This is a genomic window from Rhodopirellula baltica SH 1 (genome assembly GCF_000196115.1).
In the GTDB taxonomy this organism is placed as follows: domain Bacteria; phylum Planctomycetota; class Planctomycetia; order Pirellulales; family Pirellulaceae; genus Rhodopirellula; species Rhodopirellula baltica.
In genome coordinates this window covers 2,710,561-2,825,903 of the sequence record NC_005027.1, presented here as the reverse complement: position 1 = coordinate 2,825,903, position 115,343 = coordinate 2,710,561, and the positions used below count along the sequence as shown (strand labels likewise).

Here is a 115,343-nt window from a genome sequence, read left to right as displayed (position 1 = left end):
AATTGCTCAGAAGAATGGTGGGACGGTGATCATGCCCAACGGTGGCTAGCCGCATTGAGTGCGGCTTGGCACGCACTGCGTCAGAAATTATTTGGCAAAAGCAAAGACCCGATGGCGAAACAAAGATTCTCACTTCGCCGCAGTTCATCAATACTCGCCAGGAAGCTGACGATCGTCTCGAAGCAATAGGTTGAGAAACACACCTTGGTCAACCGTGTCGGTAAGCGTTCTCGACGAGCCATCGCATAACCCAATGTGCACGGAGCTGGCGTGAAAGCTGAATGGTTGGCTTTTATTGGTGTGGTTGATCGACCGATACGTCCCGCAGGTGTCGATGGTTGCCTCCCACGCAGATGTCTTGGTGCAGTCAGTCGCCATGTCAGGGACATTCGGATTTGACGACGTGGACTTTCCACGGTTTGAATTCGAAGTGTCCGCCAACAAGTTGTCGGCCAAGTAGGCTCGCATTTTGACACCATCGCCGCCACCCGCCCAAGTGATGCTGGGGCCGCCAGTCACCTCGGCCAATTTGCCCCGCACAAACAGTTCTTGCGAGCCAATGCATTCGTAATACATCAGCGTGTGGGAAAGACCATCGAGGACGCTCGCTGCACGTCCGCCTTTGTTGTTTGGATTCCGATTGCGAGAACCAGACGCTGGCGTCATCGCGGTGCTGAATTGCATTTGTGGTTCTCCGTCACGGTAATACAACGGGTGGCCTTCCGGGCGAAGTGCAGGGATCCGCGGGGTGGTGTAGTCGGCGACGCCCATGGAGAGCCCATTGCTGTCGATGATGGTCCCAGAGCCCGTTCGGCTGGGGCATTGGAAGACGGACAACTGAGTCGCGGCGGCTTCGACCAGTCTGTCTTTGTTGCTCCAGTCTGTCGAAAGGCTACCGTTGTAGCCCCATTTGAACTCTGAAGCCGACGGATCGTTGAAATTGGGGTGTTTTGCGGCACTGAAGGTGTCGGCCAACTCTCGTTGCTCGACAAACGGCAGGATTCGCCACAGCGACCCGGTGCGCGAGTACGGGTAGTGTTTGAACGTGTGCTCGAACATCGTCATGCCCAGCACGATCTGTTTGACGTTGTTTTTACACTGCGTGCGTCGTGCGGCTTCACGCGCGGATTGGACCGCCGGCAGCAACAGGCCCACCAAAACGCCGATGATGGCGATCACGACCAACAGCTCGACCAGAGTGAAACCAGATCTCTTCCGCAGCCAAAAGTTCGATTGCGGGACTGCGCGAGTGGGCGTAACGATCATCTTCAATGCCGTCTCTTTGTACAGGAATCTTTAAGAAATCTTCGCCGCGGATGATGCGGCTGGATGTCTGGCTGGCTGTGCAAAGTTAGCTGGCTTGACGATGTGCTACTGAGAGTCAATCGCAATAGCTTCGGGGAGTGTAGCTTTGAAGGGTCGGCGCGTCAACTTGCAACCTCTTCTCGGTGCGTTGCGGCCACGGATTGCTGATCTCACGCGGCATGACGCGTGGGGGACGCGGACAAATCGAAGATGCATTCGGAAATTTTCCGAGAGTTGGCAGGGGAAATGAATCCGGTGCCGGAGATGGCCAAGCGTCGCATTCCCCGGCGTTTACCGCTGCATCCGCATGGAGCAGAGTCGACGCCGAATTGCTTGATGCGTTCTGCCAAATCTCTTATAGATGCAAACGCAGAAGGGACTGAAGCGACAGTGCAATTGTTATTGACTATCCAGATACTCGCTTCATTTCAGGCGAAGCGGTTCACTGCGACGCGTCAATCGACATCGGCGGCATGCAATTCCGCGGCTTTCGGGTTGATGTCTTTGAGCACCTCAGTCCATTGCATTCGGTGGTTCTCAAGAGGATCAAGGAAGCCGTTTTCGTTGCGAGGAGCGTCGCCTCAACTGCAAGTTTTTGGCCAGCACATGAGTTATTCTCCGAATCGAAAGATCTCCGTCCCCAAACGATTGGACGCCCGTCCAACGCGGATTGAACTGCGGCGTTCAAAAACGACCGATAAAGCGGGTCCCTCGCATTCACGAACCGGCAGGCTGCGGGCGCGTTGCAGGTCAGCGTGTCGACGATCAAGCGTTGCGTCATCTACAGCGATCGTAAGGTCGTGAAGATCGGCAACCTCCGCCGGGTCTGAAACACGGTCGAGCTAGCGATGCGACACTACATGATCATCAAGAGGCGAGAATATGACGGACCCTTCAGGACAGGGAGAGTCACTCATTGATTGACTGACACCCATTCCATTTCCCCACGTTCTGAACGAGGAAAACGAGATGAAGGAGCCCAGCAAAAGCGGGACAGAAAGCGGGACACTCAGTGCCATTCAGAGGCATTCACAGAGGTTCACGCGAAGTGACAAAGTGCGGAAAACACCGTGTTTTCCGCATTCTATGAAGTACCTGATACCCCCGACAGGATTCGAACCTGTGACCTGCGCGTTAGGAATGCGCTGCTCTATCCAGCTGAGCTACGAGGGCGAGTGGGTTGCGATTTGGTCGTGAGTTTACGTTGCTCGCGGTGGGGCTGGAAGATCGTTTGGGGATTGGATAGCACGTTTGCTAGCGCCATCAAGCTACGTTCTTATGGGAAGCAAATGGCAGGGCGAGAGAGTTCCATCGAGTTCGGCTCGATCGTCAGCATCGATTCGATTTCCAAGCTGCCGTAGCGCGAGAATCCTGTGTGGACGATGAGATTGTCAGCGATCTGTGCGGTGCCGTCGTGATGTGTGTGGCCACACAGGACCACGTATTTGCGGTTGGGGTTTTGCTGGGCGGCTTCGCGGAGTGCTTGCCCAACTTGGCCGCAGACGAAGAACGGGGCCCAGTTGTCGTCGGTCGTTTTGCCCTCGTACCAGCACGCTTCGCGAAAAGGTGGGACGTGGGTGGCGATCAAGACTTGCGTGACTTCATCGGACAGATTGTTCAGCTTGTCCGTCAGACGTTCTGCGGCGGCTTTGCCTTCCGCCATCAGCAGCGTTTGCCAGCCATCGGGGTGGCTGGTGCGAAAGTCTTCGATCAGTTGGAAGTCATTCAGGCGAACGTTCGAGCCGGCGTAGTCACCTTGTGTCGCATCGCCCCATCCGTCGTCGCCGATCAAAACCGTTGATGCGTTGAGCGGCATCGCGGGATGATCGGTGAGGTAAGTCAGTTGCGGGACGTCACGGCACAAAGCGATCAAATCGCGACGCGTGAACGCGATCGATTTGCCGTAGAAATCGTGGTTGCCAAGCACGAAGTGAATCGGCCGATCCAGGGATTCGGCCAAGCATCGCAATTGATAGGCAACGTCGTCTCCCTCGGACAAATCGCCCGTGATCAGGATCGAGTCCGGATCGAGTTCCAGCAGTTTCGCAACCCACGATTGCCAAACATCAAGCTTGGCATGATCAAAGTGCGGGTCGGTGATCCACGCGATTCGGCGAATAGGCTGGTTCAAGGAGACGTTGCAACGACTTTGAAAGGACGAAACCTCAAGCGGTGGCGGTTGCACCAGCGGCTTCGGCCAAGGCGTCGGCTTTGTCGGTCTTTTCCCAAGTGAAGCCTTCGCCATCGCGACCGAAGTGGCCGCCGGCGGTGGTTTCGACGAACACTGGACGACGCAGTTGCAAGTGATCGATGATTCCGCCCGGGGTCAACGGGAAGTGCTCACGGATCAATTCGCAAAGCTTGGCGTCTTCGATTTTGCCAGTGCCTTCGGTGTCAACGTGAACGCTGACTGGTTCGGTCACGCCGATCGCGTAAGCCAATTGAACTTCGCAGCGTTCGGCCAAGCCAGCGGCGACGATGTTCTTGGCAACGTAGCGAGCCATGTAAGCGGCACTGCGGTCGACCTTGGTCGAGTCCTTACCACTGAAGGCACCACCACCGTGACGGCCCCAGCCGCCGTAGGTGTCGACGATGATTTTGCGTCCGGTCAAGCCACAATCGCCGTGAGGTCCACCGATGATGAACTTGCCGGTTGGATTGATGTGGTACTTGATGTCGCCCTTGTCCAGTTCGGCGGGGATCGAAGGTTTGACGACGTTCTCGATCACAAACTTTTCGATTTCGTCGTGCGAGACATCGGGGCCATGCTGAGCGCTGACGACGACGGCTTCGATTCGCACGGGGCGATTGCCATCGTATTCGACCGTGACTTGGCTCTTGTTGTCGGGACGCAACCAGTCGACTTCTTTGTTGAAGCGAGCTTCGGTGATGCGGTTGATGATGCGGTGCGACAGCGCGATCGGCAGTGGCATCAATTCAGGTGTGTCTTTGCAGGCATAGCCAAACATCAGGCCTTGGTCACCGGCGCCGATGTCTTTGCCCGAGGCTTCGTCGGAGTTCACGCCTTGTGCGATGTCGGGGCTTTGAGCGTCCAAGCGGATTTGGACTTCGCAGGTCTTGCCATCGATCCCGATGTCTGGATCGTCATAGCCAACGGCAACGATGGTGTCTCGGACGATCTTTTCGTAATCGACATCGGCCTTGGACGAGATTTCGCCGGCGATGACGGCCAAGCCAGTGGTGACGAGTGTTTCGCAAGCGACACGGCTGTGGGGGTCTTGGGCCAACAGTGCATCCAAGATGCTGTCGGAAATTCGGTCCGCCAGCTTGTCGGGGTGGCCCATGCTGACCGATTCACTGGTGAAAAGAAAACGGCCTGATTCGTTACTCACTACACTGATCTCCGGGAAAACAAACGAATATTGATCGCCGATGGAATTTCGTTTCCTCCCGCGACGTGCCCCATAGCGTAAAGTCTGGTCTCGACGGCGCAAAGCGGCACAATTAACGGAAAAGAACACACCTGAGCTGCCATGGCCATCTCTCCTTCTAACGAACCCCAATCAGGCGGACGAAAGTCCAGCCGTGCTGGAGCGAAAGGCCCGTCAGGCAACAACCCGCCCGCCGTCACTCCGTGGCAGCGGCCAGCGGTATCGACTTGGCCGCTGGTGGGTTCGTGTTTGGTGCACCTGATCTTAATTGGATCGATTCTCGGATGGGTCAGTTCTCAGTCAGCAGGCACCATTGAGCAGCCGACGACCAGCGTCGGTATGGCGATGGCGTATCGATTGCCCGATCGGACTCGGTACGTCACCGAAGATTCTTCCGAAGAGTCTGATGCCGCGACGGAGGATGCATCCGACCGCCAAGTGGACGAGCGTTCCAAGTCGGTCGATCAGTCTGATGCGGAGCAGTCCCAATCGACTGCGTCGGCCGCATCCGCTCCGCCCGCCGGTTTTGTTCCGCCGGTGGATTTGGATGGCTTGTTTGCGGAGATGACTCGCCGAGGTGTGGCGGCGGGTGAGTCGCAAGGAACCGGAGTGGAAGGCGTTTTGCAATTTGGCGATGGCAAAACCGCTGACCAATTGGGCACCGGCGAGCTCGTTCCAGGGACGTCGCGGGCGGGCGATGGTGCGGGCCAAACGACAACGTCGGTGTTCGGAGTGTCGGGGTCCGGCAGCACCTTTGTTTACGTGTTCGACCACAGCGAAAGCATGTCCGCGTCAGGTGGCAAGCCGTTGCGGGCGGCGAAGCAAGAGTTGATCCGCAGCTTGAGAACGTTGAGTGAGCGTCAGCAGTTTCAAGTCATTTTCTACAACGATCGTCCCAAAGCGTTTTCGCCGGATGGGCAAACGACGGGACTGGTATTCGGCGAAGATGGGATTCGCCGACGAGCCGAAGCGTTTGTGAACCGAACGGTTGCCGTCGGTGGAACGGAACATCAACTGGCGCTGAGGATGGCGTTGCGATTGGCACCCGATGCGATCTTCTTTTTGACCGACGCGTCAATTCAAACGATGAGTGCAGATCAAATGTCGGACATTCGTCGGAGGGCGGAACAGTCGGGGACGGTGATCCACGCGATTCAGTTTGGCAGCGGACCTGAACCAGCGAACTCATTCATGAAAGAGATCGCTCGTCAGAATCGCGGTGGGTATCGCTATCTCGATGTTGTTGCTGGTGGTTGAATCAAGCTGTGTGACGCGAGCGATTCGAAGGTGAACTCGCTCGCAACGAGGCTTGGCGGTTGCGGGGGCTCGTCGAGACAGTTGATGGCAATTGTTCTGCTCCGAAGCTCAGCTGTACCCGGGCCAACAAATTGTCTATCGCCAGTTGGGACGAATTTCGCCGGCACCCGCTTCTTCGGCGTCCAAACGTGCTTTGGGGATGATTCGTCGAAATTCGGACGCCGAGCCACGTATGGAGGCTCCCATCAGAAGCAAACCCAAACGGACTTCTTCGCGTTTTCGCAAAGGAGCTTCGATCACTCCCGGGGCGAGCGATTTTGCTTTGCCTCGCAGGAAGACGGTCACGTTGTTCAGTCCGTCGCCGAGTCGTTTGCCCGCATCGCCACCCACTACGATTGTGCCGCCAAGTGCACCTGCCCCGGTGTCGTCGCCAACGTTTCCGCGAACGAAGATGCTGCCGCCCCGCATCGCTGCGCCGACTCGATCGCCAGCTGATCCATATACGGCCAACGTTCCACCGGTCATGGCGGACCCCAATCCGCAGCCAGCGTTGCCGGTGATCAAGACGACTCCGCCGCTCATCCCGTCACCCGCACCATGACCGACGTTTCCGTCGAGTCGAATGTCGGCGTCGCGACAAAAGGCAAAGGCGTAATCACCTAAGTTGCCGGTAGCTTGAAATCGAAGCGGCGTTTCGCAACGCATCATGGCTGAGTGCTGGCTTTTCAAACCAGTTAGCTCGACCAGCGGTGCGGGTTCGTCTTCGCCGGATTGGCAAGGGATCGATTGCAAAGCGGTGTGTAATTCGGCATCCGTCAACTGAGAAATGTCAATCGAATGATCGGGCTGCTGGGGTTCCTTCGTCACATCAAGCTCCGTGGGTGGCAATCGCTCGAACGATTTGTTGTAACCGGTTGGCGGCTCGCTCGCACACTTCCAGGACATCCGCGTGGTCGGCTGTCGCGGGTGCATCGGGCAAGGCGAGGTTGGTGACGACGGAAATACCAAGCGTTCGGACTCCGGCTGAATTGGCACACAACAGTTCCGGCACCGTGCTCATGCCAACCAGGTCAGCACCGAGTTGCCGCATCATTCGGCACTCCGCACGGGTTTCGTAGTTGGGACCGTTGACCGCCAGATACATGCCACGACGAAGTTCGAATCCGTTGGCGTGAGCGGTCTGGTGAGCGATCGCGTCGAGCTGTGGATCGCAGGTGTTCAAGCTGCGCCGAAAGCATTTCGCGGCAGCATCGGACTCGTTTGGCAAGTCGTTTGGTTGTTGGAAGCTGATTGGTTGTTGGAAGCTGATTGGCGGAGCACCCAGTTTTCCGTCTAGCCAGCTGCTGTGTTCGCTGAGCAGGACCAGATCGCCGACTTTGAATTGGGGGTTCAATCCGCCGGCGGCACAGCTGACGACCAATTCATTGATTCCAATTCCCGCCATCAATGCGACCGGCCGGGTGACGTCCCGAAGAGAATGGCCTTCGTAAACATGCAGACGTCCCGCCATCGCGATAATAGGGCGAGATGCCAGGTGTCCGATCAAGAATTCGCCTCGATGGCCTGACGCGGTGGACGGGGCCAGTCCGGGGATTTCCGCGTAGGGCACGATCGTGGGCGACTCGATTGCGTCAGCCAGTCCCCCCAAGCCACTGCCTAGGACGACTCCCAGGGGAGCTTTTTCGAATTTCGCCAGGATTGGAGCTTTGTCTCGGAGAGCGGCAAGCGATTCAGAGAGATCGGGAGCGGAGTCCGTGACGGCGGGGCGGTCGAATTTGATGGGCAAAATCGTTTCAAAAATCCAATGTCAGGGGGGATCGGGCCGCAATGCCGAGCAAAGATTGCGCCTGATTCGTTTTGGGGTTCCCGATCGGGGCCACCTTTGCGATATTTCCGTTCGATTTCTTAGGTGATTCGAAAAGAATGTCCGGGCGATTCCCGGTTTCGCCAGTCTACACCCCCCAACAATTTTTGACGATTCGTCGGCCACCCTCCAAATCCTCCCGGAATTACTGCGACATCCATGTCAGAGTTGTCGACGGGCGAGATTGGAACCGCCGCATTGGTCGAGCTTAGGTGAAGTATTATGAATTTGGAGAAGGTCAGAAACATTGGTATCAGTGCCCACATCGACTCGGGCAAGACCACTCTGAGCGAACGCATCCTGTTTTACAGCGGACGTATCCACAAGATCGAAGATGTTCGCGGTGGCGGTGACGGCGCTACGATGGATCACATGGAGCTCGAAAAAGAGCGTGGGATCACGATCACCAGTGCTGCGACCAGCGTGACGCACAACGGTTACCACATCAATCTGATCGACACCCCCGGCCACGTTGACTTCACCGTCGAAGTGGAACGTTCGCTGCGTGTCCTCGATGGTGCGGTTTTGGTTCTGTGCAGTGTCGGTGGCGTTCAAAGCCAGTCGATCACCGTCGACCGTCAAATGAAGCGATACCAAATTCCTCGCTTGGCGTTCATCAACAAGATGGACCGCACCGGTGCCAACCCACGTCGCGTCGTTGAACAGCTTCGTGAAAAACTTGGTGCCGATGCCTTCCTCGCGCAAATCCCAATCGGTGCGGAAGAGAACTTCCGTGGCGTCGTCGACTTGATCGAAATGGTTGCTTACACCTTCGAAGGCGACCAAGGCGAAAAGGTTGTCACGGGCGAAATTCCTGCTGACTTGAAAGACGAAGCAGAAGAAGCACGCGTTGCCATGTTGGATTCGTTGTCCAACTACAGCGACGAAGTGATGGAATTGCTGCTGAGCGAAGAAGAAGTGTCCAAGGACATGATCTACCGGGTCATGCGTGAAGCAGTTCTCAATGGTGCGACTCCCGTCTACATGGGCAGTGCTTACAAGAACAAAGGCGTTCAGCCATTGCTCAACGCGGTCACTCAGTACCTGCCCAGCCCGCTGGATCGTGAAATCTACGGACGCGACCCTTCGGATGAAGAAAAGAAGATCGAACTGTCACCCGATCCGGACAAGCCTTTCGTCGGCATGGCGTTCAAGATCGTCGAAGATCCGTTTGGTCAGTTGACCTTCATGCGTATCTACCAAGGTACGATCAAGAAGGGCGAAGCCTACACGAACCAGCGTTCGCAGAAAAAAGAACGCTTCAGCCGAATCGTGCGAATGCACAGTGAAAAGCGAGATGAAATTGATGAAGCCGGACCTGGTGACATCATCGCCGTCATGGGTATCGATTGTGCCTCCGGGGACACGTACTGCAGCGAGCGTGATTACGCGACGTTGGAATCGATGTACGTGCCTGAGCCCGTCATCAAAATCGCCGTCAATCCACTCAACCGTGGCGATGGCGACAAGATGAGCAAGGCGTTGCAACGCTTCCGCAAGGAAGACCCAACGTTCAGCGTTTACACCGATGAAGAAACCAACGAGATCTTGATCTCGGGCATGGGTGAGTTGCACTTGGAAATTTACATCGAACGAATTCGTCGTGAATATGGAGTCGAAATCGAAGTCGGTGCTCCCAAGGTTTCTTACCGCGAAAGTCCGACTCGCGAAGTCGAATTCAACTACAAGCACAAGAAGCAAACCGGTGGTTCAGGTCAGTACGCTCACATCGTTGGCAAGCTGATCCCGATCGAATCAGAAAGCGAAGACAGCTTCGAGTTCGAAGAAAAGGTTGTCGGTGGTCGTATTCCGAAGCAGTACATTCCTGCTGTCGAAAAAGGCTTCCGCGACATCCTGGGCAAGGGCCCGATCGCTGATTACCCCGTTGTGGGAACTCGCATTGAGTTGCTCGACGGTAGCTATCACGATGTTGACTCGAGCGAAAAAGCCTTTTACACCGCTGCTCAAGGTTGTTTCCGTGAGTACTTCAAGCAAGCCGCTCCGAAGTTGCTCGAGCCAATCATGAGCGTTGAAATCGAAGTTCCTGAAGAGTTCCAAGGTACCGTGACCGGTGACGTGATTCGTCGTCGTGGTCTGATGACCAGCAACGATACCAACGAAGGCATGACCGTTATCTTGGCGGAAGTTCCTTTGGCGGAAACCTTCGGCTACGCGACCGACCTTCGCAGCATGACCCAAGGTCAAGGAACGTTCACGATGGAATTGGCGGCCTACCGTCAGACTCCTTCGAACATCCAAGAAGAGATCATCGCCGAACGCAAGAAAGACGAATTGGCCGGCGCTCGCTAAGCCACTTCGACGATCCAAATACGAAACCACGCGACTCTCGTCGCGTGGTTTTTTTATGCGCGGACCGGACGACGCGACGGATTAGGCGGGCCTGTTTGGTCCCGCTCATGCGTGGCCGTTTGCGCCTACTCACTCACCGATGATTTTGACGAGGATTCGCTTTCGACGACGACCGTCGAACTCGTAGTAGAAGATGTGCTCCCACGGTCCGAGGTGCAGTTCGCCCTCGGTGATGGCCACCACGACCTCGCGTCCCATGATTTGCCGTTTGTGGTGTGCGTCCGCGTTGTCTTCGCCGGTTCGATTGTGCATGTAGCCACCGGATGCGGGATCGGTTCCAGCGTTGAATGGCACCAACTCCTCAAGCCAGCGTTCGTAGTCCGCGTGCAAACCGGATTCATTGTCATTGATGAAAACACTGGCCGTGATATGCATGGCATTGATAAGTGCCATGCCCTCCTGAATACCGCTTTCGCGAACCAATTGCTCCACATCACGATGGATCGAAACGATTCCGCGGCGACTGGGAATTTCCATCCACAACTCTTTCGTCAGTGTTTTCAACTTTGGGTTCCTTGAGGTTTGAGTTCGGAGTGCGTGCCATAGCAGTGCACGTGCGAGCAGCATTTGGGTTCTGACCAGAGCGTGGCGTCCATCGCCATATCGGTTGTCTAACGCGAATACGGTTTGATCGTTCGATATGAGCTGATTCTCAACCGACGCGTGTCGTCCGCCAGTTTTTCTCTTCGACCGCCGAACACCCAATCGTGTTGGACATGTGATTTTATGGGATGATGTTCCGGAACGCGATTCGCTGTTCCTTCAGCAATCTGTCTTTGCAATCTCTTTCTCCATGTCGGCCAATTGGATGACGATCCACGGCATGGAATCCTTGAAACGGTCGAGTCTCAATCGGTGTTTAGCAATCAATGGGTGTCCGGTTTGTTGGTGCTGGGAGCATTTCTGAGCGGTGTTGGTGAGTCGCGGGCCGAAGAGATTGCTCCACTCGAAACAGAGGCGATCAAATCGGATGCGACGCAGCGTTTGGCGGAAATGGTTTTGAAGCGAGATGATTCGTTTCGCTGGGACGTTCGCGCACGTGGTGAGATCGCGGGGTGCGACTATGTGGTCATCCATTTGGTCTCGCAAACGTGGCAGGGAGTCCCTTTGCAGCATTTGCTGTACATCTTGAATCCGCCCGAAGTTGACCCAAAGGAATCCAACGCACTCTTGTTGATCAGCGGCGGATCGTGGAAAGCGGAGTGGGGGATGGACGGCCCCGACACGATCGAAGTGCCACGCGAGGCGGCATTGCTGGCGAGCGTCGCGTTGGAAGTGAAAACACCGGTGGCGATCTTAAAGCAAGTTCCGTTTCAGCCGATGTTTGATGGACTGAAGGAAGATGCGCTGATCGCTCACACGTTTCAAAAATTCTTTGAGACGAACGATCCCGATTGGCCGTTGTTACCGGTGATGGCAAGAGCAGCCTCGGCGGCGATGGATGCGGTTGTTGGTGCAACGAAGGAAGAATGGGGTTTGTCGATCGATGGTTTCACGGTGACGGGCGCGAGCAAGCGAGGTTGGACGACGTACTTGGTCGGCGCAACGGATCCACGTGTCAAAGCGATTGCGCCGATGGTGATTGACATGTTGAACATGAACCGGCAAATGAAACACCAGATCGATGCGTGGGGTGCCTATTCTCCGCAGATCGAAGATTACACTCGCCGAGGTCTTCAAAAGATGATGGGAACGCCCAAAGGGATGACGTTGCTTCAATTGGTGGATCCCTATGAGCACCGTGCATCATTGACGATGCCAAAGCTGGTGTTGCTGGGCAGCAACGATCCATATTGGCCGGCTGATTCAACTCAGCATTACTTCGAAGAACTTTCCGGCCCAACTCTCCTGCTGAATATTCCCAACAACGGTCACGGTTTGAATGACATTCCGAGAATGGTGGGTGGCGTTTCTGCGCTCCATCGTTATGTGTGCGAGGGCAGGGCTTTGCCCGAATGGAAGACTCGAACGGAGAAAACGGCGGATGGATTGAAGATTATCGCAACAAGTGACCAGGTGCCTGCGAAGGTGATGTTGTGGACGGCGAAGTCGCGGACCCGTGACCTGCGATCTTCGATCTGGGAGTCATCGCCGTTGAAAGCAACTGAAGATGGGAGTTGGAGTTCGGAAGTCACACCACCGACCTCCGGTAGCTCAGCCGCATTCATCGAAGCTCAGTACGAATCGGCCGGAACGTTTCCATTGTCAGTGACATCGCAGATCCACGTTTTACACTGAGACAAATCGCATGACCCATTTGTAGCTCGGTGGTCCCCCACCGAGACGCACCATCCAGTTCATTCACGATCTTCATTGCGAATTGTCCATCTCAGTGGATGGGCGAGCATCACGCTAGCACGTCGTGGATGACATTTCCGTGGACGTTGGTCAGCCGTCGTTCCAATCCATTGTGGTAATACGTGAGTCGTTCGTGATCCAGGCCCATCAGGTGCAATAAGCTCGCGTTGAAATCGTAGACGGAGGTGGGATTGACGGAGGCTTTAAAACCGAACTCATCGCTTTCGCCGTAGCTGAATCCTTTCTTAACACCGGCACCGGTGAGGAAGCACGTGAACGCGTCCGGGTTGTGATCGCGTCCCGTGCCATTGGATTGCAAGAATGGCATCCGGCCAAACTCGGTTGCCCACACGACCAGCGTATTTTCGAGCAAACCTCTTTGTTTCATATCAGCGATGAGTGCTGCCGTCGGTTGGTCCATGATCTCAGCTTGCATCGCATGAGTCTCTGCAATATTAGAGTGCGAATCCCAGTTGGTGATTCCATTGCCGCCAGCAGGGTCACTGCCATTGAACAATTGAACAACCCGGACTCCTTTCTCAATGAGGCGGCGAGCTAAGATGCAGTTCTTGGCGTACTCACCACGCAATTCACTGCCGCCCTCAACACCATAGGCCTTCAACGTCGCGGCAGTTTCGCCGGACAGGTCCATCACATCAGGAACGGATGTTTGCATCTTTCCCGCTAATTCATAGCTTGCGATTCGGCCGGCTAGATTGGCGTCACCTGGGTAGAGTTCCAAATGCTTCGCGTTGAGTCGTTGAAGCAAATCAACGGTGGCCGCATCCGCATCAGGAGTCAGTCCGCTTGGGCGGTGAAGATTGTTCGGAGGATTCTTGGCATTGAAGTCAGTGCCCTGGAAAGCGGCGGGCAAAAATCCATTACCGAAGTTGTTCTTGCCACTGCGAGCCAGTCCTCGAGGATCGTTAATTGCGACGAACGCGGGTAGCTCTTGATTCTCCGTTCCAAGAGCGTAAGTCACCCAGGAACCAAACGATGGGAACCCTTCCATCGTGAACCCCGTGTTCAGAAAGTTTTCACCTTGCGGGTGGGCACTCGTGTCTGTGTTGAGTGAATGCAGAAAGCAGAAGTCATCGACTTGTTCCGCCAAGTGCGGCAGCAGATCCGAAACCATCTTTCCGGATTCGCCACGCGGTTTGAAATCCCAAAACGGTTTTGCGATGTTCCCGGTGGGGCCTTCGAAGGTAACCGCGGGAATGCCGGGTGGCTTTTGACCGTGCAGTTTGGTGAGTGCTGGTTTGTAGTCGAACGTGTCGACGTGACTGACCGCACCCGGGCAGAAGATCACCAACACTTGCTTTGCCGGTGATTCGAAATGTGCCTTTCGCGGCAAGTATGGATTGTTTGGATCGATCGACGGGCGGATCGGAGTTTTGCCTCCGGCGGTGCCAACGTCCGATGCGAGCAATCCGTCTGATTGCAGGAGGCTGGCTAACCCAAGACCAGCGGTTGAAAGCCCCGCCGTACCAAGGAAGCTGCGCCGATCCAACAAACGCCGACCGTGAGCGGAGATATTCTCAGGATTCGTCATGATGAGTTGTCCGATGTTATGGAAGGAACGCGAGTTCGTTGGAGTTGATGAGGGCTCGGCAAACCAATGCTAGGTTGCCGTCTTGAGCGACCTGCGCGCAAGCTGCTTGCTCGGTTTCAGTGGGCGAGCGGCCCAGCAGGAGTTCGAAGCAACGGTCAATCGCGACATCGAGTTGATTGTTAGATTCTCGAAGTGCTCGCTCAGCGATCTGGTCAGATTGTTCCAACACGAAATCACTGTTCATCAAGTTCAGAGCCTGCAGTGGCGTCGTCGACACTGGACGTTTCGCTCGGACTTGCCCGCAGTCGGGAAAGTCAAAAGCGGTGAAGATTTGATCATCCACCCGTCGCATGCGTTCTTGGTACAGCATTCTTCGCCAAGTCTTTGGTCCGTGATTGTTCACCACTTCCCACTGCGCGTAGGTCGCCTTTTCGTTGTGGATTCGGTAGCTGCGGCCGCCGATTTTCAGATCGATTGAACCGGATGCCATCAAGATCGAATCGCGGATGACTTCCGCTTCCATGCGTCTTGGTGGAAATCGCCAGAGCAAAGCTGATCCAGCGTCGCGGTTGAGTCCCTCGTCGTTTGGTGCACTTGCTTGACGAAACGCTTCCGACATCACCAACATTCGCACCAGCGATTTGACCGACCATGCGGGGGCGTCTGCGTTTGACGGTGACACAAATTCAGCGGAAAGCCAATCCAGTAATTCCGGATGTGTTGGTGACGCGCCGGCACGACCAAAGTCGCTGGTGGTCGGAACAATTCCCGTTCCAAAAATGTGGTGCCACACTCGGTTGACCATGACTCTTGCCGTCAGCGGATTCTCAGGCGATGTCAGCCACTTCGCGAATTCGAGTCTGCGCTGGGGACCGGATGCTGAGGAGTCGAGTCCCAGGTCTCCGTCGAAGATTTCTGGTGCCGCTGGCATGACCTCATCGTGAGGACTCTCCGGGCTGCCTCGCAGCAACACGTGTGTCACAACAGGCTCGATGAACCGGCCCACAAAACTGGGCTGCGGGCCTTCTTCTGATAGCTGATCGATCAGATTCTGAATGTTGGCAAGTGTTTCTTTTCGCTGAGGGTTGTTCTTCAGGAGCTTGTCATTGACCGCCCAAGTCCCTGTCCACGGTTGCCAAGTCCCGTCGTCCTGCATGATATCCATGTCAAACTGGAATTTCGGCAGATACGGTTTTTTGTTCAGGTAGTCGGTGTCGTAGAAGTATTCGCGATTGTTGCTCAGGCGAAGACGGTTGATCGTCTGCGGGCTTTGGAAATTGAATTGGACCCAAGGGCGTTCTTCTTTCTTTGCGTCGAGTTTTGCCCGCCAAGCCATCGTTCCGTACTCGCCGTCGTTGACTCGCTCGATGGGGTTGCGACCATCGGTGCCTTCTTCAGGGAATCCCGAGACGATCGTTCCTTCGCGTGAATCAGCGAGATTACGATTTAGGCCGTGAGGACCGAGAACTTCCAGTTCATCAAGTCCCAGGTTCGGTGCCTTGAACCGGATCCGAACAGCGGTGGTTGTTGCGACGGGAAAATGGAGTTCGCGGTAGGCACCCCAATCTTCTTCCCAGCCGCCGTCTTCGCGAAGCTTGTCACGTTCGGTCTGGATTCGCGTCCAGATCTCGTGACCGCGTTTGCGGAGCGGGTGGTCCGAAGAATATTCTGGTTGGCGACTTCCGAACTCGATGTCTTGGAAGACCGCCGTCATCGAGTAGTAGTCTTGGATCGATACCGGATCAAATTTGTGATTGTGGCAACGAGCGCACCCAACGGTCACGCCCATCACGGAGGCACCAACGGTTTGCATGATCTCATCCAAACGATCCGCGCGTGCTTGCCGAATGGCGGTTGGTTCACGCCCGACGGTCGCGGCGGGAACGTGTGGTCCCGAGACCAGGTATCCGGTGGCTTCGCCCGCACCCATTGAATCGCCGGCGATCTGCTCCTTCACGAATTGATCGTAAGGTTTGTCTTCGTTGAATGACCGAACCACATAGTCGCGATAGACCCAGGCATTTTTCCGATACAGGTTGGCTTCGGATCCATTGGTTTCTGCCCACCGAATCACATCGAGCCAATGTTGTGCCCAACGCTCGCCAAAATGAGGGGACTGGAGTAGCCGATCAACAGCTTGCTCATAAGCAAGATCGCCATCGCGAGAAAATTGGTTGACAAAGGCCTTCGTTTCTTCGGGACTGGGCGGTAGGCCCGTCAAAACGATCGACAGTCGACGAATCAACTCACGTGGATCTGCCGTGGCTGAATAAGCGAGGTCATCTTCGGCCAATCGTGATAGGAGGAAAGCGTCGATTGGTTGAGGCGATTTGGCGTCCTTGCTTGTGAAAGACGGAACGTCAGGACGAACGACCGGCTGGAAAGCCCAGTGATCGGATTCGTTCTCAAAGACCGCGTCCATTTGACCTGGCCAATCAGCTCCTTCTGTAATCCAACGAGCGATCGTTTCAATTTCTTCCTCTGACAATTGATCGTCATCGGGGGGCATCGCCATGTCTTCATCGAGATGGCGGATTACGTCCATGACGTAACTCTTCTCGGGATGACCGGGAACCAGAGCTGGCAAACCCGAGTCACCACCACGCATCATGTGAGGCCGTGAATCAAGGCGAAGCCCAGACTCCTGTTCGTCTTCGCCATGACAATAGACACATCGATCTTCGAAGATCGGAGCAATGTCGTTCTCGTAGTCGACTTTCTCCGCTGATCCAACATTGGTCGTGAAGGTCGCCAGGGCGACGAGCGTCAAAGCGATCGTCCATCGATTCCATTGTGGTTGTGATTTCATCGTGCTGCCTCCCATCCGGCATTCCACTGCGTCATCAGCTGGCTGGTCAATTCGGGTTGTTCATTGGCGATGTTCTTTGTCTCGTTCGGATCGTTCGCGTGATCGAACAGTTCGACGTAGATCGGGCTGGCACTCGGATCGCGATGGTCTTTCCAAATGACCAGACGGTAGCGATCGGTTCGCATGGTGTAGCCCATGAGATGTTGCTCGAACAATTCACGGTCCCATGCCTTTCCCTGCTGGTTGATGATCCGTTCTTCCACCTGCTCAATCAGAGGCCCGAACCATGTTTCTCGCATGCCCTGAGAAAGCGGATTGGCGGCCCATTCGCGAAGTGCGGGATTGGGGTATTGGCTGAACGCAGCTTTCTTCCAAGGTTGGTTCGGATTGTTCATCAGTGGCTTGAAGCTGGTGCCTTCGGTGTGTTCCGGCACATTGATCTCTGCCAGTTCGCAGAGCGTTGGATAAATGTCGACCAGTTCGACCAAGGCATCGGTTGTTGCGCCTCGAGCTTTCATGTCAGGAGCCCAAATCATCAGCGGGACTCGCGTGGCGATTTCGTAGTTGGTGGCTTTCCCCCAGACACCCATGTCGCCGAGGTGCCAACCATGGTCTCCCCAAACGACGATCACCGTATTGTCGCGAACGCCGGCGTCTTCCAAAGCGGCAATCAATTTACCGATCTGTGCATCGACGTAGCTGACCGAAGCCAGGTAAGCATGTTTGAGCTTGCGAGATAGCTCAGGCGACAATGGACCGATTTTGGGAATTCCAGCACGGGTGCGAAGCTCAAAGGAAGCGTGCAGCCCCATCGCCGCACCGTTTTCCGGAGCGTCGGTTTCGACGGCCATCGGAATGTCGTTCGCATCGTACAAGTCCCAGTATTTGCTGGGAGCACACCAATTCAAATGCGGCAGTTTGTAGCCCATCGCAAGGAAAAAGGGTGTCTCGTTGTCCTGAGTCATTTCCTTCAGCGTCGCGATCGCCATCGCGGTGTTGTAACCGTCGACGTAGTCCGTGTCGGCGACATCCGCCTTTTCATAAGCCGGCCCGGCAGCTAAACCTCGCCGGGCAGCTTCACCGTACTTCGCCAACATGCTTTTCATGTTGTCGGACTTCATTTTCAGGTTTTCTGGTAACGCGTATCCGCCTTTTGGTTTTCGGATCCCATCAAGTCGCTTGACCGATTCACGGTTCCACGAACGCCCGTCATCCGTGTCGCCTTGGTGAAAGATCTTTCCGCAATAGGCCGCGTCGTAACCGTTTGCGACGAAGTGTTCTGGTAGCGTCAAAATGTTTGGCTGCAACTCACGAAGCGAGACGTAGTTGTGATACAGCCCCGTCGTGTCCGGACGAGCACCCGTCATCAGACTCGCTCGCGATGGACGGCAGATCGCTTGTTGGCAATAAGCGCGGTTGAAAAGCAGTCCGTCGGCAGCCAGTTGGTCCAAGTGTGGTGTCTTCGCGATCGGCGATTCATAACAGCCCAATTCTGGACGCAAATCGTCAACCGCGATGAACAGGACATTCAGTTTCTCACCCGCGTAGTCAACGGATTGCGAAAGTAAGACGAGAGACAAAGTGAGTATCAATCGAAGCATGTTTCTCGGTGGGGCGATGGGGAGGGGGAGATTTCTCTTGAATCGTTTGAGCCGGTTGGGCGTTGGCCCTGGTTCCGGTGATAGCAACCGGGGTTGACGCTCAAACGGCTCGTTCAAAGTGTTGCTGACCAGCCAAATTACTTCTGCTTCTGTTCAGTAGCCCAATGGTTTACCGGACTCGTAGAGCGACTGGATTTCGGTAGCAGTCAATGCCGCGTTGTAAATCGTTAGCTCGTCGATCGAGCCATCCAGGTTGCGGACCGCGAACCAAGGCGTTTCTCGAAATGGTTGACCCCAGTTTCCGATCTCCGCTGGGCCGATTCGCAACGTGTCGATTCGGTATTTCGGATCGATGGCTTCATCGCTGATGCGGTTGCCGTTCACAAACTGTTGCACTCGTTGGGATGCCGGATCGTAAACCGCTGCCAAATGGAACCACTGTCCGCTGTTGGCGATCTCCCAGAACGGTTCGGTGATGTACACGCGATGCAAGCCGGCGTCTTTTACAACACGTTGATCGCGTTTGTTATAGAAGCTGACGCTTTGAGAATCATCGACCATGACGGAAAACATCAGGCGTCCGTCATCGCGAATCTGCCAGTGCGGTTCACCATTCTCATAGCCATCGCCCATGAACAGAGCGTTGTATCGCTGGTCTAGACTGTCAATTTTGACCCAACATGCAAACGTGAATGCTTGAAAGTCTCCATCAATGCGTGTCCGAACTCGAGACCCTGGGCGATCGAAATTGATTCCCCGAGATGCCGCTCCAAAGCGACCATCGACCACTTCAACCGGCCCAACCAACAAGCCGTCTTGTGTCCCATCGGCGGTCGCTCCGTTGCGAATCGTGCGTCCTTCAAGTTCTGAAGTTGCGAAGAGGGCTATCAGCCGATCGTCGTTTTGTAGTGACAGCATGGATTCTTTCCACCTTTGGAACCTTTGCGTCATCGCGGATTCGTCGCGGTGGTGCAGATCCGTGGCGGTGATCATGTCTTCGATGGCTTGGTCGGATGGCGAACCGTGAAGCGTTCGTCGTTCGCCGGTGTGCAAATGTTGGCCATCCAGTCCACCGCCCCGCAACATGATTTCTCCGTCGACGACTTCCACTTGAGCCATGTCCGACGAGACATCCATCGTGAATTCAGTCCCCAAGTCAATGACTTCGGATTCGGCGGTCTTGACCGAAAAACCACGGGCGGCTGGTGGTACGGTTGCTCTCAACCGGCCCTGATTCACTCGGACCGACCAATCGGATTCGATGTCCAAATTCGCGGGACCTTCCACGATCAACGTCGCTCCGCAGAAAAAGTCAATCTCGGCGACGCCGCTGTCGAACTGAAAGCGACCATTGGGCAACACCTCACCGACTTTGGCGGGTTTGGATGAGTCGGTCCACTCAACATCAACGGCTCGACGAAGCGTTGCGTGACCGGCGATCTGTGATTCAGATGCAGCCGATTCCAACTCCACGACGTCGACGATCCGGGGTGAATTCAGTCTCTGACGTCCCAGCCAATAGGCGAGCCCGCCGACGACGAAAAGTGCAGTCGCGGCGATCATCAAAGAACGAAAAGCGAAAACGCTCGGCCAGCGATTCAGTGGCAATGTGGTCGTCGATTCTGCCGAAGTTGCAACGGGCGTCGCTGCGATTTCGTGCAGTGACTCACAGGCGTTGACGGCGTTCAGATACGTAAGCCGCGCTTCCTCACTTGTTTCGAGCAGGTCTTGGAGTCGATCAAAGTCTTCGGGCGAGATGGTTTGATCGATTGCTTGATAAACTAGTTTTAGAAAAGCGTTATCCATGATGGAGCTCCTGTTGCAGTTGCTCTTCGACACAACGCTGAAGCGAAGCACGCAAGACATTGAGTTGGTAGTACAAGCGACGTGCCTTTTGGCCTGTCTTCTTCGCGATCGACGTGACCGACTGGCCGGGCGAGTGAACGCTGAGCACCAATTGCCTCTGCGAACGGCCGAGCTTTGCCAGGCATCTCTCCATGGCTTGTCGTTCGTCTTCGCGTCGTTCCAATCGAGTCATCGCCGAGGTGGCGAGTGCGTCCACCACTGAGTCGCGAAAGACCAACCGATCGCGACCCTGATCTCGTTGCCAGCTGAGTGCTTTGTAGCGAGCGATGACACATGCCCATCGGACAAACTCGTCTTCGTGCCCTGAGTTTTGCAATGCGAAGTCATCAAATTTTCGCCAGCACTCGAGCGCTGTTTCTTGCACGACGTCTTCGACCGCATCTCGATTTGCGAGGAGAGATCGTATGAATCGGCGGATCGAGAGATCGTGGCGTGTCAGCAAGGCCACGAACTGGTTGTATCGTTGCTCACGCTGGTTCGAATCGATGCTGTTGCTGGGTGGATCGCTAGCGGCCATACATTTTTCTCCACCTAGTCATTCCACGCTCTGGCCGATTTACAAAGATTTCAGCCGAGCATTTGCGCAACTTTCGAAAATATCCGCCGCAAGTTGTTTGCTTGGTTAGTCGAAGGTCTTCGCAGGTGGCATTTCAGCTTGAACTGCGTCCCAAGCTGCCAGCAAGTCTTGCAGTCGATTCGGGTGCACGTCGGACAAGTCTTTGGACTCGCTGAGGTCCAAGGCAAGGTTGAAGAGCTCGATCGGTTGATTTTGTCGAGCCTGGACAAATTTCCAATCACCATGCCGAAGGGCTCGCGCCCCGCGGGGCATCCGCCACCAAACCGTTCGGGGCAACTTGAAGGTACCTCTACCGATCCATGGCAAAACATTCGTGCCATCGGTTTCGAGCTGGGAAGCTTCGCCGACTGCCAACGGCAAGAACGAAGCGGCGATGTCGAGGCTCAGGATTGGAGTGTCTTCTTCAGCTCCCGCCGGGATCGTTCCAGGCATGCTCCAAATCATCGGGATGCGAACACCGCCTTCGTAGAGGCTTCCTTTGCCGCCGCGAAGTGGCGCGTTGCTACTGGTGAGTTCCGCTGTTGGTCCACCGTTGTCGCTGAAGAAGACAACGAGCGTATCTTGTCGCAGCTTTTGTTGATCGAGCTTCTCAATGATTCGGCCGACCCCGCGATCCAAGGCGATCAACATGCCGGCAAAAATTCGCCGTTGAGGATCGTCGATAAGTTCCATCGCGGCATGATCTTCGAGTGACGCTTGCATGGGCGAATGCACGGCGTTGTAAGAGACAACCATGGCGAATGGTTTCGACGCGGTTTGGGTGATCGCATCGATCGCTTTGTCGGTGATGCTATCCGTCAGGTAGTTCCAGTGTTCGATCGGCTCGCTGCCATCGAGCATCGGATTGCCGGCGTCATAGTCGGGTTCGTTGATTCGGGCGTAGTTGCCGCGAATGGTCTTTTGGTTGGTTTCGAATCGTCCGGTTGGAAGCGTGTTGTCACGTAGCATCGTCCAAACGTTTTCAAACGGTGGACCGGGGACGTAAAAGTGACCTTCGTGCAAGAATCCAAAGAAGCGATCAAAGCCTTTTGATGTTGGCACTTGAGATGGGCGAGTGCCGAGGTGCCACTTGCCGATCAGCGAGGTTTGATAGCCAGCGGATTGGAGATGCTCAACGAAGGTCTTTTGCTGCGGAGGCAAACCCGCGTTGGGGTGATTGTTGCGTTCTCCGGTCGGGTTGAGGTCGTAACCAAATCGAGATTGGTAACGACCTGATAAAAAACCGGCTCGAGAGGGACTGCAATACGACGAGGTCACATAGCCGCTGGTGCAGCGAACTCCTGATCGAGCCAATGCGTCGATTGCGGGTGTTGGAATCTCAGCATTGCCCATCATGCCGGTTTCGCCATAACCAAGATCGTCCGCGATGATCACAACCAAATTGGGTTGCGATGCGGCAGTCGTTCCCTGCCAGCACAATGCAACGCTCGCCAGGAACAGGCAGGCGGTAGATGGGGCGGCGATCGAGCGTGGGGGCGACGCGAGCATGATGAAGATCGGCTTGGGGAGATGGTGGGGGTACTTAGTTTATCAGGGGCACAGGGGCACAGGGGCACAGGGGCACAGGGACTCAGGGACTCAGGGACTCAGGGACTCAGGGACTCAGGACTCAGGACTCAGGACTCAGGACTCAGGACTCAGGACTCAGGACTCAGGACTCAGGACTCAGGACTCAGGACTCAGGACTCAGGACTCAGGACTCAGGACTCGTCAGCGCATGAAAAAACCGGGCGTCTTGAGAACGCCCGGTTGATGTTTTTAACGATTCGAAAAGGAGATCACTCGCCTTCGGTCGTGCTCGATGTGGTCGAGGCGGGTTCGCCATCGCCTCCGAGCAACGGGAAGGACTCTTCGAGTGCCGAGACAGGTGCCTGCGACAGTTCTTCGAGTGCTTCGCGGCGGTAGTTGACTTCCGACTCTTGGAAGATGCGGAATCCGGTACCGGCTGGAATCAAGTGACCCAAGATGACGTTCTCTTTCAAACCGACCAACTTGTCGACCTTGCCTGCCAAAGCGGCTTCGGTGAGCACCTTGGTGGTTTCTTGGAACGACGCTGCCGAGATGAACGAGTTCGACTGAACGGCGGCCTTGGTGATACCGAGCAACTGGGTGCTGGCCGTTGCACTCTTGCAACGTTTGCCCTTGGCTGGCGTTCCGCCCATCGCTTCGACTTCGGCGTTGGTTTGTTCGAACGCTTCCTTTGGCACGATCGTGCCTTCGGTGTAGTCCGTGTCACCTGGGTTGGCGATCTTGATGCACTTCTGCAAGTCCTGGTTGGCTTTGCGGAAGTGGAATCGGTCCATCACGCTACCGGGCAACAGGTTGGTGTCGCCGGCGTTCTCGATCTTCACCTTGCGAAGCATGCGAGCGATGATGATTTCGCCGTGCTTGTCGTTGATTTCCACACGCTGGCTGCGATAGACCTGTTGGATTTCGTGCAGCAAGTATTGCTGAACGGCTTCTTCCCCGGTCACACGCAAGATGTCGTGAGGAACCAACGCACCGTCCACCAGTGCTTGACCAGCCTTCACGATGTCGCCGGTGTGGACCAAGAAGTGCTTCCCGTGAGGAACCAAGTGTTCGCGTTCGATTCCTGATTCGCTGCGGACGATAATCGTTCGCTTGCCACGTTTGCGTTCGCTGAGGATTTCGACTTCGCCGTCGACTTCCGCGATCACAGCTGGATCCTTTGGCTTACGAGCTTCGAAGATCTCGGTCACACGAGGCAGACCACCGGTGATGTCCGAAACACCGCCCGTTTCACGAGGCATTTCAGCAAGGACCTTACCGGGGATGACTTCTTCGCCTTCCTTGACCGAGATCGTTGCACGTTCGGGCAAGTACTGAGCGTGAAGCGGACGACCGGTTTCATCTTCGATGACCAACTGCGGGTGCAGGTCACCCTTGTGGTCGATGATTGTCATCCGGGTGTTACCGCTGGCTTCGCGATCCAGACGCATCGTTTCGCCTTCGACAACATCTTCGAAGCGAATCTTACCGGTGACTTCCGACAAAATCGGAATTGAGTACGGGTTCCATTCGCAGAGGACTTGTCCGGCGGTGACTTTGTCGCCTTCTTTGACCATCAGCATGGCACCGGTTGGGATGTCATACGATTCGACTTCCCGACCGCGATCATCGACCAACATGATTTGGCCGTTCCGGGTCAACACGATGTCGCGACCTTCGGCGTTCGTCACGGCTTTCATTCGTGTCAAACGAACTTCACCATCACGGCTGGTTTTGATGTCCGACTCTTCGACTTGCTTGCTCACCGAACCACCGATGTGGAACGTACGCATCGTCAACTGAGTACCGGGCTCACCAATCGATTGGGCGGCGATGATACCGACAGCCATGCCTTCTTCGACCATCGATCCGGTCGACATGTCCATGCCGTAGCAGCATCGGCAAACACCCAGAGGTGCGTCACAAGACATTGGCGTGCGAACTTGGATTTTTTCCAAGCCCATCGCTTCGATGTTGCGTGCGATCTCGGGAGTGATCATCTGGTTCGCTTCCACAATCACTTCGTCGGTGACCGGGTTGACGATCGACTTCAGGCTGACACGACCATTGATCGATTCGGCCAGTGAAACTTCGACCTTTTCACCACGGTAAACGACACCCTTCGTGATGCCCTGTGTGGTGCCGCAGTCATGCATGGTGACCACAACGTTCTGAGCCACGTCGGCGAGTTTACGAGTCAGGTAACCGGAGTCGGCTGTCTTCAACGCCGTATCGGCCAGACCCTTCCGAGCACCGTGTGTGGACGAGAAGTACTCGAGCACCGACAGGCCTTCGCGGAAGTTTGCCTTGATGGGCGTTTCGATGATTTCACCGGTTGGCTTGGCCATCAGACCACGCATACCGGCGAGCTGACGAATTTGCTCAATACCACCCCGTGCACCCGAGTGCGACATCAAGAAAACGGGGTTGATGTACCAACCGCCGGGCCGGATGTCGTTTTCCATCGCCGACATCATGTCTGCCGTGATGGCTTCGCGAGCGTGGGTCCAAGCATCGAGAACTTGGTTGTACCGTTCCTTGCCCGTCATCAGACCGCGGTCATAAGCCTTCTTGTGCTTCATGACCTCTTTTTCGGCTTCCTTGATGAACTGCAGCTTGGTGTCCGGGGTCACCAGGTCATCCGTCGCGAACGACAGACCGCTGCGGGTTGATTCACGGAATCCGGTCTGCATCATGTCATCGAGCAAGTGAATCGTTGCTTTGCGTCCGAGACGCTGGTAGCAGTCACTGATCGATTTGGCCAAGTCACCGCTACGCATGGCGCGGTTGTAGAAATCCATCCCGACGGGAAGCATTTCGTTGAAGCGAACGCGACCCGGAGTCGTGTCGATGATCGCGCCGTATTCGCCACTCTCGTCGTCGGTCTTGAGTTTCTGATACTTCGGCAAACGCAACTTGATTCGCGTGTGCAGACCAACGATGCCCTGAGCCAACGCGTAGTCGACTTCTTCGTAGGTGCTGAACGTCATGCCCTCGCCCTTTTGATCGGGCATCTCGACGGTCATGAAGTAGCAACCCATGACGATGTCCTGCGAAGGACTCATGATGGGTTTACCGTTCGAAGGAGCGAACACGTTGTTCGTGCTCATCATCAACGTGTGAGCTTCCACTTGGGCTTCGATCGAAAGCGGCAAGTGAACGGCCATCTGGTCGCCGTCGAAGTCAGCGTTGAAACCTTTGCAAACCAGCGGGTGCAGGTGGATCGCGTTGCCTTCGACCAAGGTTGGTTCGAAAGCTTGGATACCCATCCGGTGCAACGTTGGTGCTCGGTTGAGCAACACGGGGTGGTTCGTGATGACTTGCTCGAGGATATCCCAGACCTCTTCGTCTTTTCGTTCGAGCATCTTCTTGGCCGACTTGATCGTGTCAGCGTGGCCGAGCTCTTTCAGACGACGGATGATGAACGGTTGGTACAGTTCAAGCGCGATCTTCTTTGGCAAACCGCACTGGTGCAGTTTCAAACGAGGACCGACCACGATGACCGAACGGGCGGAGTAATCGACTCGCTTGCCAAGCAGGTTTTCGCGGAAACGTCCTTGTTTTCCCTTGATCATGTCGGTCAAGGATTTCAGCGGTCGGTTCGACGATCCCAACACGGGACGCTTGCAACGGTTGTTATCGAACAACGCATCGACGGACTGTTGCAGCATTCGCTTTTCGTTGCGAATGATGACTTCCGGTGCGTTCAGGTCGACCAGTTTTCGCAAACGGTTGTTGCGGTTGATGATCCGGCGATAGAGATCGTTCAAGTCCGAGGTCGCGAAGTTTCCGCTGTCCAGCAGAACCAAAGGACGCAAGTCGGGAGGAATGACCGGAATGACATCGAGGACCATCCACTCGGGACGGTTGTCGCTGTCGCGGATCGACTCGACGATCTTGAGTCGGTTGATCAGGTCTTTCTTCTTTTGCTTGCTGCCGGTTTCCGCCAAGTCAACGCGCAGTTGATCGGACAGGGTGACCAAGTCGAGTTTGTTCAGCAGATCGCGAACGGCTTCCGCACCCATGTCGGCTTGGAAGCTGCCTGAGCCGTACTGTTGACGTGCGGCGCGGTATTCCTCTTCGGTGAGGAGTTGCAACATTTCCAGGTCGGTGTCCTTGGGATCCGTGACCACGTAATCCTGGAAGTAGATGACCTTTTCCAGCGAGCTGGTTTTCATCGCGAGCAAGTTGCCCAGTCGCGATGGCATGGCTTTGAAGAACCAAATGTGAACAACCGGAGCGGCCAGTTCGATGTGGCCCATGCGTTTACGACGCACGCGGCTGTGGGTGACCTTCACGCCGCAACGGTCGCAGATCATGCCCTTGTACTTCATTCCACGGTATTTACCGCAGGCACATTCCCAGTCCTTCTCAGGGCCAAAGATGCGTTCGCAGAACAAACCGTCTTTTTCAGGACGGTAGGTTCGATAGTTGATCGTTTCGGGTTTTTTGACCTCACCGAACGACCATGCTTTGATGTCTTGAGGTCGCGCCAACGAGATACGGACGGAGGCGTAATCGTTGATGCGATCGTAGTTGCTGGTTTCGCCAATGGACATTCTGAGAAGCTCCTAGCTATTAGCAGTTCGCTGCTAGCTTTTTTGCTGGTGCAATTGATGTTGGGAAGAAGGTCAGAAGATGGGGGTGAGTCATTCTTCTGACGCTTGAGTTCGAAAACCGGGGGAGTTCAAAACCGGGGAAGGTCTCGCGTTCGCCCCGTCCAGGCCGGCGTGATGCCGGCCCGAACAACCAAAGCCGCCAACTCAACGCTGGCGGTAATTGGCTTCCTTAGATCGGCCGTTTCTCGAGTTGCATGTTCAGGGCCAGACCACGAATTTCGTTGGTCAACACGTCGAAGCTGGCAGGTGTGCCGGCCTCGAGAGTGTTTTCTCCCTTGACCATCGATTCATAGATCTTGGTTCGACCTTCGACATCGTCGGATTTCACCGTCAGCAGTTCCTGGAGAATGTAAGCGGCACCATATGCTTCGAGTGCCCAAACTTCCATTTCTCCGAAGCGTTGACCGCCGAAGCGAGCCTTTCCGCCAAGAGGTTGCTGAGTGATCAACGAGTAAGGTCCGGTGCTGCGTGCGTGGACCTTGTCGTCAACCAAGTGGTGAAGCTTCAGCATGTAGATGTAGCCCACGGTGGTTTCCTGCTCCATCGGCTCACCGGTTCGACCATCGGTCAAACGGATCTTACCGTGAGCTGGCAAACCGGCTTCCGCCAAGCAGTCATTGATTTCCGATTCGCTGGCACCATCGAAGATTGGCGTGAGTGCTTGGAATCCAAGCTTGGCTCCCGCCCAACCCAGGTGAGTTTCCAAAATCTGACCCACGTTCATCCGGCTGGGAACTCCCAGCGGGTTGAGCATGATTTGAATTGGAGTTCCATCCGGCAAGAACGGCATGTCTTCGATCGGCAGGATCTTGGCGATCACACCCTTGTTACCGTGACGTCCCGCCATCTTGTCACCGACGCTGATCGTACGCTTGGTCGCGATGTAGATCTTGACCATCTGCAGCACGCCCGAGCGAAGTTCATCGCCGCGTTTCATGCTGTTCAGTTTGCGATCACGCTCGTCGATGGCTTGCTCGACGTTTTGCCATTGAGTTTGGTGAACCTTCTCGGCAGCTTTGCGTTTCTCTTCGTCTTCGATTTGCTCGAGGACGAGTTCCAATCGGAAGCTGGTTGCACGTTCAGCAACAAACTTAGGATCTTGTCCGTCGGCCAAAGGTGTGCCGGTCGAGTCTTTCAGCTTGACGCCGGAAGCCTCTTCCATGTCACGAATCAACGACTCAAACGTGCTGGCAATTTCTTCATTGCCTTCGGTTTCGTGTTGCTTCAGTTCGCGTTCGAACGCCTTTCGCTCGTCTTCGCCGAGACTCATCCGGCGGCTGAACTTCTGCGTGTCGATGACGATGCCTTCGATGCCCGATGGCACTTCCAACGAATCGTTCTTCACGTCTTCACCAGCACGACCGAAAATCGCGTGAAGGAGCTTTTCTTCCGGCGTCAGTTCCGTCTTGCTCTTTGGTGAAACCTTGCCGACCAGAATATCGCCTGGCTTCACGTAAGTTCCCGTTTGAACGATCCCGGTGTCGTCCAAGTTACGAAGTGCTTTCTCGGATACGTTCGGGATGTCTCGCGTGAATTCTTCGCGACCCAATTTGGTTTCGCGAATTTCGACGTCGAAGTCTTCGATGTGGATCGAGGTGTACGTGTCATTTCGCACCAGCTCTTCGCTGATGATGATCGCATCCTCGTAGTTGAATCCGTCGAACGACATGAAGCCGACCAAGACGTTTCGTCCGAGAGCCAGTTCACCTTTTTGGGTGGCTGCACCGTCGGCGATGATTTGGCCTTTTTCGACCTTGTCACCAACCGTGATGAGTGGCTTTTGGTTTTGGCAGGTTCGTTCGTTGAGCCCTTGGTACTTTTTCAGTGGGTAGTGATCGCTACCGATTTCGATACGAGTCGCATCTGCGTAGGTCACTTTGCCCGCACGGCGAGCACGCACGACCATCGCACTGTTCTTTGCAACTTCGCGTTCCATCCCGGTGCCGACAATTGGCGGCTCGGTGACCAACAATGGCACGGCTTGCCGCTGCATGTTCGATCCCATCAAAGCACGGTTTGCATCATCGTGCTCCAGGAAAGGAATCAAGCCAGCAGAGACACCGACCATCTGAGCGGGAGCCACGTCCATGAAGGACACTTGCTCCGGCATGACGATCTCGAAGTCACTGCGGAAACGAGCGATCATGTTGGGGCCGGGAACCAGGGCACCGTCTTTGACTTCGGTGTCAGCAGGTGCAACGTAGGATTCGCCTTCCTCATCGGCACGCAACCAAACGGTTTCGTCGCTGATTTTGCCGTCGATGACTTTGCGGAAAGGTGTGCAAAGGAATCCGTAATCGTCGACGCCAGCATAAATTGCCAACGAGCTGATCAGACCAATGTTCGTACCTTCGGGAGTCTCAATCGGGCAGATACGACCGTAGTGCGAAATGTGCACGTCGCGAACTTCGAAGCCCGCACGTTTCCGGTTCAAACCACCAGGGCCGAGAGCCGACAAGCGACGTTCGTGTGCCAACTGCGACAATGGGTTCGTCTGGTCAACGACTTGAGAGAGTTCGCCACGACCGAAGAAGAAGTCGATTGCTGCTGAAACGCTCTTGGGGTTGATCAAAGAACGAGGCGTCATGTCTTGAGCGTCTTTGACACTCATGCGTTCTTGAACCGTACGACGCAGCTTCAAGAAACCCTTGCGGAGTTCTTCGCTGGCGAGTTCATCGATGGTACGCAAACGACGGTTGCCCAAGTGGTCAATGTCGTCGATCTCCGCACCGCTGTCCGCGTCGAACAAGTCGATCAGGTAACGGATGGCAGCGATCATGTCGTCAGGACGCAACGTCATGACGGTTTCTTCGACGCCGAGACCCAACTTGCGGTTCAGGCGGAAACGGCCGACTTTGCCCAATCGATAACGGTTGTCGTCGTAGAACTTTTCTTGGAACAGCGTGCGAGCTTTTTCCAGCTGAGGCGGGTTGCCGGGACGCAAACGCTGATAGATCCGCAGCAACGCTTCTTCGTGGCTGGCGGTGTTGTCGTCGGCAAGCGTGTTGAAGATCAACGGTACCTTTGGCAGGTCCATTGCTTCGACCGAAGTCACGCCAGCGTTGCAGATCGTTTCCGAAAGTTCGGTGGTGATCTTGTAGCCAGCTTCGACGATGATTTCGCCGGCACGTTCGTGACCGCTGGGGTAAACCACATCGTCGACGGCGATCTTGTTCTCGATCTTGGTCGCGTCTTTCCCACCGTTCACCTTGATGGTGCCGGTTTCGTAGAAAGCCGACAACAAATCTGCGTCGGTGCTGTACTTGGGATCCATTGCACGCAGCAACATGGTCGCGGCAAATTTGCCGCTTTGGTCAATGCGGACCGTCAACGCATCTTTCTTGGTCACGTTGACTTCGATCCACGAGCCGCGTTCTGGGATCACGCGGCACGATGGCAACTTGCGATCGGTCGTGGTGTCTTGTTCCAGAACGAAGTCGACACCGGGACTGCGGTGCAACTGCGACACGACAACACGCTCAGCACCGTTGATGATGAATTCACCACCGCCCAGCATGATTGGCAGGTCGCCCAGATAGACTTCTTCTTCGATGGGCTCTTCGCGATTCAGACGCAACCAAATACGCAGCGGACGACCATAGGTCAAACGCAGCTGACGGCATTCCTGAATTGTGTAGCGGGGTTTCCCCAGCTCGTAGTACAGGTACTCCAGCGTCGTATTCCCGTCGTAACTGGCGATCGGGAAAATTTCCCTCAGTACGGACTCCAGCCCGTGATCTTTGCGAGCGTTGCTGGCCGCATCTTCTTGCAAGAATGCCGCGTAGGACACTGTTTGCAGGGCGGTCAGGTCGGGCAAATCGAACTGGCCCAAGCCGGTGCCGAATTTGCGAATCGAGGTGGGTTCGAGGCGACGCTGAGTCGTAGTTGCCATCGTGAGTGGGAGCTCCTTCGCGGGGAAGAACAAAAACACCAACACAGCCCGGAATCCGCCCACACATTGTTTGGAGCTTGATTCGTCGAAACCGCATCAATGAGATGACGAAATTGGTTCGTTGGAACTCCGACGGTGAATACCGCTTGCCAGAATGAACTGTCGCTTATCAGCAGTTGAAAAATCGATGAAATCGAGATTTCAAATGCGGTTCCGGTTCCAAAATGCACCCCGGCAACGGAATCTAAAGCGTGAAACCCATTGCCAACAAACGAATCCGTTCGAGGGAATTGGCTTCGCGAAAGAGAACCGCGAGAGGAGTGGAAGGAACGTAACTCTTAGCTCACGAAGGACTTCGAGAAAGAAAAGTTAGACGGAAATGAGGGAGGACAGAACGAATACAGACGCGTCACGCAACACCGGGCCGAAGATCACTTTCGAAACTTTAACGATTGATCTTGCATCCGCAAAGGGCAACCAAACGAATTTTGGTCTGGTTTATGCTCAGCGGGAATTTGACGGCAATTTAAGAAGCGAGCGTCCGCGGCCGGGCACTTCATGTACCCGGCCCGTGAAGCCGTCGTGAGCAATCGATCCAAAACCCGGCTCTCGCGAAAATGTCGCAAAAATCAATGGTTTGAGGCAATTCATCAACGATGTCAGCCCGTGGCCGCAAGCTGACCGCGTCCGGCTCCACGCTAGGCGAACTCGCGGAGGTCTGGCTAAGCCTACGTGCATTGGTGGGGCGGTCAACATCTGATTCCTCAATTTTGATCGTCGCACACGCCATCTCAACAAATTCAGATTTGGTAGTCAAAGTGATTGCACTTGGCTAACCGACGTTGCCGGTTCGGGTTAAGTCACCCAGGTCGCCGAGACTGCTTTGCTAGCAAATGCTGCCAGAGCGAAAAAAAAGTCTCCGTGAAGTGGCTATAGACTTCTCGCCCGGATTTCCTAATCACGCTAGGTTGTCTGCTCGTTTCGCCAGTCCACCCGCTCGCGAAGCACTGATCGACGAGATCGTCGCGTGAGCTAATTGTTTCCGGTGTTCTTAGGTGTTTCCGGTGTTTCGGCTCCACTTGGCCTGATGCAGCGCCTTTGAGCCGGCGAAATTCAGGTCAAATGGCGATCGTTGCGGAATGCAGGCGTTTTTTCGCCGCGTTTTTCGATTTCGCATGCGGCCCCACGTTCTTTTCACCGCCGTCCAATCTTTGCCCGTTCAAGCTTTCCCAAGGAGCCAACATGTCAGCCGCTGAGCCATCCTCCAGTGAAGTTCAGTTCTCCGGTCCTGTTCATTTGGCGGTCGATCTCGGGGCGTCCAGCGGTCGCGTGATTGCCGGCGGAGTGAATGACGGGCGATTGGAGCTGGTGGAGACTGGGCGGTTTGTGAACCGTCCCCTGAAGGTTCAGGATGCGATGCTCTGGAACCACCTGCAATTGTGGCAGGACATCCAGGATGGTTTGCGAGACGCCTCGCTGAGGGCCCAGTCCAGTTGGTCGGGGGCCAACATTGCGTCGGTTGGCGTGGATACTTGGGGGGTCAGCTTTGGCTTTGTCGATCGTCACGATCAAATTGCCGGACCGGTTTGGCATTACCGCGACGCTCGGCACCGCGGCATGGCCGAAAAGATTTGTGAGATTGTTCCTAAGGACACGATCTTTCAAGAAACCGGCATGCAGTTCATGGACATCAACTCGCTTTGCCAGTTGATCGCCGCGAAGCAGAACGGAGATTCTGTTTTCGAAACCGCCGAGTCATTTCTGATGATGGGGGACCTGTTCCACTGGTTGCTGTCAGGGGAACGGTCGGTTGAAGCCAGTAACGCATCGACCACTCAGTTGCTCAATCCGGCCACGCAAAGTTGGTCGACTAAGTTGCTCGATGGATTCGGACTGCCTCCCAGTTGGTTCGCTGAGCCTTCGCCTGCGGGGACGACGATCGGTAACGTTCAGCCCAGCGTGGCGACGGACACCGGGCTGCACGACGTTCCGGTGATTTTGCCAGCAACTCACGACACGGCGTCGGCGGTGTTGGCCGTTCCTGCTGAAGGTTTTGCTCCGGCGTCGCCTGATTGGTGCTACATCAGTTCGGGGACTTGGTCGTTGATGGGCGTTGAGATCCCACAGCCAAACGTGTCGCCGCTGTGTTCCGAATTGAACTTCACCAACGAAGGCGGAGTCCGAGGAAGCACCCGACTGTTGCAGAACATTGGCGGACTCTGGATTTACCAGCAAATCCGCGCGGCTCTTGATCGTCAGGGCAATGCGCCGAGTTGGGCGGAGATGACTCAGGCCGCCGCTGGTGCCGAGCCGTTTGCGTTGTTGGTCAATCCGGACGATCCCGCTCTTGTTGCACCGGACAACATGATCGATGCCATTTGCGGGTTGGCTGGTCGGACGGGACAAAGGGTTCCGACAGACAACGGGGTTTTGTTTCGGGGAGCCTTGGAAGGTCTCGCGCTTCGGTACCGAATGTGTCTGCAACATCTGGAGGCGTTGACCGAATCGCACATCAAGACGATTCACATTGTTGGTGGTGGTTCGCTCAATGCATTGCTGTGCCAGATGACAGCTGACGCTTGCGGACGCCGAGTCGTCGCCGGCCCCGTTGAAGCGACCGCGATCGGAAACATTTTGATGCAGATGATCGGAAGCGGTTCGTTGCATTCGATTGACGAAGCTCGTCAGTTGGTTCGCCACAGTTTCCCAACCCAGACCTATGAACCTCAGCAGACGGACCGCTGGGATGAACCCGCCGCAAAGTTTGCGACTTTCTTCGAGTGAGCGTCGACATCAGGTTTGGTGAAAATGACCTCAGATGACGAATCGCTGGTTGCGCGCAAGCAGGGCATTCGTGCGGCGGCACAAGCGGCACGGCGAGAGCAAGCGGACAAGGGCGGTCTGAGCCAGCTCATTGTAAACGCCATCACGCAGTTGCCGGTCTATCAAGAGGCTGAGTGCGTGATGTGGTACATCGACGTTCGGTCCGAAGTGAGAACTCGGCACGCATTGCCATTGGCCATCGATAGCGGCAAAAGGATTGTTGTGCCTTTCTGTTTGGACGGCGAATTGGAGCTGTTTCGTCTGGAGTCAATGGATGAGCTTGCCGAAGGCATGTACGAAATCCTCGAGCCCCGTGAAGAATTGCGAGACCTCGTCCCTAACCGTGTTCGCTCAAGCGATCTAGATGTTGTCTTGGTCCCTGGCGTTGCGTTTGATCGTCATGGAGGTCGTGTTGGGCACGGCAAGGGTTACTACGACAAACTTCTTGGTAACGTCCGATCGGATACCCGTTTGATTGGGTTGGCATTTGAATGCCAGATGGTCGGTGCGGTTCCCGTTCAAGCCCATGACATTCGCATGGACATGGTTGTCACTGAAGACCATGTGTATCCCGGCATAGGACGACGTTCGTAGGCGGTGGCGAAGTAGGAACGCGGGTATACTGGAGCGTTATCTTTTCTCCGTCTTCATGTTGGCCTCAGATTGTTCTTCGCGACTGCGGTAGACTCTTGGCGTGAATGCATTCTGCCGGATCATTGGGGTGCCGGCTCATTCCTCTGTTGCTCACAAGGAAAGTTTGACTTCAATGAAACGCTCTGTATCGGTGATTACTTCAGGTTGTTTCTTTCTCGTTTGTTTTGGCCTTTTGGGGCGTCCAGGCTACGTCCATTCTCAAGATGCTTCGAATGGATCGGGGGAAGAAGCGGATGCAAAGCCGACGGCATTTGGACTTTTTGAACTTCAGTCGATCGTCAATGACACAAAGCTCTCCGATGAGATTGGTTTGTCACCTGAGCAACGGAAGACGATTCTGGTTGCGATGCAGAAGTATCGCGATGCGTCGATGAAAGGGTTGCGGGCAAAGCCGGGCGAACGTATCTCAAGTGAGGAAATGAAGGAGCTGATGGACACGGCGGTTCGTGACGCCAAAGAAGTACTCAGCAAGGATCAGCAATCAAAGCTAACCGAACACATTGCGAAGAAGCGGGCCGAGCTAGCTGCCCAACCTCGCGCTCGAAGCTATTCCCCCGAGCAATTCCAGGAGATGAGCAAGCTCAGGCAGATCCAGACGGAGCTGATGCGTCTGTCTTTTGACACGGAACTTGCAGACAAGTTGGGGCTGACCGCCGAGCAGCGGGTGGAGTTGAGCGAAGTGCAAAGGAAATATCGAAGTGCCTCCGAAGAGCTGCGGAACGGCGAAGAGAGACTTGACATTGGGCGGCGAAATGAAGTTTTGCAGGAAGTGGTGATGAGCTCACAGACCATCCTCACGCCGGAGCAATCGGAGAAGCTGTCATTGAAGATCAGAATTGAGCGATTGAGACGCAAGCACGGCGACGAGTTTGCGATGATCAATGGATTGGCGGAAGACTTCGGTTTGGATGAAAAGGCTCAAGCAAAACTCAGCGAGAAGATCGAAGAGGTTCGGAAGGACTACTATGACGACTGGATGGAGCTGAAGAAGAAATCGATGAAGTCGATTATCAGTGAGTTGCCACGCAAACATCGTGAAGAAGTCGAGGCAGCGGTCCGCGACTTCGTTGAAGAGGATCCGCGTGACAAGATGAACCGTTTTCGGTTTGTTGCTCCGACGCCAGCGAAAAAGTAGTCGGCGGAAAAGCCGGTCTCGTGAGTGGTCGTCGCCGGCCGGTTATTCCGGCTGGGCAGGTTGCGGTGTTGCGATGGTCTGGCGATAGCGCGGCAATTTCTAGGCTGAGGTTGGACGATAAGCCAACGACACAGCCGACACGGAGTGGCTGGTTTCTTCCGCTCATCGATTGATTGGGATTCTCATTCATGCCGTTTCTCTCCGGTAGCCTTTCTTTTGAACGATTTCGCGTCAATCAATTTGAAGACGGCCCATTTGGGCAAGAACACATCGAGCGGATGGCAGAGAACGTGGCCGGGCGAACGGAAACCGCCAACGAAGAAAACGTGCATTTGGGTTTTCTGGGCGGCGATCACCTTTTCGATCAAGATTTTGATCTGGCGAAAAACATCATCGATGATGCTGTGCACTTTGGTGTTCGCGTCGACACCAACCAAGTGCCGTCGGTGATCAAGAAGGCTTGGTTGTCGATGGAGCTCGCGGCATTGAGCCGTGAAAACCCAGGCGGGAAACCGACGAAGTCGCAACGCAAAGAAGCCAAGGAAGCGGTCGAGCAACGCTGTGAAAATGAAGCCGCAACGGGCAAATATCGCAAGTTTCAACAGCATGCTTTGTTGTGGGACTGCAGTCGCGATTTGCTTTACTACGGCGGGACCGCAGGGACCGGCTGTGGTCACTGCGTCGATCTGCTCGAACGTGTGTTCGGGATCGAATGCGGGCACATCAGTGCGGGTGTCGTCGCGCAGGATTGGGCTCGCGACAACGATCGCTATGCCGAAATGGATGATGTGATGCCCGCCAGTTTCGTCACCGGTGAAGGGTTCAGCGGTGTCGCTTGGGCGAACGAGCATTCCCAGTCACCAGACTTCCTTGGCAACGAGTTTTTGCTGTGGCTGTGGTGGATGCTGGAAACGGAAACCGACACGATTGAAACGTTCGACGGAACCGAAGTCACGCTGATGCTGGCCAAGACGCTTTCGCTGGAATGTCCCATCGGAGAGTCCGGCAAAGAGTCCATTTCCGCGGAGTGCCCTGTCAAATTGCCCGAGGCCATGCGTGCGATCCAAAGTGGCAAGTTGCCTCGCAAAACAGGTATGACGTTGATTCGCGAAGGCCAGCAATTTGACCTGACTCTGCAAGCGGAGACGTTCGGAATCAGTGGCGCTCGAATTCACTTGGACGAAGACGACGACGACTTCGGACCCGAAGATCGCATCGAAGCGGTGCGAACGCTCAGCGACACAATCGACGGGTTGTTCCACACGTTCTGTGACCGCCGGACCAGTGAAGCCTGGTCGGCGGATCTGGATGGCATGCGAGGCTGGCTAGCGCCAAGCCAAGCAGCCCGGAAGTCGGCGGCCTGATCAGAAGGAGTCGGCTTCGATGACTTCGTAATTGGCACGGGTCACCAAGGCGTGGTAGACCTTCAAGTCAATGAACTGCGACAGCATTCGCACCGATCCATCACTCAGGACGAATTGTGCACCGGCGGCGTGGTAGCTGCTGAAGTCTTCAAAGTGGCCGGCATCACTGTTCGGAGTGTGATCGGCTGCACCAACGATGCGAGACGCGGCGGCATTGGCTTCGGGGATCAGCCCTTGCCAAATCGAGCCACCCAAACGACTGTTGCGTTCGCCGACCATCACGGTTTGGCTCAGTCCATCCAGCACGTCGCGGAAACGGTGGCGGCTGTTACCGTAGAACAAACCGTCGCCGTGATACATGTCGTCGTGGATGTCAAACGTTCCGAACACACCGGCGTAGTTGCTTTTGGCGATTTTGAACAAGAACTCGTCGCCGTCGTCGACGTTGTGCCCGCTCTCGTGTTCGTCGTCGTGATCATCGTCGTCGTCATCCAGCGCTGCTGAGTGGTCATGTTCGTGCCCATGACCATCCCCGTGAGCTTCGGCGATGAAGAACAGTGTCTCTAGCGGATCGCTGGGGCACATGTAGCTTGGGATCGATGATTCACGTGCTTGTTGGTTCTCGTCTTCTTCGATGGCCATTCCGAATTGAATGGTGTCGTAGATGTTTCCGCTTTCAATTTGCGGCGTGATCGCGGCGGCCCAGCCCCAGCCGGGTTCGTGGTGATCGATATCGTCGGCCAACCAACCGCTGGGCAACTGATTGAAGATGCCGTGGTAGTTGTGCAGGGCAATGCCCATTTGATGCAGGTTGTTTTGGCACGACATCCGGCGGGCGGCCTCGCGGGCGGCCTGGACGGCTGGCAACAACAGGCCAACGAGGACGCCAATGATGGCGATCACGACCAACAGTTCAACGAGTGTGAAAGCCTTGCGAAGGGAAGTTCCAGAAGTCAATCGGTGGCTTGGATTCGCGTGGACACGCGCCGCTGGGCAGGAAATGTGTGACATGGAATGAGACCTGAAAATGAGAACGCAGTGGCTCTCGATGGAAGACAGTGAGTTTGCGTTACAGTGAAACTGGTTTTCACCGCAAGCCAAAACGGCAGTTTTCAGGTCAAAGAAGGTGGGCCGCGTGTGTACGGACGCCAGCAATCTGCCGAGTCTTCAAGGGTCGTCGATTCGATCCGGTGACTCGCCGTGCAGCGAGCCATTTCGCGGTGGACGCAAACCGAGATCGGGCTCTCAACCATCGTGCGAGCGTTGCACAACGCACAGAGGTCACCGCATTGATGAGAATGCTGGTCATTCGAAACGATCTCTGCGGACGGCAGGCTCGTTTCCCAGACCAGCAATTCTTCCGAGCCACCTGGCGGTAGCGGTGCATGCTGCACCGCGTCGGCGGAGCTCGAATGCGAGCAACAACCAGCGATATTTTCAGGCGAATGCGTATGAGAGCAATCGTCGTGAATGCCAGCATGGGAATGGGTGGAATCGCACGTCGCCACATGATGGTGAGCAGCCGGCAAAAGCCAGCCACCGACCACGTATGCGATCAAAGCGATTCGACGGACCCAGAGTTCCACGCGGTGCCAAATGGTTGAGGTTGTTCGTTTTTGTCGGCGATTTTTCGCCAAACGGATGCATTCTGTAGCAATTACAGAATAAACCAGCTTGCGGTTCAATGCGAATTTAGCAAGCTTCTAGCAAAGTTTAGCCTGAATGCGGCTGGTGTCACCAATCCAAAGGTGCTTGCCAGGCCGATTTTGCGGTCGCAATGTCAGTTTCCAGCACCACGGCGTCACCGTCGCGGACTGTGAATTGGCCCGAATCGGTGACCTCGCCCAAACGAGTCAGGCTGATCCCGGAGTCCGCGAAAATCTTGGACAGAGCTTCGGCTGATTCGGGAGCGCATTCGATCAGGAATCGAGTGTTTGATTCGCTGAATAGAACTTCCGTGGCTGACAGTGCTGCTGCGGTGAGCACGCCATCGTTGGAGGGTTGCTCGCGAGAAACGGTTGCGAGGTCGAGGTTCATGCCCAATCCGCCGGCCAATGCCATTTCGACCGCAGCGACGGCCAGGCCGCCTTCGCACAGGTCGTGGCACGAGCGGACCAGTCGTGACTGGATCGCTTGGTGGACGGTCGCAAACGTTTTCTTCGCCAACTTTGCGTCGACCTCAGGGACCGCACCGCCGGGTTCGTTTTCGACCAAGCCGTAGTGCGAGCCGCCGAGTTCACGATGCGTTTCGCCAACCAGGAAGATCACGTTGCCGGCTTCCTTGGCGTCCATCGTGATTGATTTGCTGACATCGTCGATTTGGCCCATCGCACTGATCAACAGGCTGGGCGGGATCGCGATGGTTTGCTTTTCGTTCTTGTCGTCGAAGTAGCTGAACTCGTTGTTCAAGCTGTCTTTGCCGCTGACGAACGGCGTGCCCAAAGTGACCGCGAGGTCTTGGCAAGCGATCGCGGCCCGGACGAGCGACCCGAGCGTTTCGGCTCGATCGGTGTATCCCCAGCAGAAGTTGTCGAGGATGGCAATCTTGGAAGGATCAGCACCGACCGCGACTGCGTTCCGCATGGCTTCGTCGATCGCCGAAGCGGCCATGTGATACGTGTCGAAGTCGCCGTAGTGAGGGTTCATGCCGCAACTGATCACCAACCCGCGACGGCTGTTCAGTTTGGGACGCACGACGGCGGCGTCGCCGGGGCCATCGCATTGTGGGCCGACCAAGGGTTTGACGACGCTGCCCGCTTGGACTTCGTGATCGTATTGGCGGATCACCCAGTGCTTGCTGGCGACGTTGTAGCTGCCCAGGATCTTGAGCAGCGTTTCCGAGTTGGCTGCGGCATCGCGGTCGCCGATTGATAATGGTTTGGCTTTTGGTGGTTCGTAGATCGCATCGCGAATCACGGGCGGACGTCCGTCGTGCAAGAACGACATGGCGACGTCGCCGACCGTTTGGCCATGGAAGTTCAATTGCAGTCGACCGGTGGGAACGAAGCGGCCGATGGCGGCTGCCTCGACGCCTTCGCTTTCGCACAGTTCACGCAGTTCGTCCCAGCGTTCTTGGGGAACGGCCAAGACCATGCGTTCTTGAGCTTCGGAAATCCAGATCTCGGTGTAAGTCAGGCCATCGTATTTCAGCGGGGCTTTGTCCAGCCAAACTTCGGCACCGAGCTCTTCGCCCATTTCGCCAACCGCACTGCTGAAGCCGCCTGCACCGCAGTCCGTGACCGCGTTGTACAGCCCGCGATCGCGAGCCTGCATCAGCACGTCGAGCACCATTTTTTCGGTGATTGCGTTGCCGATTTGAACGGCACCGCCGGACAGCGATTCAGATTCGCTGGTCAGTTCCGCACTGCTGAACGTTGCCCCATGGATCCCGTCTCGTCCGGTGCGTCCGCCAACCGCGACGATCAAGTCGTTGGGTTTGACTTCCTTGTCTTCCATGCCGACCGGAATGATGCCGACGTTGCCGCAGTAGACCAGCGGGTTGCCGAGATAACGCTCGTCAAAGTAGACCGCACCGTTGACCGTGGGGATTCCCATTCGGTTGCCGTAGTCACGCACGCCGGACACGACACCCTGAATGACGCGGCGGGGATGCAGCACGCCCGGGGGCAGTTCTTCAGGTGAAACGTCCGGTGGAGCGAAGCAGAACACGTCGGTATTGCAGACGGGTTTGGCTCCCATGCCGGTGCCCATCGGGTCCCGGATCACGCCACCGATTCCCGTGTTGGCTCCGCCGTAGGGTTCCAACGCCGACGGGTGGTTGTGCGTTTCGACTTTGAAACACACGTGGTCTTGTTCGTCGAAGGTCACGATGCCCGCGTTGTCTTTGAACACGCTGACGCACCAATCGTCATCGCCCAGGGAGCGACGAATGGTTTGGGTTGCTTCAAAGATCGTTTCTTTGAGCATGTTGTTGTATTGGCGTTCGTCGCCGCCGGGTGTGCCATCGGCACCAGGACCCTTGTAGTGAATCCGGCCAGCCAGTGTTTTGTGGCTGCAGTGTTCCGACCAGGTTTGGGCGACCGATTCCAGTTCAATGTCGGTTGGGTCACGTCCCAGTTCGACGAAGTGATCGCGGATCGTTTGCATCTCGACCAGCGTCAGATACAGCTGGCCTTCCTTGGAAAGTTTTTCCAATCCGGCGTCATCGAGTTCGCGAATCGGCACGTGCACCAATTCAAATTCGCCCGCCGAACCAACATCCAATCGATCCATCGTTAACGGCCCGATCACAAACGCTTCGATGGAATCGTTTGACAGGGCACGGCGGCAAATCGTTTCCAGTTGAGCTTCGTCGGTGCCCGCGATCCAAAATTTGCGGAACGTTTTGACTGTGCTGCCTTCGACACCGCGATCGGCGAGTGCGCCTTGGGTACTGGCCGCGACCGGATCCATCACACCGGGTTTGGGCATCACGTGCACCAAGTGCGGTTCGGATTCGATGCCACGCTCGGCCAGCAATTCCATCAACGATTCGGGGGCCTCGGACAGGTCGGCTTCGACCAGCGAAGCGTCGTTGCCAGGGTGCCCGACAACGACCGATTCCGTGATGGAATCGGCCAGCAACGTCGACGCAATTTCGTTGGCGGAAGCTTCGTCGATGTCGGCTTGGATCAAGTATCCCCGTGCAGCGGCGATCAGCAGGTCGTCGCCCAATCCAAGTTCATGAATTTCACGAGCCGTTTGTTCGCCGAGTCGATCGATTTGACCGGGAGCAGGATGAATGTCGATTTGCCAAAGCGGCATGGTGCGAGATCGGGGAATGAGGATGGAGACGGGAGAAGATCAGGCAACCTTGGCCGCGGGCGGTCGCGGTCAGGTTCGAGCGGATTGTCGAATTTGTTTGGCGGTGTCGAGCCAGGTTCGCAGGGCAATGTCGTTGCCCTGGTCCACGATGGTTTGCAGTGTGTCCAAGTCCGATCGGGATTGTTCGATCGCACTCAGGATCGCGTCGCGGTTTTCGGAAACGATGGCGGTCCAAAGGTCCGCATCCCCCGCCGCCACACGAGTGGTGTCGAGCCAGCCGGTGCCAACCAAAGCGAGCATTTCGCGAGTGATTTGGCGTGCGGCGAGTGACGACAGCAAGTGTGGCAAATGAGACGTCAATGCCAAGGTGGCATCGTGCTGTTCGGCCGGCATCGTGACAATTCGTCCGCCGGTGCCTCGCCAAAATTCGGTTGCGGCGGTGATGTGCTGCGGCAGTTCTTCGCCACTGGGCGTGATCACGATGGGTTTGTCGTCAAAAAGGTCCGCCCGCGCGTGCTCCGCCCCGCTTTTTTCGCTGCCCGCGATCGGATGAGCCGGAACGAACTGTTGCGCCGCTGTCGTCCCCGCTAATTCGCGAACCAGACCCCCTTTGGTGCTGCCCACGTCGGTCAGGGTCAGCTCGGGGAATTGCTCCGCAAGTTCTTGAGCCAACGCGGCAATTCGGTTCACCGGCGTGGCGATGACGGCCAGATCACAGCCGTTCGCGGCGGCATCGGGGCGGTCGAAAACTTCGTCCACAATCGCGCGATCCAGAGCCAATGCCCGCGTTTCAGGCGATCGGGCGCAGGCGGTCAGTCGGACGGACGGCCAACGTCTGCGAATCGACAACGCCACACTCCCCCCCAACAATCCCAACCCGATGATCGCGACAGATCGACAGGAGGGCTCGGGCATGGGGCTGGATTCGAAGGAGGCCAAAGGGCTTTTGTTGTGGATTGCTCGCCATTCGTAACGGAAGTCGTCAAGACTTTCGGCGAGTCTGTTTGGGCAACGAAACTCTTGACGAGTTTCGCTACCCGAGCCTGGAGATGCTGCTGAATACGAGAGAGCAGAAGAATACCTTAGAACCACCGCCGTTCCCATCGGTGGCAAACTGGCGTTTTTAAAGGAAACGCCACGATCGAAGCTGGTCTGATCGGACGCGCTCACATGGCGGCTCGCCATTCGTAGCGATAGTCGTCACGACTTTCGGCGAGTCTGTTTGGAGCACGAAACTCTCGACGAGTTTCGCTACCCGAGACTGGAAATACAGTGAAAAGCACCGACGCCCCGCGAGTCATCTACAATCGGGCTACGAAAGCAATTCTTCACCCCGCTCGAGCAGCGAGCCAATCAGCTGCTAGCTTCGGTGTCTTTGTCGTTTGTGTCGTGAATATTCTTGCCTCTTCAAAATGTTGAGTTCGTGTCCGATTACAACCCCTTCACCACGCCAATCGAAGAACCGGAAGACGCGGTTGTCGTGTCGGAGACTGGACCACAGATCCCAACAGCGATTCGCATTTCCACATTGATCTTCAGCGTCGGCTGTTCGTTCGCACTTTCATTTGCCGCGGCGATCATGTTCACGTCAGGTGCGTCGGCGGAGAGTGGCTACGTTGCTCTTTTCGTAGCTTGCGTCGTTTCACCCGTTTCGAATGCGATCATCGGTGCGGCTTGCATCGGGATATGTGCGTTGGGGGGATGGTCTTCCGATAAGACTGCAATTTTGGCCACGCTGGCCGCGCCGTTCCTGTCGATCGTCTACGTCTTCTACCAAGCAATCACATCACTTTCCTTTTACGTCTGCTGACAACGGGTGGTACCGTTGCCAGACGCGATGGACGATCTGGAATCGTGTTAAATTCTGACGCGTGTCAAATGGCTGTTGAACTAACTCGCATCAAGAGGCTTCGTTGTTTCGATGGGTGCACAGCTTCCTTTGAATCGCAACGAGCGTCGTTCCAAGGCGATGATCCCCGATACGGTGTCACCTTGGTTGGCGGAATTGGTTCGTGAAGAGCTTCTTCCTGATGAGACCATTCTGTGGGCTGAGACACCCAAGCCGCGATTCTTCACCGCTGGTTCAACGGCCACGTTTGCGTTCGCTGTCGTGTGGACGGCGTTTTCTTTGTTTTGGGTTGCCAGTGCTTTGGGATTCCAAGTGCCGAAGTTCGACCGCGGAGTCGACTTCTTTGCCTTGTTCGGCGTTCCATTTGTCTTGATTGGCTTTGCGATGTTGTCGACCCCAGTCTGGGCCTATCGCAACGCTTTCAAGACCGTTTATTTGTTGACCGACCAACGAGCGATCACGTTTGTCGGTGGGTTTCGAATGACGATCCGAAGTTTTCATCCCCGCGAGCTGCGGACAGTCTACCGAAAGCAATCTGCCGACGGATCGGGCGACGTGATCTTCAACGCGAAACGATGGACCGATTCGGAAGGGACCAGCCACTCCGAGGAGATTGGGTTTCTTGGAATTCCGGATGTGAAATCGGTCGAGCAACTTCTCAAGCAGATGGTTGAGTCTCATCGCCGTCAAGCGGAACGCCGAGTGATGGAGCGACGAGATCGTGATGGCGGGTGAGTCTCGATCGGGATGCGATTGAGGCACCGAAGTAAAACGGTGACGGGCAAGCCGTCGTTGACGCCTTCGAATGAACGCTTCCGACAGAACTCTCTGAGCCAGTGCTCAACTCTCTGGTGGTAGTGCTCATCGATGGTGACGCTTTTTTCGCCGAATGACGCTCAAAGTCGTGTGAAGTTCAGCGATCGCGTTGGATGTTGGCTAGGATAAATCTCCGAGACGAGCGGGTAACTTGTTTGCCATCCGTTTCGATCCCTCCCCATCATCCCACCTGAATCTCTTCCGTCGGAGAATGCCATGTTCCATCGGCAATGTTCCCGTTTGCTACCTGTCGTATTGTTGCTGTTCGTTCCCTCGCCAGCACTGGCTGATGCCAAGCCATCTGAACAAAAGAAGTCACGGCCACACATCGTGATGGCGTTCGCTGACGATTGGGGCTGTTACGCGAGTGCCTATGCAAAGCATTTTCCAGGCACCGCAAGCGAAGTGATCTCGACCCCCAAGTTCGACTCGATCGCACGCGACGGGGTGTTGTTCACCAACGCGTTTGTCAGTGCACCATCGTGCACGCCGTGTCGAAGCTCGTTGATGGCTGGCCAGCCATTTTGGCGATGTGACAAGGCATCGATTTTGCTCGGGGCGGTCTGGGATTTTTCGTTGCCGGCTTACCCGTTGTTGTTGGAAGAGTCCGGATACCGAATCGGGCACACCTACAAAGTCTGGAGCCCCGGGCGACCCGGCAACGCGCCGTACGGTGGTTCGCGAACGGCATCCAACAAAGCCGGGTCGAAGTTCAACAATTTTTCGCAGTTCGTGATGAAGTCCGATGATCGCGATGCGGCCAAGGCGAAGCTGTTTGATGAGGTACGGAAGAACATTCGCAATTTCCTTGACGCCGACAACGACGGAAAACTCGATGGCGATTCGCCGATCTGTTACTGGTTCGGTCCGACCAACACTCACCGAAAGTGGATTGCCAAAAGCGGATATGAACTATGGGGCATCAACCCAGATGACTTGAAAGGCAAGTTGCCCGCTTACCTGCCCGACGTCCCTGAGATCCGAGAAGACTTTGCCGACTACCTGGGTGAAGCGATGGCGTTTGATGCCGCGCTGGTTGTTTTGGACGAAGAACTGCAGCGGCTCGGCATCGCCGATGACACGCTGCTGGTCGTCAGCGGCGATCACGGGGTTCCCGGTGTATCGCGTGGCAAATGCAATTTGTACGATTTCGGAACGCACGTCCCATTGGCGGTTCGTTGGCCGAGCGGGATTGAACATTCCAATCGCGTGCTGACGGACTTTGTTTCGTTGCCCGAATTGGCCACCACGTTCTTGGAAGTGGCCAGCGTCGAAGCTCCCGCAAGCATGATCGCTCGTCCGATCACCCCGCTTTTGACAAGCGACGAATCGGGCCGAATCGATCCTTCGCGAGACGCGGTCTTCACCGGTCGAGAACGACACGTCGCAACGGCTCGCGAAGGTGCGACGCCTTACCCGCAGCGTGCGATTCAGTCCGATGATTGGTTGTACATCATCAACTTCGAACCCGAACGAACTCCGATGGGGGACGGCCCTGGATTGGCCGACGGAGACAGTGATTTTCCTTCGGAGGACGACCTTCGCGAGAACACTTTCGCGGCGTATGCCGACCTGGACGCGAGCCCCACGAAGGCGTTCGTGACGCTGAATCGCGACAAGTATCCCGACGCGTTTCAGTACATGGTGGGACGTCGTCCTCGAATCGAAATGTATGACCTGAAGTCCGATCCCGATTGCTTGAACAATCTCGCCGGGCATTCCGATCACGCGAAAACTGAAAAGCAACTCAACGATCGTTTGATCGGCGAGCTGAAACGGACCGGCGATCCTCGAATGAGCGAACCGGTGATGTTCGAACAGGGTATGTTTGTGGAACCAGTCGGACCAGGAAACAAAAAGAAGCAGTCCGCTGCGTCCAAGAACAAGAAATGAACTCGTTGGAGAATTCTCGATGAAACGATTGACCTCACGCCCGTCCGGCCATTGGTGTTGGACCTTCGGGCTGGCTTTCGCGTTCCTCGGATTCTCTGCTTGCAGAAAGTCCACGCCGGTCGACGAGGTTTCGATCGGTGAGAGCGGCGTGGCTTTGCAAGCTCGCGAAGTACCAGCGATTGAGTTGGCTTGGCCGCAGTGGCGTGGTCCTGACATGGATGGACGGGCCGGTGATGCCACGCCTCCGACGACTTGGGACCAGTCCACCAACATCGCTTGGCAAGCCGACATTCCAGGTCGCGGTCACAGCAGTCCGATCGTGATCGGCGATCAAGTCGTATTGGGAACGGCTGACGATGCGAAGCAGCAACAGATGCTGGTCTCGTATGATTTGGGCTCGGGACAGGAAAAGTGGCGACGTGTCATCCATGAAGGCAACTTCCCGTCGGCCAGAGAAGTGCACCACAAAGCCACCAATGCGAATGGAACTCCCGCTTCCGATGGCAGACTGATCGTGACAGCGTTCCTCAATCAAGAACGCATCTTCGTCACGGCGGTTGATCTGAACGGCGAAGTGGTCTGGCAAACCGACGTGGGGGCTTTTGCGTCGAAATTCGGTTACGCCCCTTCGCCGGTTCTGTATCAGTCGTTTGTAATCCTTGCCGCGGACAGCTTTGGTGGTGGCTACCTGGTGGCATTGGATTTGGAAACTGGCGAGATCGCTTGGCGACGGTCTCGGGGCGATGCGAGCAGTTACTCCAGTCCCATGATCGCGAGCGTTGGTGGGATGGATCAGTTGCTGATCAGCGGCGGTGACCGTGTCGCCAGCTATGATCCAGCGACCGGCGAGCCTCGCTGGGAATCTTCCGCGATCGCCGAAGCAACTTGCGGCACGATTGTGACTTCGGGCGATCGGATCTTTGCATCGGGTGGGTATCCTGACAAACAAACCGCTTGTTTCTCCGCGACCGGTGAAGAGCTTTGGTCGGACCGCACGGCTCTTTATGAACCTTCGATGGTGACCAATGGCACCAGCCTGTTCGGTGTCACCGACAACGGTGTCGCGATGTGCTGGTCGAACGAGGACGGACGTGTTCAGTGGAAAGAACGCTTGGGCAGCAACTTCAGTGGATCGCCAGTTTTGGCGGGTGGCAATGTGTATGTGTCGGATTTGTCAGGCAACCACTACGTTTTCTCCGCCAGCGGTGATGACTACCAATTGATTTCAAAGAATCGTCTCGGATCGGATTGCTACGCCAGTCCTGCGGTTTTGGCGGATTCGTTGCTGCTGCGAATTGGATTCGGTGAAGGTGGTTCACGGAAAGAACGCTTGGTTAAAATCACTCAGCGTCCTTAGGCAAGGATTCGAATGCCTTCGATATCTCAATGCTAGATAGCGGAAGGGCGCGAGCCCTCCGGTGACGCACCGGGCGGCTTGCGCCACGCCGCTAAGTCGATTTGTCGCGATGCCGAACTGATCGACTGACCATTCACGCTTTGCACTCTGTCTTTAAATCAAAATTATGAACTTGACATCCCGCCTGCTTGGGGCCCTGCCCGCGTTTCTTTTCGCGGTCGTTCTGGTTTCCACCTCAACTGCCGAGACCCCGTCGACGGAACATCCCAACGTCTTGTTCATTTACTTGGACGACTACGGTTGGCGGGATGCAACCTTCATGGGGTCGGATTTCTATGAGACACCGAACCTGGATGCTTTGGCTGAACGAGGCATGGTGTTTTCGAATGCCTACTCGTGCGCGGCGAACTGCGCGCCGGCGCGAGCCAGTTTGCTGTCGGGGCAGTATTCGCCGCGTCATGAAATCTACAACGTCGGAACCGAGCGTCGTGGGAACCCGAAGCACGGAACGTTGCAGCACATCCCCGGCACAGAAACGCTTTCATCCGACATCCAAACTTGGGCTCATCAGGTTCGTGATGCCGGGTATCGAACTGGCATCATTGGCAAATGGCATCTGAGTGACGATCCGCTCCCGTATGGATTTGACATCAACGTCGCGGGGACCCACAGTGGCAGTCCACCGAAAGGCTACTTCCCACCTCATCCGAAAGTGCCAGGGCTGCAGGATACCAGCGACGACGAGTACCTGACTGATCGTCTCACGGACGAAGCCATTGGGTTCATCGAAGCCAACCAGGAATGGTCTTGGTTTCTGTACCTGTCCCACTTTGCCGTTCACACACCGTTGCAGGCCAAGCCAGATTTGGTTGCCAAGTACAAGGCGAAGCAGCCCGGCACATTGCATGATCACGCGGTGATGGCAGCCATGATCGAGAGCGTCGATGAGGGAGTGGGGCGAATGGTCGAGACGCTGCGTGAACTTGGCTTGGAGGAGAACACCGCGATCGTCTTCACCAGCGATAATGGCGGCTTCGGTCCGGCGACCTCCATGAAACCACTGCGTGGATACAAAGGCACTTACTACGAAGGCGGAATTCGCGAGCCATTTTTTGTGACCTGGCCCGGCGTCGTGGATGCGGGGACGAAGAGCGACGTTCCGGTCATCGCTGCCGATTTATATCCGACTTTCATCGAGATGACTGGGGCTAAGCTTCCGGCGGACCAGCCACTCGATGGTGTGAGTTTGATGCCATTGCTCAAGCAGGAAGGAAGTCTGGCCGATCGCGAATTGTACTGGCACTTCCCCGCCTACTTGCAGAGTTACTCGGTCACCGACGGTCAACGAGACTTGTTGTACCGAAGTCGCCCCTGCGGAATCATTCGAGACGGTCGTTGGAAGCTTCACGAATACTTCGAGGACGGCGGTTTGGAACTCTATGATCTGGTGACCGACCCGGGTGAATCGAACAACTTGGCCGATGCCAATCCCATCAAAACTCAAGCATTGCACAGCAAGTTGGTGGCCTGGCGAGAGCGGATTGGGGCTTCGATGCCGACTGAGCCCAATCCCAATCATGACCCGGCCAGCGAAGCGAAGGCGATGCAGAAAGCGGAACGCAAAGCGGCAAAACGTTGAGCTTGTGTTGAGATGAGCCAGCCTCGCGTGTCGCGAATTTTGCGAGATGCCCTTGTCTGGTTCTTGTCGGATCCAATAATCAAATGATCATTGAATAGGGTTCGGATCGTTCCGAATGCTCAATGAATCTCTCTTGGTGGCTGTCGCAATTGCGGTTGCGATCTTCAAACTCATGGCTCTTTCGTTCAACTCGCACGATTTTGCGTTCACGGCTTCCTTGCCGAAACGGACCAGCGTGTTTGGACGGGTGTGCTTGATGACCGCTCTTTGGTTGGTCGCTTGGTTGCAGTTGCTGCCACCGGCATTCCCGCCTGTTTCGATGGTGAAGGAGGTGGCTGCATCGAGTGTCGTCTCGACGCTTCAGAATGTCGCTGCCGAACGTGCGATCGCGATGGATTCCGATCGGGGTGCCGCTTCGGTTGCCCAGACGTTGAAAGACGCACGAGAGCTATCCATTTCGTTGGACTCGGCGACGGCCGATCGATGCGATCAAGCCTCTCGCGTTCAATTCGCGTGGGTTCATCAATCGCGTGCGTGGGCCGGCAATGGCGCTGGCAATTCTCTGGTGAATTTGCATGTGAGATTGCAGATCTAAGACGCCTTCGGGTTGTTCTGGTTTCTGTTTTTCTTAAGCAATGAATCTTATTGAGAGTTCTAACTATGTCTGCGCGCGCAAACCGTTCTGTTTCCACGAGTCCGTCTTTCCAAACGAAGCTATCCACACCGAGTCGATCGTCTGAGTTGCCTGATGTGCTGCAATCCGTCGTGAAGCTGTTGGCTAAACGCGATTACGAAGGTGTTGTCCGACGTCTGCATTCCGCGGGAAGAACGCCCGCGATTCGAAACACGTTGGGCGTCTGCCTTCTGCGATTGGGGCGGAAGGAAGAAGCCTTGTCGGTTTTCCGGCAATTCGTCTTGTCGTCCAACGGAGTGTTGGAACGGTCCGAGGTTTCCAGTACCTGCCGGCGGAATTTTGCCACCGCGTTGTTGGTAAACGGGTTGGTGGGTGGAGCGTTGGATGCGCTCAACCAGTCCGGTGAACCAAACCATCCACGTGCCACTGAGTTGCGAACCTGTCTTCGGGATTGGGAACGCTCGCTATCGTGGTGGCGATGGTTGGATTGGAAGATCAATCGCATTGTCGCGAAAGACAGCTATGTGCCGCTCACCTTCGAACCCGGTGAACTGGAGTTTGATGTGTCGTTGAGCGACGACGCTCGCACATTCAACGAAAGTCATGGCTTGCCAGTAGGACGATAACGCGTTCAACGAGTGCTTCGAAGCTGGCACCCAGATGTCAGCCGTATGGCGTTCGCCACGGTTTCATTACACTACCGGGGCGAATGCTGGACTTCGAATTGTTTGCTATTGGCGTTCTGATAGCGAATGCAATTTTTCTTCCCGCGTCTGCCTTTCTTCATCCCGGTAGGGATTTTGGATGGTAGCCGGGGGTTGCTGCGTGGGACGTTCGATTTACAACTTGCGGAACCGCTTTGCTAGCATTGCATTCGGCTGAAATCGCCTGCTCGTTACAATGGGGTTATCGAATGGACTGAAAGGATCTTTGACTTTGAAGGAGTGTGTCATGACACTTGCAATGGAACACCACTTCGACCAAGCGGTCGAATCCCAGATGCGAAACTTTTTTCGGACTCTCGGCGAGAAGGATCGTCGACGCTACGCAGCGATCGAAGCCAGGAAGCTTCCTTTCGGAGGCATCCGCTACATCGCCAAAGTACTTGGCTGCTGTGAGAACACGATCGCAAGTGGCATCAAAGAGCTGGAGAGCCTTGCTGATGGTGATCCCCTGGAAGGACGCCAGCGAGTCGAAGGAGGTGGCCGCCCAAAAAAGAACTGAGCTGTCCGTCACTCATGAATGAGTTGCGGGCAGTGATCCAAGACAATACTGCCGGTAGTCCCACCGTGCCTGGCTTGAAGTGGACGCATCTGTCGGTCGCTGAGATTGTCAGAGAATTGTTCCAGCGAGGAATCAAGGTTGCAAACGAAGTGGTTTCTCGTTTGCTCGGCGAGATGGGGTTCAAGACTCGCCAGCAGGTGAAATCAAAAACCAAGGCGCCAAGTCGCGACCGTGACGAGCAGTTTGAAAAGATCGAGAAGTCCATCGAGGACTACAAAAACACGGGAGATCCTGTGTTTAGCATTGATAGCAAACGAAAGGAATCGCTGGGTGAAGTCCACCGTAGCGGCGACGTGATTGCCAATCAGGCAGCGGAAGTTCTCGACCATGATCTACCAGCTTACCGTGATGGCGAAGTCACACCGCATGGGATCTACGACGTGCAAGAAAACACGGGGCACGTGACAGTGACCACAGGTAGCGACACCGGTGAATTCGCGGTGGCATCGTTTCAAAGGTACTGGGAAGAAGTTGGTTCGGTCCAGCACGCCTCGGCCAAGCGAATTCTCCTCTTGTGTGATTGTGGTGGCAGCAACAGCTACCGTTCAAACACGCTCAAGCACCATCTTCAGGAACTGTCCAATGAACTCGGGTTGCCGATTCAGGTGGCCCACTATCCGGTTCATTGCTCGAAATACAATCCGATTGAACGGCGAGAGTTTAGCCACGTCGAACGAGCGTTTTCAGGCCGAATTTTTTCAACAGCCTCGGACGTAGCAGAGGCTGCTGAATCAACATCCACCCAGACCGGGTTGAACGTCACCACAGCAGAACTCCCCGAATTCCAGCCTGTTCGCAAGAGCGGGAAAAGAGTGCCGAAACCACCGAACGTGGAATACGACAAAGATCTCCCCGACTACAACTACACGTTCAACCCACAGTAGTTGAATACGCAAGTTGTAAATCGAACGTCCCTAGCAGCGTACCCCCGGAACACGAGCTCCCATAAAACTCTCCATCCCGCCGTGGCCTTTGGCCACGGCGGGATGGAGAGTGGCGGCGTGGGACGGGTGTCCATCGGTGGCGCTATCGCTTACCGACGGCTACCATCTGACGTAGCGGACGATGTTGTAAAAGGCAATTGGTTGTTTCACGTTGTCTTCTCCCGCGACGCCCTGAGGACTCGTGGCAGTCGATCGAGATGAACTGCTCCAGGGGCCGCAATTTCCGAGACTTCGGAGTGGTCTTCACTCATGGACGAGATCATTTACGTCGATCACAGGTCCACTTCAGTGGTCCATGAAACTGATCGAAACAGCGACGATTTGCTAGCAAACGCCTATCAGCAAATCACCAACGCGCAGCCGAGACGCCATCCCGACAGCGATGGTGTACAGCACCGCGTCAGCATCAACGTTCAACCCGTTCAAATGCAGGAGGCTCAATCATGAATGGAATTGTTCGCGTCGCCCTCTACGCCCGCGTCAGTTCGCAACAGCAAGCCGACGCCAACACCATCACCTCGCAAATCCAAGCCATCGAACAACGCGTCGCTGCCGATGGTTTGCGAATCGATCCGGACTGCCGATTCTGTGACGAAGGGTACTCAGGTTCAGAGTTGTTGCGACCGGCGTTAGAAACACTTCGTGATCGTGTTGCGGCTTCTTTGATCGACCGAATCTATGTCCACTCGCCTGATCGCTTAGCTCGCAAGTACGCCCATCAAGCCTTGCTGCTCGAAGAGTTCGAGAAGCATGACTGCAAGATCATTTTCGGTGATCATCAGGGAATCGCCGATAACCCCGAGACAAACCTGCTCATTCAAATGCAAGGTGTCATCGCGGAGTACGAACGAGAGAAGATTCTTGAACGAACGCGGCGTGGTCGACGGCACGCCGCCGCAAGTGGCAACCTCAGCGTCTTCGGCGGCGCGCCTTACGGCTATCGCTACATCAAAAAAACATCCGCCGGTGGCAAAGCCGATTGGCAAGTCGATCCGGTTCGAAGCAAGCATGTCGCATGGATGTTTAAGCTTGTTGGCCAGCAAGGCTATTCACTGGCGGGAGTTTGCCGGGAACTCCAAAAGCAAGGTATCAAGACAGCCAAGGGCAACGTAAAGTGGAACACCACGACAGTGCACGACATCCTGACCAACACTGCTTATCATGGCCAGGCTCGTTACGGAAAACAGCGAATGGTCCCGCGAAAACCGGGAAAAAGAGCGAAACGAGGTGATCCGCCGATTCCGCGGCAAGCCAAGGTCACTCAAAACACACCGCTGGAAGAACAGGTTGTGATCTCGGTCCCGCCGATCGTCAGCCTTTCATTGTTTGAGCAAGTTGAGAAAACGATGCAAGAGAATCGTCGTCGACAACGTGAACGTCAAAGTGGTGTCAAGCACCTGCTCAGCGGACTAACGGTATGCGGACAATGTGGCTCGGCTTATTGCGGCCATCGTCAGCGTGGCAAGCGTGAATACTTTTCGTATCGATGCATTGGTGGGGATCGCTATCGTCGAGGCGATCAAACGATCTGTGACAACCGAGCAACCAACGGTGATCGCTTAGAAGAATACATCTGGTCGGAAGTTTGCAAATTGCTTCACGACCCAGGCCGGTTGCGCGTCGAACTGAATCGCCGACAACAAGAGTCTTCCAGCGGCGAAGCGAACTACCAAGCCTTGAGTCGGCGCGTCGACCAAGTACGAGGTCGGCTAGATCGCCTGATTGATGCCTACGAAAGCGGCTTGCTTGAAAAGCAAGAATTCGAGGACCGCATCGTTCCGTTACGGAGCGAACATGATCGTGAAGTGCTCGCACTTTCGAGTCTTCGTGGGGAGCTCAACCAACAGGACGATGCGGCGACGGCCGAAGTCGTCTTGAGTCAACTCAGTGCTGAGGTAGGAGCGGGACTGAGCACTGCCTCTATCGAGCTAAAGCGGGACATCATCAAGTTGCTCATTCGCCGCGTTGAAATCCATCGCGAGGAAATCCGACTAGTGTACAAGGTGCCCCAAAACCCTTTTGACCGACGCCCTGCAAGTCAGGGCTTTTTACAACATTGTCTGGCGTGTGCTGAAATCCCTACCGGGATGAAAACTTGCGCAAACGCATGGCCGCGACAAGCCAAAAAAAATGCCGGGCCGCTTGAGGGCGGTCCGGCATTTGGGTTGGTTTCGTTGCCCGACTGATCGGGGCACCAGACAATCGATTACATATCGATTTCGTATCCCTTGCGGCTTTCACGCGAGAGGAACGAATTGGCTTCGTCGTCGCCGACAATTTCACGCTTGGTTGGGTCCCAATTCAATTCGCGACCGAGGCGAATGGCAATGTTGGCCAAGTGACATGTCTCGAGCATTCGGTTGTGAGTCCAAACGTCTGAGATCGGTTGTTTGCGTGAACGCATGGCTTGGACGAAGTTGTCCGTGTGGTTGGCCGCGACGGGGCCGCCGTAGACGTTTTCAATGGCGTCTTCGGGCAGCGGGTTGGATTCCAAGTCTTCGACTGGTTTGCCAACGATCTTGCCGCGGTTGACGAAGAAGCGGCCCTTGGTGCCTTCGAACATGATCCCGTTGTCACCTTCGCTGGTGATGACCAATGGGATATCGCCAGGCATGTTGGCGTGGATCTCAAATTTGGTTGGCGAGTTGTATTGATCGCTGACGGTTGGATGGCCGTCTTTGTAATCGACTGGCAGTGAGAAACTGACCGGAGTGATCTTGCTCGGCCCCGATTGATCGGCACCCAACGCCCAAGTGGCGATGTCGACGTGGTGAGCACCCCAGTCGTTCATCTGGCCACCGGAGTACTCGTACCAGTTTCGCCAAGCGTAGTGGCAATTGGTGTAAAGCGGCACGCCGCCGCCGTATCCTTTTCGCATTTCTGGGAGAGCGCGGTAGGGGACTTTGGGTGCTGGGCCAAGCCAGAAATCCCAGTCCAGGCCCTCGGGCACATCGATGGCGGGAATCACTGGTGAATTGGTCGCACCACCAATGCCACAGGTGACTTTGCGGATCTCACCAATTCGTCCATCGCGAATCATCGCGATCGCTTGAAGGAAGCGTTGATTGTTCTCGGTCCGCTGCATCGTTCCGACTTGGAAGACGCGTCCGGTCTGCTTGACGACCTTTTCGATCAGCTTGCCTTCGTCGATCGTCAGTGTCAGTGGTTTTTCACAGTAGACGTCTTTGCCGGCCAACATGGCTTCGACGGAGATCTTTGTGTGCCAGTGATCGGGGGCTGCGATCATGACCGCGTCGATATCTTTTCGCTCGAGCAGCTTGCGATAGTCGGCGTAGCCTTCTGGTGCCGTGCCTTGCTGTTCTTTGGCCTTGGCAATGTTTTCACCCAAGACGTTTGCATCGACGTCTGCCATCGCGGCGAAGTCAGCGTACTTGAATGATTTGTTCGTGATCGTCCAGCCTTGGTTGCGAAGACCGATCGTCGCGAACACTGGACGTTCGTTGGGCGACTCTTGTGCGTTTCCGAGGCTGCTGGTTCCTGCAAAGTAGCCGGCTGCGGTGGCAGCGCCGGTGGTTTGTAGGAAGTGACGCCGATTGAGTTTTTGACGGGCTGACATTGGAAACCTCGTGGGGAATTGCGACAAAGAACGTCGAAAGTGAAAAGGAAAAGTTAGTTGGAATCGTCGAAGGTTTGGGACTGAAAACGCTATTTGCCCAAATCTTTGAAGCGTTCGTAGGTCTGGTTCAGTGGGTGGGCTTCTTTTTGACCGTCAATCATGTTGGCGGTCCATTCGGACAATCGTCGGCCCAGGCGGCGACATGCCTCTTGGACTCGTTCTTCGTCGGGACCGCCGGCAGAGATCGCGCCATAGTGGGCTGAAAACTTGATTCCGGTGTAATCGGTCAATCCGAACACCAAGAACCCGTAGTTGATCAGGATGGACAGTAGGGCCATGCAAGTCCATTCTTGGCCGCCGCCCCAGGCGCCGGCCGATGTGAAAACGCAGCCGATTTTACCGTCGCGTTTGCCCCAGTTTTCGATCGGCTGCTCGTCCCACCAACGCTTCATTTGCCAACTGAGGGTGCCGTAGTTGGTGGGCGAACCGAGCGCGATGCCGTCGCACCAATCCAGGTCCGTGTGGTCAGCGTCGTCGATGTTTCTCAACCGGACATCGGCTCCCTCAAGCTGCCCCGCGCCTTCCGCAACCAGTTCCGCCATCCGGTGCGTATTTTGAGTGTTCGAATGGTAAAGAATCAGGACTTTGGGCATTGGCGATTGCAGACAAGGTTCGAACGAGCAGGAGCAACCAACTTCTGCGGATTTGAGCCACCCACGCATCATCCGAGGATTAAGGGGGGTAATTCAAGAAAAGGTCGCAGCGACGGCTGGTGTCGCGTTGAAGCAGTTTAACGCAAGATGATTTCGCCTAGTAGTCCTGTGGTTGATGCCAACGTCGATTGGAAGCATCGACGTTGGGGTTGGTTGCAAGTGACAAAGTGGTCTTTGGCTGAGTCGCTTCAGTTAGCTCAGCGATTCAGTGGGGTTGCCGGACGGTTGGGGACAGGCAGCACGATGGTCGTCGCATAACTCGTGAATTCGAACTCCTCGGTCTTCTCATCCATCGCGGTGTGGTGGGCGGCGATCAAGTAGCGTGTCGCCTTCTTGGGAATGAACGTGGCGCTTCCGGACGCATCGGTCACAAATTCGTAGTTGGGATCCATCTCTCCCTGAAGCGTTTCGCCCTCGGGGATGAAGCTGACGACGGCGTCTTGGATCGGTTTGCCGTGATGCAGCACCGTGACTGTGATTGGATGACCCGCACAAACCTCGCCGAACGGGCAAGTGTTGAGAACAATCTCGAATGGCAAGCCCGCAGGCGTTTCGTGAGCGTGGCCGTCGATCTTGGGAGCGTCCAACGAGTCGCTGGCCAGCACATAGCTTTTCGCGGTTCGAATGCTTCGGATGGATTTGCCATGGTTCATGACCCGATCGAGTTTTTGAACGAACTGATGGACACCGGATTGAGACAGCGTCACGGGCGTCGTCCAGTAACCTTGCTTTTCAGCGGACGCAGACGTGTAGAGTTGGGGCTTCAGATCGGCGCGCGTTCCATCTGGTTCGACGTGATCCAACGTCGTCCAGTCCAGCGTCAACAAACCTGCCAATTTGAAGTCGCGGTGTTGGTTGCCGTGGTTCCCAAGTCGTAGGTCGACGTGCACGACCTCACTGGTTCGAACGATCGGTGAGTTGGTTTGGATCCACGTGTCGTGGGCGGATGCCAACGCAGGAAGAAGGAGAGCCAGAGCGACAGTCAGGTATCGATAATTGATGTTCATGATTTGGTTGAGAACGTGGTGAAAGTTGAGAGTGAGAGTGATTTGTTGCTTCCAAGGGCCAAGCCCGTGGGGCGGATTGTTTGCGAAGCGGTGGGCGATAGAGTTGTGCACAGTGCGCGCTCTGATCTTTCGATGGCGAACGATTGGACGAGATCAGCTTTAGATTCTTGGGAAACCTAGCCAATCCATCTCAGAACGCCTCCATGACTTCGTGGCCGTTGCGAGTGCCGTGGGCACGCCATGTTTCCAGGTCGATGCTTTCGGTGACGAAGCCAACGCTTCCGTCACAGCGAGCGACGTGAACCCCGCCGGAATGATTGCTGCGTGTGCCGAAGACTCCCCAGCCACAACTTCCCATGTCGGGGATCAAGCTTTGCGGTGGGTGGTAGTGCGAGTAGCCGGTCCAGTATTCTCGACCGTTGATCCATCCGGCACCGCGATGACCGGACCAGCCGCGATGCAGTCCGCTGCCGCGAACGTAGGCTTCCATCTCGTTCGGATCTTCAGGCAGAAAGAAGCCGGCGAACCCTGGCGTGGACGGTGGCATCGTGCGACTGATGAAAGCACAGGTCACGTTCATCATCACTCGCTTTCGCAGATGCGGTTCGGTTGGCTCGGCGGGATCTTGTTCGGACATGCCAAGCAAGTGTTCGGCGAAAGCTGCGGTGTTGCTCAGTCCGTCGGTGATCGCTTCGAAGCCGACCTTGGAGTTGATCCAAAGGATGCCATCGGTCGTCGTGCGTGAGTCGTACAACGTGCCAACTCCGGTGCCAAAGTTCATGCCGTAGTTGGTGGCGGAGTAAGCCTGAGTTGGGCCGCTTCCTGAAAGGGTGGTGACAAAGTAGGTCCGATCATGATCTTCGCTGGGACATGTCAGCATCGGCATCGCTGTTTTTGCAGCGGTGTCATGGGGAGTCACGAGCTGGCCTGGGCAGCAGCCGACATGGAGTGGTTGGTCAAAGTGAATCATGTCGAGCATGTTCCCTTGCTCGTAAAACGGAGCCATTTGGGCGAAGACCGAAAAATTGCCCGCGGTGCTGGTCCCGTTGGTGTAGTTCGCCGGGATCTTTCGGTGTGCACTTTCGTAGTTGTGCATCGCCAGCGTGATCTGTTTCAGGTTGTTGCTGCACTGCATGCGACGAGCGGCCTCGCGTGCGGACTGGACCGCGGGAAGCAGCAGTCCAACCAGGACGCCGATGATGGCGATCACAACCAGCAGTTCCACCAAGGTGAAGCCGCGTCGCGTTGAATGGTGTCGAGAGATTTTCATGGGAGTTGGATTGTTTGGTGTTTGGGTGAATCGTTGTTGGATAGATCGGTGTGTGCATGCAGGTCGAGCCTGCTGAGTGCGCGCACCGTCCCCGGGGAACAAACCAAGCTGTTTGCAAGCTTCGGTCGTTCGAATGTCGAGCGGCGTTCGAAGTTCTTTTTGAATCGGTGCAATCCGACGTCCGGTCAACCATCCTCGGCGATGCGAGGACGCTCCCGCGTCAGGGACGAAGACAACACTGGTGTGAGGAGCGAGCCTTCAACCACCAACGCGGCAGCGGTGATTTCTGCGCTGGTCCAATCGCTTTTGAAGCGACGGCACCTTGGGCGCAGCAACAAGCCGGATTGCAATGCGATCGTGAATCACACGCGTCCAAACGTTCGGCGGAACGATTGGGCACGCACCAGATCGCTGGTTAAGGAACCGGCGGCTCAGGGCAGAGGCTCACCACCGACGCTTGTTCGTCATACAGACGCAAGCGGAACAGCAGTGGCGGAGGAGAAAGGTTCAGCTCGAATGCTTGAAAGTCAACGACGATGCTGGAGAACAGGCTCCAGACCATCTCAATGCCGTGACATTTCGCAGCGTCTTGCAGCCGAACCAAACGAATTGATTTGGGATCGGATGAGGTGGCAGATTTGTCGCAACTTGAATCGCCACAGCACGAAGCCGATTTGGTTTTTGCCAATGAGCAGGTGGAGGCATCCGTCGATTGGCGGTTCGTGCGATTGGATGACGAGGAACGCTGACGCATCATCGAAGCGAAGCCAGGTGGCGGGCCAGGTGAATTGGGACCGCAGCAGGCACCAGCAACGCAGGTTGACGGTGTGTCTTGCGATTGGTCCTCGGCAATTTCGCGGAGTGTCAAGTCAACGCGAGCGACCAGGAAAGCGGGAGGCGTGACGTTGTTGTCGGCTGCCCATTGCAGTTTCTCTAAGTCACTGTGACAGCAGCATTTGTCCCAGCAATAATCGGCCGAGGAGCAACCGCATGGGCAAGATTCGCAGGGGAATCGGCCCTCTTTTTCGGGTCGAGGAGCGGTGAGGGGCAGTCCGACCATGCCACAACCCAGCACCAACAACAGCGTCAAGCAAACGCCGCGTCGTAACAGGGAAGATCGGAACTGTCGAAAGAAAAACAAAACGGGTCAATGCCTGACTGCGTGCCAAATCTGGCTCGCTCCTCACGCTGAGAATGGTAAACAAGCCCTGCCGTTGGGGCAATCACCAACGCTAAGAATCCAATGCGGCGACCTGCCGCACAGACGCATTCGAAGACGTCGCGTCACGCATGATGTAGCGACGATCGAGGTGGTCGATTCACGCCGGCCCCATCCGGGGCGTTTTTGTTTTTGATCTGGTTCCCGGTCCTCGGGGCTGACACCGAATGGCACTTACTTTGCGCTAAATTCTTGACGAACTGCACTTTAGGCACATGGTTTGCGCATAGAGGCTTCTTTTCCCAATAAGGAGCCATTTTGGCATGAACTATACCGGTCCAAATCACGAAGCTGACCTCCAGTTCGACCGCTCTTTTGAGTTGTTGCAGCAGCTAGTCAACTTTGAAGATGCCAACAAGCTCTTCGAGCAACAAGCTCATACCGTCTATACGGCATGTGTTGTCCTGTGGATGCTCGTTTACCAGCGACTCAAGCCGGATGCCTCGCTTGAAAACGCAGTCAAGCATTTACTCGATACGCGACCGACTTATCTTCCCGAAAACAAACGCCTGGAAGACAACACGCTCTCGGTCGCAACGGGTGGCTACAGTCGTGCTAGATCTCGCTTACCGTTAGAAGTCGTTCGTTGGTTTGCCGAGGAAGTGAGCTCGGGGATCCTTTCTGCCACCGAGCCGGCGGTGGACGAACAACGCGTGTTCTTGATCGATGGAACCACGTTGGCACTGGCCCCGGAAAAAGAACTCCAGCAAGCGTTTCCACCGGCAAGCAATCAGCTCGGTGAAGGCGTGTGGCCTTGTGTGCTGTTGACGGTCTTTCACGAACTCGCCAGCGGTGCAGCGATGCTTCCACAAGTGGGACCGATGTACGGTCCTGAGGCGATCTCCGAAACGCAACTTGCTCGGCAGGGGTTTGAGCAGCTTCCGGAGAATTCGATCATCATGTCCGATGCAGGATTTGGGATCTTTGGAATCGCACATGGGGCAATCGACGCAGGTCACGACATCCTGCTGCGAATGAAGAAGGTGAACTTTCAGTCGCTGCAGAAGGATGCCGAATTGATCGAACAATCCGAGCACCACAAAACTTATCGGCACACCTGGAAACCCACGAAGAAGAATCGCCAGACGCAGCCAGATCTCCCGTCCGACTGCCAGTTGGATGTCTATTTGCATGAAGTCCAGGCGACCGACACGCTGACACTTTATCTGGTCAGTACGCTTGCGCAAGATGCTTTCGCGTCTGCCTCGCTATTTGAGCGACGCTACGACGTAGAAATTGACATTCGCAACTTCAAGGTGGTCATGGACGCCGAGAACATTCGCGCCAAAAGCGTCGACACATTCATGAAAGAACTCTATACGTCGGTGGTGGCTTACAACCTGACCAGCCAGCTTCGGATCGAAGCGGCGGCCTTCGAGAAAGTTCCGCCGCGTCGAATGAGCTTCAAACGAACGTGGACCACGTTTCAAACCTTCCTCCTGCGGCACATGCACACGGAGCCTGAGCGTTGGAGAATGGCCTACCAAACAGCATTGTCGATCGCCCGCAAGGACAAGCTACCGATTCGCAGCAAACGTAGTTATCGCCGCGAGGCCTACCGGAAACGCCCCAAAAACATGCAGTTTGAAAAACGCACGAAACCACCGTCTAAAATGAGAGACTCGGATCTAAAGTAAGTGCCATTCGGCTGACACCCCGAGCTACTGACGCGGACTCCTCCGGAGCCATCCGCAAAATCGCCAAGGACGGGGCCGGCGTGGGATGTGGCCGACTTTGGATGGGTGAGGCATGTCGGTTCATTCAAACACGTAACGTGGATCGAACTGGATGCCATGTTTGCGTAGTATCGCCATGAACTCTTCCTTAAAGGTCAACTTCTTGTGATGTTCCTTTTGGTTGGCAACGTAGGCCTTGACGGAGTCAACGGAGGATTCGCTCACAGAGAAGGCTCCGTATTTCGTCTGCCACTGAAAAGATTTCAAGTTCGTGAGATGTTCGTGCACCCAAACACTTGAGTTGGATTTGATATCTCGCACACAATCGGAAATCGATTGCGCCGGATGAATGCTGACCAACAGATGGATGTGGTCTTCGACTCCGCCGGCGGCCAAGAGGGAATGTTTGCGTTTGCGAAGAACGCCACCGATGTAGGCGGAGAGTTCTTCCTGGAACTCGTCGAAGAACCATTGTTTTCGATCCTTGGTGCTCCAGATCAAATGGACACGCAAATTGGTGTACGCCATGCGAAGTCACCTCGGATGAATGTGCTGAAGAGAACATTCAAGTGTAGCAAGACGCCGGCCCCGTCCGGGGCGAATTTGTGTGCATGGGGCGGGAGGAGTCCACCCCTCGTAATGGCTCCGGTGGAGTCCACGTCAGTAGCTCGAGCCTGAAGCCCCGAGAACGATGGCGATCAACACAAACATCGCCCAGGATGGGGCCGGCGTTGACTCGTGTGATGCAACAATCCCATTCGAGAGGTTTGAATTTCATCTTCCGATGACGCGATTGTCTTCGATCATACGAACGACAATCGTCGAGTCGGCACGTCTTCCTTTTCGCTTTTGGTTTCATCCACTGATTCAACCTTCGAATCGCCAAACCAATCGGCATCGCCGCTCTCGAACAACACCTCGCCTTCGGCGGTTGGGTCGGCTTCGCACTTCCAAGCGTGGTACAGCAGCGAGGCGGCGGTTTTGTTGTTGAAGTCCTTTTTGCCAGCGGGCGGGATCACCAAGTACAAACCTTGCCGAGCACGTGTCATCGCGACGTAGAGCAAGCACATCGCTTCGGTCAACCGGGCGGCAACGGAACCGCCAAACACGGCTTGCCAACGTTTGGGAAGAAAGTGCCATTGGGCTTCGCCGACCGAACGACTGAGCCCGCGTGCGGGTTGGCCAATCTCTGGGATGTCGGCCAAGCATTGCGGTGATGGCCCCAACAACGCCTTGTGGATCTCGGGCAAGAAAACGGCGTCGAATTCCAACCCTTTGGATTGGTGAACGGTCATCACGCGTACCACGGCGGCACGCGGACGCTGGACTCGTTTTTCGTGCACCAATTCGACGAAGTCTCGCAGGCGGCTGTCGGCGGTGTGTTGGTAGAGCGTTGTTAGTTCGATCAATTGTTCCAAACGCACATTCTCGCGACTGTCACAGTGAGGCATCAACGCTTTCGCAAGAAACAGAATTGTTTGGGCGAGACCCTGGTCCTCGATCCGTGCTCGAAGCTGATCGGCCGCTTCGCCTTTGCCATCGCTGTCGGACAGCGGCAAGACAAACTTGAGCGGGCTGTTGGCGATATGCAATCGCCAGCGACCGTCGCCGGGATGTTCGCACATCATCAATGCAGACAAAATCCAACGCACCGCGACGGAATCGACAAGCGGGTTGCCGCCTTCGGCACTGACGTCGACATCGAGGTGTTCCAATCGATTGATCAACGCACCGACGGTGCTGTTTGTGCGAGTCAGCACGCCAATCGTCAGGTGTGGCGATTGGTGGTGCAACTCGGCAATTTGTTTCGCGACGTCGTCCAGCAAGCCTTTCTGAATGTCAGCGGCGGATGGTTTGCTCTTTGTTTTTTCGTCGGAGTCCGCAGGCGGTTTCAAATTCAATTCCGCGGTCCGAAACTGAACGAAGCCGGGCAGCTTTCTGGCCGCGGTGTGCTTGGGAAAACGTTTCGCGAACCGCTTGAGTGCCTTGGCTTCATAGGTCGCCTTGTCGGCGGGGTTGGGCGGATCCGATCCCTCCGCCATCGGGTGACGAGGCAAATGTTGAAACGCATCGGTGACCGCGTCGAGCACGACGCTGCTGCTGCGATAGCTCTCGTCTTGCTGCTTCGAAATGATGCCCGGAATCTGCTTGTCGACGGCATCAAAGATCTCTGCCACACCGCCACGCCAACCGTAGATGGCTTGTTTGGTATCACCCACGCAGAAGAACGATTTAGATCGTTTGGGATCCAGAACATTGGACGACGAATCCGTTGATTCGCCGGTCACCGATTGCGCCAGCAAACGAAGGACTTGCCACTGCACCGGCGATGTGTCCTGGAATTCATCGAGCAGCAAGTGATCGATCGAGGCGTCGAGTCGGTCTTGCAAAGTGTGATTGTCTAGCTGCGTGAACACGCCGGCCAAGCGAACCGCGATGTCATCAAACGCGAGTGCCCGTTGGGCTTGCTTGACCAATTGGATCAACGTGTCGTAGTGGTCGACCAGGGTGCTGGTGGCTTGGTTCTGAGCCCGCAGCAACGACAGGGACTCATGCCGGGCGACTTCGTAGATCAGATCGAATTCAGGATCCAAGCCCGGTGGGAACTTGCTGCGTCCAAATTTGACTTCTTCACCATGCAAACGCGCTTTCGCGATGTTCTTGGTCAGCGTGGCTTCGACAAGCGGTCCGAAGTCGCGAATTTCGAGGCTGTCGGCCGCGGATTCGAGTGCTTTGACGAGTGACTTTTGTGGCACTTCGGCGGACCGGAGCATGCCCGATGTGCGTGTGATGTCGGCTGACTCAGGGAGTTCGGGAACTTTCAATTGGTCCCATCGTTCGACGTCGGCTTGGCGAGCCAAGTTGTAGGTGTTCTCGACCACATCGATCAATTCACGTGCGATGTTGCGCTTGACATCGCCGCGGCTGAGCATCGAAATCAGCGTTTCTGTTTCGGCGGGCTGCAGGGACTCGATTAAGTTTCCGATCGCGACTTGTCGCAACCAGATTTCCTCGACCTCGTCGGTCAAACGCCAACCAGGCGGCAGATCCAATTCAAACGGCAGTGCTCTGGCAAGTTGGGAGAACAAACTGTCCAGCGTGCAAATGCGCAATCGGTGGATGTTGCGCAGCAAGCGATGGAAGAGTTGTCCACAGACGTGACGCGGCAAGCCTTCGATGCCGACTTGTTGTCGCAGTTCCGTGATCGCGTTTTCACTCGGATCGATCGCGGCTTTACCAAGAGTGATCAAGACTCGTTCGAGAATTTCGCCCGCGGCTTTGCGAGTGAACGTGGTCGCGAGAATCGTTTCCGGTGGTGCACCGGTCAACAGAATCTTCAACAACCGAGCGGTCAGTTGATAGGTCTTGCCCGTGCCGGCCGAAGCCCGCACCAACGTCGGCTCAAAGGCTTCTCGCAGCGTGGTCGGTGACTCGACAACAAAGTCCAGTTCGTCGGGAAGCGAGTCGTCCTCGGGAAGTTGATTGTCGTCGTGAAGCATTTCGGCTTCCGAAGGCTGGGCTTGCTCGTCGAAGAACGGGTTGTCGTCAAACAAAGGGTGTTCAGATGGGTTGCTCATTCGAAGGCCTCCGTGTCGTCGTCCATGGGAATGAACACGCTCTCGTTCATCAGCATTTCGTAGTCGTCAAATTCGACGCCGTCGGGATTGGGCTCGAAGTGACACGCACGGATTTCGCGAACGCAGTGATGAATCAGTTCGTCCGCCGCGGCAAATTGTGCCGGAGTGAACTCGGCCAGATTAATTTGAGTTTCGGTGTCCTTTTCGGCAACGTTGAAGTATCCCAGCTCAACGTCCACCGGGTCCGCATCGATGCCAAGATCGGGAATGAAACGACGGTACAGTGGCAACTGCAAATCCACCCACTGAGTCGATCCGTCGGGCAGTTTTTTGAGGTGTTTCTTTTCCGGTTTGTGACCGTGTGTCTTGTAGTCCAGAATCGCCCAACGCCCGGTTTCGGGATGAAAGTCAATGCGGTCAAAACGTCCGCGTAGGCCTGTGAACTGGCCATCCAAAGTGATGCCGGTTGGCTTCTTGGGTTTGCCGGTGATCGGGTGAATCTTTTTCTCATCGACGGCGTCCTCCACAGCATGAATTTGCCATCCGGCGGCGGCACGTTCGGCTTGTCGAAGGGCGACCGTTTTCAAACGCCGTTGGGCTTGGCGAACTTGCAGCTTCACGGTCGTGGATGTGTTGTCGCCGAAATGTTTGGCCGCGTACCGATGAAGCTCTTCGATCAACGCTTCTTCGATGCGTTTGGGATCGGTCTCGTTCTTGTAGTCACCTCTTCCGAACTCTTCGAGTGCTCCGTGGACCAGGTCGCCAAATTGGTTGGCGGCCAACTCCAAGGGGGAATCATCCAGTGGACGGAGCCTTAAAACATGCCGCAGGTAAAACCGGTAAGGGCAGGCGAGGTAGGCCGAGAACGCGGTGACGCTGAGCGTGTCGATTGTCCGCCCAGGTTCCGGAGGTGGAGGAGCGAAGAAGACTTGCGAATCAACGCTGACCGCAGGAGGTGGCTGGACCGGTTCGATCACGATCTTGGGACGTGGAATCGTCAGCAAATCACAAACCCGCTTGGCGGCTTCTTCGGGAGTCGCAGCGGCGAGCAAACGCGATGGCGGAGTCGGAGATCCGTCGGCGCTGTGCGAACCGACCAGGAAGCGAACCGTTTCGCGAGACGTGAGCAATTGCTGCATCGCGTGCACGTCACGAGCGTAACGGCGATCGTTGGCGGATTGGTGCAGGGTCGATCGCAGTGATTGCGGCAAGAACGGGTCGCCCGATTGAGCTTCGGGAACGAACGGATGATTCAATCCACAAACAACGAGAGCCGGCGAATCATCGAGAGCAAGGTCCAGCCAACCCAGCAATTCAATCTCGGTGGGCGAGGGATCGTCGACCCAACGCACTTCGCTCATCCGTGACGCGAGCATTTCGACGGCAACGGATCCCTCGACTGGCTCATCGAGCGATGGGTTGAGATCGGCGAATCGGTGAAGCAGTCGGAAGATGGCACGCAGGGCTTGCTGTGTTCTGGAAAGCGAAGCGTCGGGTTCCGTCTCTTCAGACTCGTCCATTGAATCGGGATCGACGGGCAGAAGTGTTTGAGCGGCTTCGCCGTGCAGTTCGAGCAAGATGGCTTGAAGTGTTTCGCTCCATTGCCGAATCGGTTGTGGTTCTGTGTTTTTGATCAGCGGCGACAACCACTGGTCCAACACGGTGCGGATTTGATCGGCGGTTTCGGTTTGTTGGACTTCTGCAGGCAGAGGCTCGTCGACTGACCGGGGAAACGCAGACGAGAGAAGTTGATCGAGCTCTCTGAGCCACTTTTCCGATTCGGGATGGCCAGGGCAACGCTCGCTGACGTACCGAGTCACATCGGCGTGACGGACGAGCGCGGCCAGCGATCGCCAAGTCCGTCGCTGCAGGTAGGTGACAATCAGGTGCATCAAGCGACCAACCGCGGTTTGTCCGACGCGGTGGCCCAAGTGTCGATGCGTGGCGACGCCCAGCAAATCGCAGCGGTTCTCGATCGGTTCGACTTGCGATTCGTCGGTCACGCCGATCGTGATTTGATCGACGCGGTACTTCTGGCCAAACTCTGCGAGCGTTTCCATCACCGCGGCGGTTTGATCCGAGACGTCTCCGGCGGGAATCAGTTGGTCGTCTTGCAATGGCAGGCAGTGCGATTGCCAAAGGCCGGCGTTCAAGTTTCCAAACGAGTCGAATCGTTTTGAGTGACTTTCTGGAGCCGCAACCAATGCGGTGATCGAGGCGGACTGCTTGGACGATTCGACTTGGCCGAGCATCGAGACCAAGAGTCTTGAAATGTCGGAGGTTCCGATCAGCACCAGCGGCCGGGTCGCGCGGCAAGCGTTGTTGAGGATCGCTTCGAGTTGGGCTTCGTTGGGATCGGCTTTTCCCGCCGCAGCCAGTTCCGCCAAATAAGCCTTCATTAAGTCGACAAAGAACTGCCAGCGACGGCGTTCACCGGCCGAGTCGCACATGTCCAGCACGTCAGCGTAGGTCAAACCTTCGGCGGCGATGGAATTGTGAAGCCGCCGCATCGTGCCACCCAGTTCCAACCAAGCGTCAGCGGCATCGGGCGCCGGTGGACTGGAGATCAGCACGCTCAAGTCGTCTTGGTTGGCTGCCGCGAGGACACGAGCCCAAGCCAATGTCTGTTCGAAGTCCAGAGCCGCGGTGTCTGATTCGTACAAGCGTGAAGGCAGATCGCCGACCGTCAGCATTCGCGGCAGACGAACGGTTTGCTTCGCCGCGTTGGCTTCCGCGAGCAGAAGTTCGCTCATGCGATCGATGGCGCGGCGAGACGGAAACACCAAATCCAAATGCGACAAATTCCAGTCACCTTTGGTTTTCGGCCCGTTGGTTTCTTTCAGCCACTGCAGGCTCGAGACCAGCAGTGGTTGGTTCCATCCCAGAAAGATTGTTTGCGTCATTCGGTTTGAATTGGGGATTCGCGGTGGGTGGCGAGCGGGGAACGCAGAGTCGAATGCGGTGGAAACGCGGTTCTATTCCGCGTCAGGCTTTTCTCGCACCCAAACCTCGTCGTTCTCAATTTTGATGTCAAAGCAATCGACTTTGGTTCGCGGGTTGTCTTCCCAAGTGCCGTCTTTGATGCAGAATCGCCAGGCGTGCCAAGGGCAAGTCACCGAGTGATCTTCGACGTGACCTTCGGCCAGCGACGCACCCATGTGGGGGCAAAGATCGTCAATGGCGTACCATTCGTCGCCTTTGCGAAAAACCGCGACCATTCGGCCGTCGACGGGGACCGCTTTTCCCACGTTGTCTTCGAAATCGGAAACCTTGCCGACGCTTTCGTATTCGCTCATTGCTTGATTCTCTGTTTGATTTGGACTGCGTTCTCGCCGCTCAGCGTTCTGATCAACCGTTTTATCTCACCCCAGCCAATTCCCCAATGAGGCTGAGGATGACTCGAGCGGCCGGATTCGCTTTAATGGACGTCCGGTTGTCGCTTGACCACTCGATCCATTTTTGGTGCCAGTTTTTTATGATTCATCACGAACTCCGACGAAAACTCGAATCTCGCGTTTTGCCTCACGTGCAAACGCCGGCTCAGTATGTCGGCGGGGAACGCAACATCGTCGTCAAAGACCATCGGAAACTACGCGGGAAAATCGCCGTTGGATTTCCTGATGCGTACACGATCGGGATGAGCCATCACGGGTTGCAAGTTCTGTATTCGATGATCAATCGGCGAGACGATTGGTGTGCTGAGCGAGTCTTCATGCCTTGGCCGGACATGGAAGCCAAGCTGCGCGAGCACAACTTGCCGCTTTACACGCTGGAAACGTTCACGCCGCTCAGCGAGTTCGACGTCATCGGATTGTCGCTGCAGTATGAAATCAGCTCGCCCAACGTGTTGACGATGGTCGATCTGGGCGGTCTGCCGCTCGATGCGGTCGATCGGACGATGGCGGATCCGTTGTTGGTCGCAGGCGGACCGTGTTGTCAAAACCCGGAACCAATGGCCGATGTCTTCGACGTCATGGTGACTGGCGATGGTGAACCGGCGCTGCCTGAAATCTGCGATTTGTGGCTGAGCCTCCGCGAAGAGGTTCGGTTGCCCGATGGAAGCTATGCGACTGGCGAAGAAGGACGCCAGCAACGCGAAGACGCTTTGGCTCGCGTGGCTCAGCAATTGCCATTCGCTTATGTGCCACGATTTTACGAGCCTCAATACTCCGACAACAATCGCATCGGATCGATCGTTCGAACTCGTGATGACGTGCCAGAAACCATCGCACCCAGCGTCATCAGCGATTTGGATGGCATGCCGTTGCCGACGAATCCCATTGTTCCGTACGTCAACTGCGTGCACGACCGAATCGCGATCGAGATCATGCGAGGTTGCCCGCACCTGTGCCGGTTCTGTCAGAGCACGGTTATCAAACGCCCGCTGCGAATTCGCGAAGTTGACACGATTGTTGACGCGGCCCTGGAGAGCTATCGAAGCACGGGCTTCAACGAGATCAGCATCCTGTCGCTCTCCAGCAGTGACTACCCGCACTTTGCTGAGTTGGTGAAGCGATTGCATGAAGTCTTCGTGCCGCTGGATGTGAACATCAGTGTGCCGAGTTTGCGAGTCAACGACCAACTGCGAACGCTACCGGAGTTGCTCGGAAGCACTCGGCGGAAATCACTGACGTTGGCCCCCGAAGTCGCTCGTGATGACATGCGGCAACAGATCCGCAAGAAGATCAAGAACAGCGATTTGATTGAGGGTTGCCGAGCAGCGTTTCAAAATGGATTCGAAAGCGTGAAGCTGTACTTCATGTGTGGATTGCCTGGAGAACGACCTGTCGATTTGGACGGCATCGTTGACTTGGCAGAAACGATTTCGACGGTTGGGAAAGAAGTCAACGGCCGGTACGCACGAGTCACGGCCAGCGTTTCGAACTTCGTCCCCAAGTCGCACACGCCGTATCAATGGAACGGGATGCAGTCACGCGAATATTTCCGCTGGGCGCACGACTACCTCTGGAAGCGTCGAAAAATCCGCAGCGTGAACATCAAGTGTCACGACATCGAAACGAGTTTGCTGGAAGGCGTGATAAGCCGCGGTGACCGACGGACCGGGAAAGCAATCCGCCTGGCATGGGAACGCGGGGCCCGCATGGATGGTTGGACTGAGCACCTCGATTCAGAGCGTTGGTGGCAAGCGATCGAGGACGCTGGGATCGATGTCGATCAACAGGTGCACCAGAAGTACGAGATGATGGACAAACTCCCTTGGGATCACGTCAACGTGAAGTTTGGACGCACGTATCTCGAGAAAGAACAGACTCGAGCGACCATCCAATTGACCGACATGGCGAACGCGACATGACCATTCGAATTCTTTGCTTCAGTGACCTGCATCGCGACCAAGAGGCCGCCAAGCGATTGGTGGAACTTGCCGATCAAGCGGACTTGGTTCTCGGTGCTGGTGACTTTGCCAACCGGCACGAAGGTTTGGCTGACACGTTGGATATTCTGCAATCAATCACGCGGCCTACGGTGTTGGTTCCTGGCAACGGCGAGACGGCGGACGAATTACGTGAGGCGACCGCGAATTGGCAATCTGCGATTGTGTTGCACGGGGAAGGATGCGAGATCGAGCTGCACAACAGCACCATTCCTGTTTGGGGCGTGGGCGGCGGAATCCCGGTGACGCCGTTTGGTGCATGGAGCTACGACTTTGATGAAGACCAAGCCACCGAGATGCTGGCGGGGTGTCCCGAAGGAGCGATCTTGATCACGCATTCACCGGCGCTGGACACCGTCGATCACGACAGCGCCGGCAAAATTCGCGGCAGTCAGAGCATTCGCGATGCAATCCTAGCGAAGAAGCCTCGTTTCGCCGTTTGCGGGCACATCCATAGCGATTGGGAACGCCAAGTGACGCTGGGTGCGACACCGATTTTGAACGCGGGGCCGCGCGGCGTTTTGGTGGACGTCCCAGAGTAGAACGTTTGTCTCAAACGTTTGCGTGAAGGGTTCGTGTTTTCGAGAAACGCGACGCGAATGCGTTGGAATTTGATTGGGTGAGGACGCCGCCAAGCGGTGAAACGTTGCCACGACGGAACAGTCGTGGGGCACCGCACCATCTTTCCCCGAACCGCGAAAGATCTTTAAGTATCTTTCACAATTTTTGTGTAAGCCCGGCCCTCGTTTTGATCGATCCGTTCGGGTCGGCCTTTGTGCAAGTAAATCAGCTTCCGATGATCGATGCCCATCAAGTGCAAGATCGTGGAATGGATGTCGTGCACATGCAAGCGATCTTCCACGGCGTGCAAGCCGAGATCGTCGGTCGTGCCATAGGCCTGGCCACCTTGCACGCCACCGCCCGCCATCCACATTGAAAAACCGGTTGGATTGTGGTCGCGGCCGTCACCCTTCTCGCTCATCGGTGTCCGTCCAAACTCACCACCCCACACGATCAGTGTTTGATCGAGCAAACCGCGTTGCTTCAGGTCTTGGATCAATCCTGCGACGGGCAAGTCCATTCCGCGGCACATTCGTGTGTGGTTGGATTCGATTTTGGCATGCGCGTCCCACTTGCTTCCCGCGCCGTGATAGCACTGCACGAACCGGACGCCGCGTTCGACTAAACGCCGAGCCATTAGCAGCTGTCGTCCGTAGTCGGCAGTTTCCTTTTGATCGAGCCCGTACATCGATTTGGTTTGCTCGGTTTCCTGTGACAGATCCACCGCATCCGGAGCATGAGACTGCATTTGATATGCGAGTTCGAAGCTACGGATACGGGCTTCCAATTCGCTGTTGTCGGATCGTTCGGCGGCATGTGCTTGATTCAGGTCGGCCAAGAAATCGAGCGCAGCGCGTTGTTGGGGGCCAGCAACGTGCTCGGGGCGGTCCAAGTTTGTAAATGGCGATCCGGTACGCTGCATCGTGGTGCCCTGATAAATCGCAGGCATGAAGCCGGCACCCCAATTGCGAGCACCGTTGATCACCCGCCCCTTGCCTTCTTGCATGACCACAAAAGCGGGCAGGTTTTCATTTTCGGTCCCCATTCCATAAGTGACCCAACTACCCAACGAAGGACGCCCAGCGAACTGGCTGCCCGTGTTCATTTGGCAGATACCGCCTGAATGGTTGATGCCGTTGGTCCAGCATGAGCGAATGACAGCCAACTCGTCCGCCATCTTCGCGGTGTGTGGCAACCAATCCGAGATCCACAGGCCACCTTCGCCGTGTTGAGCCCATTTTCGTTGGGTGGGAAGGATTGGAGAATCAAATTCACCCATGGCCGTCAGCACGCGGCCAAAACTTTCAGGGATCGGTTTGCCCGCCAACCGTTCCAGCTCAGGTTTTGGATCGAACGTGTCCAGATGGCTGGGGCCGCCATCCATGAATAAGAAGATCACGCTTTTGGCTTTGGCCGGATGATGGACCAATTTAGATGCCAGCGGCGAGGGGGCTTCCGTAGAGGGCCCGGCCGACGCGGTGTCTTGTAGCAATCCCGCCAATGCCAGCGACCCGAAGCCACCACCGCATTGCAGCAGCATTTCTCTTCGCGACGAAATTCGTGGTGAGAATCCGTTGGAAGAGGCGGATGTTTCAATCGACATAAATCATCTCGCTGGAACAAAGGTAGGCATGGAGGAGTGCGGTTTTTGCTTCTTGATCGTTCGCATCATCGGATTCGGAAGGGTAGGCTGCGATGAATCCGGCGGCACGCTCACGATCCCACTCACTGGCAGATCGATGGAACAAACGAGGGTGTATTTGATCGACCAATTCGTCGACCGAGTCCTCCGCGAATTCTTTGGCCAATCGTTTAGCACGATCGTGCATCCAACTGTTGTTCATCAACAGCAGAGCCTGCGGAGACGTCGTCGTCCGATGGCGTTTGCCCTGGCTTCGGACTCGGTCGGGGAAATCGAACGCGGCGAGCAATGGATCAAGTTTGTTGCGTTTGACGTTCTTGTAGATGGCACGTTTGTCAGTTGCCATTTCTTGGCTGGCCACCAACATCGCATCATGGATTTCTTCGCCCGACAAACGACGGGGATTCATTCGCCACAGCCAAACGTTCTGCGGATCGATCTCTGCGATCTGGTCGTCCATTGGACGTGAGGATGATTGCCGGTAGGTGGCCGACATGAGGATTCGACGATGCAGCTTTTTGAGGCTCCATCCATCCTCGATGAACCGCGTCGCCAACCAATCTAGTAGTTCGGGATGCGACGGTGGGGTGCCGAGTCGACCGAAGTCGCTGGCCGTTTCAGCGAGCCCGCGGCCAAAGTGTTGCTGCCAAACGCGATTAACGATCACGCGGGCCGTCAGCGGGTTGTTGGAATCGGTGATCCACTTTGCCAGCGTTGATCGACGACCGGTGGATTGCAAAACAGCCGGGATCGGCAGGATGTCGGCGGGTTCCGGATCCAAGATCGTTGGGTATCCCGGATCGATCGGCGAGGTGTCTTGGTCAGGAATCAGCGTCGGCGGCGAATGAGGTCCAACATCACCAGCAACGAAAGCCAATGTCGGAAGTGGTTTGGGTTTCAGATAATCGTACTGAGCCAATTGCTCACGAAGATGTTGGCGTTCGGTTTCCGTTTCGCCATCGAGGTACTCAGGCAACTTGTCGGGATGAAGATCGAATTGGTTGGAGGCTAGCGAAGCGATTTGATGTTCATATTCAGTTCGGTCGCAGGGTCTGCTTGCGATCATCGATTGAATTTCGTCGGTGAACTTGTCCACGCCCTCACGAGTTGCATGAGCGAGCAACGCGGGTGTTTCAATCTCATGCAACCTACGGCGGATGGATTCGGTCGCCGCTTCCCACTTCTCAAGTTGTTGGATGTACTCTTCCCGAGTTGCCACGTCAGCGACGGGGAAATCTTCGCGAGGCAACAAGGGAGTGAAGAAGGCTTTGAGAGCAAAGAAATCGCGTTGCAGCAGTGGATCAAATTTGTGGTCATGGCATCGAGCACACTTCAGGCCTTGCGCTAAGAAAACATCGGCGGTGGTCTCTGTGATGTCACTGATGATTTCTTGCCATTGGCCTTCCACGTCACGCTGGTTCCATTCGTAAATCCAATGCCGCAGATACATCGTTCCGATCAATGCATCGCGATTGCCCGGATCGATTTCATCACCTGCAAGCTGCTCGCATACAAAGCGATCGTAGGGTTTGTCTTCGTTGAACGACCGGATGACATAGTCGCGATAGAGGTGAGCATGGGGCCGGGCATGGTCTGCGTTGTAACCATCGGAGTCAGCGTAGCGAACCAGATCCAGCCAATAGCGAGCCTGATGTTCGCCATAGGCGGGACTGCTCAGCAATTCGTTCAGTTGTGCCTCGTACCAATCATCGGCCGACGAGTCGGCATTTTGTTGGTTGCTTGGAGGCGGACAAGTTGGTGGTAATCCGGTTAGCGCGAAATGCAAACGCCGGGTCAGTTGCGAAGCGGTCGCTTCGTCCGCAGGACGCAAGTTTTCTTGCTTCAAGCGATCAAGAACAAATCGATCGATCTCATTGCGGCACCAACTGTCGTCATCGACGTCGGGGACCACCGGATCCGCGATCGGTTGGTAACACCACCAATCCCGGTCATCCTCGGTGATGATCGGCATCGGGGTGAGAATGAGATCTTCCGGCCACGGCGCACCAGCTTTGATCCAACTGGCAAAGCCATTGACGACCGGATCGTCCAATTGACCGGCGGGAGGCATTTCAAACGACTCGAATCGCAATGCTTCCAGGATCAAGCTGTCGTCTGCGTTGCCGGGAACGATTGCTGGGCCGGAGTCACCACCCGCCAGCAAAGCGTCCAGCGATGTCAGTTTTAATCCGCCCTCTTGCTCGGTTTCGCCGTGGCACTGAATGCAATGCTTGATCAGCGTCGGACGAACATGGATCTCAAACAGATCGCGAGACGCAGGTGACGAAGCGTTTGCGACTGCCGTTCCCAGAACGATCCCTGCACATCCGAACAGGAGTGAAAGCCGCTGCAGGAGAGAGGTGGGGATCACTTGCGTTTGCCTCGAGTGGTCGCATCGGGAAGAACCGCTGGTGACAAAGCCTTCGGCAGGCATTGCTTGGCGAGTCTTTTCCCGGGTGATGGCTTGGTTGGTGGGAAGCATGCCGTTTGGACACGGGGCCGGGAGGCCTCGCGTTTGCCATTGGAACGCTGGCCAACCGCATGCCTGCGTGGCCGATCCGCAGCCCTTAACGAAAGCTGGAGGGAAACAAATCGGCAACGCTCCCCTAGTCTATCGACTGATGGCCCTCCCATGGGGCGTTCGAATCAACTTTTCAGGTTCTTTCTTGAGTTGGAGAACTGGGCGAAACGAAGGGTTCGTAGCCATTTCGCACGCATGTCTTGTCGAGCAAATTGCATGTCTTACCGGGCAATAAGTTTCTTGATCGCTTCCTGCTGTTCTGCAACGAGAGCTTCTGACCCGCCGAGGGGTTGTGGTGGGTAGGTCTTTTCTCGCGTGTAACCGATGTGGTTCATCCAGGCTTTCCAACGCAGGTTGCGGATCGCATCGATCGATGCGAACACGGGATCCGCTTTGGCTTTCGCTAATGTCATGCTGGTTTTGCTCGCTCCCAATGCGGAAGCGATGGTTTGTGCCATCAGCCAATGCCCTTCCTCATTGGGGTGCACTTTGTCGTTCGAAAACGGTTGGTCGCGTTTCATGCGGGCGTCTCTCATCGCGGTGTGCAAGTCGATGACTTTGACATTGGGGAGCTTCAGTTTGGTTTCCCAGCGAGCGTATTCGCTAAGCACCGATTCGTAGTTGAAGGAACCGTCTGTGGGTTGGTAGTCGTAGATCGGCGGTGTGACCAGATAGATCTTTTTCACTCCTGCCTGTTGGGCTTGAGCGATCATGTTTTGAATGCCGTTTTGGAATGCCGCGAAACGACTGGCTTCCAGCGGTTGATAGATTCCATCGTTCATTCCGTAGCATGCGATCAGAACGTCCGGTTTGACTTTGCTAAGCAATCGGTCGAATCGCTCGAACAAACACGGTCGCGGGAATCGGCCTCCCGCGTGACCATCTTCGCTCAATCCCGAGACGGTTTCACTGGATAATCCCAATGGGTAAACGTCGAAGGTTCGATTGGGGTAACTCTTTTGCAACTGATACGACAGAAACGAGACGTAGTGACCGGCTTGTGTGATGCTGTCTCCAACGACCGCGATGCGAGATTCGGCCAGCAATTCAATGTCAGATTCGTCTGCACAAAGCGGCTTCGATGAAAGGCAGATGAAAAGCAAACAAGCAGCGATTGTGAAACCGAACCGAGCGGGCTGTTTGAGGATGTTTGCGTCAATGTTGGCTGGCCGGCGACGAGACATGAGCGGCGTTCTTTCGAGGTGGGACAGAGGTTGAATGGCGTGAAGGTGGGATGGGCCGGTCGGATCAATTCCAATGTTCAGAAATCTTGCGACGTAGGAAATCAACGCTACGGCGGAGTTGGTCGATGCCATCCACGCCGTCTTCGATGCTGATCCAAGAATCAAACCCTTTGGATTTTAATTCGCGAAAGATCGCATCGTAATCATTCAGGCCTTTGCCGATTTCACCATGACGGAGTCGTTGAGCGTAACCGACCGATCCGCTTTCTTCTGCCCGCAGGTCCTCGAGCGTGCCTTCGACTAGAAAGCGATCGCTGGCGTGCATGGTCACAACCCGGTCCGACACGCGGCGGAGCAACTCCAAAGGATCATCGCCGGCCAAGAATGCGTTGCTGGGGTCGTAGTTGACGCCGAAGTTCGGGTGATCGATCGCGGACACCAGATCGCAAAACACATCCATGGATTGGGCAAACTCGGGGTATTCCCAGAAGTCATCCTTGTAGTGGTTTTCGAGTATCAGCGTGATGCCTCGATCGGCGGCATGAGGCAAGCACTGAGTGATGCAGTCGGCGGCCAATCGAATGCCCTCCTCGATGGTCAATTCGGGACGCCTTTGTCCGCTGAGCACTCGGCAGTAGCTGCCACCAAGCGTCTCCGTCATCTCAATCCAACGCAGTTGTCGTTGGATTTGAGCGTCGCGGAACGTTTGGTCGGGGTGGGTGAAATCGGGCGAGCAACAAAGCATGGGGATGACCATCCCACGGTCTGCAACTTGTTGGCGTAGCAAGGGCCAATTGCTTTGGCTATCCAGTTCGAGGAAGCCGGCATAGAACTCCAGTCCTTGAACGTCCAGGGTCGAGGCGAGCTCAAACCACTCGGACAGCTTCATCGAGCCATCTTTGCAAAGAGCGGTCATGTAGGCTTTGGGAAACGCGGCCAGTTGAGGCATGGTTGGACTGCTGTTTTCTATGAAGCGATGTGAGAACCGGGCCTAACGGCCGTCGGCTAATTCGTTTGAACAATTCCACTTGGGATTAAATGGGTTGGAGCACAGATTTCACGACTTCGCCACGGTGCATTTTGTCAAATGCGGTTTGCCATTGGTCGATTGGCCAGATGCCGCCGATGATCGGGGCAACGTTCAGTTGTCCGCTGGTGAGCAACGCCAGCACGCGTTCCCAGATCGGCCAGTTGTGGCTGAAGCTTCCTTGCAAAGTCACGTTCTTTTGGACCAGCGGATCCAAGTTGTATCCGAGTGGTTGTGGACCCCAGCCGACTTTGCTGATCCATCCCGCAGGACGGACAACTTGCATGGCAATTTCAAGCGTGACGCTGGATCCAGCGGCATCGATCACGCCGTCGCATCCCAGCCCGTCGCGTTGGTTGGCCCAATCGGTTGGATCACCGACGATGCCTTGGCAGCCGTAGTTTTCTTCCGCGATGTTCAAACGATGACGATCGGACTCCAGTCCAACCAAAGCCACCTCGGCACCGCAAAGCCGCGCCATGGCGGCGCATAAAATGCCAATGGTCCCGGGCCCCATCACGATGACTCGATCACCCGGCTCAATGCGTGCATTGCGAACGACGGCGTTGTAAGCGACGCAGCAGGGTTCGGTCAGGCACGCGTGTTCAAATGCGAGCGAATGAGGGACCTCATGAAGAATTCGCGACGGAACGCGAACATAGCGAGTCATCGCACCATTGACTCCGTAGCCAAACCCTTTTCGTGTGGGGTCCAGGTTGTAGAGGCCTCGCCGTGACATGGGATTGTTGGAATCGATGATCGCGGCGGTTTCGCTGACCACGCGGTCGCCTTCTTTCCAACCTTCGACATCGCTACCAAGCTGCACGATGTGCCCGCCAAACTCGTGTCCCAGCACCACGGGGTAGTTCACCGGCCATGAATGGTGTGCGGTCCACTGATGAAGATCGCTGCCGCAGACTCCCACGTGTGACACTTCCAACAGCACATCTTGCGAGCCGATCTCCGGACGATCGATTTCGCGAATTTCGACGGAGCCTGGTTCGGGAGCGTAGTTCACCACCGCAGCGGATTGCATGGGATTGCCTGTTGATTGACGATAGAAAGGTTGAGTCGGAACGTCTGATAATCCAAGAGCAGTCGCGTGGAGTTCGGGGCAACTCCACCTCTTGCTTACGCTGCGGGTTATGACAGAGAGCTTGCTGTCCCTTTTAAGCGACGTCTTGAGCGTGCACAGCATCGCAGATCATTCGCAGCGACGCTTCCAAATCACCATCGGCGGTGCGAAACGCATCGGCATCGATGGTCAGAGGTGCACCTAAAACCACCAAAGGGGCGCCGTACTTGGGACACTCGATGGCTTGTTCGATCGACAAGCCACCGACGGCTTGAACGGGGATCTCGACCGCTTCCACGACTTCACGCAATTGATCCAGCGGACTGGGCATGCGATCACCGCGAGCTGCGATGCCGCGACGTTCGTCGTAGCCGATGTGGTGAATCACGAAACCGCACCCCAGGTCTTCCAGTCGTTTGGCACCGGCGACCATGTCTTCGCTGACCATGTTGTCGCCCATGACTTGGCAACCAAAGTCGCCTCCCGCCCTAACGACGCAGCGAATCGTTTCTTCATGAGCCCGAGCCATCACCACGACGTGGGTCGCGCCGGCGTTGGCCATCATCTCGGCTTCGAGGTACCCGCCGTCCATCGTTTTGAGGTCGGCAACAATCGGCGTTTTGGGAAACGCGGCGCGAAGTTCTCGGACGCCGTGCAAGCCTTCGGCAAGAATCAGCGGAGTTCCCGCTTCCAACCAATCGACGCCAGCCCGCATAGCCAGTTCGGCGGTCTCAAGGGCTTCATCAATGTTGGTCAGGTCCAACGAAATTTGGACGATTGGACGCATGTCGCGGCCTCGTGGGGAGGGAGGGATGGTGGGGTTCAGGCGGGAGGCCCGAATTGTATCCCATTCCGATGTGCCCGAGGTCTTTCACGCGAGAATTCACTCTCATCCATTCGTCACTGTCGCGACGCTGTTCTCCCGATGTGTTCTTGGGGGCCCGCGTTGGATTGGACAATCTCCGGTACACGGGCCACGTCATCCATCTTGGATTCGTATTCGTAAAATTCTTTCGCGGGAAAGCTCTTTCCCTCGTCGTCCTGTGCTCCTCGACAATCCTGAAAAACATTCTCCACCGACTCGCAAAATCCATGATGGATGTCGGTCGGATCCGGGCGATACATTTGTTTGATCGGATGCTTCACTTGATCAAAGTGGTTGCGTTCGGCGAGTACCAAGCACTGCGAGTGCAATCCGATTCCGTAGTCACTTTTGGTGTAGAGGCAGTTGAACACGTGAACCTTGCCATAACCCACTCGCGGGTTGCGTGTGTCGGAACCATCGAACCTGCAATGATGAATGGTTGTGTTGAGGTAGCCGGAATCTTCCGGTTGGCTGGTGCCGCTGTTGATCAACATCGTTTTGTGATGCTTCGAAAACCGCGTCCAGGAAACGGTCACGAAGTCGGACTGGTGGGTGATGTCGAGCAAGCCATCACCACATTCCGAGAGGTCGCAGTGGTCGACCCACACATGATGGGTACGCCGCAATGCGATCGCATCGCGAGCGTCCGAGATGTGGAGGTTGCGAATGATGATGTTCGAAACACCGCTCATGTTCAGTTCGATGTTTTTAAGCGATGTGGATGCTCCCAAACCAAGCAGTGTTTTGTTGGACGAGATCTTGATTTGACCGTCTCCGGTGATCGTTCCTTCGATCAGAATGGTTAGTGGCTCGGGGCTGGACGCGTACTCGGCCAACTCCTCTGCGGTGCGGGCTGTCACGACATCACCGTTTCTCCCACCAGTGGTCGTTTCGACTCCACGGCCACTGACCGAGGCCCATCCGATGGGAGCGTCACTTTCCTCGGCGGAAGCGAGCGGCGTCCACACGAAGGCGACGAAGAAAATTGATAGCAGTCCGGCAAATAGCGGATTGGACGGTTGGTCATTCATGCTGAGGTTCGCCATCGAGTGATAGGAATTGGAGGCACTGGGCAGTTTCAATCGAGCGGTAGCCACACCGACATTTCAGATTTCCCGCGATTGGCCCAAGCGAAATAGGGAATGAGCTGGACTGCAACGGGGGAAGACGGTGTCGGATTGAATTCGCGGTAAAGCTGGTTTCGCCATTGGCCGCTCTGCTTCAAACTCAGCTCGCCTTCGAGAACCGTGACTCCATCGAGAAGTTCCGGCTCAAAACGTGGGATCAGTTCCACGTCTTCCGGGACTCGAAGATCCGCTAGCGAGGTGTCGTCTGGCAGGTCGACTGATTCCAGGCAGTAAACGATCGGGCCGCGTTTGACTGCCACGTGATTGCGGGTCTCTTCCACCAGCGGATGCGACTCGATGAGGCGTGCGGGCATGGCGAAGTCCAGTTCGATGACTGTGCCCGGACTCCAGACTCGTTTTAGTGAAACGTAGCTCTCCGACTTGATGGTTGTTTTGGTTGGAACACCATCGATTTTTAAAGTGGTCTTCGTCGCCCAGCCAGGAATTCGCAGTTTCAAGCACACCGGTTGGTTCTGGCACTCTGCGATGGTGATTTGAATGTGACCGTCCCATGGGTAGTCGGTGGCTTGTTCGATGCGAACGTGGCCGCTGTTGGTGAGGTGGGTGTCCAGCGTGTTGCTGCCATACAAGTTGACCCAGACCGTGTCGTCTGATTTTCCGTAGGCGTATAGGCCAACACCGGCAATCGTCCTCGCCAGGTTGGGTGGACAACAGAACGATGTCACGAACGGCTTTCGTCCTCCGGCCCAACGCAGGGCAACTGGTGCCGTGTCAGATTGCCGAAGTGGATTGGTGTAGAAGAAGTTTGTGCCGTCGAGGTCGACGCCCGACAGAATGGAGTTGTAGAGTGCAAGTTCCAAGACATCGATGTGTTTCGATTCGCCGTTGGCAAGAAACATCCGCCAATTCCAAAGCACGTTGCCGATGTTCGCACAGGTTTCGTTATGTGCCGTTGTGTTGGGGAGTTGGTAGTTGCGGCCGAAGGCTTGATGGACGCGAGTGATTTCTCGCTGGTTCTTGGATCCATCGGGAGAAGCACCATCATGCAGGGCACCACAGCCGCCCGTGATGTACATCTTTTGGTGGACCACGTTCTGCCAGATCTTTTCCAGAGACGACCACAAGGCATCGTCGCCAATTTCTGCGTAGAGGTCAGCGATTCCCGCGTAGAGATAGGTGGCTCGCACCGCGTGGCCGACCGCTTCGGTCTGTTGCGTGAACGGCATGCGATCTTGGTTGTCGTCTCCCCCGTCCACCGTCAGGTCGCGCATTTTGACCAGTCGCTTCGCGAGATCCAAGTAACGGGTTTCTCCGGTGGTGCGATACAGATCGAGCAATCCCATGTAGTGGGATGGGCAGATCGCATGTCCCGCTTGTTCAGGCGTTGGATTGCGGTAGGCATCGTCGAGAAAGTCAGCGGCTCGTTGTGCGATGCGGAGCAAACTGTCTTTGCCGGTCACCTGATGGTGGACGCATGCCGCGGTCATCAGGTGCCCCATGTTGTACATCTCGAAGTTGAAGCGATCGCCAATTGGCTGGACACTGTCATCGCCATTTCGGTTTGCGATCAGGACAGGTGTGTGGAGGTAACCATCGCTTCGTTGTGCTTTGCCAATGACCCTGATGATTTCGTTGAGTCGTTGGTCCCAGACATGATCCTTGTCGACGGCTTGAAGCAAGCAAACTGCCTCCATCCACTTGTAGAAGTCACCGTCGTTGAACGACGCCCCGCGGTACCTGCCTTCTGCCAACCCGGCCGCGATGCGGAAATGTTCCAGATAAGGCTTGTACTGGGTGCCACGCATGATCTCCCACATCGCTGGGATCGTCTTTTCACGACAAGTCTCCAGGCGTTGGGCCCAGAAACCGTCGGTCCAGTTCACGTCCCCAACCGCGACTGGTTCAACAGAGCGAAAAGGAAGAGACGCGGTCGGCTGAGCGTTGGCATTGCAGACGCACAGACAGATGCCAACGTGGATTGCAAGGATGTTGCAAGCGATTCGCATGATGCGTTGTCCGATGCCAACGGCGTTGGCGAGGTAAAATGAATGCGTCACAAGCGTACTGGTTGGAAGCGCTTACGGGATGCTGTTGATGTATTGTTCCAACATGGTGTATCCGTCGTTGCCGGTTCGGTTTCCGTCGCTGGCATCGTTCGGGTCCATGCCATGCTCCGCTTCCCATGCATCGGGGATGCCATCGTGGTCCGTGTCGGGAGCCGCGGCTGCGTTTTTGAGTTCAGGCCAGCCACCGACGTCCTGTTGCGAATCAATGATGCCCGTGATTTGAGTGTCACTGCTGACGCGTTTCTTGGTTTTATAGACGCCTTCGTAGGTTGCCGTTCCATCGCGAACTTCTTGAATGATCCGCGTATCGATCGGATCGCGTTTGGGCCAGGACGCTCCTGCATGCTGAAGAACGTCCTCGAATGCTTCTTCAGCGGTTTGTTGGTTGATCGGCATCGCTTCCCAGGGCTGGTCAAGTTGTATGTAGTTGGCACCGCGAACACCGCTCCAGTTGTCCGCTGAGACCGTAGGGCTGCCCTCGATCACGTTTTCGGCGACATACCAATGCCCTTTGTCGTCGGCGCCACGGGAAGATGGTTCGGCCAATTCTGCTGCCCTGGCAGGATCCGTCGCCGGGCCAGGTTTGTAGTAGTTGGCCACCATGTTGATGTTGGTGAAGTTGAATTTGTCGTTCTGTCTCTTTTCTCCTCCATAGCAACTCCGATATCCCCAGTTGTACACCACGTTGTTGCGATAATCCGTGTTGCCGCATCCGGATGCGAACCGAGGGTTGCGACTGGAATGATGTGCGATCAGGTTGTGGTGGTAAGTGCTGTGGTTGGATCCCCAAATGCCGCCGAAACCGTGGTTGCTTTTGGAATGGTTGGAGTCGAACAAACTCTCTGTGATCATGCACCACTGGACCGTGACGTTTTCGCAGTGGTAGATGGACATTGTTTCGTCAACGCTCCAACTGGCCGACACATGATCGAGGATCAAGTTCTTGACGTACCTGGCCGAGATCGCGTCGGCGTCTTTCCCCGATTCATCGCCAAATCGGACTCGGATGTATCGGATGATCACTTCGTCAGCACTGATCATCAGCGGGTAACCTCGAAGGCAGATTCCGTCTCCAGGGGCGGTTTGGCCAGCGATGGTGATGTTCGGATTTTTGATTCGCAGGTCGCTGTTCAGCTTGATGGTTCCGGACACTCGGAAGACGACTGTTCGCGGTCCTTTCGCCTCCACCGCGGCCCGCAGGCTGCCCTTACCGGAATCGTTGAGGTTGGTCACTTCGAACACTTGGCCGCCGCGACCGCCCGTCGTGTACTTTCCGTATCCTTCTGCGGTCGGAAAGGCCAATGGCTTCTGCGCGGAAGCATCCGCGGCGATGAACAGGATGCCAACGATGGCGATCACATTGAGGAAAGGACGAGTCATGGATGGGGACTTGATGAAGTGTGAGGAGGTGGCGGTCTTCGGTAGGAAAGGTCACTGCCGTTTTTCGCGATGAGCAAACGGCGGCTTCGTCATTTGACTTGGATGACAACGCGTTGGTAGCGAGTCAGTGCGGGCGTCCCATTGTCGGTGACTTCACAGATCAGATGAATGGTTTCGCCTTGCCGAGCCGACTCGGGCACGCTGAACGAGGCGTCTTGTTGGGCGGCATCACGGATCTGGATGGTGTGTGGGAAGGTGCCCGCTTCTTGGTAGTGCCACCAACGGTAGCTCAGTTGATTTCCGTCGGGATCACTCGATCCATGTGCACTCAAACTCACTTCTTTGCCGGCTTGAACCTGCAAGTCGAGTGGCATCGCAAGTTTGACCTCGGGCGGATGGTTGGCTTCGGCAAAAGACTTGACGCACCAATCTGCTCGGGAGGCAAAGTCATTTTGCATCGCTTCCGTCCATCGCCAAATTGGTTTCACGTACTGCGTCAGCTCGGGATCGTTCGTTCTGTTCTCACGAAGCCGCGAGCGTCCCCAGGCAGAGTTTCCGTACCAGCGCCCCTCGGGATAGCTGTAGTTCGGATCCGCGACGGGATCCAACCAAGTGTTCTCTCGGACTTTGACGTACCGGCCTCCCCAACCGCCCCAGCCCGGTGATTCCATGCTGCGAAGTCCAACCGGAATCGTATGAAGGAAGGCGGGCGAATCTCCTTCGGAACGAAAATCGCCAGCGTCAAAACCCTTGTCGTCTCCCGTGTGAGCTGGGTACAGCGCGCACAAAGGACCGTGGTCTTTCAAGATGTTGGGCTGCATCCACGAGCCGGCCAGAAAAGACTGCTGCTTATCGGGAAGATATTTCTTCCAACGATAAAAGATCGCGATGAACTGATCGGAGATGATCGTTGGAATGTTGTACTTGCCCCAGTGCGGTCGAATGTAGGACTGGTACGTGGTGTCTTGTTCCCAGATGAAATAGAACCGAATCTTGTTTGCTACGGATTCCATTTTGTCAGGATGGTCCAACTCGATCGTTTTCAGGGCGCGAGCGATGGTGTTGGTGCCACCCCAAGCTTGAATCCAAATCGGTCGGTCGTCAGTTTCGTCCAACAACACCTTCACGATGTGTTGCGATCCGGGCGTGATTTCATCCATCTCACCTTCTGTTCGCACGTTGCCAAGTAGCGTGCGTGATTGAAGAAACTCGGTGGTTGGGTATTCCGGGTCATGCTGGACCAGGTTTGGATAGACCTTTGAGTAAGCCGCCAAGAATGGTTGCACCCAATCATCGCCAGGCCATCTGTGACCGTGGGCGTGATACTGGGAACTCGACGTGATGATTCCTTCGATGTCCCACTCATTGGCGTAAAGTAGGAACCGCACCAGTGAACACTGGTCGTCGATCTCGCCATCGCTGGTGACCAGTACCCGTGGTTTCTTCTTCGCGTTCGACTTCTTCGGCACGCCGAGAGCGACGATTGGGGTGCGATTGGTTCCCGATGCTTGAGTCTCGGGTGAGGCCGCTTTGCCGTCTGCAGCCTGCCCCGTGCCATCGCCAGCAAATTCAATTTCGGAACCTGCCGTGTTCGCTGGAAGGGAAGCATCCACCGCGAAAATCAACAAAGCGGAGAGCCAGGCGAGAGACGCTTTTCGAGATAGTTGAATCATGTGGGGCGTTCAAAAACGAGTTTGTTGAGCAACGAAGTTGCCGCCGCAGCAGCCGCAATTTGACAGGCTGTTCGTACTGCTTTGTCGTACCTAACGGGATTAGACTAAGCTTCGTTCTTCCGAGAGTCTTCTCGGTTGCAGCGGATAAGTAACGGAATTCTAAGGTCGATGAAGCAGTTTGATACGACGCGTCCCGAGTTCGCCCCCTACGGATTCACCTGTGAAAGGTGGACGCCTGTAGCGATGCCGCGTGCCGATCGCCACAGCGAAATCGAAGTGAATTTCCTTGCGTCCGGGTCGCTGACGTACTTGGTGGGCGGACACCGGGACACCATTCATGCGGGGCAGATGGGTTTGTTTTGGGCAGCCGTTCCTCATCAGATCGTCGAGTTTGACGGGGACGATCCTTACTTTGTGGTGACGTTGCCACTGAACGAATTCATGCGATCGGGGATCGATGCTGACATCGTGAACCGAACGCTGCAGGGCGAGGTGTTAATCAGCTCCGTTCAGGACGAGCGGGACTCAGCGTCTTTTCAAAGATGGGAGTCTGATTTGGCGAGCCAGGACCCCGCACTCGCTCGTGCCGCACAGCTTGAGATACAGGCTCGTCTGCTCCGTTTTGCTCATGACAAGTCCATTGGTGGAACAGGGGAGCCGATGGAAGACTTGTCCAGCGCCGATCAGTTGGCGTGCTACATCGCTCGCCATTTTCATCAGCCACTGACTTCCGAGGCGATCGCCAATGCGGTCGACCTGCATCCGAACTATGCCATGACTTTGTTTCGAAAGACGTTCGGTATCTCGATCACCAGCTTCATCACTCAGCATCGCTTGTCGGAAGCCCAGCGGTTGCTTGTCACGACCAATCGATCGGTGCTCGACGTCAGCTTGGCATCAGGGTTTCAAAGTCTGAGCCGGTTCAACGAAGTGTTTCGAAAGGCATGTGGTTGTTCCCCCAGGAAGTTTCGGGCGAACCACCGCGTCACTTGATGAGGGATGTTTGGCGATCGCCATGCCAAATGATTGATTCATGATCCCAACATCAGGCGATGGAACCATTCAGTTTGAGATCGGTTGACCGGTCGCATCGAGCAAAGGTGGTTCGTCGACTCCCGCCATCGCATCGGCGATCCGCTGCTGCAGTTCTTTCATCGCAGCTTTGTCTTCGGCGGTGGCTTGGTCTCGGTCGATCGCGATTTCTTCCAGTGGACGATCTGTTAAACGAAACAGACGGCCGTCGCGAAAGTACTTGTGAGTCCGATTGAGTGCGAAGACTTCGCGAGTGAACTGCGATTTGTCTTCGCCGGGACGAGGGTCGTACCAAAAGAACAAGGAGTCTTTATCCTGGCCCTTCTTGCCAAACAAATCCGGCGCGAAGCTGACTCCGTCCATGGTCGGATCTTCCGCCACTTTGCCGCCTGCCAGTTCAATTAACGTCGGATAAAAATCGGAGGCGTCGATCAGTTTGTCGCTCACATTGGGCTGGATGTGGCCTGGCCACGAAACAATTAATGGGACATGGATGCCGGTCTGTTTGGTCAGGCCTTTTCCTCCTTGGATCGAACGTCCATCGGAGAGTTCGGAGACGACTTTCAGATGAGTGCCGTTGTCACCGTAAAAGATGACGACCGTGTTTTCTCGCAAACCATTTGACTGCAGCCCCTGAATCAGATTCCCAACCGCAACGTCCATGTACTCGACCATGTCCTTGAAATACTTCAGTTGCTCCACGGCTGGTTGGGATGGATCCCAGTCGTCGCTGATTGGCGTTGGGACAAACGGCCAGTGCGGCAACGCCATGGGGTAGTAAACGAAGGCGGGTTCATTGCGATCCCGTTTGAGGAAGTCGATCGTCTTCTTGACCCAGATGTCTTCTCCAAATTGGCCGGGATAGATTTTCAGCTCACCGCCCTGCCCTGCTTCGCCTTCCAACATGGTTGGATTGGCGTAACGCGAGCCTTTGTCTTCGGTGTGCAATGCATGGAACAATGCATACTGGTCGAAGCCCGCATCCTTGGGATGCATGCCCGTTCCGCGACGTTCATCGGCACCGGGGTAACCCGGCGGGTCGTAAGATTGCAATTGCCACTTGCCGAAGATCGCCGTGGCGTAGCCCTCTTCCTTCATGCGATGACCGAAGGTCTTCACGTTAGGGTCAAGGATTCCAAACGTCTTCCAGTTGCGATGGTTGTACTTGCCCGACATCAGTTGAACACGAGTCGGGGTGCACAGCGGTTGCGAATACGCGTGAGTGAACCGGACTCCATCGCTGGCCAACTGATCCAGGGCTGGCGTGTCGTAAGAGACCCCGCCGTAACATCCCAGCCCTTCGATGCCGATGTCGTCGGCCATGATCAAAACGATGTTCGGCCGCGAATCGTTGGCGGTTGAAACGGTCAGCGGAAGGCAAGCAAGAAAGATCAGGAGGAAACGCATTCGGCAAATTCGCTAGGAATGTTGGGCTGATGGGGCAATGGAATCGATTCGAGGATAATCAACGAGTGCCCGGTGGTGGTGGAAGCTGGATCGTTTGGGCGTTGGGGGTCAGCGCGTGTTGATAGTGCTTCAACAGACTGTAGACGGATTGAAACTCAGGACGTCCTGCTAAGGAAGCATACTGTGGGTCTTGAGCGACTTGGTCATAGCGTGCGACTGTGGCTGCCAACGCCTTTGGATCAGGGGCTTCGTTCGGGTTGGCGGACAGTGGCAGTGCCAAGTGAGCGGTCCATTGAGGATCCAATAGCTTGAATAGTTCCGGAGCGATTTGAAGCAACTGATCTTGCAGCACCGCTGGTCGATCACTTCGGTATTGTTGAGCGAATTGTGATTGCGGTTCCGGCGGAGTGACCTGGGCCTGTTGGTCCGCATAGCGTGCGATGGTTTGCGTCAGTTGGGCCGCCGAAGGTGGGATCACGACCGGTTGGCCGGGAGCGGGGCTTTGGTAGTACATACCCGTCGCGACTTGATCGACTCGAAGCACCGTTCCGTCAATGGAGACTCCGGCGAATAGGCCGCGGCTGCGAGAGTAGGTGTAGATCTCCGCTTGCAATTGCCCATCGGTGGCCACGGCGGCTTGGCGTCCGACCGGGCCCGCTGCCGCGGATGCGTCACCACCCAGCGTGAGTTTGCCCGACAAGATGCCTTGCACGCTGCGCGCTGTTTTGAAGACCAAGATGATGTCGGAAGCTTGCACGCCGACTTGCCAGCCGACATTGCCGCCCGTCAGGGTGATGAATACCGGGGCGTGCCAAGTTCCATCGGGATCACGGATGAACAGCAGTCCTTTGCCGTGTCGAGCCCCAACGATGAAGCTGCCTTTGATCACATTGGGAACGATCGCAACCCCGTGGCAGTCCTGCAACATTTGTGCGGGGATTTGGCTCAGCGGCGTCGACATGGTTTCATTCAAAACCGCCGTCGCGGACTGAATGGTTTGTTCTTCGATGAGCTGGGCGGTCACGGATTGCGTCCATCCGATCAGCACAATGGCAGTCGTCATCGCGATCCGGCGAGCAAAACGAAATTGCGGTTGGGTCGAAGGCTCCATCGTGCACATTCCTTTGGTGAGATCGATTTCGGTCGTGAACTTCTGATCGGGTGAGTTGGTTGCGACCGCTGCGATTGAACATCGCATTGCAGCGACCGACGCGGTTCCCGTGCCATTGTGGAGCCCAATCCAGATTCAGGCTACTCCATCCGCCGTGCCCTGCCCCACGATTGAGAAAGAATGCTCTCCGCGAAGAACATCAAAGTTCATTGAGTTGTGCCGAACCGTGTCCTTAAAAACCAGTCGACCGAATTGGTGAAAACTCGTTCGTCGCTTGGATTGCTGCTCTTAAAGTGGGAAGATTGGAGTCGTCACTGTCGCGAAAGGCTGAGCGAGATCACATCGGCATAGCCAGCTTGGCTCAGCAAGCACGCGAACCAACTTCAAGACTTAGGGAAATCGAAGCATGTCTGATTTAGAACCGAAGGACGCAATGAGGAACGTGCTGGTGGATGTGGCGTCGCTCTGGTGGCTGCCGCTGATCCGAGGCTTGTTGCTTTTGGTTCTCGGGATCTATGCGTTGTTTCAGCCCGGGATGACATTGGCAACGTTTGCTCAGGTCGCCGGATTCTTCTTGGCGTTTGATGGTGTCATGGCGATCATCGCGGGAGTCATTGGTGACACGCCGTCAAGAACGGGGACGATCGTTCGAGGTGTGATCGAAGTTTTGGCCGGCACATTTGTGTTTGCCAATCCGATGTTGGTTGCTGGATTGACCGCGACGATTGTGATCAGCGTCATTGGTGCGATGGTGGTCGTTTCCGGTGTGGTCGAGATCGCGGCCGCGATTCAAGACCGCCGGCACATTGAAGGCGAAGGTTGGTTGATCTTGGCCGGCATCCTTTCCGTGTTGATTGGGATCGCTCTGTTGGTCGCGCCGATGGGATTCGGGCTGACGCTGGTCAGGATTTTGGGCGCGTTGGCGATCATCTCCAGCATCGCAATGATCGCGTTTGCATTCCGGTTGAAATCATTGGGAAGCCGGATCAACCAGGGGTGAGCTAGGTGCACTCAGGGGCCTGTTCCTACAAAGCCGCCCTGCCCTGCTCCGTTTTCCCGGCCGACATGGAGAGCGTCGGGGCGACTATGTTAGTCAGCCGCTTCTTTGCATCGCAAACGAAGCGGGATTGATCTGCAATGGGATCCATCGCCTTCCCCCCTCCCCTGCCCCGCATCAGAAAGTTTTTCCAGATGAAGATTCGTTGGTTCGTCCTCGTCGCTGTGTTGCCTTGGTTTGTCGTCCCGGTTGAGGCTCAAGAGAAGGTTGCCGGCTCGATAGGCAAGTTGGATCCGGAGATGGCAACCGGGCGAACGGTCGAAGGCGGCGTCGCATGGTACGACGTGGCGGAACAGAATATCGAAGGCAGAATTTTGCCCGATCAAGAACGGGCGAGATGGTTCGATCGATTCCCGGCGTCCGCGAACGGTTCGGTGACATCAAACGTTTGGAACCTGAGTCGTCATTCGGCGGGCATGATGGTTCGCTTCAAAACAGATTCCACTGCCCTTCACGCTCACTACAAATTGCTCAACAGCAATCTGGCGATGCCGCACATGCCGGCAACCGGAGTCAGCGGCGTCGACTTCTATGCTCGCGACGGGGAAGGCAATTGGCGTTGGGTGCAGGTCACTCGCCCGACATCGCAAGAGGTCAAAACCAAGGTCATCGATTCATTGGCACCGGGGATGCGAGAGTACGCCGCGTACCTTCCGCTGTACAACGGGATCGAGTCTTTGAAAATTGGAGTTTCACCGGACAGCAAGTTTGAACAGTTGCCGACACGTGAGAAGCCGATCGTGTTCTACGGAACTAGCATCACGCACGGTGCCTGTGCCAGTCGCCCCGGAATGGTCCACACCGCGATCTTGGGCCGTCGCTTTGATCAGCCCGTCGTGAACCTTGGCTTTTCCGGCAACGGCAAGATGGATGCTGAAGTCGGAGAGTTCTTGGTCCAAGTCGACGCTGCGGTCTATGTGATCGACTGCTTGCCCAACATGAACGCGGCGATGGTGTCCGAAAAATGCGTTCCGTTGGTCAAGCAGATTCGCAAGGCAAAGCCCAACACGCCGATTGTGTTGGTGGAAGATCGCCGGAACACGAACAGTTGGATCTTGCCCGCACGTGATGCTCATCACACCGCGAATCATCAGGCTTTGCAAGAAGCCTACAAAACCCTGTTGGCCGACGGTGTGACTGGACTGCACTACATCGCTGGCGATGAACTGTATGGAACCGATGGCGACGGCGCGACCGATGGCTCTCACGCCAGCGACCTTGGCTTTATGCGTCAGGCCGACGTGTTTGATCCCGTGCTTCGCAAAGCAATGGGAAATCAGTAGAAGCCCGATGTGACTGTTTGAAGTCTTGGGGCAGGTAAGTGGAAGCAAGCCAGCGCAGTGTTTAGAAATGTATAGACACACGCTGGTTTTATGAGCGGAGAGAAATCGATTGATTCCGCTTAGGATCTATACGTTTGAAGTCATCGAAAACTCATTTTGGTTGATGTCAAACCGGCGCGAGATTTGTTGAATCGGTGTAGACTGACGGGCCGTTGAAGGCTTGATCAGTAACGCTTTGATGTTGCCAAGGGCGTGACGCGCTCCTTTGGTTCAATGCGTTTTGTATCGAGGCCTGATCGTTGATGTTTGCATTCTTCCGAGTTTGCGAACGTTTGCCCGCCTCTGTTCCGCTGGATTCTCGTGCACCGATTCTTTGTTGCTTTGCTTGCTTGTTGCCTCACCTCGTCCGTGATGGCTCAGTCCCCTCCCAACATCGTTCTGATCATCGCGGATGACATGAACTGGGACGATTGCGGAGCCTATGGGCATCCAGCGATTCGAACTCCCAACATTGATCGTCTGGCGGCGGAAGGCATGCGTTTCAAGCACGCTTACCTGACCACCAATTCATGCAGCCCGTCCCGTGCGAGCATCATCACGGGCAAGTACCCGCACAACACCGGTGCCGAACAACTGCATTGGCCTTTGCCCGATGACAGTGACACGTTTGTCGAACGTCTGCAGTCTTCCGGTTACTACACCGCCGCGGCTGGCAAGTGGCACATGGGTGACGCCGTTCGCGACCACTTTGACAAAATCTATGAAGCCTCCACAGCTGGTTTTGTTTTGCCGTCCGGTAAAGACGGCCAGCCCGCGAAAATGATCGCGGCGCAGCCCAGCGGATGCGAAGATTGGGAGCGAGCCTGTGAGGAACGTCCTAAAGATCAACCGTTTTTCCTGTGGTTGGCGGCTCTGGACCCACACCGCGAATACAACGACGGTGCATTGGATCCACCTCACACGCACGATGATGTCATCGTTCCGGCTCACCTTCCGGATGTGGCTGATGTTCGCGAAGACCTGCGGCTTTACTATGACGAGATTGGTCGTCTGGATTCCTACGTCGGCAAGGTCATGCGGAAGCTGGCCGAACAAGGTGTCGCTGACAACACGGTCATTCTATTCATCAGCGACAATGGACGTCCGTTTCCTCGGGACAAGACGTCGCTCTACGACGGAGGCATTCGCACTCCGTGGATCGTTCGCTATCCCGATCAAGTCAAGCGTGGCAAGACAACGGAGGCCTTGGTCAGCGCGGTCGATATCGGTGCGACATTCCTGGAATTGGCTGGTGTGGAAGGCAGCGAAACGTTCTCTGCATCCAGTCGGAGCTTTGTTCCGGTTTTGAAAGACAGCAGGCGACCGCATCGCGAATTTGTCTTCGCGGAAGATCACTGGCACGACTACGAGGATCACGCTCGCGCCGTTGCGACGCAGCAATACAAATTGATTCGCAACGACTATGTCGATCTGCCTCCGACACCATCCGCTGACGCGGGACGAGGCCTGACTTGGCAAGCGATGTTGCGTTTGCATGACGCAGGAGAACTCACGCCGGAGCAGGAGGCTTGTTTCAGCTCACCTCGCGCGAAGTGGGAACTCTATGACCTGCAGCGTGATCCGGGGGAATTGCAAAACCGATTGGATGATCCCGCCTATCAATCTGTACGAGCTCAATTGCAGTCAGCACTCGCCGATTGGACCGAGCGAACCGGCGACTACCTGCCGAGTCGTCGAACGCCAGATGAGTTTGACCGTGTGACGGGCGAGCCAGACCATTCCGTTCGCGTCCGCCCGCGTCCATCCAAGAAGGAAATGTTCGGAACAAACGGGGCCTACTGAGCCCACTTGATCGACGGACCTTTCCATCCACCATTCCCACCCCATTTCAGTTTCCCCATGAAATACATCCTTCCTGCTCTTTTGGTTTTCGCCATCGGTGCCGTGAACGCGGTTTCCACGTTCGCGGATGACCGACCCAACGTCCTTTGGATCACCATCGAAGATTGGTCGGCCGACCTGTCTTGTTACGGCACGAAAGGCATTCACACCCCAAACGTGGACAAACTGGCCTCCGAAGGAATCCGGTACGAGCGTGCCTTCACGACTTCTCCGGTTTGTTCGACCTCGCGTTCAGCGATGATGACGGGGTTCCATCAGAACTACATCGGTGCCAATCAACACCGCGAATATGATAAGCAACCGTTGCCGCACGGCGTTCGTCCGATCCCGCATCTGTTTGCCGAGGCGGGCTACTTCACTGCTTTGATGAGCTACAAGACCGACTGCAATTTCGTGCCCAATCGGAAGGACGAATTGTTCGGGGGAACTGATTGGAAACAACGAGCTGACGGACAACCTTTCTTTGCACGAATCACTTTCGGTGGCACTCACCGTCAGTGGAAGCGTGACCCGCAGCGGCCCATCGCGATCGAAGATGTTGAGTTGCCGCCTTATTACCCCGACACACCTTTTGTCAGACGGGATTGGGCGAATGGTTTGGAACAGATGCAATTGGTCGACCGCGAGGTGGGGGAACTGCTGCAGCGTTTGAGCGACGAAGGCCTTGCTGACAACACAATCGTTTTCTTCATCGGCGATCATGGTCGATGTCACATTCGCGGAAAGCAATTTCTTTACGACGGTGGGATTCGCATTCCCATGATCATGCGTTGGCCAGGAAAAGTCTCGCCCGGTGAAGTCAGCGATGACTTGGTGATGTCGATTGACATTTGCGCCACAATTTTGGAAGCCGCTGGGATCGAAGCACCCGTGCCGCTGCATGGCAAGAATCTGTTCAGCGACGAAGTTCGGAATCGGCAGTACGTCTTTGCGGCCCGAGACAAAATGGACGAAACGCACGACGCGATGCGAGCGATCCGTTCTGCTGATTTCAAGCTGATTCACAACTTGATGCCCGAGCGAGCCTACTGCCAATACAACCAGTACAAGGAAGGGGCCTATCCGGTGCTGGCCGAAATGAACGTCAAGCACATGCGTGGTGAACTCACGCCCGAACAAGCGGCCTTTTTCGCCGCGTCCAAGCCAGAGTTGGAACTGTACGACTTGCGAACGGATCCGCACGAAGTTCACAACGTCGCGGATGATCCCGAGTACGCCAGTGTTCGCGAGGAAATGCTTCAGGAACTGACCCGCTGGCGAAATGAGGTGATCCTTGATCAAGGCGTCAGCGACGACTTTCGTGCTTTGGATGTCTTCCCCGAATCGCTGCCTGCCGGTTCGGTGGACGAATGGGCTCACGCGAATGCGGACAAGTACGACTACGAGAAATTCGGATGGCCGAGTTGGTACCCGACCCGCACGCTGACGCAATGGGAACTCGCTCGCAAAGCTTGGGAACCTTGGGTTTTTCGCGATGTGAATTCGAAAATGCAACGACCTGGCGTGACGATTCGCGAACAGCAGCGAAATCAAAAGAAAAAGAAGTGACGCCGTCCTGGTCAAGGCATCCGCTGATTGACCAAACCGTCTTCGTCGCTTGACGATCGCATTCCATCCCCACTCCGTTTGGTTTCTTTGATGAACACAGTTTGCCAACCCAATTCACGTCGTGATTTTTTGAAGACCGTTGGGGTTGCTTCTGCGGCGACCCTGACTCCATGGGCATTGCCCGCTCGGCAATCTCTCGCCAAATCACCGAATGAACGCAAGCGATTTGCGTTGATCGGGGTGGGAGGGAACGGGACACGAACCGCTCCGGTGGGCAAAGAATTCGCGGACTTGGTCGCGCTGTGCGATGTGGACCAAACGCATCTGAAATATGGCAACGAGTTGCTGTGTGATGGCAAAGCAGAATTGTTTCGCGACTATCGCGAGGTGCTATCCCGTGATGACATCGACTTGGTTCAGATTTCAACGCCGGATCACTGGCACGCGAAAATTTTGATTGAGGCGATGTTGGCGGGCAAAGATGCCTATTGCGAAAAGCCGCTGACTTTGACGATCGACGAAGGCAAACTGGTCCGAAAAGTCCAGCAGCAGACCGGACGTGTTGTGCAAGTTGGAACGCAGCAGCGCAGCAGTTTTGACAAGTTCAATCATGCTCTGGCGATCATCGCGGAAGGACGACTCGGCAAACTCAAACGCCTGGTCGTCGGAATTGATGCGGGGGGATGGAGCCCAGAGATCCCGGTGGCGGAGGTACCCGAGGGATTGGATTGGGATCGTTGGCTGGGGCCGGGCCCTGAAATGGAATATCGCTACGCGTTAGACGCCAAGCGGTCGGACAAGAATTACACCAACGGGCACACTCATTTTCGTTGGTGGTACGAACATTCCGGTGGCAAACTAACTGACTGGGGAGCCCACCACGTCGACATCGCCATGTTGGGAATCGCGGCAGCAGGACAGAACAACGATCCCGTGTCGGTCGATGGGACTGCGAAACACGATGTTGAATTTCGAGATGGGATGCCGCTGCAAAACAATCGCTACAACACGGCGCGAGCGTTCGATCTGAAGGTGGCGTTTGCGGATGGCGATGTTGAGATGAACATTCGCCACGACGTTGACAACGGAATCTTGTTTGAAGGCGAACGCGGCCGAATCTTCGTCAATCGTGGCAAGCTGGTTGGCAAACCCGTCGAGGATTTGAAGACGAACCCGCTGGCCGAAGACGCGATTGCCAGAATCTATCGCGGGATGCCAATGGAAGGAAACGATCGTCCAGCACACTGGGCCAATTTCATGCACGCGATCGACAATCGAGTGCTGCCGATTTCCGACGTGCATTCTCACATGAAAATGCTCAACGTGTGCCACTTGGCCGGTATCTGTTGCCGGTTGGGACGCAAGGTCGAGTGGGATCAAGCAACCGAAAGTGTCGTGGGGGATGAACAGGCCGCTGCGATGATGAAACGACCATACCGAGCCGGCTACGAAATCGAAATGTGATTCCTCGTGCCGTTTCGTTTTGGCCCAGTCGATATCCTTCGACGCGTTTCTCCACCGACCCAGTTATCTCACCCATGTTTTTGAATCGTTCTCTGCTGCCCAACGTCCGCTACATCGTGTGCGCCTGGATTATTTGCGGCTCCGGATTGGGGATATCGGCGGAGGACCACCCGTCCCAAAGCAAACCCAAGATTCAGCCGTACCCCGATGCTGCTGTTTGGACAGACGCTGCCAAGGCCTCAATGGAATGGGATGGTTTTGATTTTGTGGGTGAATTTGTCCAAGACGATCGGGCGATGCAGGTCACGCCATCCGAAGGTCGTTTCTACGTTTCCATTTACGATGGTGGGTTCCCCGGCACCGGATGGATTGGCAAACCGATTGTGCACGAGTGGTTGGATCGCGAAGGGATCGAGTCGCGTGTCGCGGGCTGGCAAAAGGTTGATCGCAGTGCAGCGGTCGTTGGAAAGAAGCCACCGGCCGACGCGATTGTGTTGTTCGATGGCAGCAACACTCAGGCGTGGCAGAATGGCAAGATTGAGGATGGCGTTCTCAAAGCCGGGGCGCGAACCAAGGACACGTTCCGGGACTTTCGGCTCTACCTCGAGTTCATGATCCCTTTGAAACCCGAGCCACCGATCAGCCATCCACATCGCGGCAACAGTGGCGTCTTTGCGGTAGGGGCTTATGAAGTCCAGATATCGGACAACTTCGGTTTGGATCCCGATCCTCGGGCCTGGCAAGACATGGACATATTGAAACCCGTCAACACTTGGTGCGGAAGCATCTACGGAATTCGCGAAGCCGATTGGAATGTCTGCTTGCCGCCGTTGTCGTGGCAGAGCATGGAAATTGAGTTCACCGCGGCGAGATTTGAGAACGGAAAGAAAGTCACGCCCGCGGTCATCTCGGTGACCCAAAATGGGGTCTTGCTTCACGATCAAGTTGAATTGCCCAGCGGAACCGGCGGCGGTCCGGCGGGGCCGCGACCCGAGGTGGGCGAAGGACCGATCTACCTTCAAAACCACGGCAATCCCAATCGGTTCCGCAACATTTGGATCGTTCCACGATCGCCAACGGACCCGTAGCGAATTCAGCGAGGTGCCGACCTCTGCACCATTGTCCTTCCATCACTCTCTCTATTCTCGAACCCATCGCAAACCATGTCTCGAACTTTGCTCTCCATCGCATTCACTACGATTGTGTTGTCGTCGCTTTCTGCGGTTGTCGCTGACGATGCATCCTCGGCGGCGCCCGATACACCTGTCTTATTCGAGGATGATTTCGAAGGTCGTTCGAAATTGGGCGAAGGATACCGGACCGGACGTGGGATGGAGGCCGGATGGAACATTCGCGACGGGGTTTTGTTTGGCGAACAAGTTCGGGACGACCATGGTTCCACCATGCGAAAGCAAATGGAGTTTGGCGATCTTCATGTGTCGTTTGACTTCCGGTTTAGTGGTGGGAGTCGTTTCAACTTCGTGATCGATGACAACAATGAAAAGTCCGTGCACGCTGGACACGTCGCGCGTGCATCTGTGTCGCCCAAACGGATCTCGATCAGCGATGACAAACTGGGCTCCATGAACCTGGATGTTCGTGAGAAACGCAAGCAGAAGTCACTGCCGCCGGAATAACAGAAGGCGTTGGATTCGCTGTTGGCTCGCACGCAGGCATCCGCCGAAATCAGTGCGAAGCAAGGAGAATGGCATCATTTGGAAGTGATCATTCGCGGAACCGTGATGACCGTGCATTTGGATGGCAACCAAGTGGTCACGTTGGACTCGCCCGGATTCGCTCACCCAACCAAGACCCAATTTGGGATGACGGTGAATGGAACCACCATCGATTTTGACAACCTGAAAGTTTTCGCGACGGAGTGAATCCCGATTGAAAGTGTGGCATAGCGGTCTGTTGATTTAATGAGCCGTACCGCGTTAGCGACGCTTAGTCAGACGCCAACCGGGGCTAACGCCCATCGGCTAATTGTTGTCACTCGGTATACGACTAAATCAACAGGCTGATAGGCTTCCAGCCTGTGTTCCTCGCAATCACAGGTTGGAAATCTATGCCACTTGTTTTCCGCTCAGTCCCTGTCCGCTTCGATCCACTCCCCTGCCCTCTTCCAAGATGAATCCATGAGAAAGCAATCTCCATTCATACTCGCGTCTTTGTGTTTGATATTCGCCGCGATCTTTTCATCGAACGCGGTGGGTGCAGACTCGCGGCCTAATTTTCTGTTTGTCCTGACGGATGATCAGTCTTACGGCATGATGGGATGTGATGGCAACGAGTTGACTCGGACGCCCAACATTGACCAACTGGCTCGCGAAGGAATATTCTTTGATCGAGCGTATGTGACCAGCGCAATCTGCACGCCGAGTCGGATCTCGATCTTTCTCAGCCAGTACGAACGCAAGCACGGTGTGAACTTCAACTCCGGAACCAGCGTCGCACCGGAAGCCTGGGCCAAGTCTTACCCGGTGGTCATGCGAGACAACGGGTACTACACCGGCTATGTCGGCAAGAACCACGCGCCGATCGGGAAAGACGGTTACAACAGCGGATTGATGGAAGAGTCGTTTGACTACTTCTACGCGGGGCATGGACACATTCGTTTCTATCCTAAAGCCGTCCATAAAATATTCGAAGGAGCGGAGTACGACACTCAGGTCGAAATCGTCAATGAGGGGGCGGAGGACTTCCTTTCGTACGAGCATCGCTTGGACGGCGCTGTGCGATTCCTGGAGGAACGTCCCGCTGATAAACCATTTTGCTTGAGCATTTGTTTGAACCTGCCGCACAGTGCGGGAACGGGCAGCATGCAGCAGCGAGAAAGTGACGACGATATCTACAAATCTCTCTACCGTGACATCGAAATTCCGCTGCCGAAGCATTATGTCGCCAAAGATGACATCAAGACGCCGCGTTTGCCTGCAGACGTGCTCAGGGCGAGCGATCGCCAGACGGGGTATAACTTTGTCGACACGCCTGAACTGTTGAAAGAACGCATCATCCGGCAAATGCAATCACTGACCGGAATCGATCGTTTGATCGGAAACTTGCGGACCAAGTTGGAAACCGAAGGGGTGGATGACAACACGATCATCATCTTTTGTTCCGACCACGGTTTGTTCATGGGGCAGCATGGGCTCGGTGGAAAGGCACTGTGCTACGAGCAAACGACGCACGTTCCTTTGATCGTTTACGATCCGGAGTTGCCCACTGTGTTGAAAGGAGCCCGCTGCAACGAATTGGTGCAAACGATCGACATTGCCGCGACGATGCTGGATCTGGCCGACATCGAAACACCGGCAACGTTTCAGGGCAAATCGATGCGGCCTTTATTGAGTGGCGATGGCGGTGCGATTCGTGATCACGTTTTCACGGAAAACCTCTGGGTGACTCATTTTGGAAACCCTCGCATCGAGGCGGTGCAAGACAAACGCTGGAAGTACATTCGGTACTACCGAAACGACCGCGTTTCCGCTTCGGTCAAGATTCAGGTGGCCGAGGATTTGGGGATGAAGTCTTCACTCATGCTTTATGGCGTCCACGACAACGAGATCGCGGTGTACCGGAATCATGCGGAAGCGTCTTTGCGTGGCGAGGAACCCATTCACGAAGAACTGTTTGATCTCGAAAGCGATCCGGACGAGCTGAACAATTTGATCGACGATCCCGAAGTGAAGACTCAATTGGAGACGCTTCGCAGCGTTTGGAAGCAGCAACTCACGGCCGCTCGCGGCGAAGGATTTCCGGCGGTGCTTCGCTACACGGTCGATAGCGAGAAAAATTACAAATCGAAGTGATGGACTTCGTTGCCGATTCAATTCCCATTCTTCCAGTCAAAGCTCTCATGTTGAAACGAAGTCGTCTTTTGTTGTCGTTGTTGGTGGGCCTGCTCGGCCTTTCTACGTCGGTTGTCGGTGCGAAGGATCGCCCGAACATTGTTTTGATCGTGGCGGATGATCTCGGCTACAGCGACGTTGGTTTCAATGGATGCAAAGAGATCCCGACGCCGCATTTGGATGAGCTGGCGGCATCGGGTGTGGTCTTCACCAACGGTTACGCGTCGCATCCGTATTGCAGCCCCAGCCGTGCTGGGTTGTTGACGGGACGCCATCAACAACGTTTCGGTCACGGATCCAATCCGGAACCGGATACGCAGTGGCACGGCGAAGACACGCCGGGCATGCCGCTCTCGGAAACGACATTGGCAGATGCCTTGAAGGAAGCGGGCTACGTCACCGGAGCAATCGGGAAATGGCATTTGGGCGATGCGAAACCGTTCTGGCCAAATCGTCGTGGGTTTGATGAATGGTTTGGTTTCAGTGGAGGTGGATTCAGTTACTGGGGTGACTTGGGCATGAAGGATCCTTTATTGGGCGTGCACCGAGGTGACGAACCGGTCGACCCCAAAACGTTGACCCATTTGACCGATGACTTTTCGACCGAAGCGGTCAAGTTCATTCAGCGGCATGAGACCGAGCCGTTCTTTTTGTACCTGGCCTACAACGCGCCGCATGCACCTGACCACGCGACGCGAGCCCACCTGCAGAAGACCGCCCACATCGAGTACGGAGGCCGTGCCGTTTACGGGGCAATGGTGGCCGGGATGGACGAGGGCATCGGTCGAGTGGTCGACCAAATTCGCGAATCGGGTTTGGGCGAGAACACGATGATCATCTTCTACAGTGACAACGGTGGTCGGCGTGAACATGCGGTGAACTTTCCTTATCGAGGTCACAAAGGCATGCTGTTTGAAGGCGGCATTCGGGTGCCGTTCTTGGTTTCTTGGCCGGGAACAGTTCGGAGTGGCATGAAAGAGGAATCGCCGATCACGGCGCTCGATTTGTTTCCCACCGCACTGGCGGCTGCGGGGATGGATCCATCTCAGAATGACAAACTCGATGGCCAGAATTTGTTGCCTGTGCTAACCGATGACAAACAACGTTTGCCAGAGCGGCCTTTGTTCTGGCGATATTCGATGGGTGATGATTCGTATGGCTATGCCGTTCGCGACGGCAATTGGAAGCTGATCGACAGTCGCTACAAAGATCGGAAGCTGTTGTTTGATTTGGCGAACGACCCTTGGGAACGAGAAGATTTGGCTGCGCAGCACCCCGAACAAGTGGCTCGGCTATCTCGAATGATGGAGGCCTGGGACGCCCGCAACGTGCCGCCGAAGTGGAGCGACGCCCACGGCGTTAACGTTCGGAAGGAAGAAAACACGCGAAACGAAGCCGTCGAGAAAGCCTCCCGAGGAGAACGATCTCGGCCGGATCTGGATTTGCACTCGATGATTGAGCCGGTGCCAGCGAAAGCAAAGTTCATCGACAAGGATTTTTACATCTGGGGCGGCAGCATGGTTCGCGATTCCGATGGTACCTGCCATTTGTTCTACAGCCGTTGGCCGCGAGGGTTGGGGCACATGGCTTAGGTCACTCATTCGGAGGTTGCTCATGCGGTATCGGATGATCCGTTGGGACCTTACCGGTTTGTCGATGTTGCCCTGCCCGCTCGCGGCGAGCAGCTTTGGGATGGTTTGTGCACTCACAACCCGACCGTGCATGAATTTGACGGCAAGTACTACCTCTATCACATGGGGAATACCGGAGATGGACACGCGACTGAAAAGCTGAATCCGATTCATCGCAACAACCAACGCATTGGAGTCGCGGTGGCTGATCATCCCAATGGACCTTGGAAACGTTTTGATGAACCTTTGATCGATATCAGCGAAGACGAATCAGCATCGGATGCGTTGATGGTCAGCAACCCATCCATTTTGCGCCGGGACGATGGAATGTTTGTGCTGATCTACAAAGCGGTCGGTAAGAATGGACGCATCCCATTTGGAGGCCCGGTCGTTCATCTTGCCGCGACTTCTCAGTCACCGACCGGACCGTTTCGAAAGCAGAACAAACCCTTGTTCACGGCTCCAGGAGTCGACTTTCCTGCGGAAGATCCCTACATCTGGTTCCAGGATGGGATGTGTTGGGCGATCGTCAATGACCACAAGGGGCATTTCAACGGAACCGGCAGTGACTCGCTGGCGTTGTTTCAATCGATGGACGGTTTGGAGTGGGAACCAGCCAACTCACCATTGGTGACGGAACGCATCATCCCATGGGCGGACGGAACGCAGCAGCCCGTGCACCGTCTCGAACGCCCGCAGCTGTACCTCGAAGACGGCAAGCCTGCCGTGTTGTTTTGTGCGGCCGAGGAAACCAAAGAAAAGCTGCATTCGTTCAACGTGCATTTGCCTCTGGGGCAAACCGGTGAATGATTTGTGCACCGTCATTTGATCGGCGACATATTCCGCCGCGAACAATCAGTCAGACGTTTCGGTCGTTTGCTCGGACAAAACGCGATTCATCCATTTCCAAGCTTCCGTGCGGTAGCGGTTGGGGCGATTGAGCCATCGATCGTTGTGACTGGCCTTTGCGAATTCGTTTGGGAATGAACCAAGTGCTTCGGTCGTGTTGACCGACAGGTAAGTGAAATTCTTTGCTGCCGGTAGCACACGACGAACAAAGTCTTGGGTCGCGTAGAAACCATTTTGGCAGACCAAGTAGGGACGATCGCCCACGCGTTTCAGCCGCTCGCTCGCTTCGGATTGGTACTCCGCGAGGGGACTGCCCCAATCCGTTCCTTTCCACTCGCGAACGCCGTCGAAGTGGTCGTGAGTGATGAAGGCGGTCCAAAGCTTCGCGATTTCATCATCGTGCAATCCGATGTAGTTCACCGCGATCGCACCTCGCGAAAAACCGCAGAGGAAAACCTGGTCGGGATTCGCTGAGTATTGATCGATGATTCGTGGAACGTTGGTTTTGGCGTATTGAACCGTCGCTTCTTTGTCGTCCCACCAAGTGATTTGGTTGCGTTGGTGATCTTGGCTGATGAATGGAAGCGTCACCCAAATGAATTGTCCTGCGGACAATCCAAACCCCAGCCCGGCGTCGGCGACTTCGCCGGTGGAGCCGGACGCCGGATAGTGATTGCCGGTGTACTCGAAAATGATCGGCAAGGGGACGCCGTCGTTGGTCCAGTCGCTCGGGAGATAGATCGTGTGGTGGACGTCGGTTCGGGCATATTCGGCTGGCGTGACCGAAACTCGTCGACCCGGATGAGGTTCGCCGTCGATGGACGTTGGGATTTGCAGAATTGATTGTGAATCAATTGGCAGTGGGGGCTTCGCCATCGTCGATGTTGTGAGAGACAGCGATAGCAAACAGCAAGCGATCAGTCGAAGGCTCATCGAACAGCAGTCTTGTGGATGGCGAGGTACCGGGAACGAAAACGTTTCCTAGGTATCTTAGCCGTCCGCACCAAAGGAGACTGCTGATGTGCTGCCCGCGTCAAAACCGAGTTGGTGAATAGGGAGCCGGGTCCAAATGGGTTTGCTGGCCCGTGATGATCTCGCCGATCAGACGCCCGGTCGCCGGTGCGAGGCTGAGGCCCAGCATGTTGTGCCCCGTCGCGAGCAATCCGTTTGAAAGTTCCGGGAGTGTCCCAATGATGGGTAGACTGTCCCACGTCATCGGTCGCCAGCCATACCATTGGGATTGAGCAGGGCCGTCGACAGATGCGACCAGGTAAGGACGCGCAGAATCACGAAGCTGTTGAATTCGATGTCGAGGGATGGAAGTGTCGTAGCCAGCGAATTCCATCATCGAGCCAAACCGAAGTCCTTCGTCAAATGGCGAGACGCCAACCTTGTGCTCTGGAAAAAGAATCGCGTGATTGGGCGAATGCTCCGGTTTCTCAATTGTGACCGAGTAGCCCTTGCCCGGTTGAACCGGGACGGAACACTGAAGAGCTGATTCCCACTTCGTACTCCAAGCTCCCATGGCGAAAACGAAGTAATCGGTTTTGAAGTCACCTCGATTGGTTTCAATGGCAACGATCCGGCCGGCTTCCTTTCTGATTGATTTCAATTCACATTTTTCGATAAATTGAACGCCTCGTTCCTGCAATTTGGCTGACCATTGCGAGTTCAGTTTGTCGGGACGCACCGAAGTGTCGTTGGGATACAGGAATGCACCGGCCAAGCCTTCTTTCAGGCCAGGATCAAATTTGGGCAGATTGATTCCATCGATTCGAGTGGCGGGGATCCCAAACTCTTCGGAAACCAGTCGGTCGGTTTTCGCGAATGACTCCATGCCTCGTTCGGTTTGCAGAACGTACAGCAAACCCTCTTCTTTCCATTCACAATCGAGTGACAATCGCTCGATGAGTGAGTGATATTCACTCATCGATGCTTCCAAGATTGCGTGCAATGGTTTGCCCGCGGCCAGCATTTTTCGGTGAGTGCAACGTTTGGCGAATTGGAGCATCCATTTCCAAAGCGCCGGACTGATTTGTGGTTTGACGCGGAATGGCGATCGTGGATTGAAAATGGATTTCAATGCAACGGAAAACGCTCCCGGTTCAGTTAGCGGCAACGCATGACTGGGGCAGATGTAACCGCAATTCGCGTGAGAGCATTCCCCCGCGATGGTGCCGCGATCGATGACGGTGACGTCGAGTCCCGCCTCGGATAAGTAGTGGGCACAAGCGATACCGACGATGCCGGAGCCGACAATGGTTGCTGACTGGGGAGATTGGTTTGTGTTCATGAATCGCAGCTCATGAACAGGTGTAGGATTTTCCGGACCAATTTTTCCACCAGCGTTGGAATTGAGCGAGTTGTTTCTCGGCGAAAGTCGCTTGGCTTGGTGAGAGCGCATCTGACGCGTTCAATTGGAATTCGTAGTCGGCGTCTCCCAGCAAAAACAGCAGGTATTTGTAGTAAAGTACCAAATCAGGGCCTTCGTCGAATGTTGACAACACGGTCAGGGCATTGGACAATTCGCGAGCGTATTGATCGGCTTGGCAGTCGCCATCGGCTGCGGCCTCGCACAATTCAACGTACTTCAAGACTTCGGCGGGCAAGCAGTTCCCAATGCCGGTGATCGCGCCGGTCGCACCGCATTTGACAAAGCCATGGTAGACCTGGGTGTCGACGCCAGCCATTAGCAATACATCGTTGTCGGCGTGTGTGATGTGTTCGCCGGCATAAGACAGTGATGCGGCGCCACCGAATTCTTTGAATCCAACCAAGTTCGGGAACTCGCCTCTCAAGTCAAAGAACAGGTCCGCTTTGGTTTCAAATCCGTAGTAAGGACTGTTGTAGATCACCGCGGGCAGGTTCGGGGCCGCCGACAGGATCGCGGCGAAGTGATGCCGTTGTGCGATCGGCGATGTGGCTCGTGAAAGCACTCGTGGGATCACCATCAATCCAGCCGCGCCAACTTCTGCCGCATGGCTGGCATGAGCGGCTGCTAGCGATGTGTTCTGTGCGCCGGTTCCAACAATCACGGGCACACCGGCTTCGGTCAATTCACGAACGCCTTGTTGCCGTTGCTGGTCTGTTAATAGCGGCCAATCGCCCATTGACCCGCAATAAACAACCGCTGTCATGCCCGCGGTCATCATCTCCTGGCCTTTGCGAACCAAACCGGCGAAGTTGATTTGCCGATCAGCGTCGCATGGGGTCATCAGTGCGGGAATGCAGCCTTGGAAGATGGACGCATCGACGGCGGGTTGGCTGGTGCTCATGGCGAAATCACTCTGCGATCGCGATTGAATGGTTGATGTTCGGCGATAGAGTATGCTTCGATGGGCAAAGTTGTCTTGTCCGAGTCTCGATAACCGACTTGAAAATGCGCACAATCCAATAATGCCCCTCAACAGCCTTCCGGATCAGCTATTTGAACTGCTCGCCGAACCCTTCACGGCTGAACGTTTGTTTGATGGTTTGCACGACACGGTGTACTTCATCAAAAACGCGGAAGGCCAGTATGTGGTCGTCAACGAAACTTTGGTGCAGCGGTGCGGTCTCAAGCAAAAGTCTCAGTTGATCGGTCGCACGTCAGAGCAAATTTTGCGAGCACCTTTTGGCGCGAACTTCACGGCACAAGACAAAGCCGTTTTGCAATCCGGAAAGGCACTCGAGGCCCAATTGGAATTGCATCTGTATGCATCACGAGACGTTGGGTGGTGTTTGACGAACAAGTATCCGCTCCGCGGTCGAGACGGGAACTCGGTGGGCGTTGTCGGGATCTCGCGTGATTTGGGCCGACCAAACAAATCGAGCGATGACTATCAGAGCGTTGCCAAAGCGGTCGCCTTCGCGGAACGAAATCGCGACAAGCGAACCAGCGTGACTGACATGGCGGAGGTCGCGAATTTGTCACGCTTCCAATTGGACCGACGGATGCGAATCGCCTTTGGTCTCAATACCGGGCAATGGTTGGTGAAACAACGCATCGATTTCGCTTGTGAACATCTCGAGACAACAGACATGCCCATCGTTGATATCGCACATGAAGCAGGCTATGCGGATCAGAGCGCTTTCACTCGCCAATTTCGACGCGCGACCGGAATGTCGCCCAGTCATTACCGAAAGGCCAAACAGGACAACGAACTGTAAGCGTTTAGCGAACCAGTGTTGAAATGTTCGGCCAGTTTGCAGTGCACAAGAAGATTCAAATCATTCGCGATCCTAATCGCGAATGCAATACAGCTTTGACGCCGTGCGAAAGTACAACGCACCGTCCGCGATCGCTGGCGTTGACCAAGTCAATTCGTCAATCTCGTTCTTGCCGACCACTTCGAAGTCAGGGCCCCCGGACAAGATGAATGTGGTGCCATTGGTGTCGATGCAGAAAACTTGGTCGTCCATCACCCATGGCGAGGCCCAAAACGCACGGGCTCGAGGGATACGTTTTTCGTAAACCATCTCACCGGTGTCCGCGTTGATGCAGTGAACCACACCGCTACGCCGTTCCAACAGATACAGGTGACCTTTGCAAAGCACTGGCGACGCCATCTGAATACCCGACTCAGGGTTCTTCCAAACAACGGACTTATCGTTTGCAGAATCTTCCGATGTTCCAATCTCGCCCTGACCTCCAGGTGCGATTGCGAACAAGTACCCGCCTCCATCATCGCTGCCACCACGGTTTCGATATTCGGTGCCAACGTAAAGTCGGTCGCCAATAGCCAACGGTGTCGCTGAGCTGCGACCTTTTTGCATGTTCAGTTGCCACAGCAATTCGCCGGTTTGTGGATCATAGGAGCGATAGTTGGTTCCGCCCACGATCAACTCGGTTCGGAGGCTGTTCTTCCAGACGATAGGAGAGCTGTACTGCGATGGTTCATCACGAGCAACTCGCCAAACTTCTTCGCCGGTTTCAGCATCGAGTGCGACCAGGAACGACTGCTCTTCGTTGTCAACTTGGAGAAACAGTTTGTCGTTCAGCAACACCGGTGAGCTGGACGTTCCCCATCCCGCCCGCATTTTGTATTGCCCAAGGTCACGTTGCCAAACTAGTTTTCCATCCATGTCAAAGCAGTGAACGCCCATCATTCCGAAGTAAGCGTAGACGTGCTTTCCGTCGGTTACCGGAGTCTCCGTCGCATAGGTGTTCGAACTATGGCGTTCCATCACCGGTCGGCCTTCGCGGGCGGTCTTTCGCCACAGTTCGTTGCCTGATTGCGAGTCCAAACACACGACTTGCCATTGATACGTTTTTTGGCTCGGGTCCTTGCCTTGTGCACGATTGTTGTCGTCACCATCCGATTCGGCTTTTGTTCCCGAAGGGACCGCTTCGGTTAAGAAAATTCGATCGTCCCAAACGACCGGGCACGACCATCCTTCGCCTTGCATGGGATGTACCCAAGCAACGTTTTTAGTCTCACTCCACTGAGCCGGATGCGATGTTTCCGCAACCCCGTTTGCTTGATCACCTCGAAACTGAGACCACTGGTCGGCCTGCACTTGCGAGCAAACGGACATCCCAGCGAGCGCGACCGCCGCGATGGTGATTACGTGCTTGGTTTGAAACCGAATCGGTTGAGAGAAGGTGCGTGTCATGTTCCACAGCGGGTTGGTGGCAATAAATCTGTCAGGAAAGGATCGAGTTTCGCGTCATGAGAGTTTAGCGGCGGGGAACAGTGCTGGCATGCTTGTGTTTGCGAGCAAACCCGCTGGGAGGTGGGGAAAGGAGGCGTTCTTCGCGAACAACCTTTACAATTGAGCAATGAGTCAACGGATTTCACGCCGCGTAAGGGACCATTGCGATGAACCAAGTCAATCAAACGAAAATTGCCGCCAGGAAGCTTCCATTGCAACGTCGTCAATTCATGGAAGTTATCGGTGGAGTGACCGCCGGATTGGCGTTCAGCGAACTCGCTATGATGCGAGGTTTGCCGCGAGTCAGTGCCGCTGAAGCGACGCTGGAGCATAACACGGTCCGGTTCAGCGACGACATCGAGCCATTGGTACGGTTGTTGGAGGACACTCCGCGGGAACGAGTCGTGCAAGCTTTCGCGGACAAAATTCGAAGCGGGACCAGCTACCGCGAAGTCTTGACCGCATTGTTGTTGGCGGGTGTTCGCAATGTGCAACCGAGACCATCGGTTGGTTTTAAGTTTCATGCTGTGCTGGTGGTGAATTCGGCTCACTTGGCCAGTCTTGGTTCACCGGACGAGGACCGATGGTTGCCGATCTTTTGGGCGTTGGATTATTTCAAGTCTGCGCAATCGCAGGATGTGAAAGAAGGTGATTGGACGATGGCGGCCGTTGATGAGTCGGCGGTTCCTCCGCCGCATATGGCCAAACGATCTTTTGAAGAAGCAATGCAAAAGTGGGACGTGGAAGCCGCCGACGTCGCCATCGCTGGCTACGTTCGTTCCGCTGGTGCCAATGAAGTCTTCGAGTCGATGGCACGCTATGGATGCCGCGACTTTCGCAGTATCGGTCACAAGGCGATCTACGTTGCCAATGGATTTCGAACGCTGCAGTGCATCGGCTGGCGATACGCGGAACCAGTGTTGAGATCGTTGACTTACGCGTTACTCAATCACACTGGCGAGCCTAACCCTTCGACCAGCGATTTGGCCGCGGACCGCGCCGGCCGAGTGACCGAAGAACTCATTCTCGAGTTGGGATCAAGTTGGAATGAGGGAAAGATTGATCATCAAGCTGCCATTCAGCATTTGCAGACCCTACGCCAGGCGACACCGGAAGACGCCGTTCGCGAGACCGCCAAGTTGATTCAGTCGGGCATCCATCCTCAATCGATCAGCGACGCGTTGTTTTTGTCGGCGGGCGAGATGGTGATGCAGCAACCCGCGATTGTGGCGTTGCATTCGGCCACGTCGACGAACGCGTTGCAGTACGCCTACCGGATTGCCTCCAGTGATCAAAACCGATTGCGATTGCTGTTGCAAAACGCGGCCTTCATTCCACACTTCCGGCAAGCCATGGATTCTCGCGGCAAGGTTGGTGATTCGCAGATCAACGAACTTGCTTCCGAATCCGTCGGCGAAGACTCGGTCAACGTCGAGCAGATTTTTGACTCGGTGGGAAAAGATCGCTCGGTTGCGGCGACTGCGACATTCCAGTACCTCGAAACCAACGGCAGGGCCGAAGATTTGATCCACGCCGCGCGTCAACTGACGTTCTTGAAGGGCAACGATTCGCACGACTACAAATACAGTTCCGCTGCACTGGAAGACTACTACGCCGTCTCACCGGAACTGCGAAACCGCTACTTGGCCGCGGCAACTTACTTGCTGCCGGGGAAGAACGACCGCAATAACTCGCTCGTCAACCGAGTCCGAGAAGCGTTGGCCTGACCTGGATTTGTGCGAGGTGCATCCGACGAGGCCCGCGCTAAGCAGGTACGCAGGAATGGTTGGGTTTCAACTTGTGAGCCGTTTGGGCGTTAGCCCCGGTTTTGCGTGGGAACCGTGGCGAACGCCAAACGGCTCACATACCCGATGACACCTGCGTACCTGCTTAGTCGGGCAAGCCAGATACGTTCATTCAACCAAGTTGCCACGTCTTGCCTTCGTTGGCTTCGAGCTGACTTAAGATAATCGTTGTTTGGAGTTTGCCACAGAGGACACAGAGTTCACAGAGATGAGCATCGGACTTGGGCAATTGACCTACGATCCTCTGTGCTCTCGGTGACCTCTGTGGCTAGAAAGCAGTTTGAGAAGTGCCGGATCCAGCCTGGGATTTGGCCAAGTGGCATTTCGAACTGCGCATCGGTTTTGATTTGATTCGAGGATGTTGTCGGTGGGAATTCGCCACTGAGGACACAGAGTTCACAGAGATGAGTATCGGACTTAGGCAATTGATCTACGCGATCCTCTGTGCTCTCGGTGTCCTCTGTGGCTAGAAAGCAGCTTGAGATGTGCCGCATCCAGTGAGCGACTTGGCCAAGTGGCATTTCGACTTGCGCATCGGTTTTGACTTGATTCAAGGTTATTGTCGGTGGGATTTCGCCACCGAGGACACAGAGTTCACGGAGCTGAGCATCGGACTTAGGCAATTGACCTACGATCCTCTGTGCTCTCGGTGACCTCTGTGGCTAGGAATTGGCTCGATAGAAAGATGTTTCTGCTCGCACCGATTTTCTACGGAAGTTCAGGTCCTACGCTTTGCTCGGAAAAACCACTCACTCGATGGCGGCGGGGACGGTGTCCAACGTGTGGTAGTTGTGTTCAATGCTCGTTTCTTGGACTTGGACGATTCGTAAACCGGAAGGATCCTTCCCAAGCGGTCGGCCGACCGGACCGGTGGTAATCATTTCCATTTCACCGGCTCGTCCGTACGCGTTGCGATGGTAGTGTCCCGCAAAGATGGCTCGCACGTGGGCTTCTTTCAGCAAGGCAATCAACGGCGTGCGTCGCTCCAAGGGGATGTTGAAGTACTGGTCTGGTTCGTCTTCTTGTTCCAAAAACAGCGGATGATGAAGGAACACGAAAATGTGTTTGGCGTCCTTCACTCTGGGATGCTGGAGTTGTCGCTCCAACCAGGCCTGCTGTTGTTGCAGTCGCTCTGGAGTATCACTGGGATCTTTCAGCAGACTTGAATTAAGTACGACGTGGAAGACGCCGCCAACCCAAAACGAAAAGTAGTCATCGCCGAAATGGTGGGTGTAGCGAGCAATGGATTCCGCGTTGGGGCGATTCCCGACGTCATGGTTTCCGCAGACGCAAACCAATGGAATCTTGGAATCGATCAGAGAAAAATCTTGCTGGTACTGGGTGACTTGAGCTTCGTAGCGGGCTTGGTTGGGGGTGGCATTGGTGAGGTCCCCGCAAACGATCACGAACTTTGGTTGAAGACGATTGATGTGTTCCACCGCTTGCTCAACGAGCACTTTTTCTCGGTCCAGCCCTTGGTTGCCGGTGAACATGCCGTACTGAGGATCGGCAAGCTGCATGAAAAAGTAGGGCTTGCTCCACGTCCATTCGGTTTGCGAATCAAACGCCAGAAAGGTGCGTGAGCGGGCTTGTTGAAACCGATTCGAATCGACTTCTGCCGGTTCGTCGGCTTGAAGAAGTGGCGTTCCGAGCAAACAGAGAATGAATGGCAAGACGATGGTGGATCGATTCATCAAACTTCCGTTGGTAAGTAGGATGCTATGACGGAATACCGTTCTGATCGGCTTGTATCACGTCGCTTTTGCGGTCATTGCCGTGCGACGAGAAGTTCTGATCTCTGCCTTGTTTCTCTATCTGCACGAAAGAGGTCACAAACGAGATGAAGAAGAGGATGACGTAGTTGCCAAACGATAGGTCGCTGAAGAATCTCCTGTCCTCATCGACATGCAAAACGTGTGCTTGTAGCAAAGAATACAGGTAGAACAAACTGATTAATAAAATCGCCTTGGTGACCGTTTGGCACAGCAGCTTGATCAAGTATTGCATGATTCGTTTGGCGGAAGGTTCTGTGCCACATGGTCGGGGGAAAGTGTTGTGCAGAATACCAAGTCACTGGTCAAAAGGCCACTTGGTCACCGTTCGTCACCACGATCGACCTGCGAGAGGCGGTCGCCACGCTGACGAAGCAACGCACGACCAACAATTATCGGGTTGTCGTAGTGAGCGAGGACTGCGTCCCTCCCGAGGGATTCGTTGCCTCATCCAATACGAAGGTAATTGACTGTGGTTTGCGAAGCACGTCATTGTGCCAAATCACTCGTGCCCACCTGCTGGAATATCCCCGATCCGCTCTAATGCGTGCTGGGTATCGGTTCACAGAGATTGCTTGGAAAGCAGGAGCGTTGACACATGGCGACGGAAACCAAGACGGCGGGCAAACGAAAGACGAAGACTGAGCGACGTCCGAATGTTTTTCACCAGCGGTTGGGCACGTTGACCTATCACCAAGCTGTCAATCTGTTGGGCGACGAAGGTGCGCGGTTGATTCGATCCGGCGGGCAAGCGTTTGAGATCCAGTCGGACCGAGACGTTTATCTTGGTGGAGACCTGTTTCGCGTTCGAATCGAAGATGCCGAGATTGAAGGTGGATTCGCGATCGCGACGATCACGCTGAGTTCGGATCGCAAGAAACAACTTCAATTGAATTGCGATCAATGCGAGGTTCCTTGCGAGCACTTGGGGGCCGCGTTGGATTTCTTGCTCGACGCGAAATCGGTCTTGGGATTGGCAATGCCGCCAGATGAATCTGTGCCGCTTGAGAATTTGACGGCCAAAGAACTTCGAGAACGAGCGATCGCGGAGCGGACCAAGCGTGCGGAAGAAGAACGCATGCGAGTTCGATCGATGAAGACCGAAACGCCGTGGACAGATTACGTCGTCACCAGTGAACGTTCCGGTCGCACTTACCGAGTTGCTGTGCGTGGTTTGGGCGACAGGGAATCCTATTGCACCTGCCCCGACTTTCGCACGAATCGGTTGGGGACGTGCAAGCACATTTTGCACGTGCAGAAAAAGATCAAGAGTCGATTTTCTGCTGCGAAGCTCCGCCAGCCCTACCAACGTAAAAAGATTTCTTTGGCCGTTCATTACGGATCGTTCGAAGGGGAGACTTCGAGTGGATTGTTGTTCCATTTGCCGGCCGAGGTGGACGAATCCATCATGGAAATCGTCGGGAACGGGGCGACGAAACCGATGTTTGCCGCGGACGAGGTGATGAATCGTTTGAATGCGATTGAAACAGCCGGGCATGACGTCAAAATCTACCCAGACGCGGAAGCGTTTCTGCAACGCGAATTGATGCAGAAACACATTCGGCGTGAATGCGATCAGATTCGATCTTCCATTAGCGATCATCCGTTGCGAACGAAGCTCTTGAACGCTGAGTTGTTGCCATACCAACTCGATGGAATCGCCTTCGCCGCTGGGGCGGGACGAGCCATCCTTGCTGACGACATGGGATTGGGCAAAACGATCCAAGGCATCGGCGTGGCCGAACTGCTTGCCAAACTCTCCGATATTTCGCGTGTGTTGGTTGTCTGTCCCGCTTCGCTGAAAAGCCAATGGAGGGATGAAATCGCTCGGTTCAGTGGACGGTCCTCGCAGATCGTGTTGGGGAAGGGCGAAGAGCGAATCGAGCAGTATGAAAGTGATACCTTTTTTACGATCTGCAACTACGAGCAGGTGCTTCGTGATCTGACTGCCGTCGAAAACGTGTCATGGGATTTGATCATTTTGGATGAAGGCCAAAGGATCAAGAATTGGGAATCCAAAACGAGCAACGTGATTCGGCAACTGGAGAGCCCGTTTCGGTTGGTGTTGTCGGGGACGCCGCTTGAGAATCGCCTTGGCGAACTATTCACGGTCACCCGCTTCATCGACGATGATTTGCTGGGGCCTGCGTATCAGTTCTTCCACCAGCATCACGTCGTGGACGATCGAGGCAAAACGCTTGGTTATCGACAGCTCGATGTGCTGCGTGAAAAGATGCGTCCCGTGTTGCTTCGGCGAACACGGGCGGAGGTCGCCAAGCAACTTCCCGATCGCACGGACGAGATCATTCGATGTGAGGCAACGGCCGAACAGAAGGAAGTCCACGATGCGAACATGAAAGTCGTGGCACAGATTGCGGCCAAGAAATTTATGACTGAAATGGATCGGCTGCGAATGCAAAAGTGTTTGCTGATGGCGCGCATGGCCTGCGACAGCACCTACCTTTTGGATCAAGAGGCGGATGAATACAGCAGCAAACTGGAACGGTTAGGAGAATTGCTGGAGGGATTGATTGCCGATCCGACTCGCAAGATTGTTCTTTTCAGTGAATGGCGACGAATGCTGACCCGCGTCGAAAACCGTCTGGATCAGATCGGGTGCGACTACGTTCGGTTGGACGGACAAGTGCCACAGAAGAAGCGAGCTGCGATTGTTTCTCGGTTCCAAAATGATCCCGAATGCCGCGTGATCAACATGACCAATGCGGGTTCCACTGGGCTGAACCTGCAGGCCGCCAACACCGTGATCAATGTGGATTTGCCTTGGAATCCTGCAGTGTTGGAACAGCGGATCGCCCGAGCCTATCGGATGGGGCAAGAGAATCCGGTTCATGTCTACAAATTGGTCACGACCAGTGAACCGACACCGACGATCGAAGAAGGGTTGCTGACAACGCTGGCGTCGAAACAGGATTTAGCCGACGCGTCGCTCAACTTTGACAGTGATGCGTCCGAAGTTTCGATGCAAAGTGGGATGGAAGATCTCAAGCGAAGGTTGGAGGTCATTCTGCCTCAGCCGATTGCGGCGCCCGTTGATGAAAGTCAACAGCGGCGGGTCGAGGCCGAAGCAGAAAAACTCTCCGCCGAACGAACCCAAAAGGTCTCCGCTGCGAGCGGGCAACTGGTGACCGCCGCGCTTTCGTTGGCGGGCGAGTTGATGGGGAACGGCTCGGCGCCGGCTAGTGAGACCGTCGACAAGTTGACCGAGCGACTCACCCAGTGCGTGGATCGCGACGAATCTGGTCGGCCTCAATTGCGGATCAGCTTGGAGAACGATGAATCACTTCGTTCCTTGGCCACGACGCTGGCCAAACTGCTTGGGTGAATCGGTCTCGGGGCTTCCACCCCGAGCTAAGAAAGTCGGCCCCATCCGGGGCGAAGATGACTGCCGAATGCTC

The 115,343-nt window shown here is 55.5% G+C and carries 81 protein-coding genes and 1 tRNA gene (1 of these 82 running past the window's edge); 37 read left to right on the top strand and 45 right to left on the bottom strand.

What is annotated here, in order from left to right:
• Positions 1–49 carry the 3' end of a hypothetical protein gene (locus tag RB_RS10995; RefSeq protein ID WP_011120456.1) on the top strand. The gene continues 296 nt to the left of window position 1, outside the view, so the window shows 49 of its 345 coding nt (coding positions 297–345); its start codon lies beyond the left edge, outside the window; the stop codon is at positions 47–49.
• A gap of 98 nt (positions 50–147) precedes the next feature.
• Here the strand turns inward: RB_RS10995 and RB_RS10990 are convergent, their stop codons facing one another.
• The 4 genes from RB_RS10990 to metK all read right to left on the bottom strand — a co-directional run bounded on the left by RB_RS10990 (position 148) and on the right by metK (position 4,658).
• Positions 148–1,266 (bottom strand): DUF1559 domain-containing protein, encoded by a 1,119-nt coding sequence (locus RB_RS10990; protein WP_164921870.1) that lies wholly within the window; start codon positions 1,264–1,266, stop codon positions 148–150.
• Positions 1,267–2,404: 1,138 nt separating this feature from the next.
• Positions 2,405–2,478 (bottom strand) — tRNA-Arg (locus tag RB_RS10985).
• A gap of 103 nt (positions 2,479–2,581) precedes the next feature.
• Complete coding sequence (locus RB_RS10980; RefSeq protein ID WP_164921869.1) at positions 2,582–3,436, bottom strand: metallophosphoesterase family protein; 855 nt, start codon at positions 3,434–3,436, stop codon at positions 2,582–2,584.
• 34 nt (positions 3,437–3,470) lie between these two features.
• Positions 3,471–4,658, bottom strand: coding sequence for a methionine adenosyltransferase (gene metK / locus RB_RS10975; RefSeq protein WP_007331112.1), 1,188 nt, complete (start codon positions 4,656–4,658; stop codon positions 3,471–3,473).
• A gap of 141 nt (positions 4,659–4,799) precedes the next feature.
• Here metK and RB_RS10970 point away from each other — a divergent pair, with 141 nt between their 5' ends.
• Positions 4,800–5,954, top strand: coding sequence for a vWA domain-containing protein (locus RB_RS10970; protein WP_011120449.1), 1,155 nt, complete (start codon positions 4,800–4,802; stop codon positions 5,952–5,954).
• A 135-nt stretch (positions 5,955–6,089) separates the two neighbouring features.
• Here the strand turns inward: RB_RS10970 and RB_RS10965 are convergent, their stop codons facing one another.
• Together RB_RS10965 and RB_RS10960 are read right to left on the bottom strand one after the other, a co-directional pair.
• Positions 6,090–6,821, bottom strand: a complete 732-nt coding sequence (locus RB_RS10965; protein ID WP_007340651.1) for a glutamate synthase — start codon at positions 6,819–6,821, stop codon at positions 6,090–6,092.
• A 1-nt stretch (position 6,822) separates the two neighbouring features.
• Entirely contained in the window at positions 6,823–7,740 is a 918-nt protein-coding gene (locus tag RB_RS10960) for a purine-nucleoside phosphorylase (RefSeq protein ID WP_011120447.1), read from the bottom strand.
• A gap of 300 nt (positions 7,741–8,040) precedes the next feature.
• Between RB_RS10960 and fusA the strand changes: the two genes are divergently transcribed.
• Positions 8,041–10,128, top strand: coding sequence for an elongation factor G (fusA, locus tag RB_RS10955; RefSeq protein WP_011120445.1), 2,088 nt, complete (start codon positions 8,041–8,043; stop codon positions 10,126–10,128).
• 129 nt (positions 10,129–10,257) lie between these two features.
• Here the strand turns inward: fusA and RB_RS10950 are convergent, their stop codons facing one another.
• A complete protein-coding gene (locus RB_RS10950) occupies positions 10,258–10,692 on the bottom strand; it encodes a secondary thiamine-phosphate synthase enzyme YjbQ (RefSeq protein WP_037200957.1) in 435 nt (144 codons plus the stop codon).
• 300 nt (positions 10,693–10,992) lie between these two features.
• On the opposite strand from RB_RS10950, the gene RB_RS10945 reads away from it, so the two are divergent.
• Positions 10,993–12,426, top strand: a complete 1,434-nt coding sequence (locus RB_RS10945) for a PhoPQ-activated pathogenicity-related family protein (RefSeq protein WP_164921868.1) — start codon at positions 10,993–10,995, stop codon at positions 12,424–12,426.
• 109 nt (positions 12,427–12,535) lie between these two features.
• Here the strand turns inward: RB_RS10945 and RB_RS10940 are convergent, their stop codons facing one another.
• From RB_RS10940 to rpoB, 8 genes are all read right to left on the bottom strand, one after another.
• A complete protein-coding gene (locus RB_RS10940; RefSeq protein WP_007333818.1) occupies positions 12,536–14,038 on the bottom strand; it encodes a DUF1501 domain-containing protein in 1,503 nt (500 codons plus the stop codon).
• Between the two features lie 16 nt (positions 14,039–14,054).
• A complete protein-coding gene (locus tag RB_RS10935) occupies positions 14,055–16,862 on the bottom strand; it encodes a PSD1 and planctomycete cytochrome C domain-containing protein (protein WP_164921867.1) in 2,808 nt (935 codons plus the stop codon).
• Positions 16,844–18,448, bottom strand: a complete 1,605-nt coding sequence (locus RB_RS10930; protein ID WP_164921866.1) for a sulfatase — start codon at positions 18,446–18,448, stop codon at positions 16,844–16,846. The genes RB_RS10935 and RB_RS10930 overlap by 19 nt, the downstream gene beginning before the upstream one ends.
• A 153-nt stretch (positions 18,449–18,601) precedes the next feature.
• Positions 18,602–20,254: a LamG-like jellyroll fold domain-containing protein gene (locus RB_RS10925; protein WP_164921865.1), complete on the bottom strand. Its 1,653-nt coding sequence runs from the start codon at positions 20,252–20,254 to the stop codon at positions 18,602–18,604.
• Entirely contained in the window at positions 20,247–20,831 is a 585-nt protein-coding gene (locus RB_RS10920) for a sigma-70 family RNA polymerase sigma factor (protein WP_164921864.1), read from the bottom strand. Before RB_RS10920 ends, RB_RS10925 begins: the two co-directional genes overlap by 8 nt.
• A 105-nt stretch (positions 20,832–20,936) precedes the next feature.
• Positions 20,937–22,379 (bottom strand): N-acetylgalactosamine-6-sulfatase, encoded by a 1,443-nt coding sequence (locus RB_RS10915; protein WP_011120435.1) that lies wholly within the window; start codon positions 22,377–22,379, stop codon positions 20,937–20,939.
• A gap of 290 nt (positions 22,380–22,669) precedes the next feature.
• Positions 22,670–26,959: a DNA-directed RNA polymerase subunit beta' gene (rpoC, locus tag RB_RS10910; RefSeq protein WP_007333812.1), complete on the bottom strand. Its 4,290-nt coding sequence runs from the start codon at positions 26,957–26,959 to the stop codon at positions 22,670–22,672.
• 229 nt (positions 26,960–27,188) lie between these two features.
• The gene (gene rpoB / locus RB_RS10905) at positions 27,189–30,911 is read right to left on the bottom strand and encodes a DNA-directed RNA polymerase subunit beta (protein ID WP_007340662.1); all 3,723 of its coding nucleotides are present in this window, start codon (positions 30,909–30,911) and stop codon (positions 27,189–27,191) included.
• 1,122 nt (positions 30,912–32,033) lie between these two features.
• Between rpoB and RB_RS10895 the strand changes: the two genes are divergently transcribed.
• The 4 genes from RB_RS10895 (at position 32,034) to RB_RS10880 (ending at position 36,887) form a co-directional block, all read left to right on the top strand.
• A complete protein-coding gene (locus tag RB_RS10895) occupies positions 32,034–33,695 on the top strand; it encodes a rhamnulokinase (protein ID WP_164921863.1) in 1,662 nt (553 codons plus the stop codon).
• Between the two features lie 24 nt (positions 33,696–33,719).
• Positions 33,720–34,328, top strand: coding sequence for a 5-formyltetrahydrofolate cyclo-ligase (locus tag RB_RS10890; RefSeq protein ID WP_164922815.1), 609 nt, complete (start codon positions 33,720–33,722; stop codon positions 34,326–34,328).
• A gap of 100 nt (positions 34,329–34,428) precedes the next feature.
• Entirely contained in the window at positions 34,429–35,523 is a 1,095-nt protein-coding gene (locus RB_RS10885) for a type 2 periplasmic-binding domain-containing protein (RefSeq protein ID WP_011120427.1), read from the top strand.
• 188 nt (positions 35,524–35,711) lie between these two features.
• On the top strand, positions 35,712–36,887 hold the full coding sequence (locus tag RB_RS10880) for a hypothetical protein (RefSeq protein ID WP_164921862.1): 1,176 nt from the start codon (positions 35,712–35,714) through the stop codon (positions 36,885–36,887).
• Here the strand turns inward: RB_RS10880 and RB_RS10875 are convergent, their stop codons facing one another.
• From RB_RS10875 to RB_RS10860, 3 genes are all read right to left on the bottom strand, one after another.
• Complete coding sequence (locus RB_RS10875; protein WP_231846396.1) at positions 36,888–37,844, bottom strand: DUF1559 domain-containing protein; 957 nt, start codon at positions 37,842–37,844, stop codon at positions 36,888–36,890.
• A 777-nt stretch (positions 37,845–38,621) separates the two neighbouring features.
• The gene (purL, locus tag RB_RS10865) at positions 38,622–41,651 is read right to left on the bottom strand and encodes a phosphoribosylformylglycinamidine synthase subunit PurL (RefSeq protein WP_011120422.1); all 3,030 of its coding nucleotides are present in this window, start codon (positions 41,649–41,651) and stop codon (positions 38,622–38,624) included.
• A 69-nt stretch (positions 41,652–41,720) separates the two neighbouring features.
• Complete coding sequence (locus RB_RS10860; protein ID WP_231846395.1) at positions 41,721–42,566, bottom strand: prephenate dehydrogenase; 846 nt, start codon at positions 42,564–42,566, stop codon at positions 41,721–41,723.
• Positions 42,567–43,074: 508 nt separating this feature from the next.
• Here RB_RS10860 and RB_RS10855 point away from each other — a divergent pair.
• From RB_RS10855 to RB_RS10800, 10 genes are all read left to right on the top strand, one after another.
• A complete protein-coding gene (locus RB_RS10855) occupies positions 43,075–43,461 on the top strand; it encodes a hypothetical protein (protein WP_164921860.1) in 387 nt (128 codons plus the stop codon).
• A gap of 111 nt (positions 43,462–43,572) precedes the next feature.
• A complete protein-coding gene (locus tag RB_RS10850; protein WP_007326532.1) occupies positions 43,573–44,235 on the top strand; it encodes a hypothetical protein in 663 nt (220 codons plus the stop codon).
• Between the two features lie 297 nt (positions 44,236–44,532).
• Positions 44,533–46,209 carry a sulfatase family protein gene (locus RB_RS10845; RefSeq protein ID WP_011120416.1) on the top strand — a complete coding sequence of 559 codons (1,677 nt, stop codon included), beginning with the start codon at positions 44,533–44,535 and terminating at the stop codon, positions 46,207–46,209.
• 19 nt (positions 46,210–46,228) lie between these two features.
• A complete protein-coding gene (locus RB_RS10840; protein WP_164921859.1) occupies positions 46,229–47,566 on the top strand; it encodes an outer membrane protein assembly factor BamB family protein in 1,338 nt (445 codons plus the stop codon).
• A 166-nt stretch (positions 47,567–47,732) separates the two neighbouring features.
• The gene (locus tag RB_RS10830) at positions 47,733–49,205 is read left to right on the top strand and encodes a sulfatase (RefSeq protein ID WP_011120414.1); all 1,473 of its coding nucleotides are present in this window, start codon (positions 47,733–47,735) and stop codon (positions 49,203–49,205) included.
• A 115-nt stretch (positions 49,206–49,320) separates the two neighbouring features.
• Positions 49,321–49,800, top strand: coding sequence for a hypothetical protein (locus RB_RS10825; protein WP_011120413.1), 480 nt, complete (start codon positions 49,321–49,323; stop codon positions 49,798–49,800).
• Positions 49,801–49,955: 155 nt separating this feature from the next.
• The gene (locus RB_RS10820; RefSeq protein WP_007333795.1) at positions 49,956–50,465 is read left to right on the top strand and encodes a tetratricopeptide repeat protein; all 510 of its coding nucleotides are present in this window, start codon (positions 49,956–49,958) and stop codon (positions 50,463–50,465) included.
• A 325-nt stretch (positions 50,466–50,790) separates the two neighbouring features.
• Positions 50,791–51,063: a helix-turn-helix domain-containing protein gene (locus tag RB_RS10815; RefSeq protein ID WP_007333391.1), complete on the top strand. Its 273-nt coding sequence runs from the start codon at positions 50,791–50,793 to the stop codon at positions 51,061–51,063.
• A 14-nt stretch (positions 51,064–51,077) separates the two neighbouring features.
• Positions 51,078–52,007, top strand: a complete 930-nt coding sequence (locus RB_RS10810; RefSeq protein WP_011120409.1) for an ISAzo13 family transposase — start codon at positions 51,078–51,080, stop codon at positions 52,005–52,007.
• A 503-nt stretch (positions 52,008–52,510) separates the two neighbouring features.
• Positions 52,511–54,253, top strand: a complete 1,743-nt coding sequence (locus RB_RS10800) for a recombinase family protein (protein WP_011120407.1) — start codon at positions 52,511–52,513, stop codon at positions 54,251–54,253.
• A gap of 20 nt (positions 54,254–54,273) precedes the next feature.
• Here the strand turns inward: RB_RS10800 and RB_RS10795 are convergent, their stop codons facing one another.
• The 5 genes from RB_RS10795 to RB_RS10770 form a co-directional block, all read right to left on the bottom strand.
• A complete protein-coding gene (locus RB_RS10795; RefSeq protein WP_007333793.1) occupies positions 54,274–55,644 on the bottom strand; it encodes a Gfo/Idh/MocA family oxidoreductase in 1,371 nt (456 codons plus the stop codon).
• Between the two features lie 89 nt (positions 55,645–55,733).
• Positions 55,734–56,297: a flavodoxin family protein gene (locus RB_RS10790; RefSeq protein WP_164921858.1), complete on the bottom strand. Its 564-nt coding sequence runs from the start codon at positions 56,295–56,297 to the stop codon at positions 55,734–55,736.
• Positions 56,298–56,554: 257 nt separating this feature from the next.
• Positions 56,555–57,475: a DUF4198 domain-containing protein gene (locus RB_RS10785; protein WP_011120403.1), complete on the bottom strand. Its 921-nt coding sequence runs from the start codon at positions 57,473–57,475 to the stop codon at positions 56,555–56,557.
• Between the two features lie 79 nt (positions 57,476–57,554).
• Complete coding sequence (locus RB_RS10780) at positions 57,555–58,634, bottom strand: DUF1559 domain-containing protein (RefSeq protein WP_164921857.1); 1,080 nt, start codon at positions 58,632–58,634, stop codon at positions 57,555–57,557.
• Between the two features lie 415 nt (positions 58,635–59,049).
• Positions 59,050–59,694 (bottom strand): hypothetical protein, encoded by a 645-nt coding sequence (locus RB_RS10770; protein WP_231846394.1) that lies wholly within the window; start codon positions 59,692–59,694, stop codon positions 59,050–59,052.
• 422 nt (positions 59,695–60,116) lie between these two features.
• On the opposite strand from RB_RS10770, the gene RB_RS10765 reads away from it, so the two are divergent.
• Positions 60,117–61,490, top strand: a complete 1,374-nt coding sequence (locus RB_RS10765; RefSeq protein ID WP_011119835.1) for an IS4-like element ISRba1 family transposase — start codon at positions 60,117–60,119, stop codon at positions 61,488–61,490.
• Between the two features lie 120 nt (positions 61,491–61,610).
• Here the strand turns inward: RB_RS10765 and tnpA are convergent, their stop codons facing one another.
• The 4 genes from tnpA to nirD all read right to left on the bottom strand — a co-directional run bounded on the left by tnpA (position 61,611) and on the right by nirD (position 68,403).
• Positions 61,611–62,057: an IS200/IS605 family transposase gene (tnpA, locus tag RB_RS10760; protein ID WP_011120397.1), complete on the bottom strand. Its 447-nt coding sequence runs from the start codon at positions 62,055–62,057 to the stop codon at positions 61,611–61,613.
• A gap of 275 nt (positions 62,058–62,332) precedes the next feature.
• The gene (locus RB_RS10755) at positions 62,333–65,107 is read right to left on the bottom strand and encodes a UvrD-helicase domain-containing protein (protein WP_011120396.1); all 2,775 of its coding nucleotides are present in this window, start codon (positions 65,105–65,107) and stop codon (positions 62,333–62,335) included.
• A complete protein-coding gene (locus RB_RS10750) occupies positions 65,104–68,010 on the bottom strand; it encodes a PD-(D/E)XK nuclease family protein (protein ID WP_011120395.1) in 2,907 nt (968 codons plus the stop codon). Before RB_RS10750 ends, RB_RS10755 begins: the two co-directional genes overlap by 4 nt.
• 72 nt (positions 68,011–68,082) lie before the next feature.
• A complete protein-coding gene (gene nirD / locus RB_RS10745; RefSeq protein ID WP_007327329.1) occupies positions 68,083–68,403 on the bottom strand; it encodes a nitrite reductase small subunit NirD in 321 nt (106 codons plus the stop codon).
• 179 nt (positions 68,404–68,582) lie between these two features.
• On the opposite strand from nirD, the gene RB_RS10740 reads away from it, so the two are divergent.
• Together RB_RS10740 and RB_RS10735 are read left to right on the top strand one after the other, a co-directional pair.
• On the top strand, positions 68,583–70,421 hold the full coding sequence (locus RB_RS10740) for a TIGR03960 family B12-binding radical SAM protein (protein WP_037200950.1): 1,839 nt from the start codon (positions 68,583–68,585) through the stop codon (positions 70,419–70,421).
• Positions 70,418–71,041: a metallophosphoesterase family protein gene (locus RB_RS10735; RefSeq protein WP_011120394.1), complete on the top strand. Its 624-nt coding sequence runs from the start codon at positions 70,418–70,420 to the stop codon at positions 71,039–71,041. The genes RB_RS10740 and RB_RS10735 overlap by 4 nt, the downstream gene beginning before the upstream one ends.
• 164 nt (positions 71,042–71,205) lie before the next feature.
• Here RB_RS10735 and RB_RS10730 read toward each other — a convergent pair whose 3' ends face one another.
• The 10 genes from RB_RS10730 to RB_RS10685 form a co-directional block, all read right to left on the bottom strand.
• Positions 71,206–72,663, bottom strand: a complete 1,458-nt coding sequence (locus RB_RS10730; protein WP_011120393.1) for a DUF1501 domain-containing protein — start codon at positions 72,661–72,663, stop codon at positions 71,206–71,208.
• On the bottom strand, positions 72,653–75,184 hold the full coding sequence (locus tag RB_RS10725) for a PSD1 and planctomycete cytochrome C domain-containing protein (protein WP_231846393.1): 2,532 nt from the start codon (positions 75,182–75,184) through the stop codon (positions 72,653–72,655). The genes RB_RS10730 and RB_RS10725 overlap by 11 nt, the downstream gene beginning before the upstream one ends.
• Positions 75,185–75,444: 260 nt before the next feature.
• Entirely contained in the window at positions 75,445–76,407 is a 963-nt protein-coding gene (locus tag RB_RS10720; protein WP_164921855.1) for an SGNH/GDSL hydrolase family protein, read from the bottom strand.
• Positions 76,408–76,471: 64 nt separating this feature from the next.
• Positions 76,472–77,356 (bottom strand): sugar phosphate isomerase/epimerase family protein, encoded by an 885-nt coding sequence (locus tag RB_RS10715; RefSeq protein ID WP_011120390.1) that lies wholly within the window; start codon positions 77,354–77,356, stop codon positions 76,472–76,474.
• 85 nt (positions 77,357–77,441) lie between these two features.
• A complete protein-coding gene (locus tag RB_RS10710; RefSeq protein WP_164921854.1) occupies positions 77,442–78,470 on the bottom strand; it encodes a zinc-binding dehydrogenase in 1,029 nt (342 codons plus the stop codon).
• 133 nt (positions 78,471–78,603) lie between these two features.
• Positions 78,604–79,296 (bottom strand): orotidine 5'-phosphate decarboxylase / HUMPS family protein, encoded by a 693-nt coding sequence (locus tag RB_RS10705; protein WP_011120388.1) that lies wholly within the window; start codon positions 79,294–79,296, stop codon positions 78,604–78,606.
• A 113-nt stretch (positions 79,297–79,409) separates the two neighbouring features.
• Positions 79,410–80,471 carry a pectate lyase family protein gene (locus tag RB_RS10700; RefSeq protein WP_011120387.1) on the bottom strand — a complete coding sequence of 354 codons (1,062 nt, stop codon included), beginning with the start codon at positions 80,469–80,471 and terminating at the stop codon, positions 79,410–79,412.
• Positions 80,453–82,519, bottom strand: coding sequence for an aceric acid hydrolase (locus RB_RS10695; protein ID WP_011120386.1), 2,067 nt, complete (start codon positions 82,517–82,519; stop codon positions 80,453–80,455). Before RB_RS10695 ends, RB_RS10700 begins: the two co-directional genes overlap by 19 nt.
• 21 nt (positions 82,520–82,540) lie before the next feature.
• Positions 82,541–83,908 carry a pectate lyase gene (locus RB_RS10690; protein WP_011120385.1) on the bottom strand — a complete coding sequence of 456 codons (1,368 nt, stop codon included), beginning with the start codon at positions 83,906–83,908 and terminating at the stop codon, positions 82,541–82,543.
• An 89-nt stretch (positions 83,909–83,997) separates the two neighbouring features.
• Positions 83,998–85,581, bottom strand: a complete 1,584-nt coding sequence (locus RB_RS10685; protein WP_011120384.1) for a DUF1593 domain-containing protein — start codon at positions 85,579–85,581, stop codon at positions 83,998–84,000.
• 168 nt (positions 85,582–85,749) lie between these two features.
• Between RB_RS10685 and RB_RS10680 the strand changes: the two genes are divergently transcribed.
• The gene (locus tag RB_RS10680) at positions 85,750–86,574 is read left to right on the top strand and encodes a helix-turn-helix domain-containing protein (RefSeq protein WP_164921853.1); all 825 of its coding nucleotides are present in this window, start codon (positions 85,750–85,752) and stop codon (positions 86,572–86,574) included.
• Between the two features lie 69 nt (positions 86,575–86,643).
• Here the strand turns inward: RB_RS10680 and RB_RS10675 are convergent, their stop codons facing one another.
• Positions 86,644–88,020, bottom strand: a complete 1,377-nt coding sequence (locus RB_RS10675; protein WP_011120382.1) for a sulfatase-like hydrolase/transferase — start codon at positions 88,018–88,020, stop codon at positions 86,644–86,646.
• 58 nt (positions 88,021–88,078) lie between these two features.
• Entirely contained in the window at positions 88,079–89,218 is a 1,140-nt protein-coding gene (locus RB_RS10670) for a lipid-binding SYLF domain-containing protein (protein ID WP_011120381.1), read from the bottom strand.
• A gap of 319 nt (positions 89,219–89,537) precedes the next feature.
• Between RB_RS10670 and RB_RS10665 the strand changes: the two genes are divergently transcribed.
• The 11 genes from RB_RS10665 to RB_RS28080 all read left to right on the top strand — a co-directional run bounded on the left by RB_RS10665 (position 89,538) and on the right by RB_RS28080 (position 102,677).
• Positions 89,538–90,131 carry an HdeD family acid-resistance protein gene (locus RB_RS10665; RefSeq protein WP_011120379.1) on the top strand — a complete coding sequence of 198 codons (594 nt, stop codon included), beginning with the start codon at positions 89,538–89,540 and terminating at the stop codon, positions 90,129–90,131.
• A 191-nt stretch (positions 90,132–90,322) separates the two neighbouring features.
• Positions 90,323–91,471: an SGNH/GDSL hydrolase family protein gene (locus RB_RS10660; protein ID WP_164921852.1), complete on the top strand. Its 1,149-nt coding sequence runs from the start codon at positions 90,323–90,325 to the stop codon at positions 91,469–91,471.
• Between the two features lie 360 nt (positions 91,472–91,831).
• Complete coding sequence (locus tag RB_RS10655; RefSeq protein ID WP_011120376.1) at positions 91,832–93,313, top strand: sulfatase family protein; 1,482 nt, start codon at positions 91,832–91,834, stop codon at positions 93,311–93,313.
• Positions 93,314–93,370: 57 nt separating this feature from the next.
• Positions 93,371–94,921, top strand: a complete 1,551-nt coding sequence (locus tag RB_RS10650) for a sulfatase family protein (RefSeq protein WP_164921851.1) — start codon at positions 93,371–93,373, stop codon at positions 94,919–94,921.
• Positions 94,922–95,011: 90 nt separating this feature from the next.
• Positions 95,012–96,385 carry a Gfo/Idh/MocA family oxidoreductase gene (locus RB_RS10645; RefSeq protein WP_164921850.1) on the top strand — a complete coding sequence of 458 codons (1,374 nt, stop codon included), beginning with the start codon at positions 95,012–95,014 and terminating at the stop codon, positions 96,383–96,385.
• Between the two features lie 74 nt (positions 96,386–96,459).
• Positions 96,460–97,473: a 3-keto-disaccharide hydrolase gene (locus RB_RS10640; RefSeq protein ID WP_164921849.1), complete on the top strand. Its 1,014-nt coding sequence runs from the start codon at positions 96,460–96,462 to the stop codon at positions 97,471–97,473.
• A gap of 75 nt (positions 97,474–97,548) precedes the next feature.
• Positions 97,549–98,022, top strand: coding sequence for a hypothetical protein (locus tag RB_RS10635; RefSeq protein WP_011120372.1), 474 nt, complete (start codon positions 97,549–97,551; stop codon positions 98,020–98,022).
• 21 nt (positions 98,023–98,043) lie between these two features.
• On the top strand, positions 98,044–98,268 hold the full coding sequence (locus tag RB_RS28090) for a family 16 glycoside hydrolase (protein ID WP_231846392.1): 225 nt from the start codon (positions 98,044–98,046) through the stop codon (positions 98,266–98,268).
• A gap of 255 nt (positions 98,269–98,523) precedes the next feature.
• Positions 98,524–100,197, top strand: a complete 1,674-nt coding sequence (locus RB_RS10625; RefSeq protein ID WP_164921847.1) for a sulfatase family protein — start codon at positions 98,524–98,526, stop codon at positions 100,195–100,197.
• A 47-nt stretch (positions 100,198–100,244) separates the two neighbouring features.
• Positions 100,245–101,828: a sulfatase gene (locus tag RB_RS28085; protein WP_231846391.1), complete on the top strand. Its 1,584-nt coding sequence runs from the start codon at positions 100,245–100,247 to the stop codon at positions 101,826–101,828.
• A 42-nt stretch (positions 101,829–101,870) separates the two neighbouring features.
• The gene (locus RB_RS28080) at positions 101,871–102,677 is read left to right on the top strand and encodes a glycoside hydrolase family protein (RefSeq protein ID WP_011120367.1); all 807 of its coding nucleotides are present in this window, start codon (positions 101,871–101,873) and stop codon (positions 102,675–102,677) included.
• A 45-nt stretch (positions 102,678–102,722) separates the two neighbouring features.
• Here RB_RS28080 and RB_RS10615 read toward each other — a convergent pair whose 3' ends face one another.
• From RB_RS10615 to RB_RS10605, 3 genes are all read right to left on the bottom strand, one after another.
• Positions 102,723–103,592, bottom strand: coding sequence for a hypothetical protein (locus RB_RS10615; protein ID WP_231846390.1), 870 nt, complete (start codon positions 103,590–103,592; stop codon positions 102,723–102,725).
• Between the two features lie 157 nt (positions 103,593–103,749).
• On the bottom strand, positions 103,750–105,009 hold the full coding sequence (locus RB_RS10610; protein WP_164921846.1) for an NAD(P)/FAD-dependent oxidoreductase: 1,260 nt from the start codon (positions 105,007–105,009) through the stop codon (positions 103,750–103,752).
• Positions 105,010–105,019: 10 nt separating this feature from the next.
• Complete coding sequence (locus RB_RS10605; protein ID WP_011120364.1) at positions 105,020–105,991, bottom strand: dihydrodipicolinate synthase family protein; 972 nt, start codon at positions 105,989–105,991, stop codon at positions 105,020–105,022.
• Between the two features lie 121 nt (positions 105,992–106,112).
• Here RB_RS10605 and RB_RS10600 point away from each other — a divergent pair, with 121 nt between their 5' ends.
• The gene (locus RB_RS10600) at positions 106,113–106,865 is read left to right on the top strand and encodes an AraC family transcriptional regulator (RefSeq protein WP_164921845.1); all 753 of its coding nucleotides are present in this window, start codon (positions 106,113–106,115) and stop codon (positions 106,863–106,865) included.
• A 72-nt stretch (positions 106,866–106,937) separates the two neighbouring features.
• Here RB_RS10600 and RB_RS10595 read toward each other — a convergent pair whose 3' ends face one another.
• Positions 106,938–108,311, bottom strand: coding sequence for an outer membrane protein assembly factor BamB family protein (locus tag RB_RS10595; RefSeq protein ID WP_011120362.1), 1,374 nt, complete (start codon positions 108,309–108,311; stop codon positions 106,938–106,940).
• A 206-nt stretch (positions 108,312–108,517) separates the two neighbouring features.
• On the opposite strand from RB_RS10595, the gene RB_RS10590 reads away from it, so the two are divergent.
• Positions 108,518–110,077: a hypothetical protein gene (locus RB_RS10590; RefSeq protein WP_011120360.1), complete on the top strand. Its 1,560-nt coding sequence runs from the start codon at positions 108,518–108,520 to the stop codon at positions 110,075–110,077.
• Positions 110,078–110,904: 827 nt separating this feature from the next.
• Here RB_RS10590 and RB_RS10585 read toward each other — a convergent pair.
• A complete protein-coding gene (locus tag RB_RS10585) occupies positions 110,905–111,849 on the bottom strand; it encodes a metallophosphoesterase (RefSeq protein ID WP_164921844.1) in 945 nt (314 codons plus the stop codon).
• A 25-nt stretch (positions 111,850–111,874) separates the two neighbouring features.
• Entirely contained in the window at positions 111,875–112,162 is a 288-nt protein-coding gene (locus RB_RS10580) for a hypothetical protein (protein WP_011120355.1), read from the bottom strand.
• Positions 112,163–112,191: 29 nt separating this feature from the next.
• Between RB_RS10580 and RB_RS10575 the strand changes: the two genes are divergently transcribed.
• Complete coding sequence (locus RB_RS10575) at positions 112,192–112,572, top strand: hypothetical protein (protein WP_011120354.1); 381 nt, start codon at positions 112,192–112,194, stop codon at positions 112,570–112,572.
• Entirely contained in the window at positions 112,526–115,270 is a 2,745-nt protein-coding gene (locus RB_RS10570) for a DEAD/DEAH box helicase (protein ID WP_011120353.1), read from the top strand. The genes RB_RS10575 and RB_RS10570 overlap by 47 nt, the downstream gene beginning before the upstream one ends.
• Positions 115,271–115,343: the final 73 nt, after the last annotated feature.

Bases quoted from the DNA above. Each gene is read 5' to 3' on its own strand.
- RB_RS10990 (WP_164921870.1), bottom strand. From the start codon at position 1,266: ATGATCGTTACGCCCACTCGCGCAGTCCCGCAATCGAACTTTTGGCTG.
- RB_RS10970 (WP_011120449.1), top strand. From the start codon at position 4,800: ATGGCCATCTCTCCTTCTAACGAACCCCAATCAGGCGGACGAAAGTCC.
- fusA (WP_011120445.1), top strand. From the start codon at position 8,041: ATGAATTTGGAGAAGGTCAGAAACATTGGTATCAGTGCCCACATCGAC.
- RB_RS10940 (WP_007333818.1), bottom strand. From the start codon at position 14,038: ATGACGAATCCTGAGAATATCTCCGCTCACGGTCGGCGTTTGTTGGAT.
- RB_RS10935 (WP_164921867.1), bottom strand. From the start codon at position 16,862: ATGGGAGGCAGCACGATGAAATCACAACCACAATGGAATCGATGGACG.
- RB_RS10930 (WP_164921866.1), bottom strand. From the start codon at position 18,448: ATGCTTCGATTGATACTCACTTTGTCTCTCGTCTTACTTTCGCAATCC.
- RB_RS10925 (WP_164921865.1), bottom strand. From the start codon at position 20,254: ATGGATAACGCTTTTCTAAAACTAGTTTATCAAGCAATCGATCAAACC.
- RB_RS10920 (WP_164921864.1), bottom strand. From the start codon at position 20,831: ATGGCCGCTAGCGATCCACCCAGCAACAGCATCGATTCGAACCAGCGT.
- RB_RS10915 (WP_011120435.1), bottom strand. From the start codon at position 22,379: ATGCTCGCGTCGCCCCCACGCTCGATCGCCGCCCCATCTACCGCCTGC.
- rpoC (WP_007333812.1), bottom strand. From the start codon at position 26,959: ATGTCCATTGGCGAAACCAGCAACTACGATCGCATCAACGATTACGCC.
- rpoB (WP_007340662.1), bottom strand. From the start codon at position 30,911: ATGGCAACTACGACTCAGCGTCGCCTCGAACCCACCTCGATTCGCAAA.
- RB_RS10895 (WP_164921863.1), top strand. From the start codon at position 32,034: ATGGCGATCGTTGCGGAATGCAGGCGTTTTTTCGCCGCGTTTTTCGAT.
- RB_RS10890 (WP_164922815.1), top strand. From the start codon at position 33,720: ATGACCTCAGATGACGAATCGCTGGTTGCGCGCAAGCAGGGCATTCGT.
- RB_RS10880 (WP_164921862.1), top strand. From the start codon at position 35,712: ATGCCGTTTCTCTCCGGTAGCCTTTCTTTTGAACGATTTCGCGTCAAT.
- purL (WP_011120422.1), bottom strand. From the start codon at position 41,651: ATGCCGCTTTGGCAAATCGACATTCATCCTGCTCCCGGTCAAATCGAT.
- RB_RS10860 (WP_231846395.1), bottom strand. From the start codon at position 42,566: ATGCCCGAGCCCTCCTGTCGATCTGTCGCGATCATCGGGTTGGGATTG.
- RB_RS10850 (WP_007326532.1), top strand. From the start codon at position 43,573: ATGGGTGCACAGCTTCCTTTGAATCGCAACGAGCGTCGTTCCAAGGCG.
- RB_RS10845 (WP_011120416.1), top strand. From the start codon at position 44,533: ATGTTCCATCGGCAATGTTCCCGTTTGCTACCTGTCGTATTGTTGCTG.
- RB_RS10840 (WP_164921859.1), top strand. From the start codon at position 46,229: ATGAAACGATTGACCTCACGCCCGTCCGGCCATTGGTGTTGGACCTTC.
- RB_RS10830 (WP_011120414.1), top strand. From the start codon at position 47,733: ATGAACTTGACATCCCGCCTGCTTGGGGCCCTGCCCGCGTTTCTTTTC.
- RB_RS10825 (WP_011120413.1), top strand. From the start codon at position 49,321: ATGCTCAATGAATCTCTCTTGGTGGCTGTCGCAATTGCGGTTGCGATC.
- RB_RS10815 (WP_007333391.1), top strand. From the start codon at position 50,791: ATGACACTTGCAATGGAACACCACTTCGACCAAGCGGTCGAATCCCAG.
- RB_RS10810 (WP_011120409.1), top strand. From the start codon at position 51,078: ATGAATGAGTTGCGGGCAGTGATCCAAGACAATACTGCCGGTAGTCCC.
- RB_RS10800 (WP_011120407.1), top strand. From the start codon at position 52,511: ATGAATGGAATTGTTCGCGTCGCCCTCTACGCCCGCGTCAGTTCGCAA.
- RB_RS10795 (WP_007333793.1), bottom strand. From the start codon at position 55,644: ATGTCAGCCCGTCAAAAACTCAATCGGCGTCACTTCCTACAAACCACC.
- RB_RS10790 (WP_164921858.1), bottom strand. From the start codon at position 56,297: ATGCCCAAAGTCCTGATTCTTTACCATTCGAACACTCAAAATACGCAC.
- RB_RS10780 (WP_164921857.1), bottom strand. From the start codon at position 58,634: ATGAAAATCTCTCGACACCATTCAACGCGACGCGGCTTCACCTTGGTG.
- RB_RS10770 (WP_231846394.1), bottom strand. From the start codon at position 59,694: ATGGTCGGACTGCCCCTCACCGCTCCTCGACCCGAAAAAGAGGGCCGA.
- RB_RS10765 (WP_011119835.1), top strand. From the start codon at position 60,117: ATGAACTATACCGGTCCAAATCACGAAGCTGACCTCCAGTTCGACCGC.
- tnpA (WP_011120397.1), bottom strand. From the start codon at position 62,057: ATGGCGTACACCAATTTGCGTGTCCATTTGATCTGGAGCACCAAGGAT.
- RB_RS10755 (WP_011120396.1), bottom strand. From the start codon at position 65,107: ATGAGCAACCCATCTGAACACCCTTTGTTTGACGACAACCCGTTCTTC.
- RB_RS10750 (WP_011120395.1), bottom strand. From the start codon at position 68,010: ATGACGCAAACAATCTTTCTGGGATGGAACCAACCACTGCTGGTCTCG.
- nirD (WP_007327329.1), bottom strand. From the start codon at position 68,403: ATGAGCGAATACGAAAGCGTCGGCAAGGTTTCCGATTTCGAAGACAAC.
- RB_RS10740 (WP_037200950.1), top strand. From the start codon at position 68,583: ATGATTCATCACGAACTCCGACGAAAACTCGAATCTCGCGTTTTGCCT.
- RB_RS10735 (WP_011120394.1), top strand. From the start codon at position 70,418: ATGACCATTCGAATTCTTTGCTTCAGTGACCTGCATCGCGACCAAGAG.
- RB_RS10730 (WP_011120393.1), bottom strand. From the start codon at position 72,663: ATGTCGATTGAAACATCCGCCTCTTCCAACGGATTCTCACCACGAATT.
- RB_RS10725 (WP_231846393.1), bottom strand. From the start codon at position 75,184: ATGCTTCCCACCAACCAAGCCATCACCCGGGAAAAGACTCGCCAAGCA.
- RB_RS10720 (WP_164921855.1), bottom strand. From the start codon at position 76,407: ATGTCTCGTCGCCGGCCAGCCAACATTGACGCAAACATCCTCAAACAG.
- RB_RS10715 (WP_011120390.1), bottom strand. From the start codon at position 77,356: ATGCCTCAACTGGCCGCGTTTCCCAAAGCCTACATGACCGCTCTTTGC.
- RB_RS10710 (WP_164921854.1), bottom strand. From the start codon at position 78,470: ATGCAATCCGCTGCGGTGGTGAACTACGCTCCCGAACCAGGCTCCGTC.
- RB_RS10705 (WP_011120388.1), bottom strand. From the start codon at position 79,296: ATGCGTCCAATCGTCCAAATTTCGTTGGACCTGACCAACATTGATGAA.
- RB_RS10690 (WP_011120385.1), bottom strand. From the start codon at position 83,908: ATGACTCGTCCTTTCCTCAATGTGATCGCCATCGTTGGCATCCTGTTC.
- RB_RS10685 (WP_011120384.1), bottom strand. From the start codon at position 85,581: ATGATTCAACTATCTCGAAAAGCGTCTCTCGCCTGGCTCTCCGCTTTG.
- RB_RS10680 (WP_164921853.1), top strand. From the start codon at position 85,750: ATGAAGCAGTTTGATACGACGCGTCCCGAGTTCGCCCCCTACGGATTC.
- RB_RS10675 (WP_011120382.1), bottom strand. From the start codon at position 88,020: ATGCGTTTCCTCCTGATCTTTCTTGCTTGCCTTCCGCTGACCGTTTCA.
- RB_RS10670 (WP_011120381.1), bottom strand. From the start codon at position 89,218: ATGCGATGTTCAATCGCAGCGGTCGCAACCAACTCACCCGATCAGAAG.
- RB_RS10665 (WP_011120379.1), top strand. From the start codon at position 89,538: ATGTCTGATTTAGAACCGAAGGACGCAATGAGGAACGTGCTGGTGGAT.
- RB_RS10660 (WP_164921852.1), top strand. From the start codon at position 90,323: ATGAAGATTCGTTGGTTCGTCCTCGTCGCTGTGTTGCCTTGGTTTGTC.
- RB_RS10650 (WP_164921851.1), top strand. From the start codon at position 93,371: ATGAAATACATCCTTCCTGCTCTTTTGGTTTTCGCCATCGGTGCCGTG.
- RB_RS10645 (WP_164921850.1), top strand. From the start codon at position 95,012: ATGAACACAGTTTGCCAACCCAATTCACGTCGTGATTTTTTGAAGACC.
- RB_RS10640 (WP_164921849.1), top strand. From the start codon at position 96,460: ATGTTTTTGAATCGTTCTCTGCTGCCCAACGTCCGCTACATCGTGTGC.
- RB_RS10635 (WP_011120372.1), top strand. From the start codon at position 97,549: ATGTCTCGAACTTTGCTCTCCATCGCATTCACTACGATTGTGTTGTCG.
- RB_RS10625 (WP_164921847.1), top strand. From the start codon at position 98,524: ATGAGAAAGCAATCTCCATTCATACTCGCGTCTTTGTGTTTGATATTC.
- RB_RS28085 (WP_231846391.1), top strand. From the start codon at position 100,245: ATGTTGAAACGAAGTCGTCTTTTGTTGTCGTTGTTGGTGGGCCTGCTC.
- RB_RS10615 (WP_231846390.1), bottom strand. From the start codon at position 103,592: ATGGCGAAGCCCCCACTGCCAATTGATTCACAATCAATTCTGCAAATC.
- RB_RS10610 (WP_164921846.1), bottom strand. From the start codon at position 105,009: ATGAACACAAACCAATCTCCCCAGTCAGCAACCATTGTCGGCTCCGGC.
- RB_RS10605 (WP_011120364.1), bottom strand. From the start codon at position 105,991: ATGAGCACCAGCCAACCCGCCGTCGATGCGTCCATCTTCCAAGGCTGC.
- RB_RS10600 (WP_164921845.1), top strand. From the start codon at position 106,113: ATGCCCCTCAACAGCCTTCCGGATCAGCTATTTGAACTGCTCGCCGAA.
- RB_RS10595 (WP_011120362.1), bottom strand. From the start codon at position 108,311: ATGACACGCACCTTCTCTCAACCGATTCGGTTTCAAACCAAGCACGTA.
- RB_RS10590 (WP_011120360.1), top strand. From the start codon at position 108,518: ATGAACCAAGTCAATCAAACGAAAATTGCCGCCAGGAAGCTTCCATTG.
- RB_RS10585 (WP_164921844.1), bottom strand. From the start codon at position 111,849: ATGAATCGATCCACCATCGTCTTGCCATTCATTCTCTGTTTGCTCGGA.
- RB_RS10580 (WP_011120355.1), bottom strand. From the start codon at position 112,162: ATGCAATACTTGATCAAGCTGCTGTGCCAAACGGTCACCAAGGCGATT.
- RB_RS10575 (WP_011120354.1), top strand. From the start codon at position 112,192: ATGGTCGGGGGAAAGTGTTGTGCAGAATACCAAGTCACTGGTCAAAAG.
- RB_RS10570 (WP_011120353.1), top strand. From the start codon at position 112,526: ATGGCGACGGAAACCAAGACGGCGGGCAAACGAAAGACGAAGACTGAG.